The following is a 115343-nucleotide window of genomic DNA, read 5'->3' as shown; positions in this document are numbered from 1 at the left end:
CGGATGTGTTCGCGAGGGGCACGCTGACCTTGCGAGCGTCGAACAACAGCACGACGACGTCGTCGATCAAGGTCGGCGGCAATTCGGCGCTGAATGTCCCGGGCGGCACGCTCGTGCTCGCGCCGGGCATCGTGATGCCGGGCACCACTTTCACCGTCGCGGCCGATGATCCCGCGCCGATCAGCATCGGTGTGGCCGGCGCGACCGGTCCCGGCTTCATGCTCGACAGCACCTTCGGACAACGGTTCACGTCGAGCATCGACAGCGTCTATATCGGCTCGAACACGCACACGGGCGCGATCACGCTCGGGCCGATGACATGCCTCGCTGCGCCCTGCGCGGGTCTGCCCTCCTTCCGGAACCTGACCGCGGCCAACGGCGGCGTGGGCAGCAAGGGCATTTCGCTGCCGTCGGCGATCTCCACGATCGGTCAGATCACACTCGATTCCGCCGGTCCCGTGACGCAGGGCGCGGCCAGCCTGTTCGCCGGGAGTCTTCTTCTGGCGGGGCAGGGCGGCTTCACGCTGACGAACCCGGGAAACTACTTCGGAGCCCTGTCGCTGGCCGGCGTAGGCAACAGTTCGCTCACCTCGCAGTCGCTCCCGATTATCGCATTCGGCGGACACGTGTTCGACACCCGAAGCAACGCCCTCGTGGCGATCGGCGGTGGCAACAATGCCACGCTCGCGGGCAATCTGACGCTGACGACCACCGACGGGAACGTGTCCAGCAGCGTGCCGATCGAAAACACATCGGGTCACGACATCACGCTCGACATGCACGCGACGGGCAGCATCCGCATCGGGGCGAACGTGACATCCCCGACCGGCGCAATCAACGTCAAGGGCGACGCGACCAGCCAGGTCATCGTCGGCGGCGTCGCGAACCAGAGCGGCAGTCCGCGCATCTCGGTCTCGACCAACGGCGGCGTCGTGGATCTGAGCGCGGCGGGGCACAGCGTGTTCGGCTCCTCGGGACCGACCGGTGTGACCGGTCCGGCCATTTCGCTTGGCTCCGTTGACATCAATACGCTCGGCCGCGCGCCGAACGGCGCTCTTTCGGGGACGGACGGCGCCGTCACGCTTCAGGGACTCACGCCAGCCACGACGAGTTTTGCCGGGACCGGCACCGGAAGGCCCGTCGCGATCGACGTGGACAGCGCGACCATCACCACCGGAAGCGGCGGCATCACGCTCGTCGGACAGAGCCTGAATCCGGTGGCGAATCCGGGCAACGGCGTCGTGCTGCGCGGCACGCCCGCGAACGCGACGCAACTTTCGACCACCACCGGCCCCATCCGCATCCACGGCACGGGCAGTGGCTTCGGCGCGTACGGCGTGGCGCTTATCGGCGGCTCGTCGATCACCAGTTCGGGCAGCCCGATCGAACTGCTCGGCGCCATCGCCGGCACGGGCGCGGGCACGCCTTCGCCGACCTACGGCCTGCTGCTGCTCAACGGCTCCATCAACGCGAGTGCGCAAGGCGGCACCGTCTCGCTAGCCGGTTCGACGACCACCGCCGATGCTGGCATCGCGTACGGCGCAGTGCCCCCGCCGCCCGGCAACGCGGGGTTCGTCGGCGGACCGTTTTCGGTCAAAACGGGCGCGGGCGGCATCATCACGATGCGCTCGTTCAACAATGGCGCCGCCACGAGCCTGCTCGGGCGCAGCGGCGCGGGATCGATTGATGCGCAGGGCGGATCGCTCGTCATCGCGCCCGCGTCCGTCGATCCGTCGAGCTTCAACGTCAGCGCACAGAACACCATGCAGATCACGCTGTTCGGCGTCAACACGACGCAGGGCCTGTCCATCGACGCCGCGACGTACCAGACCTTCTCGACGAACCTGCAGACCCTCGTGCTCGGCTCGTCGACGCAGACCGGGCGCATCACCGTCGAGGGCCCGTGCGCGGGCGGTGCGAACTGCGCGGCGCGTCCCGCCGTGGCGACGAACCTCACGCTGCAGAACACCGGCAGCGGCAGCCAGGGCATCGACCTGCCTTCGGGCATATCGCTGCCGGCCAACGCCACGCTCGCGCTCGACACGACCGGCGCCGTGAACGATCCGGGCGGAATTCGGGCCGGCACGCTTTTCCTTGCGGGCGGCGGCGTGTTCAATCTGCTCGACCCCAACGATGTCGGCACGCTCGTCATCGCCGGCGCGCGCACGGTGAACTTCGAAAACTCGGGCAGCTTCACGATCGGCACCGGGAGCGCGAACGGCTTCGACGCGGCGAGCGGCGGCATCGCGCCGATCGGCGGTCAGCAGGGCACGCTGACGGGCGATCTCGTGGCGATTTCCGACAACGGCAATATCGTGCTCGGCACGAAGGACGCGCCCATGCATCTGCACGCGGACGGCAGCATCGATCTGGTGATGGAAAGCACGCAGTTCCAGAACCCGTTCAGCGCCACCCTGAGCGCGGGCAACGCGTGGCGCGTGTGGGCGAAGAACCGGGACGGCGAAAACCGCGGCGGCATCGATCCGGGCGGCACGCTGCCGAACTTCTACGGCTGCGTCTATAACGGCACCTGCGCCTGGAACGGCCAGCCGTCGCTTACCGTCGTGCCGGGCAACAGCAACCATTTTGTCTATGTCGATCAGCCGACGGTCACGATTACCGTCGGCGATCAGTCTCGCCTTCAAGGGACCGAGAACGGGCCGTTCACATACACGGTGAGCGGGTTGCTGAGCGGCGACGCGCTGGGCCAGGCGCTCATCGCCGGTCCGCTCGGCTCGAACGCGACGACGAATTCGGTTCCCGGCAAGTATTCGATCAACGGCACGTTCACGTCACCGGTCGGCTACACCGTGATCGTGACGTCGGGAACACTCACGGTGGACCTGCCGCCGGGCACGCCCCTCGAAGGCGCCGTCTTCAACCGCACCGGCCTGCAGCCGCTCTTCACCGCGCAGGAAGACAGCTTCGTCTACGAGAGCAATCTCGGCGGCATCAACGTCTGCGTGGGCACGAGCGAGCCGATCCTCGCGCTGCAGCAGTCCGAAGGAGCCGCCGATTCGCTTGCCGCCGAATGGAAACGCGTGCGCTCGCGGCCGAACCTGAACAATTGTCTGGTCGTGAACGGCCAGCACGGCTGCGGCGAATTCTGAATGGAGCCACGATGATCGACGTCGAACCGCTGCTCGCGCCGACCGAAACGATGCCGCCTGCCGGCGTCGACCTCGAATACGACCCGGCGTTCCTCGCGTTCGAGGCGCTCGCGCGCGGCAATCCGGAGCGCCAGTTCGACGCGCTCTCCGAGCCGACCGCGTGGCCGGACGTGCTCGAGGAGGCGCAGGCGCTGCTCGCGAAATCGAAGGATCTGCGCATCGCCGTGGTCTATATGCGCGCGGCGGCGCGCGTGCGCGGTCTCGCGGGATTTCATGCGGGATTGCGTCTGCTGACGGGGCTTTTCGAGCGCTACTGGGAGAGCCTCTACCCGCCGCTCGATGCCGACGACGACAACGATCCCGCGCTGCGCGTCAACGCGCTCGCGCCGCTTGCCGATGCGTACACGCCATTCGCCGAGACTGAAACGCTGCTGCACGACCTGCGCGAATCCGAAGTGTGCCGCGCACGCGGCGAGCGGCTCACGGTGCGCGACATCCTGATCGCGCAGGGCAAGCTGGCGGCGACCGAAGGCGAGACCCCCGCGACGCCCGCGCGCGTCGAAGGCATGCTCGCCGATGCGCTCGCGCAGGACCGCGACGTGCTCGCCGAAGGCCTCGATCTGCCGCGCGCCGTGCAGGCGCTCGCCGATGCGATGACCGACAGGCTCGGCGCGGAGCGCGCGCCGCTCATCGAAAAGATGATGAACACCGCGCGCTTCGTGGCCGCGCAGTTCCGTGCGATCGCGCCGGCGGAATCGGCGCGGGCGGACGAGGTCGCGGTGCCTCAGGCGCCCTCGGGCCCTCGCGTGGCCGCGCGTCCCGGCGAGATCGCGACGCGCGAGGATGCCATCGCGTTGCTCGACGCGGTCTGCGCGTTCCTCGAACGCACCGAGCCGACGCATCCCGCGCCGCTGCTGATCCGCCGCGCGCGCGGGCTGATGGGCAAGGACTTCCTCTCCGTGATGGAGGACCTCGCGCCCGACAGCCTCGCTCAGATCCATCTGATCGCGGGGACGAAGCCGCAGTGATGCGTTGAAATTGCCGCCGCATCGTTCGTCTTTTGAGCGTCAGGCAAGGGAGGGCGCGATGAGCGGACGTGATTTCCTGCAACCGGCGCCGACGCCGGTCATCGATGGCGTGCGCATCGGCGAGCTGATCGGATTCAGCGGCGATGGTGCGCGTCCGCTCGTCGTCTATGCCGGCCAGCCGGGCGGCGCGGGACTCGTCGCCCGCACGATTTCCGATGTGCGCGGCGCGCACGTCGGCCGCGAAGTGCTGCTGATGTTCGAGGCGGGCGATCCGATGCGGCCGATCATCATCGGCTGTCTGCAGGCCGATGAAGCCTGGCCGCTCGATGAAACCCCGGCGCAGGTCGAAGCCGACGTCGACGGGCAACGGCTCGTCGTGACCGCGAAGGAAGAGATCGTGCTGCGCTGCGGTCAGGCGAGCATTACGCTCACGAAGGCGGGCAAGGTGCTGATACGCGGCACGTACGTGTCGAGCAGATCGTCGGGCGTGAACCGCATCAAGGGCGGGTCGGTGCAGCTCAATTGATCGCGCTCCTGAACCTGCGCTGACACAGCCGATTCATCATGGGCTCGGAAGCGGACGTCATCTCCTACATCGTTCAGCAACATGTCGAAGACGCCGCCTGCCTTCGCAATACGCGCGCGTACCTGGTGCGCGCGCCTCACGTGAAGCTGAAGCACCTCGCCCGCCAAGACGAGCGCATCGCGGCGCATCTCGACGGCGTCGCCGTGGCAGGGCGCATCGGCGCGCGGCTCAGCATGCAGGCGCTCGAAAACACCGGCAAGGGCGTGTTGTTCACCGTTGCGGTCGGCTGCATCGAGGCGCGCTCGGAGAAGGGACTCATGCATCTGATCGCGCTCGCACAGGCCGTCCCCGTCGCCCGTCGCGGCCTGCATTCCGCCTTCGGCTGGGTCTCCGCGAGCCGCTTACAGGAGACCGCCAGCACGTTGCTCGCCAGCGACAATTCCGCCGCGCAACTCGCTGGCCTCGCCGCCTGCGCCCAACACCGCGTGGACCCGAAGCGCTTCCTGGATACGGCCATCGCCTCACAAGACCCCGCCGTCCGCGCCCGCGCCCTGCAATGCGCCGGCGAGATCGGCCGCGTCGATCTGCTCGCATCATGCATCGCGAATATCGAAGATGAAGACGCGTCGTGCCGCTTCCACGCCGCGCAAGCCGCGCTGCTGCTCGGCGACCGACACGCCTCGCTCGACGTGCTGACTGAACTCGCGCTCACGCGCCCCGATGCCGCCGCGCTCGCCGCCAGCGCGCTGCCGTTAGCGGACGTGCACGCGCTGCTGCAACAAATCTCCGCGCAGCCGCAAAGCAAACGCCTCCTGATCCGCACCATCGCCCACGCGGGCGATCCGCGCTACGTCCCCTGGCTGATCGGCCTGATGCCGGACGACAAATTCGCCCGCCTCGCCGGCGAAAGCTTCAGCTTCATCACCGGCGCCGATCTCGCGTGGCTCGACCTCGACCGCAAGCCGCCGGAAAATCTGCCCGCCGGACCGACCGACGACCCGAACGATCCCGACGTCGCCATGGACGAGGACGACGGCGCCCCGTGGCCCGATGCCGAAAAGATTGCGCGATGGTGGCAGGCGAACGCGCCGCGCTTCCGACCCGGCGCACGCTACCTGTGCGGCGCGCCGCCGTCGAAGCCGCACTGCATCGACGTGCTGAAGGACGGCTATCAGCGCCAGCGCATGGCCGCCGCGCGCCACCTGTGCCTGCTCGAACCCGGCACGGTGCTCTTCAACTGCGCCGCGCCGGCCTGGCGTCAGCAGCGCCTGTTGAACTCGACGACCTGAAGCCTTTTCAATTCCCGCCCGCCTCGATCGTCTTCCAAGCGTGGCTCATGCTCACGCGAAGGAGGCGTCATGGCAACCAGCAGTCAGAAATTCATCGCCCGCAATCGCGCGCCGCGCGTGCAGATCGAATACGACGTCGAAACCTACGGCAGCGAGAAGAAGGTCCAGCTTCCGTTCGTGATGGGCGTCATGGCCGACCTGTCCGGCAAGCCCGCCGAACCGCTGCCGCCCGTCGATCAGCGCAAGTTCCAGGAAATCGACATCGACAATTTCGACAGCCGCATGAAGGCGATGCATCCGCGCGTCGCGTTCCAGGTGCCCAACAAGCTGACGGGCGAGGGCAATCTCAACGTCGACATCACGTTCGAGAACATGGACGATTTCTCGCCCGCCGCCGTCGCGCGCAAGGTCGATGCGCTCGCGAAGCTGCTGGAAGCACGCACGCAACTCGCCAACCTCGTCATCTTCATGGACGGCAAGACGGGCGCCGAAGAACTGATCGCGCGCGTGCTCGACGATTCCGCGCTGCTCAAGACGCTCGCCTCGGCCGCACCCGATCAGTCCGCACCGCCCGCAGCCGACGGCGTCGCCGCGCCCGCCGCCGAGTGAGCGCTTCGTCCGAGCCCTCGCGAACGAGCCCTGAAAGGAAACGACCATGTCCGACATTCCTCAATCGTCCGAAACGAAGCCCGAACTGCAGGGCGCGACGTTCGAAGGCAGCGATCTCGCATCGCTGCTGAACAAGGAGTTCCGCCCGAAGAGCGACGAGGCGAAGACCGCGGTGCAGGCAGCCGTGCAGACGCTCGCGCAGCAGGCGCTTTCGCAGACCAAGATCATTTCCGGCGACGCCGTCCGCTCGATCCAGGCGATGATCGCCGAGATCGACAAGAAGCTCACCGAGCAGGTGAACGAGGTGATGCATCATCCGGACTTCCAGAAACTGGAAGGCTCGTGGCGTGGCCTGCGCTATCTCATCAACAACACCGAAACCGACGAGATGCTGAAGATCAGCGTGATGAACATCTCGAAGAAGGATCTCGGCAAGACGCTCAAGCGCTTCAAGGGTGTCGCGTGGGACCAGAGTTCGATCTTCAAGCACATCTATGAGCATCGCTACGGCACGCTTGGCGGCGAGCCGTTCGGCGCGCTGATCGGCGACTACTACTTCAACCAGACGCCGCCCGATGTCGAGCTGCTGGGCGAGATGTCGAAAATCGCCGCGGCGGCGCATGCGCCATTCATCGCGGCGGCCGATCCGAGTCTTCTGCAGATGGACTCGTGGCAGGAGCTCGCCAATCCGCGCGATCTCACGAAGATCTTCGGTACGGCGGAATATGCGAGCTGGCGCTCGCTGCGTGAATCGGAGGATGCGCGCTATCTGGGCCTCGCGATGCCGCGTTTCCTCGCGCGTGTGCCGTACGGCGCGCGCACGGAGCCCGTGGACGAGTTCGACTTCGAGGAAGACACGGGCTCCGCCGACCACTCCAAATACACGTGGGCCAATTCCGCCTATGCGATGGCGGTCAACATCAACCGCTCGTTCAAGCTCTACAGCTGGTGCTCGCGCATTCGCGGCGTGGAGTCGGGCGGCGCGGTCGAGGGCCTGCCCGTGCACAGCTTCCCGACCGACGACGGCGGCGTCGACATGAAGTGCCCGACCGAGATCGCCATCTCGGACCGCCGCGAGGCGGAGCTCGCGAAGAACGGCTTCATGCCGCTGATTCACCGCAAGAACTCGGATTTCGCGGTGTTCATCGGCGCGCAGTCGCTGCAAAAACCCTTCGAATACGAGGATCCCGACGCCACCGCCAACGCCGCGCTCGCCGCGCGCCTGCCGTACCTGTTCGCATGCAACCGTTTCGCGCATTACCTGAAGTGCATCGTGCGCGACAAGGTCGGCAGCTTCAAGGAACGCTCCGACATGGAGACCTGGCTCAACAGGTGGATCATGCAATACGTGGACGGCGATCCGGCCAATTCCTCCGAGCACACGAAAGCCCAGAAGCCGCTCGCCGCCGCCGAGGTGAAAGTGCAGGAAGTGCCCGGCGCGCCGGGCTACTACACGTCGACGTTCTATTTGCGCCCGCACTACCAGCTGGAAGGGCTGACCGTGTCGTTGCGGCTGGTGTCGAGGCTGCCGTCGGCGAAGCAGGCAGCCTGAGCGCTCGAAGCGCGACCGATGCCCGCGTCAGCCCGCGGGCATCCGCAGCACGGTCGTCTGCGACGCATCGCCGATCCACACCGCGCTCGCCGTGAAGTTGTCGTGATTGGGCCGCGCGGCCTCGCGCAGATGCGCCACCATCAGGTCGAGCCATGCGGCGGGCGTCGGCGCGCGCCCGATCGCCTCGATCATCACGGATTCGTCGAGATACTCCCAGAAGCCGTCGGTGCAGAGCAGGAACGCGTCGCCGTCGGCGATCGGGAACGGCTCCCCGGACGCCGCGATCGCGAGATCGTCCGCCGTGCCGAGCGCCGAGAACAGCACGTTGCGGCGCGGATAGCTGCGCACGTCGCGTGCTTCGAGCAGGTTCGCATCGATCATGCTCTGCACGAGGCTGTGATCCTGCGTCTGCACGACCGTCGCGCCGCGCCTGAAGCAGTAGAGGCGCGTATCGCCGCAATGCGCCCACGCCGCGAGCCCCGCTGCTTCGTCGATGCCGAGCACCACCGCCGTCGAACGCATTTGCGCGAGGTCGCTGTCATGCTCCTGCGCGTCGATGATGGCGTCGTTCGCGCGCAAGAGCACGCGCAGCAGGTTCGGCCCGGTGAGCGCGACGCCCGCTTGCGCGACGCGCGTCAGTTCGGCGAGCACCGTGTCGACCGCGATGCGCGACGCCGTGTCGCCGCCGCCGTGCCCGCCCGCGCCGTCCGCGACCACGCTCGCGAAGAGCGCCGCCTGCCGCCATTGCCCGAGGGCGTCCTCGTTGCGCGACCGGCCGCCCACATCGCTCACGCTTGCGGTTTGCAGTTGCATGTCGTTTCTCCGGCGCGCGTCAGGTGCGGCTGCGGCGTTTCAGTTCGTCGATCTGCGCTTCATAGGCGGCGACGAACGCACGGCCGAACAGCATATGAAAATCCTCGGCCGCCTCGCTCGAGAGCTGGCCGTACATCTCCATGAAGAGATCCCAGCAGCGCGCACGCCGGCTCAGTCCCGACATGAGGCCGTCGAGCATCGAGCGTCCGGACAGGCGCGCCTCGATGCGCCGTGGCTCGAAGCGCTCGAACACGCCGTCGAGCGCCGCGCGCATGCCCGCGATCATGCCGACCTGATGCGCGCGCAGGTCGGCATATGCATCGGCGAGGGCGGCGGCGGGCGGCATGAAGCCGCGCACCGGTGGACCGAGCAGATGCGCGAGCGCTGCGTCCACGTTCGGCGAGAACTTGAGCGGATTGTTGTCCACCGCCGCGATGATCGTCGCGTCCGTGCGCATCTCGCGCTTGAACGCGGCGCGCGCGGCGAGCAGGTCGAGCGTGCCCTGCGTCACTTCGTGCAGCAGTTCGCCGATGAGCTGCATGAGCGCGGGCGTGAGCGCGTCGAGCCGGACGCCGGGCGCGGCAAGTCCCTGCAGGAAGGCGTCGATGAGCGCGCGTTCGTCGGCCGAAGCCTCGGACGGCGCGCGCGCGGGAGCAGGCGACGGTGGGGGCGACGCCGGCGATGGGCTCGCCGCGGCGCGCGACCTCGGCGGCGTGAACGCGCTGTGCAGCTCCGAACCGGCATCGGACTGCGTGGCGGGCGGCGCGACGGGCCGCGCCGCGCCGGTCAGGCTCGCGAACGGGTCGGCGTCCTGGGCGGTGTTGGGCTGCGTGAGTGGATCGATGAGGGGATCGATCAGCGGACCCGTCAAGGGCGCCGCGCCGGGCGTGAGGTCGAACAGTTCGTCGATGGAGCGCTTCGAGGCCGGATCGTCGAAGCTGAAGTCGAAGTCGTCGCGCGGCGCGGCGCTCGTCGCGGGGTGTGGCGGCGGCGCGCCGACGAGGTCGTCGATGCTCGCGGCGGAATCGGACGAACGCGGCGTGGCGGGCGCATCGAACAGGCCCGCGAACGGGTCATCCGATGGCGCGTCGCTCGTCACGTCCGGCATCACGACCGCCGTCACGGTGTCGTCCTCGCCGGAGACTTCCGCGCGAAGCTGGTAGCCGCCGATCTGCACTTCGTCGCCGTGCGCGAGCGGCACTTCCTGACCCGGGTCGAGCGGCGCGCCGTTGACGAGCGCGGGATTGCTGCCGCGATCGATCAGCCGGTACGCGCCGTCGCGCCAGACGATCTGCGCATGCAGGCGCGAGACGGTGCGCTCGGCGTCGTCCAGCACGAGCCGGTTCGTGACCGCGCGCCCGATGGTGCCGCCCTCGGCACCGAAGTTCGCCGCAAGCGGGGTGCGCGGCGGCTGGCCGTTGTGACGTGTCACCGTGAGTTTGAGCATCGGCTGCGGCTCCGCTGTCGCGCGCGCGTTCAGTCGAACGCGTAGACGAAGTCGTTCGCGCTCGCCGACAGGCGGATGCGCGCCAGCGCGCCGCCTTCGGTGAGCCGCGTCAGATACTCCGTGGAAATGCGCGGCAGCACGGTGTTGGTGAGCAGCGCGTCGATCACGCGCCCGCCCGATTCGGCCTCCGTGCAACGCGACACGATGAGCCGCACGGCGTCGTCGTCGTAATCGAACGGAATGCCGTGATTGTCCGCGACGCGCCTGCGGATGCGCTCCAGCTGCAGGCGCACGATGTCGGCCATCATCGCGTCGGAGAGCGGATAGTAGGGCACCGTGACGAGCCGTCCGAGCAGCGCGGCGGGAAACACGTCGAGCAGCGGCCGGCGCAGCGCGGCCGTGAGCTGCTCGGGCGCGGGCGTGTTGGCGGGGTCGCGGCACATCGACATGATGAGATCCGAGCCGACGTTCGAGGTCAGCAGGATGATCGTGTTCTTGAAGTCGATGTAGCGTCCCTCGCCGTCCTCCATCCAGCCCTTGTCGAAGACCTGAAAGAAGATCTCGTGCACGTCGGGATGCGCCTTCTCCACTTCGTCGAGCAGCACGACGCTGTACGGCCGCCGCCGCACCGCCTCCGTGAGAATGCCCCCTTCGCCGTAGCCCACGTAGCCGGGCGGCGCGCCCTTGAGCGTGGAGACCGTATGCGCTTCCTGAAACTCGCTCATGTTGATGGTGATGACGTTCTGCTCGCCGCCATAGAGCGTTTCGGCGAGCGCGAGCGCGGTTTCGGTCTTGCCGACGCCCGAAGTGCCGGCGAGCAGGAACACGCCGATCGGCTTGTCGGGATTGTCGAGGCGCGCGCGCGAGGTCTGGATGCGCTTCGCGATCATCTCGAGCGCGTGGCGCTGGCCGATCACGCGGCGGTCGAGCGCATCGGCGAGACTGAGCACGGCCGCCAGCTCGTTCTTGAGCATCTTGCCGACGGGAATGCCGGTCCAGTCGGCGACCACGCCGGCGACGACGCCGGCATCGACGCTCGGCAGGATGAGCGGCGCGTCGCCCTGGAGCTCGACGAGACGCGCCTTCAGTTCGGCGAGGCGCGCGAGCTGCGTTTCGCGCGATGGCGGCGGCGTTTCGTCCGCGGGCGGCGCATCGGCTGCGTCGGCTGCATCGGTTGCATCCGCCGCATCGACTGCTTCGCCGCGTTCGCGCAGGGACGCCCGCAGCGCGAGCAGTTCGTCGACGACACGCTTTTCTTCGTTCCAGCGCGCTTCGAGCCCGCCGAGCGCGTCGCGTTCGCGGGCGAGCGATGCGGCGACATCCGCCGCGCGCGTGCCGACATCCACGCCGACATTCGCCTCGCGCGCGACGATCTGCGCTTCCACTTCGAGCGACTCGATGCGGCGTCTGCAATCGTCGACCTGCGGCGGCGTCGCGTGCTGGCTGACCGCGACGCGCGCGCACGCGGTATCGAGCAGCGACACGGCCTTGTCGGGCAGCTGGCGCGCCGGAATGTAGCGATGCGACAGCCGCACCGCCGCCTCGATCGCCTCGTCGAGCAGTTGCACACGGTGATGGCCTTCGAGCACCGCCGCCACGCCGCGGAGCATGCGCACGGCCTTGGCCTCGTCGGGCTCGTGAATCTGCACGACCTGAAAGCGTCGCGTGAGCGCCGGATCTTTCTCGATGTGCTTCTTGTATTCCGCCCACGTCGTCGCGCCGATGGTGCGCAGATTGCCGCGCGCCAGCGCCGGCTTGAGCAGATTGGCCGCGTCGCCGGTGCCGGCCGCGCCGCCCGCGCCGACGATCGTGTGCACTTCGTCGATGAAGAGAATCACGGGCTTCGGACTGGCCTGCACCTCCTCGACGACCTGACGCAGCCGCTGCTCGAATTCGCCCTTCATGCTCGCGCCCGCCTGCAGGAGACCGAGATCGAGCGACCAGAGCGCGACCTCGCGCAAGGGCGGCGGCACGTCGCCGCGCACCAGCCGTTGCGCGAACCCTTCGACCACGGCGGTCTTGCCCACGCCCGCCTCGCCGGTCAGGAGCGGATTGTTCTGCCGCCGGCGCATCAGGATATCGACGAGCTGGCGGATTTCCTCGTCGCGGCCGGTGACCGGGTCGAGCTCGCCGCGGCGTGCCTTATCGGTGAGATCGGTGGCGTACTTGTGCAAGGCTTCCTGCTTGCCCATGCTCGCGGGCGCGGCGTCGCCCTCGGGCGTGGACGCTTCCCCGCGCGGCTCGTCCTCGGTTTCCTCGACGGAATCCGCGACGATGCGCGCGAAGTTGTCCGAGAGATCTTCCGGCTTGATGCGTTCGAACTGCCGCGAGATGCCGAACAGCACATTGCGCAGGCGCTGCGTCTTGAGAATGCCCACGAGCAGATGGCCGGTGCGCACCTTCGTCGCGCCATACAGCAGCGTGCCGTACACCCAGCCGCGCTCGATCGCGTCGGTGATGTGCTCGGAGATGTCGGAGATCGACGTCGCGCCGCGCGGCAGGCGATCGAGCGAGGCGGTCAGCTCGCGGGCGAGCACGGCGGCGTCCACGCCGTAGTGCGCGATGATCCGCTGCAGATCGGAGCGCGGCGTCTCCAGAATCTGCATGAGCCAGTGCGCGAGCTCGACGTAAGGATTGCCGCGCATCTTGCAGTAGACCGTCGCGCTTTCGACGGTCTTGTAGCCGAGCCTGTCCAGCTTGCCGAACAGCGCCACACGACTGATTTCCGCCATCGTCCGACTCCCTTCTTCGACGGGCGCGCGCCGACCAAAGGCGCGTCCTCATCCGATAAGACGGCGCTCGCGCGGCGTTTTTTCAAAGGGCTTGCCTGGAGGCGGAGATTCGGGACGTCCGACGTGGAATGCGCGACGTCTCACGCGAATTGAGCATCGGCGTCGAGCGCGAGGTCGGCGCAGTCGGCGCGGCGCTCGGCGAGACCGAGCCACGCGCAATAGCCGAGACGCCCATAGCGGCCCGGCTGCGCGGTCGGCACTTCATCGGCGACGAGCACGAGTTGTGCGTCCCACGAAAGCTCGCCGTTCAGATGCTGGCGCACCAGCGCAACGAGCGTCGGCAGCGCGGCGCCGCCCGGCAGCAGCGCTTCGTACTGCGCGAGCGTGAGCGGCCCGATCACGAGCCGAAACGCATGCTGACGGTCCCACACGCGCGCGCCGAGCACCGCGCCCCGGCCGAGCTGGGCGAAGCCCGCCGCACGCGACGACCAGCGCGCCGCGCGTACGCGCAGCGCGGTGCGCTCCTCGCGCGGCAGCGTCATCCAGTGGCCGCGATACGGCTCGACGCGCACCGGCACGCGCAAGAGCGCGGAGGCAACGGTTTCGAGCACTTCGGCGGGGCGCGTCTGCATGTTCCAGAGGCCCGCGAAATGCAGCTTCGCGTGACCGGAGACCGCATCGCGCGCGTGGGTCGTCCGCTCGGCGAGACCGATCAGCGCGCCGGTATAGAAAGCGAAGCGGTCGTGCTCCGGACGATCGAGCCCGTTGACCGGCCGCCCTTGCGCCCACGCGCGATAGAACAGCAGCAGGAAGCGATGCAGCAGCGCGTCGAGCAGCCGCGCGAAGGTCTCGTCGCCGTGATGCAGCGCGCGCTCGCGGGCAAAATCGGTCAGATGCAACGGCATCGGGCCGTTGGGGCCGAGCAAGCCGAAAAACCGCTGTTTCAGGCGCGGCGCGGCGGCGCCCTTCTCACGCGTGAGCGCGGCGAGCGGCGCGGGCGCGAAGGTGAGCGAGATGTCCTGCGCGAGGCGCACGGGCTCGTCGGCGGGACGCGCGCCCGTGCCGAGACGCGGCAAGTGCGGAGTGAGCGCCTCGATGTGCCGCATGAGCTGATAGAAGTCGTAGCGATGCGGCTCGGCGGCGACGGCGTCGAACAGGTCGAGAAGCGCGCGCGTTGACTCCGCCGGCGGCGCTTCGACCGGGGCATGAGCAGGCGCTCGCGGCGCCGCGCCTAGAAGATTGCTCTCGTGCCGCATCGCGGGGGCAGACGCAGGATTTCGCCGCGCGCGCTGGTGCCGAGCACAGTCTGCACGAACGAATTGATCGATACGTAACGCGCGAAGAAGCGGTCGAGCACGCAGCCGAAGAGCCACGCGCTGCCGCCCTGGAACGCGAGATCGTCGACCAGGACGTCGATCGAGAGACCGCGCCCGAAGGCGATCGGACCGGGCATCGGCAGGCGGCGCACGACAGGTTTCGCATCGACGGAAACGACGCCCGCGACCTGGCCGCGGCCGGCGTGATCAGTGGGCGCGACGTGCAGCATCAGAAGCGCACGCAGCGCGGCGGCGGCCTCGCGCGGGCCGTTGCACAGAGAGAGATAGTGCAGCGACAACTGATCGATGAGCCGCCAGCTCTGCCCGGCGTCGAGCGGCGCGGGTGCGGGCCTCGACGGGCCGCTCACGCATTTCACGGCGGCGACGGGCGCGGCGATATCGAGGGAGAAGTCGCTGCCCGGTGCGCCCTGCGACATCATCAGCGGCAAGTCGCGATTGCTGCACAGCGTGGCGAACGCGAGTTGCCGCAGTGAGCCGCGATACGGCGCGGCGTGCGGGTCGACGATCGACACATACGTTTCGCTGCCGACGTATTCCGTGCGCGCGCCGCTCTTGCGTCGCCCGGCGGGCACGAGGCGCGGCTCGCGCTCGGTGGTGAAGTACGCGGCGTCGCCGGGGCGGTCGGCGAGAAAATCCGCATAGAACGGATGGAACGTCTGTTCGCTGTCGTCGTTCGCGCCATAGCCGGACACGCCGGTCACCGAATGCACTTCGAAATCGAGCGGGTGCGTGCGCTCGGGCACGACGTGAAAGCGCGCGGCGGCGTCCGTCACGAGCGCGCGGTCGGCCAGCTTCGGAAAGAGATTGATCGCGGGCACGCAGTCGAGCAGCACGTGCTCCTTCGTGACGATGCGCTCGAGCGATGCATCGCCCGTCGCGAGCAGGAACGTCAGTTCGATCTCGCGCGCGGCGAACCCGGGCAACACGTCCGCGAGCCCTTCGATGCGCGCGAAGCGGAAGCGCTCGGGCAGCGCGAAATATTCATGCAGCACGCGGTAGCCCTGGAACGCATTGGGCGTGACGGGAAGAAGCGCTTCGTCTTCGCCGAAGCCGGCGGGCCCGACGGCATCGCCAGGCAGGGCGGCAAGCGCGCCACTCGGCCGCTCGGGCGTCGAGACGACGATCGCGAGCGTGCCGCCCAGAACCAGCTCGAAAAGCCGGTACGCCGTGTCGTCGCCGCCTGCGAAGTAAAGGCTCAGGGCATCGAGACGCAACGCGTCGAACGACAGGCCTTCCGGCGTCGCGAGACGGATGCGTAGCGCGGCCTTCACATGGTGCGCGAGCACGCGCGTCGCGGGGAGCGCGGCGAGCGGCAGGTCCGGCGTCTGAGCGAGATAGCGCGCGTCGGTCAGCTCGATGGGCCAGAGCGTGAGCGCGGCGCTCGTGCGGAATTCGCACGGCGTCGTCTGCGCGGGCGCGCGCGTCGAAAACAGCGCGGTATGGCGCGGCACCGTGAAGCCGTCGGCGAGGTTCGGATTGGCGAGGTCGGGCGAAAGGCGCGCGATCAGCATCGCGGGCGTCGGGCAGGCGGCCTGCGGCAGCACGACGTGGGTGAGCTGCTGCGTGAAGCGCGGAAACTCTTCCTCGAGCTTGAGCTGAACGCGCGCGGCGAGAAACGCCGTGCCTTCGAGCAGCCGCTCGACATACGGATCGGCCACGTCGATGCCGCTCATGCCCAGCCGCGCCGCGATCTTGGGAAACCGCTGCGCGAACTCCGCGCCCATCTCCCGCAGATGGGCAAGCTCGGTGTTGTAGTGACGCAGCAGGCGCGGGTCCATAGTGTCGTGTCTCTTGTTCGCAGGCGATGTCAGCGCGGCAGCTCCATCACCGTGATGCCGCCTTCCTCCAGATCGATCTGCGTGCGCAGCGCGAATTCGAGCGGCACCGGCTGCGCCCACAGGAGCCCGCGGATCACGAGCGCGATCTGGTTGTGCATGTCGAGCACTGAGCGATCGAGCACGGGCTCGATCTCGAGCGTCGACGGATCGATGCGCGGCTCGAAGCGCTCGATCGCCTGCCGGATCGCCTGTTCGAGCAACACCGTGTCGACAGTCGATGCGAAGTGTCCCGACAGGCACGGCAAGCCGTAATTGAGCACCGACGCGAACGCGTGCGGAAAGCGCTCCTCGGCAATTACGGCGCCGAGGTTCGTCGTGTTGAACAGCCACGACACGTCGCGCAGCACCGCCGCGCGCAGGCCGCGATGCGTCATGAAGCGCCCGCCGGCGGGATCGGCGCGGGACGCGGGATCATCGTCGATCAGGCGATCGAGCAGGGACGGCTGAAGACGATCGGTGGCGCTGGGCTCGTTCATCGGCGCGGGTCCATTCGCGTGCGTGGTCAGGCGACGCGCCGCGCGGATACGTCGAGCGCGAAGGTCACCTCGGCGCCGCGGCTGCCGGTCGCGGTCTGCGGCGCGCAGGTCAACGTGAGCTGCTGCGCCGACAGCTCGAAGATCTCGCACGGCCGTGCAAGGCGCGGGCTCGTGTAGATCTGATAGTTGCGGATGTAGGCCTGCTCGAGCTTCATCGACAGGAATTCGATCTGCACGCCGTGATCGGTGCCCGCCGACTTGAAGCAGCGGATGTGCGCGAGCGCGAGCAGTTCCGCCTGCGCGCACAGCTTCGCGATGACGGGCGATGCCGAGTCCACCGTCTTGACCACGCCGAGCGCCGTCACGCGCATGTCGCTCGCGTTGAGCGCGGCGGAGTGCGGCGCGGCGTCGTAGCCTTGCGCCCAGCGCCAGCCGTGGATCTGCATCGGGGTGTCCCAGTCGCCGCGCTTGTCGGCTTCGCCCTTCACGGGCGTATTGCTGCGCTTGGGCACGACCTGCAGGAACATGTCATCCGATTCCGTCAGCGCGAGCAGATCGAACTGAAGCAGGGTGTCGAGCGAGAGGCTGTCGAGAAAGCGCGGCTCATGCAGATCGGTGCTTGGCATCGTCCTGATCCGGAAAACAGTTACCGAAGATAAGACGGCAGCCGCCACATGATTTTGAAGTTGAAAATCGCCGGCCGGCATTCGTCTTACTCAGTGGGTTGCATGCGCGATTACACGCAATGAATGCCTGATCACGACGGAGGACCACATGGCGACGATCGACTGCTATCTGAAAATTGACGGAATCGACGGCGAGTCGAAGCACAAGGGCGCGGAAGGGCAGATCGAGGTGCACACCTTCGACTGGGACGCCACCAACGCCGGCAACCCGACTGTCGGCGGCGGCAGCGGCCAGGGCAAGGCGCATCCCGGCATGTTCACGTTCTCGCACGCCTACGACAAGGCATCGCCCACGCTCGCGAAGAGTTGCGCGAGCGGCAAGCACCTCGCGACCGCGAAGCTCACCGTGAGCAAGGCGGGCGAAGGGCAGAAGGAATTTCTGACCGTCTCGATGAAGCAGGTGACCGTGACGCACATCGCGGTGGGCGGCAGCATGGGCGGCGAGGTGCAGGAGACCGTCAGCCTGCTGTACGCGGACATCGAGTTCGAGTACAAGCCGCAGGACGAGAAGGGTGCGCTGGGCGGCGCCGTCAAGTTCGGCTGGGACGTGCGCACCACCGAAGTGCGCTGACGTCCGAAGTCAGATCCGGACGCCGGTGCGCCGATGGCCAGCAACGATGTCGCAACCGCGCAGCCGCTCGTCAGCGTCGATACGCCGCTTTCGGACGACGTGCGCTTCCTGTCGCTGCGCGCGAGCGCCGAGCTCGGGCGCATGCCGCGCTGCGAGCTCACGCTCGTGTCGAAGCGCGCGGACATCGACTTCAGCCGGATTCTCGGCAAGCGCGTGAGCGTGTCGCTCGGCGTGTCGAAAAGCAAGCCGCGCGTGTTCAGCGGCTACGTGGTCGGCTTTCGGCAAACCGGCATGCGCGGGCGCAACTACGTGTACGAAGCGGCCGTGCGGCCGTGGCTGTGGCTGCTCGCGCGGCGCAGCAACTGCCGCATCTTCCAGAACAAGACGGTCGAAGAGATCGTGAAGGCCGTGTTCGCCGATCCGGTCTACAAGGGTCTCGAATTCGGCGAAATCAAGTGGAAGGCCAACGCGCGCACGCATCCGCCGCGCGAGTATTGCGTGCAATACCGCGAGTCCGACTTCAACTTCGTGAGCCGGCTGCTGGAAGACGAGGGCATCTACTACTGGTTCCAGGACAAGGACGGGAAGGAATCGCTGATATTTTCCGACACGCTCGCGGCGCATGAAAGCGTCGCGGGTTTCGAGTCGCTGCCGTATGGCGCGGTGATGAGCGCCGCGCCCGGGATCGAATACGTGAGCGAATGGCGCGTGCATCACGCCATCGAAACGCGCAACTGGCTGCTTACCGACTACGACTTCAAGAATCCGTCCCGGCCGCTGCAGAAGCAGGCGGTCAAGCACATGCCGGGCTTCGACGCGTTCTCGGGTCTCGAGAATTTCGACTATCCGGGCGGCTATGCCGAAGGCGGCCACGGCGACAGCCGCGCGAAGTCGCGCGCGGACGAATTGCGCATCGAAGGCAGCGTGCCGGATGACATGGATATCAACTGGCACCAGGTCGATGCGCGCACCAACGGCAAGAACGTGCGCGCGGGCACGCTCTTGAAGCTGACGCGTCATCCGCGCGCGGATCAGAACGCGCAGTATCTCGTCACGCGCACGCATTACGAAATCGATCTCGCCGATTACGAGGCCTTCGACGGCGCGCAGTCGAACCGCTGCGAATGCTGGTTCTCCGCGATCGACGCGAAGCAGCCCTTCGCGCCCGCCCGCACCGCGCGCAAGCCGTTCGTGCAGGGACCGCAGACGGCGGCCGTCGTCGGGCCGGGCGGCGACGAGATCTACACCGATCAGTACGGGCGCGTAAAGGTGCAGTTTTTCTGGGACCGGCAAGGCAAGCGCGACGAGAACAGCTCGTGCTGGATCCGCGTCTCGCAGCCCTGGGCGGGCAAGGGCTGGGGCGCGATCGCGATTCCCCGCATGGGCCAGGAAGTGATCGTCGATTTTCTGGAGGGCGATCCGGACCGGCCGATCATCACGGGCCGCGTCTACAACGCCGAGCAGATGCCGCCCTACGATCTCCCCGGGAACATGACGCAGACCGGCATCAAGAGCCGCTCGAGCAAGGGCGGCAGCGGTGCGAACTGCAACGAATTCCGCTTCGAGGACAAGAAGGGCGCCGAGCAGGTGCTGCTGCATGCCGAGCGCAATCAGGACATCGAAGTCGAGAAGGACGAGACGCATTGGGTCGGGCACGATCGCAAGAAGAACATCGACAATGATGAAACGACGGTGGTGAAGCATGATCGGACGGAGACGGTCGGCAACAACGAGAAGATCGACATCGTGATGAACCGGACCGAGACCGTCGGCGTCAACGAGAGCATCACGATCGGCTCGAACCGGACCAAGACCGTCAAGGCGAGCGAGACGGCGACGGTGCTGCTGCAGCGCACGCATAGCGTGGGCATCAACGAGACCATCACGGTGGGCGCTGCGCAGGAAGTGACGGTGGGCGCGTTCCAGGCGGTGACGGTGGGCGCGTATCAGGCGGTGACGGTCGGAGCGTATCAGACGGTGACCGTCGGGGCCAGTCAGACGGAGAGCATCGGGTCGGACCAGACGGTGAGCGTCGGCGGCAATCAGTCGACGAGCGTGAGCGGCGATCAGTCGCTCACGGTGGGCGGCGGGCAGACGGTGAGCGTGGCGAACGACGCGGGCGAGTCGATCGGCGGGGCGCAATCGAGCACCGTCGCGAAGGCGCGGACGACGTCGGTTGGCGAAGACGATTCGCTCACGGTCGGCAAGAATCTCGTCATCGATGCGGGCGAGTCGGTGGTGATCAAGACGGGCGACGCGAGCATCAGCATGAAGAAGGATGGGACGATTCAGATCAAGGGGAAGGACATCACCATCGACGGGAGCGGGAAGATCAATGTCAAGGCGAGCAGTGATGTGGTGATCAAGGGGTCGAAAGTTTTGCAGAATTGAGGAATGGGGTGGCCGTACGGCACTGATCCACGGTTCCTCGTGTATATGAATCGGTTCGCATTCCGCATCACATCGCTTGTTCGTTCGACTTGCAACGCAGCAGGAGCACTTCAGACGGTGCGATTCGAACAAGGGCATCTATCATGACGGATCTTACCTACAACATCGAAACGGGCATCCTGAGTGGTCGGATCGGAGGACATCCGATTCGCGCTTCGGCGGGTTCAGGAGGGCGGGCAGGATCGAAGGTCGCGGGAGCGGTCAACCCGCTGCTGGCGAACAACGCGCTGGCCACTCGAATCGGAGGGCCCGGAAGCCGGGTATTCGGGCCTTTGCCGCAAGGAATCTACCGGCTCCGCTTGCATGAACACAAGCAAAACTGGATACGGCTGATTCCGGCAGCCGGAACCGAAATGTTCGACAGGAACGGATTTGCCATCCACGGACGAGGCCAGGTCGGAAGTCATGGCTGCATCGTTCCGTGGGATTTTCAGGTGATGCTTCGGCTTTGCAAACTGCTCAAGGAAAACGAGGCGGCACACCGGCCCGATGTGACGCTGAAGGTGTTCGCCCAGGGAACGGAGATCGGGAAGCAACTCTACACTGCCTAGCCGGTTCGAGAAGCCGCGCACAAACGTCTTTCTGCAGGCGAATCGTTAAACGAATTGGGTTTCCACCCATGAATATCCTGAACTACTCCAGGATGCAGGCGGCCGTCACGACGGCGGCCGACCGCACCGCTCGCGATCACCTGCTGGTCGTCGTAAAAGGCACGTTTCTCATCCCCGACGATGGCGGCGCGGCTGTGCTCGCCCCCGCGAATGAACAAGCCCCGCTGGCGATGGCCGATACTTTCACCGGGCTAGCTGGGGCATCTTCTCCCGTGCTGGAAGCGGAATTCGCACTCCGCAAACCCCGTTGCGACGTTCTGGTCACGGCCACCGTGCACGCGCCTCAGGGCAAGCCGACGCGACGCTGTAGGGCCGGTGTTCGACTAGGCAACTGGCAGAAGGAATTCGACGTGGTAGGTGACAGAACCTGGGTCCTACGTGGACCGTCGCTCGTCCCTTCAACGCCCGCAGGATTCTTGACGATGCCGCTCACCTATGACCGCGCATTCGGCGGCAGCGACGCCTCGGATCCTGACACTCCGGTGGCGTACAGGGCGAACCCCGTCGGCTGCGGCTACGGTCTCAGGTGTTCAGCGGCTCGGCTCATCGGCAAGCCCGTGCCCAATACCGAAGATCCCTATCACCCCGTCTGTGTGCCGTGGGGAACCTATCGGCCCATGAGTCTTGGACCTGTTCATCGCAGTTGGGAGCCAAGGGTGGGATATGCGGGCACATATGATCAGGCGTGGCTCGACAATACATTTCCGTTCTTTCCGGCAGACTTCGATGATCGGCATTACCAGTCTGCCCCGGAAGATCAGCAGATTGAGGAGCCTTCGGGTGGCGAAGAGGTCGTGCTCCTAAATTTGGGCCGGGCAGGCCGCTCGGGCTTTCGCCTGCCTGCCGATCTTACGTTACCGGTGGTCTTCTTTCCACGCGGCGGAGAACCGCAGAAAGAACGCGCGATTCTCGACACCGTTCTGATCGCGCCCGATGTAAGACGGCTCTACCTCATCTGGCGATTCGCCCGCCCTCTGCGACGCACCATTTTCGAAGTTTCCGCGACATTGGTGGGCTCGCCGAGCGGAGCCTGGTGGAGAGCGCGCCGGACCGGCAAGATCTATTTTCCGAGCCTTGCCGACCTGGTCCGCGAAAAACACCAAGGGAAGGGGTGAATCGTGCGCGATCGCCAGACAAGCCTTAAGGCCGTGAGTTGCGGGATGGCAACTGCGGTCGGTCTAGATGCGCCCACTAGCTGCGCAGCGATCCGCGCCGGTATCTCTGGATTTCGGGAAACCCGGATCATGGTCTTGGGTGGCGAATACCTGCGTGGTGCCGAAGTTCCGCTTTCCAGACGACTTCATGGCCTTCCGCGTCTGGCGGCCATGATCGCCGGCCCAATTCGAGAATGTCTCGCGGCTGAACCCTCTCTTCGTCCTGAGACTGTGCCGCTGCTTCTCGCTGTCGCCGAGCCGGACCGTCCAGGTCGCGTACGCGATCTGGACAACCGCATCATCCCTTTCATCGAAGCGTCGCTTCGTACTGAGTTCCATGAACGCTCTCGGGTCTTCCCGATAGGACGCGTTGCCGGCGGCGTTGCATTGAGCGACGCTCGGAAACTCATCACGATTCACGGATTCGATCGTGTCCTCGTCGCCGGTGTGGACAGTTATCTGGACGAGCGAACCATCGACGTCATGGACGACGCATTCCGACTGCTCACCGAGCGCAACTCGGATGGCTTCGTTCCTGGCGAAGCGGGCGCCGCAGTGCTTCTGGGTGCGCATTGCTCGGACGAGAATCTACGGATACGTTCGCTGGGCTTTGCAGTCGAAAAAGCCGTGATGGATGGCGATCTTCCATTGCGAGGAGACGGACTCGCAGAGGCGTACAGACAGGCTCTCTACGACGGAGGCGTTGATCTGCACGAAATGGGTTTTCGTGTGTCCGATGCTTCGGGGGAGCAATACCGATTCAAAGAGGCAGCTTTTGCATTCGCTCGAAACACGAAAGTGCGCAAGGAATTTCAGGACTTTTGGTGTCCGGCCGACTGCATTGGGGAAACCGGGGCGGCCGTCATTCCGTGCATGACCGGTATCGTTTGGTGGGCATGCCGTAAGGGCTACGCCCCCGGGCCATTGAGCCTGCTGCATGCTGCGAACGACGACGGGCGACGAGTCGCGATCGTGATGGAAGAAGCGCGCCCCCGTTCGCTTGAGGTTGCTCTCTCGCCGCGATGAGTACCGCAAATGGCAAACCAGGTGTTCGCGAACGGCAACGAAGTCTCGTGCAAGGCAGCTCAAGGCAAGTCGATCGCTTGCACCCCAGATGTCTGCATGACGCCACCAGAAAACCCGGCCACACCGCCCGGTGTACCCGTGCCGTACCCGAACACCGCGATGGCTGGGGACACAAGCGATGGTAGTTCGAGCGTCGTGATCTCGAGTCAGGAGGTCATGCTCAAGAACAAGAGCTACTTTAAGAAGAGTACGGGCGACGAGGCGGGAAGTGCGGCGAAGAAAGGGGTCGTCACGAGCGTCAACACGGGCAAGGCTTATTTCATCGTATGGTCGATGGACGTCAAGGTAGAAGGCGAGAACGTCGTACGACACGGAGACCTGACAACTCACAATCACGCTTCGACCATCTTCAATGGCGGCACGGTAACATATCTCGACGAGATGACACGCGATGAGATGCCAGAGGGGTGCAGGAAGGCTGAAGCGGCGCAGAGGGCAGCGGAAAGAGCGCTCTCTCCGAGCGCGAAGGCGAAAGAAAGTCGGGTGACTGCGGGAGGCTATTTCGAATCATCCGGCACGAACATGTCCATGATGGCTGCGAGCAACGTCTCCAGGAGCATGATCAAGCGAAGTCCGTACAAATACGAAGGTTTCGAAGGCGGAATTAGCTCAGGCGGACGAAGCCGCGTAACGTGCGGCGGCAAGAAGCACCAGTATCGACGCGAGCCTTATTCTCCGCCGTATTGCGATGCGGAGGCGAAAATCATCGAGGGGCTGTTCAGGAAAACTGGCGGAAGTCCATCTGGGACGCTATACCTAAAGGTAGTAGGTTTACCCGTATGCTGCGATTGTCAGAAACTGATCGCCTGCGCGGGTGAGCATATCAAAATCAAGGTATGTCCGCCCGCGGCGAGGGAGGAATGCGAATGAAGCCACTTTCCGTTATGTCGCGAACGATTGCGACTTGGCCGGCTCCCTCATTCAACTGGGGTGAAGGGGAGGATGCCGACGACGCAATTGGAGAGGTGAATGACGAGTACGTCGAGCAGTTCGATCGGGTAAACAGCATGGCTGCTCAGGCATACGTGCTGGCAACCGTCGAATGGATTTACTGGTACGTTCGAGACCATTTGACTCCGGAGGATGCCAGGGATTATGAGGAGTATATCGAGGGTCATTGGGTCTGGATCTGCACGCTGCCCCGACAAGTGCCTCCTCCGCCGTACGACCCGGAAGGCGACGAGACAACGCTCCGTCAAGTATGCAACGACGCGATCCTGACGGGGCTTGATAGGATATCAGGCGGCATATACTCGTTGAAGTACCATGAAACGGCGGTCGACGCGGCTTACCTCACGCAGTTGTGTGAGTACATCTTCCCGGAAAAACATGCATTCCATGAATGGCGCGTGAAGGTTCTAGATCGATTGCAGAGATATTTTCCGGATGACGCTGTGAGTTTCAAGAAGACGACGGTCTGCCGCAGCATCTTCGACACGGACCTCCCCGCTGCATCCATTGATCAGGCCGCTGCCTGTAAAGACTTTGTTTCGGGTGCCTTGTCCGCCGGGGACAATCACTATCTTCCGCTGGAAAAACCGGACTAGTGAGTGAGGCCCGGAAAGGTTTGCCGAGGCAAGTTGGCGCGGTGCGGTCATACCCGCTGATTTGTGCGATCTACAGACATCACTTCACTTCCCTTAGACCTTTTTTGTGGTGAACCCGAGCCAGTGGCATCGCTTGCCATTCTCGGCGTCGCATTTGCTCTTTGGCTTCGTCGTAGACGATCCAAAAAACGCCCCGCTTTTCCCCACCCCACGAGCGCCCGAATGTGCGGTGGTCCACCGACGTGCGCAATCAGTGCGGATAGGTTTCACTCCAGGCGCATGCTCGCGTGAATGCGGATCACTCAATTCGTAGTTCGAAGTCGCAACGACCTCGAAGCCCGGCCGAAATCGACCTCTGGCCGCGAGAACCGTACATCCTCGATCACGACAAGACGCGTTGCCGATAAGCGTATCCAACGTTCGAATTGGAACGCACACATATCCGGTGCGCATTTATCTGACATTTCACCGCGACGTTTCGTTTCCTCAGGGCGAGCAAATGAGATCGAAAACGACACGATATGCGGCCTTCATCAGCTATCGGCACCTGCCGCGCGACCGGGGCTGGGCGATTCGCATCATGAGCCGGCTCGAGTCCTACAGGACGCCGAAGGCGCTCCAGTTCGAAGCCTATCCGGACCGCCTGGGGCAGTTGTTCCGCGACGAAGACGAAATTCCCGCGTCTTCCGATCTCTCCGATCAGATCCGGACCGCGCTTGCGCAAAGCGACTATCTGATCGTCATATGCTCGCCCGACACGCCTGCCTCGCGCTGGGTGAGGCGCGAGATCGAGCTCTTCCAGGAGATGGGCAAGGGCGACCGCATCATCCCGTTGCTGATTGCGGGCGAACCCGAGGATTCGTTCCCGCCCGAACTGCGCCGGCGCAGGGTCGTGACGAAGCAGCCCGACGGCACCGAAGCCGTGACGTGGGAGGAAGTCGAGCCGATCGCCGCCGATGTCCGTCCGCGCAACGATGAACGCCCGAGCCGCACGGAGCGTCGTGCGGTGCTGCGCCTCGCCGCCGCGCTGCTCGGCTGCCACTATGACGATCTGGCGCAGCGCGAAGCCGAGCGCAGGCGCGCAAAGCTGCGCAATCAGCTGTCCATGGCCGCCATCGTGCTGTTTGCGGTGGCGTTGGGCGGTGCATGGTGGTGGGACGCCAATCTGCGCGTCAAGGTCGAATACTGTGCCAACTACAGCCAGCGCTGGGAAGTGCCGCTCTGCGTGGGGCGTCTGAACACAAGCCAGCAGCGCGGGCGGAACATGAGCTATCGCCTTCGCATTCAGGGCGGCCGCGTGCTCGAGCTGGCGCAGATCAACGGGTCGGGGAGTCTGATCGACAAGGAAGACATCGGCACTCAGGGCGCCATCGACGAGCCCTGGAGCAAGGGCGTGGCGCAGTGGATCTTCAGGTATGCGAGCAGGTCATCCGGTGCGGAGCCGGTGGTCGCTTCGGTCACGTTGACGGACAGAACAGGCAAGACGGTGCGCCAGATCAGCTATCAGTACTCCGACGACCCGAATCAGGCGATTGCACGCTTCGATCGGGGTCTGGGGCTTGCCGATCGGCAGTTGGCGCTCGGAAGCGAGCTGGGCGTCGTGGGAAGCATCGGTACGGATCAGCGGCGCTCGAGCATCGGCCAGCATCGTCTGTTCTTCGACGCAAAGGGCAAACTCAAGCGGCGGGACTTCGAGCCGGTCGGGGGCGGAGAAACCGTTCCCGATTCCGTCGGCGCCTATGGGCGAAGCTATGACTATGGCAGCCTCGGCCTCGTCAGCGAGATTCACAATCTCGACGCGCAAGGGAAAGTGCTGATCGAAAGATCGGGCGTCGCCGGCACGCGCTTCGCCCACGACTTACATGGAGACTTGACCAGCGCCGAATGGGTCGACGGCACAGGGAAGCAGCACGTCAACGACCAGATGTTCTCGCGCGTGACGTGGCGCCGAGACGGGCGCGGGAACGAAGTCGAGGAGGCGTACTTCGACATCGACGGAAAGCCGGTTCTGATGAAGGAGAAGGGGCTGGCCCGCATCGTGAATCGTTTCGACGAGCGCGGCAACCTGATGGAGCGGACGACCTTTGGCATCGATGGCAAGCCCGCCGCCGGCAAGGTATCCGGCGCCGCGCGCATAACCGGCCGTTACGACTCGCTCGGCAACAGGATCGAGATCGCGTATTTCGGCGTCGATGGCAAGCCCGTCGTCACGAAGGACTTCGGCATCGCTCGTGCGACGAACCACTTCGACGAGCACGGTAACAACGTGGGGTTCGAGTATTTCGGCATCGATGGCAAGCGCGTTCTCGGCAAGCAAGACGGCGCAGGCAAGGTGACCCAACGGTACGACGCGCGCGGGAACGTGATGGAGGTCCAGTTCTTCGGCGTCGACGGCATGCCGACGCTCGGCAAGGAAGGTACGGCCAGGACGACGTATCGCTACGACGATCGAGGAAACGTCGTCGAAGCGGCGTACTTCGGCGTCGACGGCAAGCCGACGCTCGGCAAGGCCTTCGGCGCCGCCCGCGTAACCGTTGGCTACAACGCGCGAGGGGACATCACCAAAGTCGACTATTTCGGCACCGACGGCAAGCCGGCACTCGGCAAGGACGGCGAAGCCAGGGCGATCTATCGTTACGATGAAATGGGGAACTTCGTCGAGCGGGAGTTTGCCGGCGTCGACGGCAAACCGATTCTCAGCAAGACGGTTGGCGCGGCCCATGTGGTGAGCCGTTTCGACGAACGAGGGAACGCGACGCACGTTGCCTACTTCGGAATGGATGGCGGGCCGATTCTCAGCTCCGTCTACGGCGGCGCGGTCATGACCGTTCGCTACGACGAACAGGGGAACCAGATCGAGCAGGGATATCTCGGTGTCGATGGCAAGCCGATCATCAGCAGGGTCTACGGTTACTCGAAGGCGGCCTATCGCTACGACGAGCGGAGGAATCTGGTGGAGGCCGCATACTTCGACATCGACGGCAAGCCGATGCTCTCGAAGGAATTCACTGCCGCGAAGGTGACCTACAAGTACGACCAACAGGGCAACCAGGTGGAGCTCGCATACTTCGGAACGGACGGCAAGCCCATGCTCGGCAAGGAAGGCATCGCCCGCATCACGAAGAAGATCGACGAGCGCGGCTACGAGACGGAACAGGCGTATTTCGGCATCGACGGTGCGCCCATTCTTTCCACGCGTGGCATCGCGCGAGTGACGAGTCGCTACGATGAGCTGGGACGCCTCGCGGAGTCGTCTGGCTTCGGGATGGACGGAAACCCGGAGATCGACAAGCAAACCGGCGCTGCCCGCATCACCTTTCGCTACGATGAGCGCGATAACCAGACCGAGGCGGCGTACTTCGGCGTCAATGGCGATCCGGTTCTCACGAAGGACACGGGCGTGACGCGCAAGCGCATGCGCTACGACGAGCGGGGAAATCTGGTCGAGTCGACATACTTCGGCCTCGACGGCCAACCCGTGCTCTCCAAGGATTCGGGTATCGCCCGATGGAAAGGCCGCTACGATGAACGCGGCAACGTCGTGGACGAAGCGTATTCGGGCACCGATGGCAAGCCCGTCCTCGAACGGCATTCGGGCGCCGCTCGCATCACCAGGCAATACGACAGCAAGAGCGGGAACGTCGTGGAAGAAGCGGACTTCGGCGTCGACGGCAAGCTCGTCCTCAGCAAGGACAAGGGCGTGGCCCGGATCATCAATCGCTACGACGAGCGTGGCAATCTCGTCGACCAGGCTTATCTCGACACCGAAGGCAAGCTCGTTCTTCACAAGGACAAGGGGGCCGCGCGAATAAAGACGCGCTACGACGAGCGCGGCAACGAAGCCGAATTGGCGCACTTCGGCGTCGACGACAAGCTCATCGTCAGCAGGAACCAGGGGTTCGCCAAGGCGATCAAGCGCTATGACGATCGCGGAAATCTGGTGGAAGCCGTGCTGTTCGACGCCAACGATCAGGTTGCCCCAGGCCGCGACGGCGCCGCCCGCCTCAGCGCGCGTTACGACGATCGTGGCAACGAGATCGAAGAAGCGTATCTCGGCGTCGACGGCAAGCCCGTCCTGAGCGCCGACAGGACATACGCCCGCGTCGACAGGCGCTACGACGAGCGCGGGCATCTGGTCGAGATCACGTATTTCGGCATCGACGACAAGCCCGCCGTCGGCAAGGATGGAGCCGCTCGCGTCACCGCGCGCTTCGACGAGCACGGCAGGCAGGTCGAGCAATCGTACTTCGGCATCGACGGCAAGCCGGTGCTCATCGGAAATCAGGGCATCGCACGGGTCACCTTTCAGTACGACGGGCGGGGAAACCAGGTTGAGGAGGCATATTTCGGCATCGACGGCCCGACGGCTCTTGTCCCGAGCGGCGTCTCCCGGCTGAGGTTTCGCTATGACAAGTGGGGCAACAAGGCAGAGGAAACGTATTTCGGTGTCGACGGCAATCTCGTGTCCGCTCGAGGCATGGGTTTCGCCCGAATGACGCGGCGTTTCGACGCGCGGGGAAATGAAATCGAGCAAGCCTATTTCGATCCGGAAGGCGGGCCCACCATCCGGTCGAGTACAGGCGCCGCCCGCGCGACCATGCACTACGACGAGCGCGACTACAGGGTTGAGGCGGCATTTTTCGGCATCGACGGCCGGTCCGTTCTCAGCAGCGACGGCTATGCGCGATTCGTCAATCGCTACGACGAGCGAGGCAATCTCGTGGAGATCAGGTATCTGGGAGTCGACGGCAAGCTCGTGCTCGCGCGGAGTTTCGGCGTGGCGCGCGCCGCCTTTCGTTACGACGAGCGGGGGAACATGGTGGAGCAGGCCTATTTCGGCCCTGACGACCAGCCTGTGCTCAACAGGGAGGGCGTCGCGCGTGTAGTCGCGAACTATGACCAGTCGGGTAACAAGATCGCGGAAATGCACTACGGCGTCGACGGCAAGCCCGTTCCGCTCGCGGCGGTCGGCCGCCAGTAGTGCCCGCGCTTCGCCAGACCAATCCCCTAGCCACCTTCGAGGCATTCCATGTCCCTTCACGCCCTGGCAGACCATCACACCGGGAAAGCGCCGAAGCGCGTCACACTGATACTGGGCGGTCTCGTCGTCGTTACGCTGATCTGCGGCGCCTGGGGTTTCTTCGGCATCGGTCCGGTCTGCGGAGACTCGGTCTGGGATGGCATCTATCGGCTGGCGGCCTTGTTCGAGTTCTCGGAAGTCAATCTGCACATTCACGAATGCTATCCGTATCCACAGATAGAAATCGCCCGCTTCACGGGGCCCGCGGCGACGACCGGAGTGCTGATCGCGGTCGTCATGGAAGTGTTGAGGGGACCGCTCGAACGATTGAAGCTGCAGCGCTTCTCCGGACACACGGTCATCGTGGGCTTCGGCGAGAAAGGGAAGGTGCGGGCGCTCGAAGCCGCCGCGAACGGCAAGCAGGTGGTCGCGATCGACAACGCGCCGGGCGAGACCTCGCATGCCGTCGCCGCGCGCAATGGAATCGTCCTGCTCGTCGGCGACGCGCAGGCCGTCGGCGATGCGCATCACCACGGCCCGCTCTCCCGGGTGCGCCTGAACCGCGCCGCGCGCGTCGTCGTCGCGAGCGGGGATGATTCGCGGAACCTGTCGATCGCGCAGGTCCTCGCCGGCCAAGTGCGCCTGCTGCCCAACGCGGATTGCGAGATCGAAGTGTCGCTGAGCGATCCCCTGATTCGCCGCGCGCTCGACGCCAACTCCGAGGACGGCCTGATCGACGCCTTTGCGATCGAGGATAACGCCGCGCATCGGCTGTGCGAGTCGGCCCGGTTTCATGCGATAGCCGACCTGCTCGGACAGCGCCGCATTCATATCACGATGCTCGGGTTCGATCGCCTAGGCGTGAGCGTCGTCGCGCAGATGCTTCGCAGCACCCAGCTCGCCGGTCTCGGGCCGACGCGCATCACCGTGCTTTGCGCCGACCCGGCGGCCGCGCGCGACATGATGATGCTTTCCTATCCGGGCATCGAAGCGGTCGCGGACATTGCTTACGTCGCCGCTGATCCGCGCAACATTGCCAGCAATGATGCGTTGATGGCCGAGGTCGAGGCCGTCGCTCCGATCACCGCGATCGTCGTGCTCGGCGGCCGAAGCGCCGACACGCTGCCCGTGGCGTTGGCGGTGCGCGATGCATCGCGTCGCCGGGGCCGATGGATGGCGCCGATCTTTTTCGGCATCGAGCACGCTGCATCGCTGATGGGCGTGTCGCGGCCGATCAGTGAAGAGAAACGCTTCTCCCGGGTCATGCATCCGTTCGAGATTTCCGCGCATCTCTGTACGCGCAAGTATTCCGATGAGCGCGATCGCGTCGCGCGAGAACTTCACGAAGCGTATCTGAAGGCGTTCAACGAGATGCAGGCCGCGGGCGAGAAGCCGTCGACGGGGAACGAGGCGCTCGTGCCCTGGCGTCAGCTGAAGCAGACATACTATCAGGCGAATCGCCGGGCCGCCGATCACATCGCGGCGAAGCTGCTGAGCGCGGGGTGCGTCGTTCCGACCGGCGCGCCTCTGGTGACCGGTGACTTCACTCTGCTCGGTGAAGAGGGAACACTCGAACGGCTCGCGGAACTGGAGCATCGCGTGTGGGCGATCGATCGCGAACTCGATGGCTGGCGCCCCGGAAAGACGCGCGACGATGCGCGGCGCATTCACGATTGCCTGGTGCCTTATGCCGAGCTGACGGAACCGACGAAAGAGCTCGATCGGGCGCAGGTCCGTGAACTGGACGCGGCCCGGCTGCCTCGCATCGACGCTCGATCCGCAAGCGGCAAGACGCTCGTACGCTTCGACCTTTGGGTGGGTATCATCGGAGCGTGCTCGCTCACGCACGCCGAGGCGAGCTGGGCGAAGGATGCGTTCGTGCAAGGCATCCTTCCGCGTCTGCTCGAGGCTCATCCGGAACACAACATCACGCTGCTGTCAGCGCTTGCGCCGGGCGCTGAGCTCGTGGCGACGAAGGCGATGCTCGAAGAGCTGGCGCATCGAGGCGTTCAGCACCGGCTGCTCGTGACCGAAGGCGTGCCGGCGAGGGAGGTGATCGACGAGTTCGAAGCGCCGTGGCACAAGGGCGCGATCGGCGATCTCGCCCTGTCGTCGAAGAACCTGACGTGGCCGCAGGTGCGCGACGCGCTTCAGGCATCGGTTGCGCATGTTCCGTGCGAGAGGATCGTGGAGCTGAACCCGGTCTCGCCCGGCGACGGGCAGGAAGCACGCGAAGCCGGGTATCGGCGGCAGAACGCGTATATCGTGCAGCGCGCGCACATCGTGATTGCGGTCACGAGAACGCCGCTGTCAGACAAGCCGGGCGGCATCGAAGAGGCGATCCAGTGGCGTCGCATCAGTGCGGCGATGAGCGAAGCCGCGCGAAACTATCAGTGTCGGCCGAACCGGGCGCTGCCCGGTTTTCCGGAATTCATCATCGTGAATGCGAGCGAACACACGATTCATGACGAGTCTGCCGGCGAGGAGGTGCTTCCGGTGGTGAAGAGCTAGATGCGCCAGTGGCCCATCGCCTTGATGAGGTCCCGGCCGGCCTCGCGTCATGCGCGCGGCGCAACGCGGCTCCGGCGTCATCGCGCCGATCCGGACGCAGCCACTCGACAAGCGGTTGATTTACTTTACGTCGAAGCCATAGTCACCGTGGGTCCGATGTCCATCGGACGCGACGGCGATCCAATGCACCGTGTAATGCCCTGATTTCAACGGCGGCAACTCGACCGCTATTGCTTCCTGATGCTGCGAGTCGACGACGGCCTTCGCGGCGTTGACCTGCTTGCCGCTCGCGTCAGTGACGGTGAGCGACGAAAACGCGGGCTCGAGCGGACCATCGAAGACGATCCGCACCTCACCGGGCGGGGAGACGGTGGCGCCGGCTGCGGGAACCTGAGTGCGTGGAAAGACGTGCGCCCGGACCGCACCGGCCCACGCGAGACTGAGTGCGCATGCAGCCCAGATGACGAGTCTGCGCAAATGATGACGTGAGTTCATCTCATGCTCCCGCTACCAGTTGAAAAGCGGCTTGCCGATGGTGGTCGGCGCGACGTCGTCGAAGAAGATATGGGCCTGCACGAGCACGCCGACGTGCGAACCGCTCGCCCGGTTGATCGGTATCTGCGCTTCGATGCCGAACTGGCCGTAGCGATTGATCCAGATGAAGCCGGGATTGACCGTTCCGATCGTCTGTCCCTGGCTTCGGGAGAGCGGAATTTCGACGAGCGGAATGACGTTCGCGAGCGGCTGCGGCAAGCCAAGCGAATGCACGTGCTGCTCCAGATACGGCAGACTGTACTGGACCGTGAAGCCGTAATTGAAAGCGTTCGGCTGACCTGCGCCGGTCGTGAACGCGGGACCGGCCTCGCCGGTGATCGCGACTGGGCGCAGCCACGCGAGCGAATCCGGCAGATCGCCCATGCCTTTGCCTACGAAGACGGTCGGCGAGATCGTCGAGAAATTGTCTGCAATTGCCCGGCTGCCCGTGCCTCCGAGTTCCGCGTTGACACCGACCGAGGTCATGAATTCATGGGCTTCGTTCACGTACAGCAGATACTTGAGGCCCACTTCGAAGTTGTCGAAGCCATGTGCGGTCGGGTTGTTCTGCATCACGTACGTGCCGCCGACGGAGAGCGCGAGCCGCGATGTGATCAGCTTGTCGTATTCGAATTCGAACGTGTTGATGCTCTGGTCGCCGTTGTCGCCGGGAGCGCGAACGTGCCCGAACTGCAGATTCGCCTCGTCGCCGACACCGGGATCGTCGACTGCCATCGTGGCGGGGAACACGCGGTCGCCGGCAATCGCGTGCGCATGCGCGTGCTGCGGGAGCATCGTGACGATGCCAAGCGTGGCCGCGCCAATGGATAGCACGGCGCGCGGGAGCGCGCGACGCGTCGAAGGAGTGTGCATGATTCATCCTGTCTTCTGGATCGTTGTCGTTGCCCTGCGTGTGCATGCGCAAGGGCGTGCAATGCATGTTGTGCATTGCGGCGGAGCAAACGAGCATCAGGAAAACAGGAAGGGCGGGGCGCGTGGCTGTCCGGGCTTGAGCGGTTCTTCGAGCCGCACGCTCTCGAAGCGTGTCGCGCGCGGCTGCAGCACGGCCTCGACGACTTGCGCGAAAACGACGGGCGGGACGATCACAGCCGGCATGTGCGCAAAGAGGCTGCAATAGCCGCACGCGTCGCCGGCGCCGGACATCGGTGCATGTGACTGCGCGTGGCCGTCCTGCATCGACGGCATCGAGCAGTGCATGCCGCTCTCGTCGCCTGAGCTGCGCATTGCGGCGAGCGAATGCGATACGACAGGCGCAAGCGTGACCATCAGGATTGCAAGCAATCCGAGAAAGCTGCCAATCATCCGAAGGAGGCGGCTTCTCATGGCGCTGTCGCATGACTCGAATGCATTGGATTATGCCACCGGTGCGACGGCTTACAAGGTGTGAAGGCTATTGAGGCAGCCGACGCTGAGGGACAGCTGACTCGTGATATGTCGGCTTCGCGCCATCAGCATCATGACGATCATGATCGGCGCGGCGATCAAGCCGTTGCGCACGGAAGCAAACGCAAAACTGCTACTATCCCGCGACCAGCCTCGCAGCGGCGAGGCCGGGACGATGACTTCGCGAGAGAATCATGGAACGTTTCAGCGATGCCGATATCGCAGCTGTCTATCGGGCGATTTTCGAGCGCAGGGACATGCGCCATTTCAAGGCTGGCCCGGTCGATCCTGCCTTGCTCGAACGACTCTTGCGTGCGGCGCATCATGCTCCAAGCGTCGGCTTCATGCAGCCGTGGCGGATCGTGCGCATCACCAGAGCGGAGTTGCGCGAAGCGCTGTACGCGATCGTCGATACGGAGCGCCGCCGTACCGCCCATGCGCTTGGCGAGCGCGAAGCCGAATTCATGCGGCTGAAGGTCGAAGGGATCCGCGAATGCGGCGAATTGCTCGTGGTTGCGCTGATGGACGGGCGCGAGCGCCATATATTCGGCCGCCGTACGCTTCCGGAGATGGACCTGGCTTCCGTGGCCTGCGCGATTCAGAACATGTGGCTTGCCGCGCGGGCGGAAGGACTCGGCATGGGATGGGTTTCGTTGTTCGATGTCGACGCGGTGCGCACGCTGCTCGCCATCCCCCCGGGCGCCAAGCCTGTCGCGATCCTCTGCCTCGGCCACGTCGAGGCATTCTACGATCAGCCCATGCTTCAATCCGAAGGATGGGCGGAACGCCGCACGGTCGATAGTTGCGTGTTCGAAGACGGCTGGCCGGCCGAACCTGCGGCATAGTGCGTTGCTACGCGTTCGACGACTTGCGCAATGGCGCTCGACGCGTCAGGAACGCGACGCAGCGCGCCCGCCCGCATGAGGAAAGGACAGCACGAAGCGCGTGCTGAGTGCATCGCTCTCGGCGTACGCATGGCCGCCGTGAAGCTCCATGATGGTCCGGACGATGGCGAGCCCGAGCCCCGCCGATCCGCTCGCCTTCGTTTTCTACGCATACGCGCGCGTGCCCGGGGTTCGCGTGCACCGACAGCGTGGATGATCCCCTTGCGCGGCGTGTAACGCACCGCATTGGCGAGCAGATTGCTCACCGCGCGCCGGAAGAGCTCGACATCGGCCGTCACCCTGTCCGAGCCGCACACGACGATCCGCACGCCGGCGTCTTCAGCGGGACCCTCGAAGTATTCCGCGATGCGCCGCAACTCCTCGTCGGCATCGAATTCGCGCATGGGCCGCGTGAACTGCGGATGCTCCGCGCGCGCGAGAAAAAGCACGTTTTCGATCATCCGCGAAAGGCGCTCGCATTCCTCCACATTCGATACGGGCAGCGCCTGATACTCCTCCACGGAACGCGGGCGCGCGAGCGCCACCTCGGTCGAGCCGCGCATGTTGGCGAGCGGCGTTCGCATGTCGTGCGCGAGATCGGCGGTGAGTTGAGAAAGCCGCTGGAAGCTGCTCTCCAGCCCGGCGAGCATGCCGTTGAGCGACGCGATGAGCGGGTCGAGCTCGCTCGGCACCCGCTCCATCGCGATGCGCGTATGGAGCTTGTCGGAGCCGCAGCGCCTCCTGCAGCATAACGATGCTTAAGGGAGGCTTAGGAAACAAAGATGCAAGCCTCTCGATCGAAAAGATAAATCGCCTCGAACGAAGCCGATCGAAAGCTCTCCTTCATGGTTTCGTAGCACTCGCATAGCACAGTGATCGGGCCTCAAGCAGCACTCATCAACCAACCGATCGGGACGAGACATGAAGAAGACGGGCAAGGGAACCTTTGTGCCGCGCGCAATTTCCGCCGTTGTCTTGACGATGGCCGCACTTCACGCGTCCAGCGCAGCGGCGCGCGACGACGGACATTCACACGGGCACGATCGCGAAGGGAACGGCACGGTCCGGCATGTTCTGCTGATCAGCTTCGACGGGCTGCATGAACAGGACGTCGCGCGCTGCGTCGCGTCGAATGCCTGTCCCAACCTTGCGCTGCTCGCAAAATCCGGCGCGACCTACACGAACGCGTACACGCCGGGCCTGTCGGATTCGTTTCCCGGCCTTGCCGCGCTCGTGACCGGCGGCTCCCCGAAGACGACAGGGCTGTTCTACGATGTGTCGTATGACCGCACGCTCTACGCGCCATCGGATACGAACTGCACCGGCAAGCAGGGATGGAACGTCGTGTTCGACGAGACCGCCGGCATCGATGCCGAGAACGGCGGCGCGCTCGTCCATCTCGACGGCGGCGGTGCGTTCAATCCGCAGGCAATTCCGCATGCGAAGATCGACGGCGTGTGCAAGCCCGTCTATCCGCACGACTACCTGAAGACCAACACGGTGTTCGAAGTCGTCAGGCAGGGCTTGCCGAACGTGCCCACCGCATGGGCCGACAAGCACGCGTGGGGCTATGACTGGCTCAATGGCCCGTCAGGCGCCGGCGTCGACGATCTCGCGCGCACCGAGATCAACTCCATCGATCCGAAGACCAACACGAACTACACGGATGTCTATACGCACACCGAGACGTTCGACGACCTTCATGTGCAGGGGCTCATCAATCAGATCGACGGCAAGAACTCGACGGGCGACAAGTCGCCCGGCGTGCCCGCGATCTTCGGGGCCGACTTCCAGACCTTGAGCGTCGCGCAGAAAGCGACCGTCGCGTCGGGCGGCGGCTATCTCGATGCGAGCTTCACGCCGGGGCCGCAAGTGAGCGCGGCGATTGCGTATATCGATGCGTCGCTCGGGCGCATCGTGAACGAATTGAAGCAGCGCGGCCTGTATCGGTCGACGGCCATCATCGTGACGTCGAAGCATGGCCAGTCGCCGACCGATCATACGAAGCTCGTGAAGAACGGCGACACGCTCACGAAGTTGCTCGAGGCGAACGATTACCTCGATCCGGCGGGCAAGTTCGGCCAGAACGCGACCGCAAGCGGCAATCTGAACGACGGTACGGGACTCGTCGGCACGGGCTTCGTTCAGACCGATGATGTCGGCCTCGTCTGGCTGCGCGATCAGAACCAGCTGGAACAGGTCGTCAGGACGCTCAAGGACAATCTGAGCTGCAATGCGCCGGGCATCTGCGCCGACGGTCCGATGGCCTATCTGCTGTATGGCCGTCGCGTTGGCGCGGTGTTCGGCGATCCGAAAGAAGGTCGCACGCCGGATATCGTCGTGCAGCCCAATCCCGGCGTGATCTATACGTCGAGCACCGCGAAGGACGAGGAGCATGGCGGGAACGCGCCCGACGACAGCCATCTGGCGCTCGTCGTCTATGTGCCCGGCGCGCGCCAGGCCGGGCGGACCGTCGACGATCGCGTGCTGACCACGCAGGTCGCGCCGACGATCCTGCGCCTGCTCGGTCTCGATCCGCAGCGCCTGTCGTCCGTCGCGCGTGAGCGCACCCGTTCGCTTCCTGGCTTCGAGGAAGATGGGTTCTGATGGGATGAGCCGTCGCACGCCGTCGGGCTGAGCATGACCGGCGGCGTGCGAGGCATGCCTGCCGGCTGCATCCGTGACGTGGGTTCAGGCGCGTGATCCGAAGCACGGGTTGCCGCACACGACGAGACCCGCGCCCCCGCTAGAAACGATAGTTGACCGAGGCCATCGCGTTGAGTTCGAGGCGGCGCTCGGTGATGGGGCTCGCCGCGGCATAGTGTTCGAGACGCCCTGCGGTCAGCGCGAGGCTGCTCGTCCAGTGTCGCGAAAAATCGTAGGTCGCGTCCACGTTCATGTGCACGTCGCGGATGCCGGAGCCTGTCTGATATTGCGGCAGATGCGACGCAGCGCTTTGCGCCGCCGAGACGCCGAAGAAGGTGCGGGTATATGCGGCGTCGGCCCAGGTGAAGCCAGGTCCGACCGAGACCAGCAACCGGCCCGACGGTACGGACGCGACAAGGTCGGTCATCACGGTCTTGCCCTGCCCGGTGCCGCCGATGTCCTGGTACAGGGCCATCGACCCGGTGAAAGCCCACCATGTATAGTCGGCGAACAGACGCAGCTTCGGGCCCCAGTGCACATCCGGGAGGCCGCGCAGGCGCGGATCGTCGGACGAGGTGCGCGACTGGAAGTCGAAGCTGATCGACGTGCCGACGTGATAGTCCTTGCCGCGCAGCGCGTTCACGCCCAGCACGTCCGGCCCCTGCGAGAAGATTCGGTCATCCCATGAGACGTCCTGGGCGGGCAGTGGATAGACCTTCAGGCTGGAGGAGCCCGGAAACGCGGGGGTGACCAGGATCGCCGGGCCGATGCCGATTTTCCAGGCGCTCACGTCGGCGGCCTGCGCGTCGTCCGTGCCGGACTGCGCACCGGTATCCGCATGAGCGGCCTGCATCGCGAAGCCCGTGAGCCAGACGGCGATGCCCACCGTCCATGGCGTGATCCATCGCAGCGCGCGGGACGGCTTCACACGCGCTCCTTGCCGATTGCCGCGAGCTGCCGCAGCCGGCGTGCGAGCGCGCGCGACACGACCGGCATGCTGCCGCCATCGGCGGCGCTGCTGGCCGCCGCGCTGTCGCGCAGGAAAGAAGCGCATTCGCGCGCAACGACCTCTCGCTCGTTGTCGGACGTGATCATGTGATAGGAATCGTCCAGCCAGATGGTGCGCAAGAAAGACGCACCGATATTCGCCGCGACAAAGCGGGCATTGTGGGGGCTCGAAGTTTCGTCATCGATGGCATGAATGATCAGGCAATCGCGCCGGACGTCTTTCAGCTCCGCGCGCACCAAAGCCGCGAGCCGGCTCGCTTCGTGCAGCGCGGGCACCGAAATGGACGCGGGGCCGACTTCGCTGATCGCGTTACGCTGCATCGCGCGGGCAATCTTTCCACGCAGCGCTTCGTTTCGCAAACCGAACGGCTCGTGCTCGCGATAGCGCCAGCGGGTGCGCATCGGCGTGTAGTAGACCCAGTCGAGCAGGAAGCGGTACCACGGGATCGCCCAGCCATCGTAGGAAAGCGTCAGCGAGAGCAGGACGAGCGCCTGCGCCGACGGCCGCCTTCGCACCACCGAGAGCGCGAGCGCCGCGCCGATCGACAGGCCGCAGACGGAAACCCGCGGATATCGGGCAGCGAGCGAGTCGTATGCCGCGAGGGCGGCATCGATCCATTGCTCCATTGGCTGCTCCGCGGTGCCGGCGCTATAACCTTCGAGCACGGGAACGCAGGTCGTAAAGTTCTCGCCGTTCAAATAACGGGCGAGAAAGCGCATTTCCAGCGGCGAGCTCGACAGGCCGTGCAGCAGCAATACCGCATGGTCGCCATCTTCGTTCAGCAACGTGCCGGGTGTGTCCATCGTCAGTCTTCGATCCGGAGTACGAGGAAGTCACCCGCATGAGTGGCGAAGCGTTCGCAGACGCACTCGACGGGCTTCCAGTCGTGTTCGCCCGACTTGAAGCGGATCCGGTGATGCCCGGGCGACAATCCGCTGCTGATGCGCGCGACGTCGTCGCGATGCACCTCCGCGTGGCGTGGGCCCGGCGCGATGCCGACCGCCGACGCATCGCCTGGTCCGGGCGCGGTGTCGGGTCTCGGGTCCGACTGCGTAAACGGCTTGCGCTCCAGCGCCTGAATCTGAATCAGCGAGCGGTTGTGTTGCGCGATGTGATGCAGCATCCGGTGTGTTTCGTCCGTGGCACGGCGCGCGAGCACGCGTTCGTTGTCGTGGCGCAGCAGCATCTCGTAGCGCGACTGCGCAACCGCCGCGAGCAGTTCGGCGCGGAATTGCGCACGGCGCAGACGCTCGACCAGCGTAATGACGAGGAACGTGATCAGCGGATATGAGACCAGCAGCGCAAGGTCGGACTGATCGAACACCTCGATGTGACCATAAGGCGGAACGAACAGATAGTCTGCAAGGCACAGTCCGCTGAACATCACGACAAGGGCTGGCGCGAGGCCGCAGAGATACTCGATCAGCACGGCGGCGATGAGGAACGCCGTACCGGGCATGATCGGCCCGAGCAATGGATGTAGCAGCAGTCGGATACCGGCGGCGACGACCAGCGCTGCCGCAGCGACGATCCAGCGGCGCGGGCCGCGTGGTGCCCAACGTCGGGCATTATTGACTTGCATGTAGAAAGAAAATGCCGCACCGCCAGTGAGGCCGGATGCTCTGCGGCTCCCCGTAATATTTCGTAAAGGCTCACATAATAACCGAACTGACTGCGGCACGCGGACCACACCGGCGACTGGATATTCGCGAACCCGATACGATGGCGCTGAAGCCAAGCTGGCCGCTGGCGGCGGCAAAGGCATCGATCTACGAAAAGTTTCCTTGCGCGTTATGCGCCATCTTTATGGTTGACCGGCCGACTGGCTCGTGACGCAAGCCGCGTTTCGGCGGGAATGCCGGTCAGGCGCTTCGCCCGGAAGACGTATTGCCCGGGATGGTAAGCGACCATCTTTTGCAGCACGAACCCGATGGATCTCAGCAGGTTGACGATGTCAGCTCCTGAATAGCTGTTGGCCCAAAGCCACCAGCGATCTGATGTAACGTCGGTCGAGCAGTAGGAAAAGATCAGCGTATCGCACCGCGCGGCGATCGCCCGCATCGCCCGGGGCAGGTCGGCCACGTATTCGAATACGCCAAGAAACATGCACACGTCCGCCGCGCTCATCTCCCATTCCGGCAGCATGGGCAGGTTCAGATCGCAAAGCGCCACGTGCGGACCCCATTGCTTCATGTCCGCCGCGAGATAGGTTGCGTCGGGCGGCAGTAACGCTCTTACAGCCTCGACCGGCCCGCAGCCGATATCGCAGACCCATTTCTCCTGCGGCTCGAGAAAGTCGACCGCCATCCTGGCGCGCTCGTTCCAGCTCAGGTCGAAGTTTTCGGCCTGTGCCCAATGCTGCCTGATCTCCTCGCGATCGGCCACGCGTTCCGGCGTTGGACCGCCGCCGCCGGCATCCGGAGACTGCATGTCCCGATGCTCGCTGACCTCATCGGCCTCTAATGCGGACTCGTGCGGACTGTCCTGACCGGGCATCGATCGCATCACGCCGGCATAATCCGCGATCCGCTCGACCACCTGTTGTGGTCTGTCAACGACATCCTCGTACGCAATGCGTAGAGGAGAGATGCCGTTTCGCACGAAATAGCGTTCCCAGCGAGTGCGTTCGTGTAGCAGTTCCTCCGAGATGCGACGAATGTCCTCGCTATGGTATGCCGGGTAGTGCGCGGGCGATCGCTCTCCCGTATCCGTTGCCCGCCTCGGCGTCTGCCGCGCCAGGGCGAGCGAGATCGCCTGCCCCAGAATGTCTTGCCGTGTCAGATAGATCAGACGGAGGTCGGTGAGCGACCCGAGAGGGAAGGAGGGCAGGATTTCATCCACGCCTTCGGGGCACGTCTTGGCGCAGAGCACGCCATGCTCCGTCGTCCGCCGTTCTCCGGCGATGTCCGACTGCTCCTGAAACTCGCCGGCGCGAGCGGGATGGCGCGGTCGCGCGCCTGAGTGGTCGAAAGACTCAAGCGGTCGTCCGAGAATGCCGGTCCTGGTCATCAGTCGCGCCAAGACATCGGATTCGTTTTGGTTAGCTGAACATATCAACAAGGTCTTGAGCCGCAGAGCAGGCTGGCGATCCGTTTCGGGCAATTCGGCAGGCGTACGTTTGTCAGTCATTTCTATTCCCGAGGTCGTCCCCCGGATTTCGGGCGCGACAATCTCTGCGCGCCGAGACAGCTCGGCAGCGAGATCGGTCATGTTGAGCGAGTCCTTCCAGGGAAAGGCCGTACTTTCCTCGACAGCGTGAACGATTGGCGTGACTGCTGGCGTGTGAATTTCAGATCTCTGCCGGGCAAAGGTTTTTTCGAGTCGATTCATCCGAATCGGAAATCGCATCTCAAATGCACCAAAGCCGCCGCAGACAGATCCGCCGTGGCACGAGTCCGAGAAGTCAATTACGCATCTTCGGACAATTGCGACCCGGCCGTTCCTGAACTGTCGATGAACGTAGCCGCTGGTTCACCCGGGCCCGGCTAAGGCGATGGCGGCTCTTGCTTCCAATACTTCGACAAGTCGCAAGTTTCCACCTGAAAAGCTTATGAAGCACTTAAGGCTGGCTGACAAAAATGTGGCATCCGAACGCCGGGGGCCCCTGGGCCATGCCTGTGCCGAGCCGGATTCGGTCGTGGTCTGAAGCCCTGATCGCCGAACTTCGACAACGGGCAAGAGCTGGAGGAACGCCTCTTTTCCTGATGACACGTTCTTCGGCGATTCTCGACCTGACGGCCATTGGACCGGATGAGGCAGTCATCCTTTGTCCCGCCAATCACAGTCCGCCCAACCGCGTCGCGCCTTACCCCGGCGCGCCCGGTTACGAGGCAGTCGCTACGTGCCTGGCATCACCTGAAGTGCGAGCACGGATCGCACGACGCCCCGAAACCGCGTGATCGCGCGTCCTGCAGTAGAAGATCGGGTAACGCTGGCGCTTCGGTCGAGTGCCACCGGGGAGAATCAGGTGCGTACCGGGCACCGGGGCTACTACAGCATGCGTTGAAGCACGTCGTCGCGAAGCACGAAGTGATGAAACGCCGCAATGGCAACATGCACGATGATCAGCACCAGTAGCGCCCATGCCAGCCATCCGTGCACGTTACCCATGACCTGTCCGACGGAAGACCCCTTTCGCGTAATGAGAGGGTAGTAAAACACGCCGAGCAGTCGGACAATCCATCCGCGAGCCGATGCATTGGCCCAGCCGGTAACAGGCACCACAATCAGCATCACATACAGCAGCAGATGATTCGCTCCTGATAGACGATCCCGCAGGAATGAAGCCTCGATTGCTTCCGGCTCATCGATCAATCGCAAGACCGCGCGGACGAGCATCAGCGCAATAATCGCCGCGCCGACCGACAGATGCCAGCTGATGAGGCCTGTTGGAACAGTGTCGTGGTGCACGTCCGGCATCGTCCAGCCAATGATGAACTGCGCGAGGACGAGTGGCACCATCAACCAATGCAACAGCTTGGCCACTGGCCGGTATTTGACCGTAGATGAGCGGTTCTCAGGCATCGGATGTTCCAGCTTCGGTCGAGAACGACGACTACTGAGGATACTCAGTCGAACCTGATGGGATTCTTAAGCTCGATGTCATTCATTCGAACGCGTCCGTAGCAGGACGACTCCCCACTCTTCTACCTTGGCTTGTCTGACGCGAGGGTAGAATGTTCCGGAACTTGGAGAGCTCGACCGATGGCGAACATAACGAGGGTGGATATCGCACAGCTTCGGCCAATGCAGGCGACCGTCGGGATGCTGGAAGTGGATGCCAAGCGCAAGCATTTGAGAGCGCTTGATGCAAAGGCGTTAAGAGATTTTCTCAAGAGCGCGCCGATTCCAACGGTCTTGGGCAAAAGAGACCGGCATTACATCATCGACCATCACCATCTCGCACGTGCCCTGGCCGATAGCGGGATTGCCGAGGCATACGTCGAAGTTGCTGCTGACCTTTCGCGCCTCCCCAACGAGGAGTTCTGGAACACGGTGATAGCGCACAAATGGGTCCATCCTTATGACGAGCGCGGCATGCTCCGGGCACTGTCCGCGATTCCGGATGACGTCAAGGACCTCGCCGATGACCCTTACCGAAGCCTGGCCGCCTTCGTGAGAAACGCAGGGGGATATCTCAAGACTCCAGAGCCGTTCGCCGAGTTTCAGTGGGCAGATTTTTATCGCACCCGTGTTCCGCTGTGGACGAACGAGTTCCAGTTCAATGCCGTGGTCGAGCAGTCCATTCACCTCGCGTCGAGTCCCGATGCTCGCACGCTGCCCGGGTTCAAACTTCAAAAAGCCGTCGCTTCGGCCAAACCAGCCAAACGTGCGAAGACTTCGTAGCACGCCGCTCACAACGCCGAGAAGAAAATGAAAATCCAGGGAAGGCATGCCATGAACCCGCAAGCGCCCACGCCCCAGGATTAGTCGAAGACGCACGATCAGCCGCCGTGAATCGACTCGTAACTGCTTTCTATATCCTTGCGTGTCCGGACTGATGAAAGCATTTAGTGAGATGCCGCAAGTCCCCGGAAACGTTTCTCCGCAATCGCCAACCTGTTTTGGTCCTGCTCGAGTCAATTATGTTGACTTCCGTTTTCGCGAGCACCTAAAATTTGGAATCTTCACAGATCGGGGCCAATGCCTTGGATTCTTGCAGTAGTCGACCTTCGAACAGTTTCGCTGCCTGACCGGCAGAACGTCCGCGTCTTTTCTCTAGCCGCCGTTCTGCCAGAAGGCAGACGGTGCGCGCCGTAGTTTCCCTCTCCGTGCACCATGACCAGCGCCATACGGACGCGGGCATTTCGCGCGTCCGTATGGCACCGCGTCGCGAGCGTCAACTCGCGACGGTTGCGTTCGTTTGCGCCCTGGAGACCCCCGGCGCGGGCGCGCGCGAGAATCAGCGTGCGTTTGAGACGCCGAAAAGGAGCCGCCATGCCAGGCAGTGACAGTTATCCCTTATGCCGCATCACCTCATCATTGACTGAGGAAAGCGAGTAGACCTTTTCGTCCCGCACATCACGTGCTCGCGCTCCGTGTCCGCTGGCTTTCCGTGAACCGCGTCAAGCCAGACGCCGGAGAAATACCATGAACCTCGGCCTCCTCCTGCCGCACCTGCCTCGAGTCGAGCAATCGCGCGTCCACTACGACGCCATGCTCGCCCTGCACGCCCGCGGACCGCAGCGGCTTGCCGCCTTCTGGCAACGTCTCAAGGCGCTCCTTTCGTAATCCTCTCGCGCTCGTTTCCGGCATACGCAAGGATGCGTCGTTTAATGACACACGCCCTTACGCGCTCGGGAGATGGACCATTTCGTTCAAAAACTATTCATGTTCGGGGAAGAAAACAACATGTCCACGCCATCGCAAGTTTCGCCGCCGCGCGCCGCCGTGCTGGATGACGCTCACCTCGGCGACATCAGGGGTGCATTCGGCACCATCGCACACCACGACACCGCACCGCGCACCAACTGGTGGGCGCGTCTTCGCACATTGCTCGCCATTGTCGGCCCCGGCCTCATCGTGATGGTCGGCGACAATGATGCGGGGGCCTTCGGCACCTACACCCAGGCGGGACAGAACTATGGGACAACGCTGCTGTGGACGCTGCTCCTGTTGGTGCCGGTTCTCTTCGTCAACCAGGAAATGGTCCTGCGCCTCGGAGCGGTAACGGGTGTCGGCCATGCGCGTCTCATCTTCGAACGCTTTGGCAAGTTCTGGGGCGCGTTCAGCGTCATCGACTTGTTCATTCTCAACGCGCTGACGATCGTGACCGAGTTCATTGGCATTACGTTCGTCCTCGACTTCTTTGGCGTTTCCAGGATTGCAGGTGTCTGCATCGCTGCCGCGCTCACGATGGCCGCTGTCAGCACCGGAAATTTCCGACGCTTTGAGCGATTCGCCGTAGTGCTGTGTCTATTGAGTCTATTGCTTGTGCCGGTGCTGGTGTCGATTCACCCGCCAATTTCGCAAATGACAGGCGACTTCTTCATTCCAAACTGGCCAGCCCACTCGAAGCTCAGTGACGTGATGCTGCTGGTCGTCGGCATCGTCGGCACGACCGTGGCACCGTGGCAACTGTTCTTTCAACAGAGCTACATCATCGACAAGCGCATCACGCCGCGCTTCATGAAGTACGAGAAAGCCGACCTGTGGATCGGCATCGTGTTCGTGATGATCGGCGCGGTGGCGATGATTTCCTTTAGCGCTGCGCTCTTCGCAGGCCGCCCCGAACTCGGCAACTTCACTGATGCAGGCGGCGTCATCACCGGCCTGGAGAAATACGCGGGACGCACCGGCGCTGTACTCTTCGCCGTGGCGTTGCTGGACGCATGCATCATCGGTGCGGCGGCGGTCTCGTTGTCAACCGCGTATGCCATCGGTGACGTATTCAGGATTCGCCATTCACTGCACCGTAACGTGTCGGACGCCAAGGGCTTCTATCTCGTGTACTTCGGCATCGTTGCGGGCGCTGCAGCCCTGGTGCTCATGCCGGGCAGCCCGCTTGGCCTGCTGACCGAAGCGGTGCAGACGCTCGCGGGCGTCCTGCTGCCGAGCGCCACGGTGTTCCTGCTGCTGTTGTGCAACGACAAGGCCGTGCTCGGCCCCTGGGTCAATTCAAGGAAGCTGAACCTGTTCACCGGCGCCGTGGTCTGGGTGCTGGTCATGCTGTCGATTATCCTCACCGCGTCCGTCATGTACCCCGACATTACCGGCCGGACCATCATCGAGGTGCTGGGCGGGGGAACCTTGCTCGCAGTCGCTGGCTTTGCGGCAACCGTCGTGTTGCGCAAGCTCCATCAGCAGCCGGCAGCCGAGGCCGCTCACGATGACCGAGTGGCCTGGCCGAAGGAGGCGCGCGACACATGGCGTATGCCGCCCCTCGACCAGTTGCCTCCGCCGAAGTTGACGCTGTCCAACCGGGTCTGGATGGGCGTGCTGCGCGGCTATCTCGTCGTGGCGGTCGCGCTGGTCATCGTCAAGGTCGTCCAGATGACGCTGATGCAGTGAGGGAAATCGCGTCGTCGGTATTCAACCGGGCCGGCTGCGGCCGGCAAGGCCGCATGCACCGTCCTTTATCCATGAGCGCATCGGATATCATCGACACCCATCCCAAATGAACCCTGCGTGCGGGCGACCCGTGAGCAGATCGGACCTCTCATGCCGTCTTCCGTCGACCCGCCATCGAAAAAGCACGCGAACGCCGGCATGCACGACCTTCGCGTGATGCGCGTCGGATTTCTGCTTCTCGAGAACTTCTCGCTGATCGCGCTTGGCACGGCCGTCGATCCCTTGCGGATCGCGAACATGCTGATCGAACGGACCGTGTACGAATACGAGTTGATCGGCGCGAGCGGAGATGTCGTGCGTTCGAGCGACGGGATCCGCGTGCTTCCCGATACCTCGATCAAGGAAGCGGGCCGCTTCGACGCCGTGTTCGTCGTCGGACCGAATCCGATTCCGCGCAAGGGCATCGGCGCCATCATGGATTGGCTGCGCTTGCAGGCGCGGCACGGTAGCGCACTAGGCGGCCTCGACACCGGAAGCTACTTTCTGGCGCGCGCGGGCCTGCTCAATGGCTACCGCTGCACGATTCACTGGGAAGATCAGGATGTGCTCCTGGAGCAATTCCCGAAGCTGACCGTCTCCAATCGCCTCTATGAAGTGGACCGCGACCGCTACACATGCAGCGGCGGGGTCGCGCCGCTCGATCTGATGGTGCATCTGCTCGGACTGCCGCCCGGCAGTCCGTCGCTCGCGGCGCGCGTGCTCGAATTGCTCGTCGCCGAGCGGCGCGGTCACGAGGAGCGTCAGATGACGTCGCTCAGGCGATACGTCGGGGAGGAGCACGCGAAGCTCGACGAGGCTTTGCAAGTCATGGAAAGCAATGTCGAGGAAACCATGAGCGTCGCGGAGATCGCATCGTTCGTGAAGGTATCGCAACGGCAGCTCGAAAGATGGTTCCGCGAGTGCCTCGGCAAGACGCCCGCACAGGCTTACCTCGAAATACGCCTGCTGCGCGCGCGTCAGCTGCTCTACCGGACCGGGCTTCCGCTCGAGCAAGTGTGCGCGCGCACGGGCTTCACTTCGCTCACGCACTTCTCGACGCGTTACAAGGCGCAGTTCGCCAATTCGCCAATAGCCGATCGCCGGCGCTATCAGAAGGCGCTCTGAAACGCGCCACTCCATGAGTTCGCAGCACCTCGCACGATCGCGCGCACGTTTTCGTGCGCCGTCTCTCGTTAACCCTCGATGTCGAAAACAGGAATTTTGGCGTCGAATCGGGACATGTTTCAAACCATCAGGCTACTACCATTCGCTCACACCGATGGACATTTCACCCAGGAGCAGAGCGCATGAAAATGGAGAACCTCATCCGGATCGAGAATGGCGAGAAAGCACGGCACACTTTCTCCGACGCCGAATACGCGAGCCGCCAGGGCAAGCTGCGCGATCTGATGGCGCGCGAGAACATCGATGCCGTGCTGTTCACGTCGTATCACAACATCAACTACTACGCGGACTTTCTGTACTGCTCGTTCGGGCGCAAATACGGTCTCGTCGTGACGCCGAAGAAGGTCGTGTCGATTTCGGCGAACATCGACGGCGGCCAGCCGTGGCGGCGCACCGTCGGCGACTACAACGTGGTCTACACCGACTGGCAGCGCGACAACTTCTTCCGTGCCGTGCAGGGCGAAATCGACAACAAGGGACGCGTCGGCGTGGAGTTCGATCAGCTGCCAGTCGAGGCGCTCTCGAAGCTCAAGGCGGCGTTGCCGTCGGTCGAATTCGTCGATATCGGCGCGCAGACGATGCGCATGCGCATGATCAAGTCGGCGGAGGAGATCGAAGTCATCAAACATGGCGCGAACGTGTGCGACGTCGGTGGCGCGGCGCTCGCGGCGGCGGTGCACGAGGGCGTGCCCGAGCACGAAGTCGCGCTCGCATCGACGCAGGCGATGGTGCGCGAGATCGCACGCCGCTTTCCCGATTCGGAACTCATGGATACATGGACGTGGTTCCAGTCCGGCATCAACACGGACGGCGCGCACAACCCGGTGACGACGCGCAAGGTGCACAAGGGCGACATCCTCAGCCTGAACTGCTTCTCGATGATCGCGGGCTACTACACGGCGCTGGAACGCACGATGTTCTTCGATCACTGCTCCGATGCGCATCTGCGCTTGTGGAAGATCAACGTCGAGGTGCATGAAGCGGGACTCGGGCTCATCAAGCCGGGCGCGCGTTGCTGCGACATCGCCAGCGAGCTCAACAAGATCTACGCCGAATACGGCGTGCTGCAATACCGCACGTTCGGCTACGGCCACTCGTTCGGCGTGCTTTCTCACTACTACGGCCGCGAAGCCGGGCTCGAGCTGCGCGAGGACATCGAGACGGTGCTCGAACCGAACATGGTCGTCTCGATGGAGCCGATGATCATGCTGCCGCAGGGCTTGCCAGGGGCGGGCGGCTATCGCGAACACGACATCCTCGTGGTCGGCGAAAAGGGCGCAACCAACATCACCGGCTTTCCGTACGGGCCGGAGCACAACATCATCGCGGCCTGAACGCGGCGGCGCACGAACGCCCGCGCCCATGCCGCGGGCTTCTCAGGCAGACAGAGAGGCATCCATGTATTCGAAGGAACAGACGATCGCGGGCTTCGACCCCGAGCTGTCGGCGGCGATGCGCGGCGAGCGGCAACGACAGGAAGATCACATCGAGCTGATCGCGTCGGAAAACTATGCGAGTCCGCGCGTGCTCGAAGCGCAAGGTTCGGTGCTCACCAACAAGTATGCGGAAGGCTATCCCGGCAAGCGCTATTACGGCGGATGCGAGCATGTCGACGTGATCGAATCGCTCGCGATCGAACGCGCGAAGGCCTTGTTCGATGCCGGTTACGCCAACGTGCAGCCGCATAGCGGATCGCAGGCGAATGCGGCTGTGTACCTCGCGCTGCTCGCGCCGGGCGACACCATCCTCGGCATGAGGCTCGCGCATGGCGGCCATCTGACGCACGGCGCGAAGGTCTCGTTTTCGGGCAAGGTGTTCGACGCCGTGCAGTATGGCGTGAACGCGCACAGCGGCCTGATCGACTACGACGAAGTCGCAAGGCTCGCGCTCGCGCATCGCCCGAAGATGATCGTCGCGGGCTTCTCCGCCTATTCGCGCGTGCTCGATTTCGCGCGCTTTCGCGAAATCGCGGACCGCGTCGGCGCCTGTCTGGTCGTCGACATGGCGCACGTCGCGGGTCTGGTCGCGGCGCGGCTCTATCCCAATCCGGTGCCGTTCGCGGACGTCGTGACGACGACCACGCACAAGACCTTGCGCGGGCCGCGCGGCGGCCTGATTCTCGCGCGCTCCAACGAAGCGATCGAGAAAAAGCTCAATGCGATGGTCTTTCCCGGCACGCAGGGCGGCCCGCTCATGCATGTGATCGCCGCGAAGGCCGTGGCGTTTCGCGAGGCGCTCGGCGAAGAGTTTGCCGCTTATCAGCAGCGCGTGCTGGCCAACGCGCGCGCAATGGTGAGCGTGTTTCTCGAACGTGGCCATGCCGTGGTATCGGGCGGCACGGACGACCATCTGTTCCTCGTGAATCTCGTGGACAAGGGCATCACCGGCAAGGACGCGGATGCCGCGCTCGGACGCGCGCACATCACGGTGAACAAGAACGCGGTGCCGAATGATCCGCAGTCGCCGTTCGTCACGAGCGGCATCCGTATCGGCACCCCGGCGATCACGACGCGTGGCTTCGACGAGGATGAAGCGAAGCTCACCGCGTCTCTCGTCTGCGACGTGCTCGATCGTCCCGGCGACGCGCGCGTCGAAGCGCAGGTGCGCGAGCGGGTGGCGCGGCTCTGCGCGCGCTTTCCCGTCTACAAGGGGAACTGATTCGGGTTCCATCCGAAAACATCATCACAGGATGGCGTCGCAAGCTGGCGCCACGTGCAGCGCAATCACATCATCATGTCTGGAGACAGTCGATGAATACGGAAAGAGCGGTATCCGCGCAAATCGCGATGCCTCAGGGATCGCCCATGGAAGGCGCGCGTGTCGACCCGAAGCTGCTGAAGCGCGCCGCCTGCGCGAGCTTTATCGGCAATTTCGTCGAGTGGTTCGACTACGCGTCGTATGGCTATCTGGCGACGATCATCGCCGTGGTGTTCTTTCCCAGGACCGATGGCGCCACGGGCTTGCTCGCCACCTACGGCGTGTTCGCGATATCGTTCATCGTGCGGCCGCTCGGCGGCATCGTGTGGGGGCATGTGGGCGACAGGATCGGCAGGCGCACGTCCCTTTCGCTGTCGATCCTCATCATGTCGTGTTCGACCTTCCTGATCGCACTGCTGCCGACCTATGCGCAGGTGGGCATGCTCGCGCCCGTTCTGCTTCTTCTGGTGCGCGTGGTTCAGGGCTTCTCGGCGTCGGGCGAATATGCGGGCGCGGCGGCCTTTCTCGCGGAGTACGCGCCGGACAGAAAGCGCGGCGTCTACACGAGCATCGTGCCCGCGAGCACGGCAGCGGGGCTGCTGTTCGGCTCGATTCTGATCGCGCTGATGCACGCCGCGCTGAGCAGCGAGCAGTTGCAGTCCTTCGGCTGGCGCCTGCCGTTCCTGCTCGCCGCGCCGTTCGGTCTGATCGGACGTTATATCCGCGTGAAGCTCGAGGATACGCCGCGCTTCAAGGCGCTGGAGCAGAGCCATCATGCGGCACGCGCGCCGATCGCCGAGCTGCTGTCGAAGCACCGTGCGCGGATGCTGATCGCGTTCGGCGCGACCTGCCTGAACGCGGTGGCGTTCTATCTGGTGCTGAGCTATATGCCGACGTATCTGTCGACGGAGATGGGCATGAGCGAGACCGCCTCGTTCATTGCCGCGACCATCTCGCTCACGGCCTACATCGGCCTGATTTTCCTGATGGGCGCGCTGTCCGACCGCGTGGGGCGCAAGTCGATGCTGATCGGCGCATCGATCCTGTTCGCCGTCTTGACCGTGCCGCTCTTCAAGGGACTCGTCGGCGCGAGCTTCGCCATGATCGTCGCGATCCAGGTCGCATTTGGCGCGCTCCTGACGATGAACGACGGCACGCTGCCGTGCTTCCTGTCGGAGATCTTCCCGACGCGCGTGCGCTACAGCGGCTTCGCGTTCTGCTTCAATGCGGCCAATGCGTTGTTCGGCGGCACCGCGCCGCTCGTCGCGACATGGCTCATCGGCGTGACGGGCAACAAGCTCGCGCCGGCCTGGTATCTGGTCGGGGCGGCGGGCGTCGCGCTCGTCGCGATGCTCGGCAGCCGCGAGACCTCGCACGCGCCGCTTGCGGACGAGTGAAGCGCTGTGCGCGCGGCCCGGGCGCCTGTCCTTGCCTGTCGCGAGATGGTCATGCGGGACGAGGGCAAGAGCCGCGCCTCGTCCCATGCAGACGAAATCACCGTACCGGCTCTCGCCGTGCTTTCCACCAGTCGCGCAATCGCTGGGCAATGAGTCCGAACGGCGGATTGACGAACAGCACCCATGCGCTCAGCGTGAGGCAACCGCAGACGAGAAACGTGCCCCGATAGCCGAGCGCCGCCACGAGCGCGCCGGACAACACGCCGGAGAGAATCGAACCGACGCGGGACGCGTTGAAGAACAGCGCCGTCGCCGATCCCGGGCTGCGGGGCATCAGGTCCTGCATGTAAGTCATGCCGAGGCATGAGGTCACCGAAACGACGAACGCGTTGAAGGCCTGCATGGGAATCAGGACGCGGATGCTCGGCGCCGCCGCGATCGCAACGAAATAGACCATGTGCACGGCCGCGCAGGACGCGAGCCAGCGCTGCTTGTCGAGACGCGAGCCGCGTGCGCCGAGCGCCAGCATCATCGGTATCTCGAGGAACGCGCCGAGCCTGAGCATGATGGAGACATCGATGCGCGTGCCATGCATGCCATGCACGACATAGAGCGGCAGAACGATCATCGTCGCGCTCGCGGCAAGTCCGATGAGCGTCAGCGCGACGGTGGCGCGGGATATTTCCGCGCGCGTGTGCGGTGCGCCGGCGTGCGGCTGCACGAGCTCTTCGGTGTCGGGCGCCGTCACCTCGAGCAGCGACGACGGATCGCCTGCATAGTGCGCCGGCGCGCTGTGCGGATCGCCCTTGGGCGAATCGTGCATGCGCCATACGATGGCGCTGCACGCTGCGAAACACGCCGCCGCAAACAGGAACAGGCCGTAGAAGCCCGACGCGGCCAGCACCAGCGCACCGACGGAAGGTCCGAACACCCATGCCATCGAGAGGACTGTTCTCAGCGTCGCAAGCGCGAACGACCGCTCGGCTTCGTCGTCGACGGGCAGCGCCGCGCGCGCGAACGAGAACACGAGCGACATGGCGGACCCGCCCGCACCGAGAAACACGAGGCCGATCGTGACCAGCGCCGCGTAGTTGCGCACCAGACACAGCAGCAGGAAGCCGAGCGACGATGCAATGAGCGCCGCAAGCAACAGTCCGCGATGATGACCATGCCGGTCCGACCACTTGCCCGCGAAGGCACTCGCCACCACGCCGCTCGCGGCGATCACCGTCATGAAGACGCCGAGCCGCAACGGTGTCATGGCGGCCTGCTCCACGCTGAACAGCGAGAGATACGGCGCGGTGAAGGACATCGCGATGCCGAGCATCAAGGTGGCGGCGGCGAGCGGCAGAAAAAAGGGAATGCGCGTAAGACTGAGCAGGCGAGTGTTCATCGGTTGTTGGTCGGCGCGTCGATCGAGCCGGAAGGACAGAACGTGTTTCGGCCGCAAATCGCATTCCGCGCACGCGCGTGACAAAACGATGAACAGGCCTGCGCAGTTTGCCACCGCGGATGGTTCGGGTTGCAACAAAGTTTCTGGCTGAGACCTCTGCGCGTGCGGAAGTTCAAGATCCACACTGCCTGCACGCACCATTCGGCGCCCCATTCGCCGTGGGCGTGGCCTGATATATGACGCCGGCCACAACCGCCCAGGCGTCATGTGCCAGGCGTCATATATCAGGCCATGCCGCGGTGGGTCGTGACCGCGGCGGACTTCCGCATCGACGTGGACAAGGGCAGCGGCGCTGTCTCGCACGCCCTCGGTAGTCACGCGATACTCTGTGCGCTCGGGACCGCCTATAACCTGAACCTGAGTGCACGCATGTTTCCGTACGGCACCGTCGCGTACGTGAACAACGGCAGGAACGGCGGCACCTTCCTGGTGTTCGCGACGCCGCGCGCAGCCGGTTCGTGCACGAGCCCGATGGCAGGCGAGTTGCAGACCGGCGTATACATCGGGATGATGCACGTGTTCTGACGTTTGTCCCGCATGTCCGGCGAACCCGGAAGAAGTCCGGCGGGTCAGCCGGTGTGCCCGCGCCTCGGGCATCGCGCAACAGGCGGTGCGCGTGGCGCCCTCAACAAAGGGGTGAAATAATCATGTCCAGACAGTCGACATCGTTGGGTTTTATCGGCGTCATCACACTGCTGTTCACCGCGCTCACCGCGCTGTATCTGCTGGTCGGGGGCGCGTGGCTGCTCTCGCTCGGGGGCTCCGCCTATTACGTCGTGACCGGCGTCGTGCTGCTCGGTGTGACATGGCTGCTGTACCGGCGCAGTCCCGCGGCGCTCGTGCTCTACGCGCTCGTGCTCGTGGGCACCGCGATCTGGGCGATCTCGGAGTCGGGCACCGACTTCTGGGCGCTCGCACCGCGTTCCGGCGTGCTCGTCTTGTTCGGCGTATGGCTGCTGCTGCTCGTGAGCTGGCGCCTCGAAGGCGCGCGGAAGCTCGGTGTAAGCTCGCTGGTCGGCGCGCTCGTGATCTGGGCGGGCGTGCTGGTCTATGCGAGCTTCAACGATCCGCAGACCGTCAACGGCTCGCTGAGCGCGTCGTCCGGCGCGGCGCCGGCGACCGCTCCAGACGGCATCGATCCCGCCGACTGGCCCGCCTACGGCCGTACCCAGGAGGGCACGCGCTATTCGCCCCTGCAGCAGATCACGCCTGAAAACGTGAAGAATCTGCAAGTGGCCTGGACTTTCCGCACGGGCGACATGAAAGGCCCGAACGATCCTGTCGAGATCACCAACGAAGTCACGCCGATCAAGATCGGCGAGCTGCTCTATCTGTGCTCGCCGCACCAGAAGCTGTTCGCGCTCGACGCGAAGACAGGCGCGCTCAAGTGGACGTTCGATCCGAAGCTGCAGGCCGATCCGTCGTTCCAGCACGTGACCTGCCGCGGCGTCTCGTATGTCGACTTGTCGGCGAGCGCCGCGACGGCTGAGCCTGCCGCCTCGGCCACGCAAGCCGCCGCGCCCGCGGCATGCACGCGCCGCGTCTATCTGCCGGTCAACGACGGCCACCTCTACGCGCTCGACGCGCAGACGGGCGAGCGCTGCGCGGGCTTCGGCAACAACGGCGACCTCGACCTGCAACATGCGCAGCCGGTCACGACACCGGGCATGTACGAGCCGACTTCACCGCCAATCGTCACCAGCAAGGTGATCATCGTGGCGGGCGCGGTCGAGGACAACTTCTCGACGCGCGAGCCGTCGGGCGTGATCCGCGGCTTCGACGTGCGCACGGGCGATCTGCTGTGGGCGTTCGATCCGGGCGCGCAGGATCCGAACAAGATTCCGGGCCCGGGCGAGCACTACACCTTCAATTCGCCGAACTCATGGGCGCCTTCCGCCTACGACGCGAAGCTCGACATCGTTTATCTGCCGATGGGCGTGACGACGCCGGACATCTGGGGCGGTAACCGCACGCCCGAGCAGGAGCGTTACGCGAGTGGCCTTCTCGCGCTGCACGCGTCGACGGGCAAGCTCGCCTGGTTCTACCAGACCGCGCACCACGACCTGTGGGACATGGACCAGCCGTCGCAGCCGACGCTCGCCGACATCACCGCGAAGGACGGCCAGACGGTGCCGGTCGTGTACGCGCCCGCGAAGACCGGCAACCTGTTCGTGCTGGACCGCCGCACCGGCGTGCCGGTCGTGCCGGCGCCGGAAATGCCGGTGCCGCAAGGCGCAGCGCCCGGCGACCACGTCTCGCCGACGCAGCCGTTCTCCGATCTCACGTTCCGTCCGAAGGAGAAGCTCACCGACGCCGACATGTGGGGCGCGACGATGTACGATCAGCTCGTCTGCCGCGTGATGTTCCACAAGCTACGCTATGAGGGCACGTTCACGCCGCCGTCGCTGCAGGGCACGCTCGTGTTCCCGGGCAACCTGGGCATGTTCGAGTGGGGCGGCATTGCCGTCGACACCGACCGCCAGATCGCCATCGCCAATCCGATCGCGCTGCCGTTCGTCTCGCGTCTGATCCCGCGCGGCCCGGGCAATCCGATGGAGCCGGTGCCGGGCGCCAAGGGCAGCGGCACGGAGTCGGGCATCCAGCCGCAATATGGTTTGCCGTACGGCGTGACGCTGAACCCGTTCCTTTCGCCGTTCGGCCTGCCCTGCAAGCAGCCGGCGTGGGGCTACATCTCGGCGATCGACCTCAAGACCAACGAGATCGTGTGGAAGCAGCGCATCGGCACCGTGCGTGACAGCTCGCCGATTCCGCTGCCGTTCAAGATGGGCATGCCGATGCTGGGCGGTCCGATCGTGACGGCGGGCGGCGTCGTGTTCATCGGCGCGACCGCGGACAACTACATCCGCGCATTCGACGTGCACACCGGCAAGGAGCTCTGGCAGGCGCGTCTGCCCGCGGGCGGCCAGGCCACGCCGATGAGCTATTCCATCGACGGCCGCCAGTACATCGTGATCGCCGCGGGTGGCCACGGTTCGTTCGGCACCAAGCTCGGCGATCATGTGATCGCCTACGCGCTGCCGCAGTAAGCGGCGGCCCGATCGCGGCGCGTCTGATGAGGCACGGCAACGTGCCCATCGCGCCGCGCCGCCTTGCTGGTTTTCCTGCACGAGTCGTTCATCCCACGCGCCGCTCGACCGGCCATGTCGGATCGGCCGGCGCGCACACGCCTTCGATACTCAATTTTCATGCCGCGTCATGAGCGCGTCCCGATACTCGGCGCGTTGCGGCACTGCCATTTTCTTCAACAACATGAATGTGCGAAACCCCACATAGACGTATTAAGCGGATTGTTACCATCTGCACGCCCGCTCGCACGTCGATGTTCGCGCCTCGTACATGTTGGATGGCAATAGCGGCTCCACCGTCAGCGGCCCAACGAGAACGATCGAACAACACTGTCCGGAGGGCTTATGCAGCGCGGTTTTCACTTCATCCCGCGGATGCTTCGCATGCATCGATCCGAGCATCCGCATCTCTCGATCACGCGCACTCGCAGCGCGCGGCTGCGGCCGCTGGCGCTGCTCGTGCCGGTCGTCGTCGGGCTCGCGTGCGCCGGCGCAACCGCCGCGCCGCCATTGCCGAAGGGCGGCCAGTTCGTCGCCGGCAGCGGGTCCATCGGCGGCGGCGGCCAGGCGCTCGTGATCGATCAGACCTCGTCACGCGGCGTGATCGACTGGAACAGCTTCTCGATCGGCGGCGGCCGGCAGGTCACCTTCAACAACGGCTCGGGCGCGACGCTCAACCGCGTCACGGGCGGCGATCCATCGGTGATTCTCGGACAGCTGAGCGCGAGCGGCAGCGTCTACCTGATCAATCCGCAAGGCGTGCTGGTCGGCCCGGGCGGCGTGGTCGCGACGGGCGGGCGCTTCGTCGCCTCGGCGCTCGATGTCAACAGCGACGCGTTCATGACCGGCGGCCCGCTCACGCTTTCGGGAGGCGGCAACGGCGCGGTGGTCAATCTCGGCAAGATCGGCTCGAGCGGCGGCGACGTGTTCCTCGTGTCGCGCACGGCCGTCGTGAACGGCGGCACGATCGACGCGCCGCAAGGCTCGGCCGAGCTCGCGACCGGCAGCGAGGTGCTGCTGCAGGACGCGTCGGGCAGCCGGCAAGTCTTCGTGCAGACGGGCAGCGGCGGCACGATCACGAACATCGGCACGATCCAGGCCGCGCAAGCGAGCCTGCAAGCCGCGGACGGCAATGTCTACGCGCTCGCGGGCCGTAGCGCGGCGATTCGCGCGACGGGCACCGCGACGCGCGACGGCCACGTGTGGCTCGTCGCCGATCAAGGTTCGGTGCATGCGAACGGCGAGATCGCCGCGGCGAACGCCGACGGCAGCGGCGGCACGGTGGAGACGCGCGCGAACACGCTCGACGTGGCCGGCGCGACGGTGCAAGCCGGCAAATGGAAGCTCGGTGCGCCGACCTTCACGATCGGCAGCGCCACCGCGGATACGCTGTCGCGCAACTTGAGCAACGGCACGTCGATCGACGTCGAAGCCACCGGCTCGAACGGCGCGGCCGGCGATCTGACCGTCGGGCGCGATGTGCGATGGCAGGGCGACGCATCGCTGACGCTTGGCGCGGCGCACGACGTGACGGTCGGCCCGAGCGCGACGATCGCCAACGCTGGCGCGGGCAATCTCACGATCCGGGCGGATGCGAACGGCGTGAACAACGGCGGCGGCGTGACGAACGGCGGCACGATCGACTGGTCGGCAAGCACCGGCATCGTGAGCGCGCTCTACGACATGAACGGCAGCTACGCGCCGGGCACGCTGCTCACCAACAGCGGCTGGGCCGCCGCGCCGCATAGCGGCCTCGTCACGCAGATCACCGCGTACAAGCTCGTGAACGACCTGACGGATCTGCGCAACGTGTCGCAAGACCTGGCGGGCAACTATGCGCTCGGCAAGGACATCGACGCGAACGCGACCCAAACCTCTCCCAATGAGTTCACGCCGATCGGCGCCACCGCCGATGCCGCCTTCACTGGCCAGTTCGACGGCTTCGGCCATGCGATCGACGGCCTGAACGCGGTCGCGCCCGTCATCTCGAACCAGGCGATCGCGGGTTTGTTCGGCGTGGTCGGCACAAGCGGCGCCGTGCGCAATCTGGGTCTCACCAATGGTCACGTCGGCAGCGTGTACGAAGGAGCCCTCGGCCTGCTCGCGGGCCGGAACGACGGTGTCGTCGCCTATGTGTCGACGGCGGGCTCGGTCTCGCAGAGCGGTTTCGGCAACGGCGGCAGCGGCGGCCTGGTCGGCGTCAACAACGGCACCGTCGAGCGCTCGTCGAGCTCGGCGGATGTGAGATCCCAAGGGCCGTTGGGTGGTCTCGTGGGCACCAACAACGGCACGATCGCGCAATCGTTCGCGACCGGCGTGACGGTGGCCGGCTCGCACGGCTCGACCGGCGGTCTCGTCGCGAACAACAACGGCGCGATCACGCAGTCCTATGCGACCGGCGGCACGGGCGCCCTCGGAAGCGGGGGAGGACTGGTCAGCACCAACGGCGCCAACGGCGTGGTGAACGAGTCGTTCGCCGTGGGTCAGGTCGGCGGCGGCGGGCCGCCGGGCGGAGCGTACGGCGGCATCGCGGCATACAACTACGGTACGATCAACGCCAACGTCTACTGGGACAAGGATACGACGACGCGCACGAGCGCCGCGGGCGCCAACCTCGGCGGCGGCACGGCGCCGCCCGACACGAACGGGCTCACGACCGCGCAGATGAGCACGCCGTCGAGCTTCACGTCGTGGGACTTCGGTCCGGGCGGCGCATGGGCGATGCCGGCGGGCGCCACGCATCCGGTGCTGCAGTGGCAGCAGGCGCAGCCGTGACGCGATGAGCCGGACGGACGGGGCGCATTGCGCGCCGTCCGATTTCGCGTCCACGCCGCTCATCAACACCTTTTCCCGCTTTGCAACTCTCCCCGACTTACCCGTCTATGGCTTGATGGTTTATGGTTGCAGGCCACACAGCGAGATGAAGGCTCATGCATCGAATCTCCGAGTAGGCGATGAAGGAGAGACACTCAATATGAATATGACGATCCGCGACGAACACGCCGAAGACATCGACACCATCACGAGACTGACAACGGCGGCGTTTGAACGCGAAGAACATTCGAGCCACACCGAACAATTTATCGTCAATGCACTGCGCCGCGGCAAGCAGCTCACCGTCTCCCTGGTAGCGGTAGAGAACAATGAAATCACCGGCCATGTCGCCGTCTCCCCCGTTACGGTTTCGTCTGGCGCACCCGGCTGGTTCGGGCTCGGGCCAATCTCCGTGTGGCCGGATCGTCAGGGCCAAGGTATTGGTTCAGCCTTGATGAAAGCCGCTCTGTCCGAGTTGCAGCGCCTGGGCGGCGTTGGCTGCGTAGTGCTGGGCGACCCTGGCTACTATGGGCGCTTCGGCTTCAAGGTACATCCAGGTCTGGAACTGCCTGGGGTTCCCCGCGAATACTTTCAGGCGCTGTCCTTTGGCGGTGAGTTGCCAACAGGCACCGTGCAGTACCACACGGCATTTGAAGCCACCGCGTGAGCGATATTCAATCCCGGCATCATCTATTCCAACATGTCGCGCGGCCTAGCCTTCGTGGAGACCTCATCCGGCGTACTCGACCGTGAGCGTGTACGCCGGATCGTCATGCCATTCCCAATAGGTGCGGTAAATCGACCGCGTGATTGCGCCGGGGGCGCCGTCGCGAACCGGCTCGCCGTTCAGGCGCGTGACCGGCATGACCCCGCCAGCCGTCGAGGTGATGAAGATCTCGTCGGCGTCGCGCAGCGTGTCTTCGCCGAGCGCTCCCGTGTGCACGGCGATACCCTGGCGCCCCGCGATATCGATCACCGTGCGGCGCGTGATGCCGTGCAGCACGCCGCGCTCGGGTGTGTGAAGCGCGCCTGCCTTGACGGCGAAGATGTTGAAGCCGGGACCTTCCGCGACGTTTCCGTCGATGTCCTTGATGACGACGGTCTCCGCGCCGGCATCGAAACCCTGAAACTGCGCGGTGACCAGATCGAGCCAGTGGTAATTCTTGATCTGCGGGTCGACGGATTCAGGCGGGATGCGCCGCACCGTGTCGATCAGATGGAGGTGCAACCCCTCGCGCAGCTGTTGCGCGTTCGCGACCGATCCGTACGGCACCGCGAACGCGACGAACTGGTTGATCGCGTCGCGCGGGTCGCGGCTGAACGTCGGCGACACGCCGCGTGTGCACAACATCTCGACGTACGCGTGGCGCAAGCCCGAGCGCCGCACGCATTCGACGAGGATGTCGCGCAGGGCGTCATCGCTGTGTGTCACGACGAGACGCAGTTTGGCGAGCGAACGCCGAAAGCGTTCGATATGCAGATCGAGACGGAAGAACTTGCCGTCCCATACGTGCACCGTGTCGTAAGTCACATCGGAATGGAGCAAGCCCCAGTCGAGCACCGAGATACGCGCCTCTGACATTGGCAGAAACTGGCCGGCCATGTAGGCAACGCCGCGAGGATAGGTCAGACCGTCGATGCGGCCCACGTCGGGTTGGGTCATAGTGAACTCAGACAGGTTGCGTGAAGTGATCGACATCGCGTGCGAAGGCTTCACGTTCGTTTTCGAAGACCCTGCGATGGACGAACGGGTTAGCGCCGACGGCACGATCGAACGACAGCACACCATCGAGATGATCGATCTCGTGCTGCATCAGTTCCGAGACATCGGGGCTCAGGCGTTCGCGCAGATGCAGCCGCCCGGCCAGATCGACGAACCGCAGCGAGATCGACGCGTGCCGCTCCACGCGCACCAGCATGTCCGGAAAGCACATGCAGTCGTCCCACAACGTGATGCGGCACACGCTCGTCCAGACGATCTCCGGATTCACGATCACCTCGGGCCAGTCCGGCAGCGCAAGGCCGATCATGCGCCTGGCAATACCGATCTGCGTGGCCGCAATGGCGCGTCCGAAGCCGTGCTCATCGCGAAATGCCCGCAATGTGTCCCGCAAGGCGATGGCATCGGCGACAACGGTGGCGTCGCCGACGTTCGGCACATGACTGGCGACGATCCTCAGCCCCGGCGAGCCGACCGTCAGGATCTCGCGCCTCATTTGACGACCTCCGTGACCGCGATCTTCCTGTCGCCCTCGTACGTGGAAATCGTCGCGGCCGGCGTGCGCAGATCGCCGTGTTCGTCGAAGGCCACCTGGCCCGTCACGCCCTGAAAGGACACGCGGTGCAGCGCCGCCGCGATCGACGGCGCATCGGTTGCCTGCGCCAGTGTCGCCGCGTGATAGACCGCCATCATCGCGTCGTAGGCATATGGCGCATACAGTTGCACCGGCTCGCCATACTTCGCCTTGAATTTCGCCGCAAAAGCGGGACCGCCCGGCATCTTCGCGAGACTGCGGCCGCCGTCGGCGCAGAACAGGTTGTGGTTGAGGGCCTGGCCCGCGAGCTTGATCATCTCCGTGGTGCATAGACCATCGCCGCCGATCAGCGGCGCGTTGATCGCGAATTGACGCATCTGCCTGAGCATCGGGCCGCCTTGCGCGTCCATGCCGCCGAAAAAGATGACCTGAGGATCGACGCCTTTCACGCGCGTGAGCACCGCCTTGAAGTCGAACGCCTTGTCCGTCGAATACTCGCGCGTGACGATCGTTGCACCCGAGGACTGCACCTGATTCGCAAACACATCCGCGATGCCTTGCCCGTAGGCGGTTCGATCGTCGATCACCGCGACACGCTTCGCGTGCAACTGATCGGCGACGTAGTGCGACAACGCCTCACCGAGAAAATTGTCGTTGGCCAGCATGCGGAACGTGGTGTCGAAACCGAGCTGTGTGAACGACGGGTTCGTGGCCGACGGCGTGAGCTCGGCGATGTGCTGCTGCGCGTAGATGTGCGCGACCGCGATCGACGTGCCCGAGTTCTGATGGCCGATGACCGCGCTCACATGAGCGTCGGCGAAGCGTTGCGCGACGGTAGTCGCGGTTTTCGGATCGGCGGCGTCGTCCTCGGCGTCGAGCGCGAACGTGACCGGCTTGCCGCCGATCACGGGATGCGTTGCGTTGATTTCGTCCATGGCGAGCCGGATGCCGCGCTCGCTGTCTTTGCCGAAATGTGCCTGCGCGCCGCTCAGCGCGCCGGCATAGCCGATGGTGACGACGGTTTGCGCATGCGCCTGGACGCAACAGAGCGCCAGTGAAAAGCAGAAGCAAGGTAGGGTCGCGACACGGATTTCTCCTTGGAATCGGGCACTGTGTGGTGATACGATTTTATGGAGCCGGCGCGAAATCCAATATCTGTTCTGCGGGGTTATGGTTAATCGGATTTCTTTCTCCGGGCCTTTGGAGAAATTGAAAAAATGCTCGATACCTCGCTCGATGACTACGACCGCCGCATCCTCGCGCGGCTTCAAATCGATAACCAGATCAGCAATCAGGCGCTCGCTGCGGAGGTGAACCTGAGCCCGCCCGCCTGCCTTCGGCGAGTCAAGCGGCTGAGGGAAGAGGGCTTTATCCAGAAGGACATCTCGGTGGTCGATCCGGGCAAGGTCGGTTTGCCGTTGATGATGTGGGTTCTCGTTCAGGTCGAACGCGAGCGGCTCGATCTGCTCGACGAATTCAAGCGTTTTCTGAACGGCGTGCCGGAGGTGATGCAATGCTATGTCGTCACCGGACGCGCCGACTTCGTGTTGCTGATCAACGTGCGCGACATCGATCACTACGAGGAGTTCGCGACGCGCGTTTTTCGGCAGAACCCCAATATTCGCCACTTCGAGACGATGGTCGTGATGTCTCGCGTCAAATTTGGCATGTCTTTACCGATTTGAAGAGGTGCCTGGAAGCGCATCTCACGTTAATCAGTATTACTCGTCATCGTCAAAGCGAAATGCGCCAGGCTCAGTGGGAAGAGACGTAAGCAGAATCAGCGAACGCGGCCGGAATGGCGAAGCCCTCGCGCATGCGCTTCGTCTCCGCCGCTGGCGTCAAGCCAAACAGGCGCTTGAACTCTCTGCTGAACTGGGACGGGCTCGTGTAACCCACGGCATGGCCGGCCGCCTCCGCGGTCAGATCCTGGCGCACCATCAACAGGCGCGCCTGATGCAGACGCGTCGATTTCACGTACTGTATCGGCGACACCTGCGTGATTGCCTTGAAGTGGCTGTGGAAGCTCGGGACGCTCATGCCCGCTTCCTTGGCCAGTTGCGACACGTCGAGGGGCTGCGCGTAGTCGGCATGGATGAGGCGCAGTGATCTGCCTATCCTGCCGAACTGTCCCCGCATCGCCAAGGCCTCTCGCATCGAGCTTCCCTGCGGCCCGGTGAGCGCACGGAAATACAGTTCGCGCAGCAGGCCCGGACCCAGCACAACGGCTTCGAGCGGCCGATGCATCGCCTCGAGGAAGCGCAGGACCGACGCTCGCATCGCGTCATCCATCGGTGTCGACGTCATGCTCTGAGGCGTTTGCACTCGCTCCGTTACGCCTGCGCGGTCGATCTGCGCCGCCAGCTCGGCGGCCATTGCGAAATCGAGGTGCAAATACAGTGCGAGCAGCGGGCGCTCCTGCGTTGCGTCGGTTTCCATGCTGAACGGAACGGGCACGGATACGGCCAGATAGTGATGCTCGTCGTACAGATAGAGCCGATCTCCGAAGTAACCGCGCTTGCGGCCCTGGCAAACGATCACGATGCCGGGATCGTACAGAACCGGCGTGCGCGACAGCGCGCGATTCGAACGCAGGATGCGGACGCTCGGCAATGCCGTCAGGTTGTAGCCCTCCTCGGGCGCGAGCGCGCGCAGCAGGGCGACCATGCGTTTCTGGCTTCGAGAGGATGGATCCGTGTGGTGAGTAGCGGCGCGATTCATACCCATAGTTTTATGCAAGAAAATCAGCGTAATTTGGCTTATCCAGCCGTGCTTATGAGATTAGCATGCACTCTCCGATCGACATCTGGGAGAAGCTTCGATGGCATCCGGCAAAATCCTGCTCATCACCGGCGTCAGCAGCGGCTTTGGCCGTGCGCTCGCACAAGAAGCGCTGGCGGCGGGTCACAAGGTCATCGGGACTGTGAGAAGTGCGCAGGCACGGCGCGACTTCGAGTCTCTGTCCGCGAGTGCCGCTTTTGGCCGAGTGCTTGACGTGACCGACTTCGATGCCATCGACGGCATCGTGGCGGAAATCGAGGCGAGCGTGGGCCCCATCGACGTCCTCGTCAACAATGCCGGTTACGGCCACGAAGGCGTCATGGAAGAATCGCCCCTGGCGGAGATGCGCCGACAGTTCGACGTGAACGTGTTTGGGGCCGTTGCGATGATGAAGGCCGTCCTGCCTTTCATGCGTGAGCGCCGACGCGGCCACATTCTGAATATTACGTCGATGGGCGGCCACATCACGATGCCGGGAATCACTTACTACTGTGGGAGCAAATTCGCGCTGGAGGGCATTTCCGAAGCACTTGGCAAGGAGGTAGAGCCTTTCGGCATTGCCGTGACAGCCGTGGCGCCCGGTTCGTTCCGCACCGACTGGGCCGGCCGTTCGATGACGCGAACGCCACGATCCATTGCGGACTACGACGATATCTTCGTTCCCATCCGCAAAGCCCGCGAGGAGAAAAGCGGCAAGCAACCGGGAGACCCCAGGAAGGCAGCATGCGCGATGCTCACGGCGATTGCTGCGGACCGCCCGCCCGCGCATCTTTTGCTCGGAAGCGATGCACTCGGGCTCGTGCGAAACAAGCTGTCGGCATTCGAGAATGAAATCCGTGCGTGGGAGGCGGTTACGGTCTCGACGGACGGATGAAGACCGCCGGGGCTGGTGTAAGCGGCTCTACAGCAGCCCGCCGATCAGACGCGCAAGAAACGTATCGCACGCGTCGAGTTGCGCGAGTGCGACGTACTCGTCCGGCTTGTGCGCCACGTCGATGTCGCCGGGGCCGCAAACCAGCGTGGGCACGGAGAGACGCGTCGAGTAGAGGCCGCCCTCCGTGCCGAACGCGACCTTGCGCTTCGATGTATCCGCCGGCAGGAATGCTTCGAGAAAACGCACCGCGTCGCTCGCGACGTGCGTGTCGAGGCCCGGATATGCGTTTACTTCCGCGATGTCGGGTAGCGCTGCCTCATCGTCACGAGCGGCACGCGTGCGGATGTCGTCGAGAATCGCGTCGGCGCGATCGTTCGCGAGCGTGCGGATCTCGAAGTCGAGCGTGCATCGATTCGGCACGATGTTCAGCGCCCGGCCGCCGTGAATCGTGCCGACGTGAATCGTCGAATAGGGCACGTCGTAGCCGTCGTCGCGCGCGCCGTGCTGCGCGAGCCGCTCCTGCGCCGCGCGCATCGCCACGATCCAGCTGGTGGCGACGTGGATCGCATTCCGGTACTTCGGCGCGAGCGCAGAATGGCCTTCCTCCCCGCAACAGACCGCGCGATACGCGGCCTTGCCCTTATGGCCGGTCGCGATCTGCATCATCGTCGGTTCGCCGACCACGCAGAGGTCGGGACGCACCGGCGACATCTCCAGCACATCGATGAGCCGCCGCACGCCGACGCAGCCGATCTCCTCGTCATACGACAACGCGAGCTGCAGCGGCTTGCGGAGCGTACGCTTCGATGCATCGAGCATCGCGACGACCGCGCACGCGACGAAGCCCTTCATGTCGGCGGCGCCGCGTCCGTACAGACGATCGTCGCGCAACGTTGCTTCGAACGGCGGCGTCGTCCACGGCTGGCCTTCGACCGGCACCACGTCGGCATGTCCCGACAGCATCACGCCGGGCGTGTGCGCCGGTCCCGTGCTCGCGAACAGATTCGCGCAGGTGCCCGCCTCGTCCTTGACGATCGTGCACGCGATGCCCGCCGCGCCGAGCACGCCGGCGACGTGCTCGATCAGCGCGAGATTCGGCGTGCACGAGATCGTCGGGAAGGCGATCAACGCCTTCAGCAAGTCGGCGCTGCGGCCCAGCGTCATTCCGGCCTCACCGCGATCACGTCGATTTCGACGAGCCACTCGGGCCGCGCGAGCGCCTGCACGACGATGCCGGTCGACACGGGGAAAACGCCCTTGAGCCAGCGACCCATCACGTTGTAGACGGCTTCGCGGTAGCGCGGATCGATGATGTACACCGTCACCTTGCAGATGTCTTCGAGCTTGCTGCCGCATTCGTCGAGCAGCATCTTGACGTTCGCCATCGCCTTCTCGGTCTGGGCGGTGACGTCGCCGATGCCGACCGATTCGCGGGTGTCGAGATCCTGGCCGATCTGGCCGCGCAGATAGATCGTGTTGCCGGCGATGACGGCCTGGCACAGATCGTTGTCGAGCTTCTGCTCCGGATAGGTGTCGCGCGTATTGAACGGGCGGATGCGAGTATGCGTGGCCATGTCGTTGAGAAGGTAAGTCAGTGGTGAAGAATCTTCGAAAGAAAGCGCTTGGCGGCGGGGCTGGCGGCGTCCTGGAAGAACACGTCGGTCGGGCTGTCTTCGATGATCGCACCGTCCTCCATGAACACGACGCGATGCGCGACGCGGCGCGCGAAGCCCATCTCGTGCGTGACGACCATCATCGTCATGCCCTCGCGTGCGAGTTCGACCATCACGTCGAGCACTTCGTTGACCATCTCCGGATCGAGCGCCGACGTGGGTTCATCGAACAGCATCGCCATCGGATCCATCGACAACGCGCGCGCGATCGCGACGCGCTGTTGCTGGCCGCCTGACAGCTGCCCCGGGTACTTGTGCGCGTGCGCCGACAGGCCGACGCGATCCAGCAGCTCGCGCGCCTTCCCACGTGCCTTGTCTTCGGCGCGGCCGAGCACGATGCGCTGCGCGAGCGTCAGATTGCGCGTGAGATCGAGATGCGGGAACAGCTCGAAGTGCTGGAACACCATGCCGACGCGGCTGCGCAGCATCGGCAAGTTCGTCGACTTCGCGACCAGCGACGTGCCATCGACGAGAATGTCGCCTTTCTGGAACGGCTCCAGCGCATTGACTGTCTTGATCAATGTCGATTTGCCCGAACCCGACGGCCCGCACACCACGACGATCTCCCCCTTGTTCACATGCGTCGAACATTGCTTGAGCACGTGGTGCGCGCCGTACCACTTGTCGATCGCGCGGATATCGATGATGGCCTGACTGGCGCTCATTGGACGGCTCACTTGTCGAAGTAACCCGCGCGGATCGACGCGCCGATCAGGTTGAGAATGAGGCGGCCAGCCGTCACGCAGGAGATCAGATTCGCATCGTCTTTCTCCGGCTGGATCTCGACGATGTCCATGCCGACCACGCGGCCCTTCTTCACCAGGCCGTGAATCAGCTTTCGGGCCTGCACGAAGGTCACGCCGCCCGGCGCCGGACCCGCGACCGCCGGCATCACCGAAGGATCGAGACCATCGGCGTCGATCGTCAGGTAGTAGTTGCCGCCGTCGGGAATGCGCGCGAGCACCGCGTCCATGCCGATGTCGTGCAGCTCGTATGCAGTCACGAGTTCCGAGCCGTATGCGCGCGCGGCGACCAGCTCCTCGGGGCGGCCGCTGCCTTGCGCGCGCAGCCCGATCTGGAAGATGCGATCGACGTGCGCCATTTCCGAGGCGCGGCGGATGGGGCTCGACAGGCCTTCGCGCACGCCGTTCACGTCGTCGCGCCAGTCGAGGTGCGCGTCGATGTGCACGAGCGTGATCGGGCCGCTCGCGTCGAGGCCGCGCAGCACCGGCGTCGTGATGCCGTGATCGCCGCCGAGCACGATCGGCATCGCGCCGCCGGCGACGATGCGGCGCACGGCCGCTTCGGCGCGCGCGTAGTGTTCGCCGGGCTTCGTCAGAACGGGGATGATGTCGCCGCAGTCGACGAAGCGCACGTCCGTGCGGCCCTGCAGCAGCGGACCGTCGATGTCGAAGTCGTAGTGGCCCGGCTTGCGCACGACGCGATCGGTCGCCTGACGGATCGCCGAAGGCGCGTTGGTCTGGTCGTTGCTGAAATCGGACGGCGCATACGGCGCGCCATACGGCATGCCGAGCACGGCGATATCGGCCTTCAGGTTGTCGATGTCGAGATCGAGTTCCGAGTAGAGCAGCGTCGGATGGCCGGTGCGCGGCGCAACGGTGTATCGAGTCATGCGTGTGTCTCCAGATGGATGGCGGAATGCGCGTCAGACGTGGCGGGTGCGGCGGCCGATCACCGTCTCGAGACGGCGGCCGACGCCGGCCAGCAGAACGCTGCAGCTCCAGTAGATCAATGCCGTCGTGCCGAGCACTTCGACATAGGCGAACGTGTTTGCGGTGAGCAGATTGCTCTGGTAGGTCATCTCCGGCAGGCTCATCACCGAGAAGATCGCCGAGTCCTTGAACATCATGATTGCGAGGCTCGTCGTCGGCGGCGTGATGAAACCGAACAACTGCGGTGCGATTACGTGGCGCTGCGCCTGCCAGAACGTCATGCCGAGAGAGAACGCCGCATGCGTCTGGCCGCGCGGCACGCTGCGCAGCGCGGCGCGCAGGATTTCGCAGAAGTAGCCGCCGGTGTAGAACACCGTGCAGCCGATCGCGATCGTCATCGCCGATGCGGCCACGCCGAGCTTCGGCAAGCCGAAGAACGACAGGTAGACGAGGATCAGGTACGGGATGTTGCGCACCAGCTCGACGTAAGCGAGCGCGACTGGCCGCAGCAACGTGCGCGACTGCGCCGCATACGCCGCGATGATCCCCGCGACGACGCCGAGCGGAATACCGATCGCGCTGACGAGTGCGGTGACGCGCAATCCTTCGAGCAGCGGAGGAATCGCTTCACGGACGATCGAAAAATCAATGGCCATGGGGGAGCATCCTCGCAACCCGGCGCTCGCACAGTCGTGAGGCGGCCGAGATCAGAAACAGAATCACGAAATAGACGGCGGCGGTGATCGTGAAGACCTGCAGCGGCAGATCGGTTTGCAGCGTCGCATTGCGGGCGACCGTCGCGAGTTCGGGCACCGCGATGATCGACATCAGCGAAGACGCCTTCAGCAGCAGCGTGAATTCGCTGGTGAGCGGCGGAATGGACCGGTAGATCACCTGCGGCAGCAGCACGTGCCGCCATACCTGCGCGGTGCGCATGCCCACCGCGTAACCGGCGGCGCGCTGTCCCCACGAGATCGTGCCGAGCGCGCCGCGCAGGATTTCGACGATGTACGCGCTGGTGTTGCACGCGAGCGCGGCGATGCCGGCGGTGATCGGCGAGACCGAAATATCGAGCAGCGCCGGCACCATGTAATACGCGATCAGCATGTGAATCAGCGCCGGCGTGCCGCGGATCAGGCTCACCCACAATACGACCAGCGCGCGCAGCGGCGCGAACGGCGAAATGCGCGCGAGCAGCAGCACGATGCCCAGGGCGAGGCCGATCACGAACGCGCACGCGGATGCAACCAGCGTGAGCGCGGTCCCCGACACGACACCTTCGAGAAACGGCGCGATCACGCCGCCTTTGTCGATCCAGTCGAGCATGGCGTCAGATGGCGCCGGCCGGCAGATAGTTGCTGCGCGGCGTGTCCATCGACGCGCCGAACCACTTCGTCTGCAGCGCGGCGAGCTTGCCGTTGCTGCGGAATTCCTCGAGTGAATCGTTGATGAACTTGCGGATCTCGAGGTCGTTCGGATTGGCGACCCAGGCGAGCAGCTTCGGCTGGCCGATCGTGCCGGCGATGCGGAACACGTTGGGCTGGCGCTTCATCTGCACCGCGGCAATGTTCGACGGCATCAGCGCGACGTCGATGGTCTTGTTCGCAAGGGCGTTCGAAACGTCCGGATAGGCCTGGAACAGCTTGGTGCCCGCGTAGCCCTTGCCGGTTTTTTCCTTCAGCTCCTTTTCGAACTCGTCGGCGACGGGCTGCGACGACGAACCCATCTGCGTGCCGATGGTCTTGCCGCCGATGTCGAGATCGCGTTTTACCGACGTGTCGTCGGCGCGCACCATCAGCACCGAACGCACCACGCCGACCGGCTCGCTGAACGCGAAACGCTTGGCGCGCTCCGGCGTGATGCCGACGCTGGTCGCGACGAAGTCGAACTTGTGCGACATCAGGCCCGGCAGAAGGCCCTGGAACGGCAGGTTCATCTGTTCGAGCCTGACGCCGAGCCGGGCCGCCATCAACTCCAGCACGTCATGCCCATAGCCGACGATCTGCCCGTTCTCGACGAATTCGAACGGCTCGTACGCGGCTTCGGTGCCGACCACCAGCTTGCCGCGCTTCCTGATGTCGGCGAGCGTGCCGCCTTCGGCGCGCGCGATCGTCGGCAGCGCGAGGGCGGCGCCCGACGCGAGCGTCGCTTTCACAAAGGATCGTCTGGACCAGTTTTTCATTGCTTTCTCCGCGTAATGGACGTGTGGGTACCGGCCGGGCAGGGCGTGGTCGCTGCGACTCCGCGCGTTGCGACAGGCAGCCGAATGTATTCCGCCATAAAGAGAGTGAAAAATGATTTTTTTATCGGTATGGTTCCGAAAACCGTAACCTTTCGATTTCCGCGATGGACCTGTAGATGACCGATCGACCGACAGCCAGAACCCCGAGCGCCAAGCGCCCCGACTTCAGTGAACGAGACCTGCGCTCGCTGCGGATCTTTTGCGCGGTCGCGCAGGCGAACGGCTTCGCCGCCGCCGAGAAGCAGTTGAATATGTCGAAGGCGTCGATCAGCCGGCATATCCGCGACGTCGAGGAAACGCTCGGCGCGCGGCTGTGCGAGCGCGGGCCATCCGGCTTCGTGCTCACGCATGCCGGCAAGGTGGCGCTCGATCTCGCACGCGATGCGCTGATGTCGCTCGAGCGCATCCGTCCGGAAATCGACGCGGTACGCGGCGTGTTGTCGGGCACCCTTTCGATCGGCATGGTCGAGCACATCCTGAGCGACGAGGGCTGTCATCTGCCCGAGGCGCTCGCCGCGCTGAAGGAGCACGCGCCGGACGTGAACGTCGAATTGCGCGTGATGACGTTCAACGAACTGGATCTCGCGTTACGCGAGCGTCGCGTGCAAGTGGCGATTCGCGGGATGTACCGGCGCGAGGCGGGCTTCCACTATCTGCCGCTCTTCATCGAACGTCAGCAGCTGTACGTCGCGCGCCGGCGTTTGCGCGATGCGTCGACGCTGCCGCTCGTCTATCGCTCGCAACCGTTCGTGCACGAGGCGCTCAACACGCTCGGCATGCAGCGCGGGCCGGCGGCGTCGGGCCTGGAGGCGGTCGCGATGCTGGTACTCTCCGGGCAATACGTCGGCTTGTTGCCGCAGTTTTATGCCGCGTCATTCGCGAAGCGGCACGCGCTCGTCAAGGTGCCCGATGGTCCGCTCTACGAAAACACGATCAGCGCGATCACGGAGATCTCGCGGCCGCCAACGCGTGCGCTGGACCTGTTTCTCGAGCTGTTGCAACAGCTACATGGCAGTGCATGACGCGATGCCTTCGAGCCTGATTGCCGCTGCGCACTCGTCGCGCGGAACGCGTGTGAACCCAGGCATCTCAAGCATCGCTCACGCAATTGCATGGCTATCCGCCGTGCTCGCGCAACTGCTGCAGCAACTGAATCACGGCGGCTGACAGGGCACGCCCGCGCTGTGTCAACAGCCCCAGATTGACCATCGGCACCGGCAGCTCGACCGGCAGCATCGCCACCATCGCGTAGCGGGCGTAGTACTGCGCAACGTCCTCGGGAACGACGGAGATCATGTCGGACGCTTCGATCATCGCGGTCGTGGCGAGCAGGTTGGCCGTTTCGATGACGTCGAGCGTTTCGGTCATTCCCGCCAGCGCCAGGATGTTCTCTACCCGCGAGCGCATCGGGCTGCCGACGGGATGGAGAATCCACGTCAGATTCACGAGATCCTTCAGCGCCAGGTTCTCGACCCGGGCGGCGGGATGCCGCGGGCGGCCGATGACGCGCATGTGCTCGGCCGTCCCGAAGAGCTCCACGTCGACTTCCGGATGACTGCTCCGATCGGGCAGACGGCCGATCACCACATCGAGATCTCCGCGCATCAGCGACGGCAGCAGCATATCGCTGGTGCCGACATCGACGGAAATCCGCACCCGCGGATTGTTCGCCTTGAACGCCAGCAGGGTACGCGTGACGAGCGACGGCACCGGCCCGACCACCGTCCCGATACGCACCAGCCCCGCCGCGCCCGCCGCCAGCTCCCTGATTTCGGACTCGGCGTGGCCAAACTCGTGCACCACACCCTGCGCGAACCGGATGAGCACTTCGCCGAACGCAGTCGGCTCCATGCCGCGCGGCAGGCGCGTGAACAACGGAACACCGAGGCGCTCTTCGAGCTGCTGAAGCAGCAGGCTCGCCGCCGGCTGGGTGGTATGCATCGCCGCCGCGGCCTTGCGAAGGTTGCGGAACTCATCCAGCGCGTTGATCAATGCGATCTGACGACTCGAAATCTTCAGCGGTGCATGCGCGTGCGCCGCTGTGCCCGTCGAGTCTCGAAGGTCCGGTGACATATCAATTCTGATATCGATGGATACGGTTCGACAATTATTCATATATCGCGCGCAGATGTACAGTCCGGTTCACCCGTCCTTACGGACCGTTCGATCGAGTTGAGCCTTCTATGACCACGCGAATCACCCGGATCGCAGTACACGATCTTCGTTTTCCCACGTCGAAGTCCCTCGCTGGCTCCGATGCGATGAATGCCGCACCCGACTACTCGGCGACCTATGTCGTGCTCCACACGGACTCTCCGGACGATCTGCAGGGTCACGGCCTGACCTTCACGATCGGGCGCGGCAACGAGATTTGCGTGAAGGCCGCGGAATCGCTGTCCGGGCTCGTCAAGGGCCTCACGCTCGAAGAGATCACCGCCGACATGGGAGCCTTCTGGAGGCGGCTCACGGCCGGTGACAGTCAGTTGCGCTGGCTCGGGCCGGAGAAAGGCGTCATTCACCTCGCCACCGCCGCGATCGTCAACGCGGTCTGGGATCTGTGGGCCAAGTCGGCAGGCAAGCCGGTCTGGAAGCTGCTGGTCGACATGACGCCCGAAGAGCTCGTGCGCTGCCTCGATTTCAGCTATGTCACCGATGTGCTGACACCGGAAGAAGCGATCGCGCTGCTGCGGAAGCAGTCACCGGGCAAGGCGCGCCGCGAAGCCGAGATGCTGGATCAGGGGTTCCCCGGCTACACGACCGCCCCGGGTTGGCTCGGCTACTCCGAAGAGAAGATGCGCCGGCTCGCCCGTGAGGCCGTCGCCGCCGGCTGGAGCCACGTCAAGCAGAAGGTGGGCGCCGATCTCGAAGAAGACATGCGGCGCGCAAGAATCCTGCGGGAGGAGATCGGCTGGGAACGCTCGCTGATGATGGACGCCAATCAGGTCTGGGATGTCGATCAGGCGATCGAGGCCATGCGCCGGCTCGCGGTATTCGAGCCCATGTGGATCGAGGAACCGACGAGTCCCGACGATATCCTCGGGCATGCGCGCATCCGCGAGCGCATCTCGCCCATTGGCGTCGCCACCGGCGAGCACTGCCACAACCGCGTCATGTTCAAGCAGATGTTCCAGGCGCGCGCATTCGATTTCTGCCAGCTCGATGCCGCACGCCTCGGCGGCCTCAACGAAGTTCTGATCGTGCTGCTGATGGCAGCGAAGTTCGGCGTTCCTGTCTGCCCTCATGGTGGAGGCGTGGGGCTTTGCGAGTACACGCAGCATATTTCCCTGTTCGACTATATCGCCGTGGCGGGTTCGCTGGAGAATCGCGTGCTCGAGTATGTCGATCACCTCCACGAACACTTCATCGACCCGGTGATCATCCGCCATGGCCGCTACATGCCGCCCAGCCTGCCCGGCTACAGCGCGGAGATGAAGCGCGACACGCTCTCGCGCTATCAGTATCCCGATGGGCCCGTCTGGTCGGATATCGAGGCGGGCTAGGGCGCATCGGAGCGTCGCTGCTCGTCACGTGGTGCGCGCCGCGCTTCCCGCGGGATCGTCGGCGCCACGATGAACCTGGCGGGAAGCCTCGGGGGCATGCCGATACCGATCATCGCCGGCCGCGCCGTGCCTGAAGGCGTGAGGCGCGGCGCACGCGTCCGCCTAGCTATCGCGCGACTTGTCTGCGTTTGCGCTGCCATAGAGCGGAGCAGTCTTCCCACCGGCGATGCTGTTGCCGATGGCCTGCAAGTCGAGGGAAGGCGCTTTTGCGAGCAGCACATAGGCGAGCCGGTTGGCGCGCCACGTGACCGTCTTCATTTCGCCGATCTGACTCGACCGCACCGGCGCATCGCCCTGGTTCTCCTCGATCACGCACAGCGCGACCGGATCGCCGCGCTCCGGCAGATACACCATCTGGATGAGCGGTCGGTCGTGATAGTTCAAGCGCTGCACACGCTTGAACTTGAGGCCCGCCTGACGCAGGTCGGGAACGTCGACCGGCATGCCGTCGCGCTGATGGATATCGGCCAGCACCTGCTCGGTGCTGGCTCTGTCTTCCCGGATATTCGCGACAGTGTCACGGCCGTAGAGCACCTGATAGTCCGCCACGCTCTGCACCCACGGGTCAACGCCCGGTTTCAACGGATTCACGCCACCGAGATAGCCGGTGAGCACGCCGGAGCAGATCGCGCCCGCGACGAAGGCCGCGGCTGCCCACTGCAACGGGAAGCGACGGCGGCCGCGCGGCCCGCTCCGCTCTTGCGGCGTGCTGACGCTCACGAGCTCCTCGATGCGGCGCGTCAGACTTTCCGGCACGGGAGGAACCGTCTGCCGGTCATACGCGGCACGATAGGGCAGGACCGACGCCTGCAGCGCCGCGGCCCGCGCCGCCAGCTCGTCGGAGTGCGCGATCGCCGCCTCGACTTCCGCGCGCTGTTCGGGCGAAAGCTCGCCGTCCACATAGGACATCAGCAGCGAATCATCGACATTCATCATAGTGATTCTCCTTTTCGAGCCGCCGCCGGCGCCTGCACGCTGAATTTCTGGCCAATCGTGAGTCGCGCGCGCGACAGCCGGCTCATGACCGTGCCGATGGGCACGTCGAGCACCTCGGCCGCTTCTCGATAGCTGAGGCCTTCGATCGCCACCAGCACCATCACGACGCGCTGCGCTTCCGGCAACGCCTCGACGGCGTCGATCACCTGGCGATGCAGCAGATCGAGCTCCGGATTGTGCGCCGCGGGATCCGCGAACGATTCGATTTCCTCGTCCTGCCAGTCCATGCTGCCGCGGCTGCGAATCGAACGGGCGCGCAATTCGTTCATCCAGGTCGAATGCACGATCGAGAACAGCCAGCTCAGTGTCGAGGTGCCCGGCTGCAACTGGCTGCGCCGCTCCAGCGCCCGCACGCAGGCGCGCTGCACGAGATCCTCGGCGTCGTGCTGGTTCTGCGTGAGCCGCAGCGCGAACCGCCAGAGCCGCGGCAACAACGTCGGCAGGACGGTCGGCAAGTCGTCGTCGTTCATCGGGGCAGCTCCTGAGATGGGCGCGCTCATGATTGACAACACTCCAGACGCAACTCTATTCCGCGAATATTTCGAGTTTTTTTGCGGAATAAGCGGGCGAGGGCGGCTGTTTTCGGGTCACGGCTCGCGCAACGACGCGCATTTGAACCACCGAATAGGAGACAGATCATGGAGACCCTCCTCGACCGGGCCCGGCAGGCAGGCATGGCGGTCATGCTGGACGCGTGCATCGGACGCGAACGTTTTCATAGCATAGCCGGTTCGGCGGCGACGCTCGAACGATTTGCGCGGCTTTGCGAAACGCCGGCGGTGAACCGCGACACGCTGGTGGATTGGGCGCGGCTCTGCGAACGCGGAGACATGCCGGCGGTGGCGGCGGCGATCCGGCGGGCGCTCGGCGAGTGAGCCAGCGCATGAATTCGGGCTGATGCGTGGCCATGAAAAACGCATGGAAGCAATCACGATGATTTGCATTCCGAAATAAAGCGGGAATTCGTCACAAGCCCGCAACCGAGCTTCGCGATCGAACGACGCGAATTTTCCTGTGCCGCAAGGCGCACATTTTTCTGGAGACTGACATGGCCGTAGATATGTTTCTCAAGCTGGGCGACATCAAGGGTGAATCACTGGCGGTGGGCCACACGGACGAGATCGAGGTGTTGAGCTGGTCGTGGGGATGCTCGCAGACGGGCACCACGCACAGCGGCACGGGCGGCGGCACCGGGACCGCGTCGGTGCAGGACCTCTCGATCAGCAAGTACGTCGACAAGAGCTCGCCCACGATCGTGCAGTCGTGCTGCCAGGGCGTCCACATGCCGGAGGCCGTGCTCACGCTGCGCAAGGCGGGCGGGACCGACCCGATCGAGTACCTGAAGATCACGCTCAAGGAAGTGCTCATCAGCAGCCACTCGGTGGGCTCGGGCGGCGGGGATCAGGTCGCCGAGAACATCACGCTGAACTTCGCCCAATTCAACATGGAGTATCAGCCGCAGGACAACAACGGCGCCAAGAAAGGCGGCGTGGTGACCGGCAAGTGGCACATCCCGAAGAACAAGTCGGAATGACCCGCCAGCTCACCCACTGACCATCGCCCCTTGCGGACATCACCATGAATCGCGCAGATATCGCAGCCTGGCTGACCGAGCTCGCCCCGGAACCGTGCGGAGAGGACGAGGAGTACAGCGCCGAATTCCGTGCGCTGGAGCTGGCGATCGCGGGCAAGCCCGACGCTCAGTATGGCGGCACCGTGATCGCCGCGACACCGCCCGACTGGACCCTCGCCCACTCGCTCGCGACGACCCTGCTCGCACGCACGCGAGATCTGCGCGTGGCGGTGCACTTCACGCGGGCGGGCATGGTTCGCGAGGGTTTCAGCGGACTCGCGCGCGGCCTTGCGCTGATCGAAGGGCTGCTCGCGCAGCACTGGAGCAACGTGCATCCGCAGCTCGATGCGGGCGACGGCGACGATCCGACCGCGCGGGTCAACGCGCTGTCGGCGCTCGTCGACGGCGCGGGGCTCGCGGGTGAACTGCGTGACGTGCCGTTGGTCGCGCCGCGCGGTCAGCGTGGTTTCACGCTGCGCGACATGGAGGTGCTGGCGGGCGAATCGCCGCTTGCCGAAGGCGACGAGATGCCGACCCTCGCGGCCATCGATGCGGCGTTCGCGCAAGTGGGCGCCGAGGAAGGACGGGCGCAGTGCGAGGCACTTTCGTCGGCGCGCGTCTCGCTCGCGCGAATCGAGACCTTGCTGACCGAGCGCGTGGGGCCGGCGCGCGCGCTCGACTTCGGCGCGCTCGCGCGGCCGCTCGGGCGCCTCACGGAGTTCGTCGCGGCGCGGGTGGAGGCGCTCGATCCGGAAACGGGGCGCGGGGGCAGTGCGATTGAGACCAGCAGCAGTGAAGAGGGCGCGGGTTCCGCAGCGGCGACGCATGGCGCGGCCGTTGCCGGACCCGCCACGCCCCGGCATATCGCGAGCGCGCGGGACGTGAGCGAGGCGCTGGACGCGATTTGCGCCTACTACGCCGAGCACGAGCCCTCGAGCCCGCTGCCGGTGCTGCTGCAACGCGCCCGGAGGCTCGTCGGCAAGAGCTTCATGGAAATCATCGAGGACGTCGCGCCGGACGGCGCACATCAATTCAGACATCTGGGCGGGGTCGTCTGACCCGCCTCAGGCAAAGGAGTGGACATCGTGGCAAAGGAAAGCAGTCAGAAATTCATCGCGCGCAATCGTGCGCCGCGCGTGCAGATCGAATACGACGTCGAAGTCTACGGCTCGGAAAAGAAGGTCAATCTGCCCTTCGTGATGGGCGTGCTCGCGGATCTCTCCGGGCAGCCCGCCGAGCCGCTCGCGCCCGCCGTGGAGCGGAAGTTTCTCGAGATCGACGTGGACAACTTCGACGAGCGTCTCAAGTCGATGAAGCCGCGCGTCGCCGTGCAGGTGCCCAATACGCTGACGGGCGAGGGCAACGTCGCGGTCGATCTGACCTTCGAGAGCATGGACGACTTCACGCCCGCCGCGATCGCGCGCAAGGTCGAGCCGCTGCGGCAGCTGCTGGAGGCGCGCACGCAGCTCGCCAACCTGCTGACCTACATGGACGGCAAGACCGGCGCCGAAGCGCTGATCGCCCGCCTGCTGGAAGAGCCCGCGCTGATGAAGGCGCTCGCCGCCCAGCCGCGCGCGAATGCGCAGATCAGCGACTCGTCCACCCCCGCGCCCACCACCGGAGCCTGACGCGATGAACGATCTCAGCATCCAGCAACAGACCGGCGCGGCCGTGATGGAAGCGGCGCCCGAAGTCGACGATTTCTCCACGCTCCTGCAAAAGGAATTCAAGCCGAAGTCCGAGCGTGCCCGCGACGCCGTCGAGAGCGCGGTGCGCACGCTCGCCGAGCAGGCGCTGCGCGACACCGGCGTGATCTCCGGCGATGTCCTCGCGACCATCGAGGCGCTGATCGCGCAGATCGACCACGCGCTCACCGGCCAGATCAACCTGATCCTGCACAGCGAGCCGTTCCAGAAGGTCGAGAGCGCGTGGCGCGGCCTGCATTACCTCGTGAACAACACGGAGACCGACGAGTCGCTCAAGATCCGCGTGCTGAACATCTCCAAGGCGGAGCTGCACAGGACGCTGAAGAAGTATCGCGGCGTCGCGTGGGATCAGAGCCCGCTCTTCAAGAAGCTCTACGAGGAAGAGTACGGCCAGTTCGGCGGCGAGCCGTACGGCGCGCTGGTCGCGGACTACTACTTCGATCACAGCGGCCCCGACGTCGACCTGCTCACGCAGATCGCGAAGATCGCGGCGGCGGCGCACGCGCCGTTCATCGCGGGCGCGGACCCGGCCGCGCTGCTCATGGAGTCCTGGCAGGAGCTCGCCAATCCGCGCGACCTGACCAAGATCTTCCAGACGCCCGAGCATGCCGCATGGCGCTCGCTGCGCGAATCCGAGGACTCGCGCTATATCGGCCTCGCGATGCCGCGCTTTCTCGCCCGTGCGCCCTATGGCGCGAAGACGGACCCGGTCGAGGCGTTCGATTTCGAGGAAGACACCGCGGGCGCGAACAGCAGCAAGTACGCCTGGGCGAACGCCGGGTATGCGATGGCGGCGAACATCACGCGCTCCTTCAAGATGTTCGGCTGGTGCTCGCGCATTCGCGGTGTCGAGTCGGGCGGCGCGGTGGAAGGGCTGCCGGTTCACGCGTTTCCCACTGACGACGGCGGCGTCGACATGAAGTGCCCGACGGAGATCGCGATCAGCGACCGCCGCGAGGCCGAGCTCGCCAAAAACGGCTTCATGCCGCTCGTGCACAAGAAGAACTCGGACTTCGCCGCGTTCATCGGCGCGCAATCGCTGCACAAGCCGGCCGAGTACGAAGACCCGGACGCGACGGCGAACGCGAACCTCGCGGCGCGCCTGCCGTATCTCTTCGCGTGCAGCCGCTTCGCGCACTACCTCAAGTGCATCGTGCGCGACAAGCTCGGCTCGTTCAAGGAGCGCGAGGACATGGAGCGCTGGTTGCAGAACTGGATTCTCCAGTATGTCGACGGCGATCCCACCCACTCGTCCGACGACACCAAGGCGCGCAAGCCGCTCGCGGATGCGCAGGTCGTCGTCGAGGAGGTGGCGGGCAATCCGGGCTACTACACGTCGAAGTTCTTCCTGCGCCCGCATTACCAGCTCGAAGGTCTCACGGTATCGCTGCGGCTCGTGTCAAAGCTGCCGACCGCGAAAGCCGCCTGAGTCTCGCCGTGTCCGCCCATCCTGCCCAGCCTGCTGAAAGGGAGTTGCTCATGTCAGAACCCTCCGTCCGGGACCGCCTGCAACCGTCGTTGCTGGACCGCCTGACCGATCTCGAGCCGCACGCGCGTCACGAGGCGCGCGAGCGTCGCGTGATGTCGGCGCGCGCGCTGCGCGACAGCGTGCAGCGCGACATCGGGTGGCTGCTGAACGCGAGCGGTCTCGGGGACGGCGCGGATGCGGCGAGCCTGCCGCATGTCGCGACATCGGTGCTCAACTACGGCCTGCCGGACCTCGCGGGACGCAACGTCGCCGCGCTCACGCCCGGCGTCCTGGAGCGCCTGATCCGCGACGCCCTGTGGGCCTTCGAGCCGCGGCTCGTGCGCGAATCGGTGCGCGTGACGGCGATCGAAGACGCAAAGGGCGCGAAGGGCGCGGCGCGCAGCCATGTGATCCGCTTCGAGATCGAGGCGGACATGTGGTCGCAGCCGTATCCCGAGCGGCTTTTCCTGCGCACGGAGCTGGATCTCGAAGCGGGCGAGGTGCGCGTCTCCGACGCGCTGCCCGCGCGCGCCGCGCACGCCGGGGAGCAACAGGCATGAACCCCGCGTTCGTCAGGTACTACAGCCAGGAGCTCCAGCACGTGCGGGAGATGGGCGGCGAATTCGCCGCCGCGTTCCCGAAGATCGCGGGAAGGCTCGCGCTGGACGGCGTCGAATGCGCGGACCCGTATGTCGAGCGGCTGCTGGAAGGTTTCAGTTTCCTCGCCGCGCGTGTCCAGATGAAGCTCGACGCGGAGTTTCCGCGCTTCACGCAGCATCTGCTGGAGCTGGCGTATCCGCACTATCTGGCGCCGACGCCGTCGATGGTGGTCGTCCAGCTGCATGCGGACCATGCCAACCCGCAGCTCGCGGCGAGCGCCGACGGCATCGTCGTGCCGCGTCACACGGCGCTCAGAGGCATGCTCGACAAGTCCGCCTCGACGCGCTGCGAATACCGCACGGCGCACGCGCTCACGCTGTGGCCGGTCGAGATCGCGCACGCGAAGTTCTTTACCCACGCGGGCTCGCTCAACGCGTCGTCGCCGGCGCTGCCTGCGGGTGTCAAGGCGGGACTGCGCCTGCGTCTGCGCGCGACCGGCCCGCTCGGCTTCGATCGCCTCGCGCTCGATCGTCTCGCGCTGTATCTGCGCGGCCCCGACGGCCTGCCCGCGCGCCTGCACGAACGTCTGCTCGCGCATTGCGTCGGCGTGGCGGTGACGCAGCCCGGCAACGGCGCAAGCGCGGCGTCCACGCTCGCCGTGCTGCCGAAGACCACGCTCCGGCCGCTCGGCTTCGCCGAGGACGAGGCGCTTTTGCCCGTCGGCCAGCAATCGTTCGACGGCTATCGGCTGCTGCAGGAGTATTTCGCCTTCGCGCCGCGTTTCATGTTCGTCGAACTGGCCGGATTGCGCGACGCGCTTCGTCATTGCCGTGGGCCGGAAGCGGAGATCGTGATCCTGCTCGACCAGGCGGACGCATCGCTCGAGCGTGGCGTCGACGCTTCGCACTTCGCGCTCGACTGCACACCGGCCATCAACCTGTTCCGCCGCCGCACCGACCGCGTCGCGCTGTCGGACACGGAGTTCGAGTATCACGTCGTCGTCGACCGCACGCGGCCGATGGACTACGAGATCCATCAGATCGACGAGGTCACCGGCTACGGCACGGGTGCGGTCGCCGAGAAGCAGTACCGGCCGTTTTACTGCGCGAAGGATCTCGATGCGCCGGGCGAGGGCGGCGCTTTCTATCAGTTGCGCCGCGCGGCGCGGCGCGCGTCGGTGCGGCAGCAGCAGAGCGGCGCGCGCAGCAGCTACCTCGGCAGCGAAGCCTTCATCGCGCTGGTCGACGCGGCGAGCGCGCCCGGAAGCGGCGACGTGCGTCAGCTCGGCATCAGCGCGTGGTGCACGAACCGCGACCTGCCGCTCTCGATGCCGGTCGGCGCGGGCTCGACCGACTTCACGCTCGATGCCGAGGCGCCGGTCACCGCCGTGCGCTGCGTCGCGGGCCCGAGCCGGCCGCTTCCGTCGTTCGCGGAGGGACCGGCGGCATGGCGGCTGCTCGATCATCTTTCGCTGAACTATGCGTCGCTCGTGGATGCGAACGCGCAGGAAGGCGCCCGCGCGCTGCGCGAGTTGCTCGCGCTGTACTGCCCGGCCGACGACCCCGCGGCGCACCGGCAGGTCGAGGGGCTGCGCTCGGTGTCGTGCGCGCCCGTCGTGCGCCGCCTGCCGTCGCCGGGGCCGATCGTCCACGGACGCGGCCTCGCGATCACGCTGCGCTTCGACGACGCCGCGTTCGAAGGCGCGAGCGCGTTTCTGCTCGGCGCGGTGCTCGCGCAGTTCTTCGCGCAGTACGTGTCGATCAATTCGTTCACGGAAACCGCCGTCGCGACGCTCGCGCGCGGTCCGATCATGCAGTGGCCTGCGAGGACCGGACGATGCGCGACGCTCTGACCATCGACGGCGTGCTCGCGCGCGACGCCCGCCGCTTCGACTTTTTCCAGGCGCTGCGGCTCATCGAGCGGGCGCACGCGGAGCGTCCGCGCCTGGGCCGGTCGCTGGCCGCGCGCGACGACGCCGTGCGCCTGTCGCAGGACCCGGAGCTGATCTTCCATCCGACCACGCTCGGCGACTTCGTGCCGGGCGAGGATGGACAGCCGGGCCGTCTCGCGGTGAATTTCCTCGGCCTGCTCGGGCCGAACGGCCCGCTGCCGACGCATCTGACCGCGTACGTGCGCGAGCGCGCCCGCAACGCGAACGATCCTACGCTCGCGCGCTTTCTCGACGTGTTTCATCACCGCATGCTGTCGCTCTTCTATCGCGCATGGGCCGATGCACAGCCGGTCGTGAGCGTCGACCGCCCGCACGAGGATCGCTTCGCGGATTACGTCGGCAGCCTGTTCGGCCTCGGCGCGCCGGCGCTCGCCGATCGCGATGCGGTGCCCGATTCCGCCAAGCGCCACTTCGCGGGCGTGCTCGCCGCGCCGACGCGCCATGCGAGCGGGCTGCGGCTGATTCTCGCGCGCTTTTTCGGCGTGGACGTCTCGATCGAGCCGTGGCGCGGCCACTGGATCGCGCTGCCGGAAGATGCCCGCACACGCCTCGGCGGCGCGCGGCTCGGGGTATCGACGGTCGTCGGCACGCGGGTGTGGGACTGCCAGCACAAGTTCCGCATCGTGATCGGGCCGCTTCGCTACGCGGATTTCGTGCGCTTCCTGCCGGGCGGGCAGAGCCTCGCGAAGCTGACCGACTGGGTCCGCAACTACCTGCGCGATCCGCTCGACTGGGACGTCGCGCTGCACTTGAAGCGCGAGGAAGTGCCCGCGCTGCGTCTGCAGGCGACGGCCACGAACGGCGCGCGCCTCGGCTGGACCACCTGGCTCACGAGCGGCGCGCCGGTCCATGACAACCATCGGGTCGTGATCGCCGGGCAGGCGGGATCGGGCCATCGCAAGGAGACTCCTCATGACTGAGATCAGCCGCATGGCGTTGTTCGGCAAGCTCCATCCGCTTGCCTATCGGGCGATCGAAAACGGCGCGGCATTTTGCAAGCTGCGCGGCAACCCGTATGTCGAGCTGGCGCACTGGGTGCATCAGATCCTGCTCGCGGCGGATTCCGACCTGCGGCGCCTCTTGCGTCACTTCGAACTGGACGAGACCGCGCTCGAACGCGATCTGACCGTCGCGCTCGAGCGCCTGCCGCGCGGCGCGGGCTCGGTGTCCGACATCTCCGCGCAAGTCGACGAAGCCGTCGAGCGCGGCTGGGTGTTCGGCTCGCTGATGTTCGACGCCACGCAGGTGCGCACGGGGCATCTCCTGATCGGCATGTTGCGCACGCCGAATCTGCGCAATGCGCTTTACGCGCTCTCGCGCCAGTTCGAGAAAATCAGCTTCGATGTGCTGTCCGCGCGTTTCGACGCCCTGCTCGAAGGTTCGCCCGAAGCGCGGGCCGCGAACGTCGTCGAGTCCGCGGCGCCCGCCGCTCCGCTCGCGCAGCGGGACGCGCTTGCCCGCTATACCGTCGATCTGACCGCCGAGGCGCGCGAGGGCAAGCTCGATCCCATCGTCGGGCGCGACACAGAGATTCGCCAGGTCATCGACATTCTCATGCGACGCCGGCAGAACAACCCGATTCTCACGGGCGAGGCGGGCGTCGGCAAGACGGCGGTGGTGGAAGGCTTCGCGCAGCGCATCGTCGCGGGGGAGGTGCCGCCCGCGTTGCGCGACGCCGTCGTGCGCACGCTCGATGTCGGGCTGCTGCAGGCGGGCGCGAGCGTGAAGGGCGAGTTCGAGAGCCGGCTCAAGCAGGTCATCGAGCAGGTGCAGGCGTCTGCGATGCCGGTGATCCTTTTCATCGACGAGGCGCATACGCTCGTCGGCGCGGGCGGCGCGGCCGGCACCGGCGATGCAGCCAACCTGCTCAAGCCCGCGCTCGCGCGCGGCACGCTGCGCACCATTGCCGCGACGACGTGGGTCGAATACAAGCAGCACATCGAGAAGGACCCGGCGCTCACGCGGCGCTTCCAGGTGGTCAAGGTGCCGGAGCCTTCCGAGGCGAGCGCGATCGCGATGATGCGCGGGCTCGTGCGCAAGATGGAGCGGCATCACGGTGTGCAGGTGCTCGACGAGGCGCTCGAAGCGGCGGTGAGGCTCTCGCATCGCTTCATTCCCGCGCGCCAGTTGCCCGACAAGGCGGTGAGCCTGCTCGACACCGCCTGCGCGCGCGTCGCGGTGAGCCAGCAGGCGCTGCCCCCGGCGATCGACGATGCGAAGCGGCGCATCGAGACGTGGCAGACCGAAAGCGAAATCGTCGCGCGCGAAGCCGCGCTCGGCATCGACACGCAGGAACGCGCCGCGGATGTCGCCGCCCGGCTCGACGCGGAGCGCGCGCGTCTCGCGGATCTGACCGGGCGCTGGGAGGCGGAGCGTGCGCTCGTCGCGCGCATCCTCGCGGCACGGCGGTCCATCGAGGCGCGCGGCGAAGCCGTGACGCTTTCAGACCTGAAGGCGCTGACCGACGAGCTCGCGGAACGCCAGGGCGAAGCGCCGCTGATTCTGCCGGGAGTCGATGCGCATGCGGTCGCCTCGGTCGTGCAGGACTGGACCGGCATCCCGGTCGGCCGCATGGTGCGCGACGAAGCCGCGAGCGTGCTCGATCTGGCGGCGACGCTGAACCGTCGCATCGTCGGGCAGCGCCACGCGATGGAGATGATCGCGCGCCGCGTGCAGACCGCGCGCGCCGGCCTCGACGATCCCTGCAAGCCGGTCGGCGTGTTCATGCTGGCGGGCACCTCGGGCGTGGGCAAGACCGAAACCGCGCTCGCGCTCGCCGAGGCGCTCTACGGCGGTGAGGAGAACGTCATCACCGTGAACCTGAGCGAGTACCAGGAGGCGCATACGGTGTCGCTGCTCAAGGGCGCGCCGCCTGGATACGTCGGCTATGGCGAAGGCGGCGCGCTCACCGAGGCGGTGCGGCGGCGTCCCTACAGCGTCGTGCTGCTCGACGAATTCGAGAAGGCGCATCCGGACGTGCACAAGCTCTTCTTTCAGGTCTTCGACAAGGGCCGCATGGAGGACGGCGAAGGCCGCGAGATCGACTTCAGCAACACGCTGATCCTGCTCACGACCAACGTCGGCACGGAGCTCATCACGCATCTGTGCGGCGGCGGGCATCGAGCGCCGTCGCCGGAAGAGATCGCGCGGGCGCTGCGCGCGCCGCTGCTCGAAGCGTTCCCGCCCGCCTTGCTCGGGCGCGTCGCGGTGATCCCGTACTACCCGCTCGACGACGCAATGCTCGATGCGGTGATCCGTCTGCAACTGGCGCGCATCGGGCGGCGCATCGCGGAGCGTCATCGCGTGAGCTTCGCATACGACGACGCGGTGGTCGGCCAGATCGCGCGCCGCTGCACGGAGCTCGCGAGCGGCGGGCGGATGATCGACGCGATTCTCACCAACACCGTGCTGCCCCGCGTGAGCGCGGAATTCCTCGGCCGTCTCGTCGACGGGCGCAGCGTCGGGAAAGTCGAAGTCGGCGTGTGCAACGGCGACTTCACCTATGCCTTCGATTGACAGGGAGCCAGCCATGCCACAACAAGTCAGCATGGGCGCGACGCTGCAGTGCTCGTTCGGCATGACGCCTTCGGCGCTCGTCGTGCTGCCCGTGAACCGGGTGCGCTGCGAAGGGCCGATTGCCGCGAACATCATGGATCACGTTCCGCTCGTGAACATCATGCCGTTCGGCATGTGCACGTCGCCCGCGAATCCGCAGGTCGCAGCGGCCACCGCCGCCGCGCTCGGCACGCCGACGCCGATGCCCTGCCTGCCCGCGACCGCCGCGCCGTGGGCGCCCGGCGCGCTCACCGTGCTGCTCGGCAACCAGCCGTCGCTCGACAACGTGTCCACCTGCCTCTGTACATGGGGCGGCGTGGTGACGGTCGTCGAACCGGCGACGCGCGAAACGCAGATTCCCTGAAGAAGAGGCTGGCGATGATGCTCACCGATACCCGTCGCATCGCGCAGGTGACCTGCGCGCTCGGCAAGAATGCGCTCGTGCTCTACCGGATGCGCGGACGCGAGGAGCTGGGGCGGCTCGCGCAGTGGGATCTCGAACTGCTCGCCGATCAGTCGAGCGTCGATATCGCGGAGATGCTCGGCAGCGACTTCTCGCTGTCGCTGGAGATTCCTGGCGGCGGCGCGCGCGAGTACAACGGCATCGTCACGGCGTTCGAGCTGGCGCGGCCCGCGAGCACGCAACCCAACCGCCCGGCGCTCTATCGCGCGACGGTGCGGCCGCGCCTGTGGCTGCTCACGCGCGCGTCGCACTGCCGCTTCTTCCACCAGATGACGGCGCCCGCGATCATCGGCAAGGTGCTGGCCGACTATCACATCGACTTCGAAAACAAATGCTCGGCGACGTATCCGGGTCTCGAGCACTGCGCGCAATACCGCGAAACGGACTTCGATTTCGTGAGCCGGCTCGCCGAGCGCGAGGGCATCTATTACTACGTCGAGCATCAGGGCGGCAAGCATCGGCTGATCCTCACGGATTCGTCGCAGGTGCACGGCGCCACGCCGCATTGCGCGACGCTGTGCTTTCGTGCGCATCCGGCGGCGCCGCACGAGCACGAGTGGGTCTATGCGTGGTCCGCGGGCGGCGAAATGGCGACGGGCGTCGTCGAGACCAATGATTACGACTTCGAGAAGCCGTTGCAATCGGCGCAGCAGGGTCTGCTCGCGCGCGCGCGTCGCGGCGAGCCGTTCGACCCGGCCGTCTACGCGATGCAGGAGCATGCGCCCGGCTATACGCAGCACGAGGACGCCGAACGTCTGGCGCGCGCGCATGTCGAGGCGCATCAGGCGGCCAACGTCTTCGTGAGCGCACGCACGACCGCGCGCGCCGTCTGGCCCGGCGGGCTCGTGCGCCTGACGGGTCATCCGCTGGAGCAGCAGAATCGCGAGCACCTCGTCGTCGCGGCCGAGTACGCGCTCAATTCCGATGACTATCTGTCCACGCTCGACGAGCGCGACCGGCCGCCCGTGTTCGACTGCGCATTCAGGGCGCTTCCGAGCGACGCCGGGTTTCGCGCCGCGCGCAGCACGCCGTGCGCGCGCGTTGCGGGGCCGCAGACGGCGGTGGTCGTCGGGCCGAAGGGCGAAGAGATCCATACCGACAAATACGGCCGCATCAAGGTGCAGTTCCACTGGGAGCAGCTCGCGCCGGCGGCCTCGCGCGAGTCCCTGCAGCGCTGCTGGGTGCGGGTCGCGCAGCCCTGGGCCGGCAAGGGCTATGGGGCGTTCTTCCTGCCGCGCATCGGACAGGAAGTGCTCGTGCATTTCATCGAGGGCGATCCGGACCAGCCGCTCGTGATCGGCAGTGTCTACAACGCCGCCCAGACGACACCCTGCGAGCTCGCCGCGAAGATGGCGCGCACGACGCTCAGGAGCAATTCGACGAAGGGCGGCAACGGCTTCAACGAAATGCGCTTCGACGATACCAAGGGCGCCGAGCAACTGTTCTTCCACGCCGAACGCGATCTGGAGACCTGGGTGAAGCACGACGCCCTGACGCGCATCGGCAACGAGCGCCATGTGATCGTCGAGCACGACGACTTCGCGCGCTGCGGCGGCAATCGCAGCGACGCCGTGCAGGGCAATCACCGCGCGCGCATCGGCGGCAAGTATTCGCTCGATGTCGGCGGCGATACGCAGCACAAGAGCGGGGCGAATATTTTGCTCGGGGCGGGTGTTAACGTCGATATCAAGAGCGCGGCCAACGTCACGGTCGAGGCGGGCGCGACGCTCACGCTCAAGGCGGGGGGCAACACCATCGTGTTGGGCCCGTCCGGTATCGCGATCAGCGCGGCCGGGCCGGTGTCGATCGACGGCGCGCTCGTGCAGATCAACTGCGGCGGCGCGGGCGGCGGGGCAGGCGCGGCCAGCGCGTCGCCCGATGCGCCCGCCGGTCCCCGGCAAGCCGACGACGGCTCGAAATGAACGCACACGAAGGAGACAGCATGCATCTGACGCTCGCAGTCGACACCTATCAGGGCAGTGCGCCCGATGCGCCGCTCGCGTGCCGCTTCGGCGCGGCGGGCGGCACCATCGGGCGCGGCCCGGACAACACGCTGGTGCTGCCGGATGCGGCGAAGACCGTGTCGCGCGTGCATGCGCGGATCGACTGGACGGAAGACGGCTGGTGCGTCGCCGATCTCGGCAGCAATCCGAGCCGGCTCAACGGCCGCCCGCTCACGGGCGGGCAACCTGCGCGCCTGGCCGACGGTGACCGGCTGGAGGTCGGCGGCTATCGGCTCGGCGTGCGGACGATGGCGCGCGAGCCCGCTGAAGCCTTCGACGCGCCGCTCGGCGTGCACGACCGCGTCGGCTTCGACCCGCTCGACGCGGCAAGCCCGCGCGACGACGCCATGACGCAAGCGTTCGCGCGCGATCCGCTGGCGCAGGCGGCGGTGCTCGCGGATGCGCCGCTTCCGGGCTCGAGCTTCGATCCGCTCGCCGCGCCGCTCGGCGACGCGCACGAAGCGCCGGCGCGGCTCGACGGACGTGCGGCGTTCGCAGGGTCGGAGAGCGATCACGTGCCGCCCGAGCAGTTCGCGTATGTGCCGTCTGTCCGCGCGATGGCGCGTGCACCGGCAGGCGGCATTCCGCACGACTACGATCCGCTCGGCGATGTCGCGCTCGCGCCTTCCGAAAGCGCCGCAAAGCCGCCGATGCGCGAGCCGGTGCAGCGCGGCGTGATGCCGCCTGTGGCCTCGCCCGGCGCCGCGCCCCGTGCGCCTGCCCGGCGCGCGGCACACGCCGGCGATGCCGTCAACGACGCCAGCGCCGAATCGGCCTTCGCGGCGCTGCTCGACGGCATGGGCGTCGATGCCGGCGCGCTGGGCGGGCGCGATGCCGCCGAGGTCGCGCGTCTCGCGGGCGCGATGCTGCGCACGGCGGTGCGCGGCCTGGTGGACGTGCTGCTGTCGCGCTCGGTGCTCAAGCGCGAGATCAGCCTCGACACGACGATGCTGGTCCAGCGCGACAACAACCCGCTCAAGTTCTTCCCCGACGGCGACGGCGCGCTCGCGCAGATGCTGCGCGGCGCGAGCGCGGGATATCTGCCGGCGCAGACCGCGCTCGAAGGCGCACTCGACGATATCCGCCGTCATGAGCTCGCGGTGCTCGCGGGCACGCGCGCGGCCATGCAGCACCTGCTCGGCCGCTTCGACCCGCAGGCGATCGCGCGCGCCGACACGCGGCGCGGCTGGCTCGACTGGCTTCCCGCATGCCGCAAGGCGCGCCAGTGGGACCGTCTCGTCGCGCTACACGCGGAACTCGAACGCGCGAGCGCCGACGACCTTCAGGCGCTGTGCGGCAGCGCCTTCAACGATGCATACGAGCGGCAGGCGAACGGCTTCGCCGATGCGAAGCCGTTGGCTCCTTCAATCCGATAGCGAGGCGACGATGTCCTGGAACAACAAGGTGATCTGGTCGGAAGGCATGCTGCTTCAGCCGCAGCATCTGCAACAGCACGACCGCTACCTGCGCGCCCAGATCGACGCGCGCTGCGCCGCGCTGCGGCCCTATGCGTTCGGCTTCTCGGAGCTGGCGATCGACGTCGAGCAACTGAAGCTCGGCCGCATCGCGCTGACCGCGTGCGCGGGTGTGCTGCCCGATGGCAGTCCGTTCCGCCTGCCCGCGGACGACGATCTGCCGCTGCCGCTCGCCGTGCCCGAGGACGCACGCGACCTGACGGTGGTGCTCGCGCTGCCCGTCGCGCGTCACGGCGTGCCCGAGGCCGCGCATGCGGCGCAGGCCGGCGAGGCATGCGGCCACGACGGGCACGATGGCTTCGCGCGCCACCGCATCGCGGAAACCGAAGTGCTCGACAGCAACGAGGGTGCGATCGGCGCGGCGCTCGTGCAGGTCGGCAAGCTGCAACTGCGGCTCGCGTTCGAACAGGACGTGGCCCATGCGCACACGTCGCTCGGGATCGCGCGCATCGTCGAGCGGCGCGCGGACAACAGCATCGTGCTCGATGCCGCCTACGCGCCGCCCTGTCTCGACTATCGGGTGTCGCGCCGGCTGTGCGCATTCGTCGACGAGCTCGCGGGCCTCATGCATCAGCGAGCCGATGCGCTCGCGGCCCGCCTCGCACAGCCGGCCGCGACCGGCGCGGCGGAGATCGCCGACTTCCTGCTGCTGCAAGTGCTCAACCGGGCGGAGCCGCTGTTTGCGGGCATCACGACAACCACCGGGCTGCATCCGCACGACCTGCATCAGCACGCGCTGCAACTGGCGGGCGAGCTCGCGACCTTCAGCCAGCCCGGCAAGCGCCCCGCCGCGTTTCCGGCCTATCGCCACGAGCGGCTCGACGAGACCTTCACGCCGCTCGTCGACGCGCTGCGCGCCGCGCTGAGCTCCGTGATGGATCCGCATGCGGTGCCGATCGCGCTGGAGGAGCGCAAGTACGGCTTGCGCGTGGCGATCGTGCCGGACCGCGAGCTGTTCCACGCGGCGAGCTTCGTGCTCGCGGTCAAGGCCGATCTCGCGCCGGCCGCGCTGCTCAACGGCTTCCCGCAACAGGCCAAGCTCGGGCCGGTGGAGCGCATCCGCGATCTCGTCAACCTGCAGCTGCCGGGCATTGCGCTGCGCGCGCTGCCGGTCGCGCCGCGCCAGTTGCCGTTCCATGCCGGCTTCACCTATTTCGAGCTGGAACGCGGCGGCGAGCTGTGGCGGCAGTTCGCGACTTCGGCGGGCGTGGCGCTGCATGTCGCGGGCGATTTCCCCGGCCTCGATCTCGAGTTCTGGGCGATCCGCCCATGATCCCCCGGCCCCATTCGACGAAGGACCTCATCGTGCACGCACCGACCTTTCCGCAAGCGGGCTTCGACCCGGACGACACCATCCTGATTCCGCAACCGGGCGGACGAGCCCCGGCGCGCCCACGCGAGGAAGAGGCCGGGCAGGAGCGAAAGGACGCGGCGCCGCGCGCGCCGGTCCTACCGGTCGCGAGCGGCCTGAACCCGCTGGTGCGGGCGGCGAACCCGCTGCTCGAGCTCGCGCTGCCGCTGCGCCAGCGCGCGGCGATCGCCGATATCGAAGGGCTGCGCGCCGAGCTCGTGCGGATGGTGCGCGCCTTCGAGCACGACGCGAGCGCGAGCGGCATCGACACCGAAAGGCTCGCGGCGGCGCGCTATTGCCTGTGCACCTGCATCGACGAGGCGATCTCGGGCACGCCGTGGGGCAGCGGCGTATGGGCGGGCCGCAGCCTGCTCGTGAGCTTCCATAACGAGGCGTCGGGCGGCGAGCGCTTCTTTCTGATCCTGCAGCGGCTCGCGCAGGACCCGGCGCGCAACGTCGATGTGCTGGAGCTGCTCTACGTGATCCTGTCGCTCGGCTTCGAAGGACGCTACTGCCTGATCGACGGCGGGCGCAGTCAGCTCGAATCCGTGCGCGAGCGGCTCGAGCAGATCATCCGCAACCAGCGCGGTCCCTTCGAGAGCGAACTGTCGGTGCAATGGCGGCCCGCCGAGCGCGCGCGCAGGCCGCTCGGGCAGCGTGTGCCGCCATGGGTCTGCGCCGCGCTCGCGGGCGTCGTGCTCGTGGCGACGCACATCGCGCTGGCGGTGAGCCTGAACCGCACATCCGACCCCGTGTTCGGCACGCTCAACCGCATCCGTGTGAGCGAGCGGCCCGCCGCGCAGGCGAGCGTCATTGCGCCCGCCGCGATGCCCGCCGCCGCCGCGACGCTCGCCACCTTTCTCGCCCCCGAGATCCGCCAGGGGCTGGTCTCGGTGCGCGAGGCGGCGGACCGCTCCATCGTCACGATCAACGGCGACAACCTGTTCGCCTCCGGCAGCGCGACGCTCGATCCGGCCTACGACACGCTGATCGGGCGGATCGCGGACGCGCTGAAGGGCGTGCCCGGCAAGGTCGTCGTCACGGGCCACACCGACGACCAGCGGCTCCTGTCCGCGCGCTTCCCGTCCAACTGGCATCTGTCGCAGGCTCGCGCCGAAAGCGTGCGCGCGATGCTCGCGTCGCTCACCGGAGCGCCCGCACGCTTTTCCGCCGAAGGGCGCGGCGACGCCGAGCCGCTCGCGTCGAACGACACGCCGGCCGGCCGCGCGAAAAACCGCCGCGTTGAAATCACGCTGCTCGCGCCGGGCGCGTCCTCGTGATGCGCGGCATCACCTCATTCGTATCGCCGATCAGGCACGGGAGACATCGATGAAGAAGATCGCAGGAACGCTCAAGACGCCGCAATGGCTCACGCTCGCGGGCGTGCTCGCGCTGCTCGTCGTCGTGTGGTTCGAAGGGCCGCTCTTCGCGTTCGACGGACACGCGCCGCTCGAAATGCCGCGCGGCCGCTGGATCGCGATGGCCGCGCTCGTCGCCGCGTGGGCGCTGGCGTGGGGCGTGCGCCTCGGGGCCGCGCGCCTCGTCAATCTGCGCTTCATGAGCGGCGTGGCGGGGCAGGCGGCGCCGGCCGGCGGCGCGGAGCTCGCCGTGCTGCGCGAGCGCTTCGACCAGGCGCTCGCGATCCTGCGGCAGGCGCGCATGAAAGGCGTCAACGGCCGCCAATGGGTGTATCAGCTGCCGTGGTACATGTTCATCGGCGCGCCGGGCACCGGCAAGAGCACGGCGCTCTCGCATTCGGGCTTGCGTTTTCCGCTGCGCGAGAAGCTCGGCGACGAGGCGATCGGCGGCGTCGGCGGCACTCGCCACTGCGACTGGTGGTTCACCGATGACGCCGTGCTCGTCGACACCGCGGGCCGCTTCACGACTCAGGACAGCGATGCGCAGGCCGACGAGTCCGCGTGGACGGGCTTTTTGCAACTGCTGCGCAAGTACCGGCCGCGTCGCCCGTTGAACGGGCTCATCGTCACGCTCTCGGCGGCGGACCTAGTGCGCCAGGATGACGCCGCGCGCGATGCGTACATCCGCACGATCCGCAGCCGGCTCACGGAACTGAGCGAGCGGCTCGGGGTGCGCTTTCCGGTCTACGTGGTCGTGACGAAGTGCGATCTGCTCGCGGGCTTCACCGAATTCTTCGACGATCTCGGCGAAGCGGAGCGCAAGCAGGTCTGGGGCATCACGTTCACGCTCGACGAAGTGCCGGGCGCCGCAGCGGCGCTCGCCGCGTTCCCGGCCGAATTCGAAGCGCTCGGCGCGCGGCTGCAGGCGCGCGTGCTGCATCGCATGCAGCGCGAAACGGACGTGCAGCGGCGCGCGCGCATCTACGGCTTCGCGCAGCAGTTCGCGGGCCTTCAGCCGGCGCTGGCGCGTTTTCTCGACGGCGCCTTTCGCGGCACGCGTTTCGAGGCCTCACCGCTTCTGCGTGGCGTGTACTTTACGAGCGGCACGCAGCACGGCAGGCCGATCGACCGCGCGATCAGCGCCATCGCGCAATCGCTCGGATCGCGGCGTGACAGCGCGTACAGCGGCGACGCCTCGGCGCGCGCGTACTTCATCAACGGTCTGCTCAAGGACGTGGTGATCGCCGAGGCCGGGCTGGTGGGCGCGAACGCGCACTTCGAACGATGCGGCGCGTGGCTGCGGCGCGGGGCGCTCGCGCTCATCGGCGGGGCGCTCCTGCTCGCGCTCGCGGGCATGGCGGTGAGCTATCAGAGGAACCGCGCGTATGTCGCCGAGTTCGACCGGCAAACCCAGCACGTGCGGCAACTGGCGCGCGAGGCGAATGCCGCCGCCGATCCGCTCGCGGTGCTGCCGCTTCTCGACGCGGCGCGCGCGCTGCCCGGCGGCTACGCGGACGCCGGCAAGCCGGTGCCGTGGCTCACCCGGCTCTGGCTCTATCAGGGTGACAAGCTCGGCCAGGAGGCGCGCGTGACGTACCGGCGCCTGCTCGACCAGACCTTGCTGCCGCTCGCGGTCGGCAGGCTCACGCAGGAGCTTCGCGACGCCAGCCCGGACAACGCTTCGATATCCGAAGCGTATCGCTATGAGGCGCTGCGCGCCTATCTGATGCTCGGCGACGCGCGCCATTTCGACGCGAATGCGCTGCGCGCGCATCTGGTCCCGGCGCTGGCTCGCGACGCGAGCCCGGCGCAAACGAGCGCGCTCGATGCGCATCTCGCCGCGCTGTTCGACAAGACGCACTTCGATCCGTCGCTGCCGCTCGATGACACGCTCATCAAGGCGGCGCGCGCGCGTCTGGCCGAATTGCCGTTGTCGCAGCGCATCGGCAGCCGGGTGGACGGCGGCCTCGCGCAGGCGAACCTCGCCGCGTTCAGCGTGAGCGCCGCCGCCGGACCCAACGCGCCGCTGCTGCTCAGGCGCGCGAGCGGCGCGCCGCTCACGACCGGCGTGGCGGGCGCGTACACCCGCGCCGGCTACGCGCAATACGCGCGGCTGCGCGACGCCGCGCTGGCCGACGTCGCGAAGGACGCCTGGGTGCTCGGCCGTGACGACGTCGCGCCTACGCCCGAGGGCATCGCCGCGTTGCGCGCCGCGCTCGACGCGCGCTACTTCGATGCCTACGTCCACGCGTGGGACGGCCTGCTCGACGACGTGACCGTGGTGCCCGTCACCAGTCTCGCCGATGGCGCGCGCGTCGCGAACGAGCTGTCGGCGCCGGATTCGCCGCTCGGGAAGTTCATCGTCGCGGCGGCGCGCGAGACGACGCTCGCGGGGAGCGCATCCGGCAAGCAGAATGCGGCGACGCAGGTGGACGATCACTTTCAGGCGCTGCATCAGCTTGCGGGCAAGCCGGGCGGCGACGCCTCGCTCGATCGCGCGTTCGCGCCGCTCAAGGACGCCGCCGTCTATCTCGATGCAGCCGACGCCGCGCGCAGAATGGGCCAGCCCGCGCCGGCGGGCGACGCGCTCGGCAAGCTCCGGCTCGCGAGCCAGACCAGCCCGGCGCCGCTCACCCCGGTGGCCGCGTCCCTCGCCACAGCGGGCACGGCGCTGCTGGAAGGCGGCGAGCGCGCCCGGCTCGACGCGCTGTGGAACGCGAGCGCTGGCCCTCTGTGCCGACGCGCGCTCGATGGCCGCTATCCGTTCGTGCGCGGCGCCACGCGCGATGTCGCCGCCGACGATTTCGGCAAGCTGTTCGCGCCGGGCGGTCTCATCGACGATTTCTTCCAGAAGAATCTCGCCGCGCTGGTCGATACGAGCGGGCCGGTCTGGCAATGGCGCGCCGGCACGCCGCCGGCCGGCATGCCGCGCGACGCGCTCGGGCAGTTCCAGCGCGCCGCGCAGATCCGCGACGCGTTCTTTCACGACGGCAGCCGCGACATGTCGATCCGCTTTCGCGTGAAGGCGCTCGCGTTCGATCCGGCGGTGACGCGACTGGATCTCGACATCGACGGACAGCAACTCGCGCTCAGGCAGGACGGCCTTCAGTCGATGCTGCTGCAATGGCCGAGCGGCAAGAACGCGGGCCGCGCGAGCGCGCAGTTCGATCCGCCCCAGGCAGCTCAGGCTGCACCGCTCGCCGCGAGCGGCCCGTGGGCGCTGCTGCACCTGATCGACGCGGGCAGCCTCGACGCCACCGCGCAGCCGGACCGCTACAGGCTCACGCTCGATTCCGCCGGACGCAAGGCCGTGCTCGAACTGGATGCGACGAGCGTCGTCAATCCGTTCCGGCGCGCGCCGCTCGAGCAGTTCCGTTGCCCGGAGCATCTGTGATGGCGGCGCCGGGAATCGCAGGATGCTTCGGCAAGCTGCGCGGCAACGGCGACTTCGTGGCGCGGCGTCTGCCGCCGTGCTTCGTCGAGCCCTGGGACGCGATGTTGCAGGCGGGCCTGCTCGCGAGCCGAGCGGCGCTCGGGCGCGCATGGCTCGATGCCTATCTGACCGCGCCGCTGTGGTGCTTCGCGCTCGGCGATGGCGTCGTGGGAGAGACCGGATGGGCGGGCGTGCTGATGCCGAGCGTCGATAGCGCGGGCCGTCACTTTCCGCTCACGATCGCCGCGCCCCTCGAGGCCGCCGCATGGCCGATGTGGCGCGCGCACGCGCACGGCTGGTTTGCGCGTTGCGGCGCGCTCGCGCTCGCGACGCTCGACAAGGGCGCGCGTCTCGCGGACTTCGATGCGGGATTGCTGGCGCTCCCGCACGCGCATGACGCAACGGGCGTCCCGGCGCCGTCTCATGCCGGCGCGCGGGGGATGAGCGACTGGTGGCACGGCGCATCCGCGCGCACGAGCGCGGGACTCCCCGATGCCGCGTTCGTCGCGGCGTTATTCGGTGGTGTCGTCGCGGACTAGCCGCGGTCGAAGCACGCGATGACGGCGGTGATGTTGTCCTTGCCGCCGGCATCGAGCGCGAGCGCGACCAGACGCCTGCAGGCCTCGTCGATGCCGCGCGGCTTCATGCCTCCCAGCACCGCCTCGATCTCGCGATGTGACACCTCACCGTGCAGTCCGTCGCTGCACAGCAGATAGCGGTCGCCGGGCAGCCAGGGATGGGCCTCCACCACGGGCGCAATCGACGGCAGCGGCCCGAGCGCCTGCAGCAGCACGTTGCGCGGCGGCAGATGCTCGACGGCGCCGTGCTCCAGCGCCTGCTGATAGAGCGTCTGGTCGCGCGACAGTTGCGCCAGCACGCCGTCGCGATAGCGGTAGAGCCTGCTGTCGCCGATGTGAAAAGCGACCAGCCGCGCCGAGCCGGACGGCCGCCAGATGCCCGTCAGCGTGGTGCCCATCGATCGATGCGGCGCGAGACGCTCGCACAGGTTCATCGCGTGAAGGGTCGCGTTGGCGTGGTCGAGCGCGTCGGCGGCGGTGCGCATCGCGCACAGCGAGGCGTCGTGCACGGTGGCGTCGGGATCATCGGTGAGCGTGACGCGGGCGTGGCTGCGCGGCATTGCATGCGCGGCGAGCTTCGCGGCGACGCAGTCGAGCGCGGTTGCGCTGGCGCGCGCACCGAATGCGTGGCCGCCCATGCCGTCCGCGACCGCGACGAGCTTCAAGTCCGGGTCGATCAGGAAGCGGTCCTGATTCTCGCGGCGCACGCGTCCCACGTCGGTGAGGCCGAACGCCGCGCAGTCGGCACGGCGGATCGGAGCGGAGGGCGTCAGCGTGTCGGAATCCATCGATGAGGCTCCTTCGGAGGCGTGTTCCTATAGTCCGACGTCGCGCTCGAAACGCGCGCGGTCGCGTTCGTTGGAGATCGTCGCCGCGAGCCGTTCGTGCAGCGCGCGCAGGCTGGTCGCGCTCGACGCCTCGCGTTTCGCGACGATGTGCGCGATCGGGCCGAGATAGACGGCGAGCTTGAGCGCGGCGGCATGCACCTCTTCCGCGCCGAGCCACGGGAAACGGGATGTTTGCGGCGACGATGCGGCTCCATGCGTCGTGCCTGCGCGGGAACCCTCCGCGAAGGCGGCGACGAACTGCGCGCGGCCTTTATCGGATGGAACGTGCGGGGCGAGCAGGGCGACCAGCGCCGGCAGATCCGGCGCGTTGGCCGCCCGCGCCGCGGCGCGCCGCACGAGCAGACGCGCCACCGGCCCGATCTGCGCGGCGAGTTGCGTCTCGACCGAGGCGAGCATGACGGCGGGCCACATCGTGAGCGACGGCAGCGATTCGCCGCGCCACGAGCCCGTTCCCGAGGCGAGCGGCCCAGTTGCTTTCACCGGCTGCGCTTCCAGAATGGTGCGGTCATCGCCGGCTGCGGCTGCGCCTCCGGGGGGCAGAGGCTGCGCGTCGTGCAGCGCATCGGCAAGCGCCTGCCGCAGCGCGTCCGCCGTCTGAAAGCGCGCGGCGGGAAGCCGGGACAACGCGCGTATCAGCACGTCATCGAGCGCGGGCGGCAGCGCCGGGTTGCAGGCGGATGGCATGCGCGGCGTCTCGTGCATGACTTGCCGCATGACCTCGGCCTGCGACGCGCCCGCGAACGGGCGGCAGCCGGTGAGCATCTGATAGAGCACGATCGCGGCGGAGAACAGATCGGAGCGCCCGTCGACGGGCTCGCCCGTGAACTGCTCCGGCGACATATAGCACGGCGTGCCGATCATCGCGCCCGCCAGCGTCAGCGTGGACGATTCGACATGCGCAACCCCGAAGTCCGCGACCTTCAGCCGGCCTTGCGCGCTGACGAGCAGGTTCGCGGGCTTGATGTCGCGATGCACGACGCCGTGCTCGTGCGCGAAGCCGAGCGCGGCGAGCAACTGGGCGAACCAGTCGAGCGCGGTGGCGAGCTCGGGCGGACGGCCCGCGTCGAGCAACTGCTTCAGGCCCTGCCCGCTGACGAGCTCCATCGCGATATAGGCGGTGTGGAGGGTTTCGCCATAGTCGTACACGCCGACGATGTTCGGATGCGTGAGCCGTCCGGCGGCCTGCGCCTCGTTGCGCAAACGTGCCATCAGGCTCTCTCGCTCGCCGCTTTCGAACAGCTCGTGGCGGATCGTCTTCAGCGCGACGTGCCGCTCGATGTGCGGATCGAAGGCGCGATAGACGACGCCCATCGCACCCGCGCCCAGCATCGCCTCGATGCGGTACTTGCCCAGGTGCGTGATGCGCGGCGGGTCCATCGCTGCGGCCGTCACCTCATACCTCGATCATCTTGAATGCCTCGACGAGGCTCGTCTTCATGCGCGCGAACGAGGCGGCGAGCGAGGCGATCTCGTCGCGGCCGCGCTCGGCGAAGTTCGCGCTGTCGAGGTGGCCGAGACTCGCCTGATCGGCGGCGCGCGAGAGCGCGCGGATGCGCCGCGTGACGAGCAGATGCACCATCACGTTCAGCGCGACCAGCAACAGCACGAACACGGCGAGCAGCGAGGCGAGAAAGGTGCGCAGCACCGCGTCGCTGCGCGCGACCGGCAGCGCCATGGGCACCGAAACGAAATCCGCGCCGATCACCTCGTGCATCGCCCAGTTGAAGCCGTTGTCGGGGCCGTACTTGTCGATGAGCGTTTTCGGCGCACGCGAAGGCACGCTGTGACACTCCATGCAGGCGGCATCGTTGATGCGGTTCGGGCGCGCGATATACAAGTCTTGCCCGGACGGCGTGTCGCGCAGCCCGACGATTTCCTTCAACCCGGGCTTGTCGTGCAGATGTCGGATGACATCCGCTTCCCAGTCCGAGGGGCGGTCGCGCGGATTGGTCGGATTCAGCATCGTCGAGCGATAGGAGTATCCCTCGAGACGCTTCTCCAGTGTCATCAGCGTTTCGACCGCCGAGAAGGCCGGCACCGATTGCGGCACGAAGCTGTACTTGAGCTGCGTCTGCAGGAGCGGGGTGACTTGCGTCGCGGTGTAGTTCTGCGCGGCGCTCGCCGCTTCCATGAGGATGCGCGCATTCTGCACCGTCTCGTCGATGGCCGCGCGGCGCAACAGCTCGCGCGCGGCGAACCCGGCCGACACGAAGCCGACGACGAAGACCGCGAGAAATACCAGATTGAACTTGGCGGCGAGCGACAGTCTCATGACTCCACCTCGGTTGATTGCGCCTGCACGGGCGAGACCGCGCGCCGGCGAGGCATGGCGGGAGGCGGGCACAGCACGCGCCGCCATTCGGGAAGATTGCGCAGGTTCTGCCGCACGTGCGAGCGGAACGGCTCGCCTTGTGCGAGCGGCCGAAAGCGCGCGACGAAGGTGCGGCGGATGGGGAGCGGCGCGGCCAGCCAGTCGGCGAGATCCGCATAGGTCGCCGGACGACCCTGCGCGGGCGCGGTGAGCTTCGCCTTCGTGGGCGCGGCGACGGACGCGAGCGGATCGCGGAACGGCAGCGGCATCGCGGCGATGAACGACGGCGCGGGGCGCGTGCGCACATCGAGCGGCTTGCCGGCTTCACGCTCGGCGTAGTGCTCGCCGTCGAGCGGCTGACGGGCGTCGGCCTGGTCGGGCAGGGCGAGCGTCATGCCGCCCGTTTCGATGAAAAGCGCGCTTGCGTCGCGGCTCGCATGCAGCACCGCGGCGCCGTCGCGCAGGGTCGCGTCGAGCGTCGCGGTGTCGATCGACAAGGGCTCCGTCGCCGTCGCGTGGGTGCGCGCGATCTTGATCCAGCCCGAGAGCAGCGCGAGCGCATCGCCGTGCGGCGCGGCATCGATGGCGATGCGCGTGTCCGCGCCGAGGGCGACGATCGTGCCGTCGCCGTCTTCGATCTGCGCGCTGCCCTGCGCATCGGTGGCGAGCAGATCGCCTCGCTCCAGCGCGATGGGCGCATCGACCTTGAACACCGTCGTCGCGCGGATCAGCGTGACGGCACCTTCGGGCCGCAGGATGGCCGGGCCCGCTTGCGCACACTGAAGCGCGCACAGACACGCAATGGCGAAGCCGATGCGCAGAGCTTGCAGCAGGGTTCGGGCGTTCATCGCGATCGATGCCTCGGAGCGTGAGGGGGTTGCGACGAAAACAGACGGGCCCCGGCTTCTATTCCAAAGAAATTTATTCCGTGGCCGATGGAACAAATCGGCGCTCTGCGGTGTTGTCGGCAGGACGAGACTGCCGCGCGATGAGATTCGCGAACGATGTTGGCGAGCACGCGGCGCTTTCGCATACCGAAACGACCAACCAAGGGAATCTTCACGATGAGCAAACTGATTTCACGAGCCGCGGCCGCCACGCTCGCGCTGACGGCTTCACTGACGTGTGCAACGAGCCATGCGGCGTGGCGCGTCGATAGCGGCCAGTCGACTTTTTCCTTCACCACCACGAAGGCCGCGAAGCCCGGCGCGGCTGCGCTCGAGGAAGTGCAGACGTTCCGGCAGATCGGCGGCTCCGTCGGCGATGACGGCAAGCTCGTGTTCGATGTCGAGCTGGCAAGCGTGGAAACGAACATCGGCCTGCGCAACGAACGGCTGAAGGACATGCTGTTCAAGGTCGCGGATCATCCGCAGGCCGTGTTTACCGGCGCGGTGGACATGCGGCGCGTACGGGCGCTTCGGGCGGGCGCGAGCATCGACATGGACGTGAGCGGCGAGCTCGCGATCAGCGGCGAAGCCAGGCCGCTCACCGCGAGCCTGCGCGTCGTGAAGCTCGCGAACGGCGCGCTGAGCGTCGGGACGCGGGTGCCCATCGTGGTGAACCTCAAGGACTACGGCCTGCAGGATGAGGTCGAGGCGCTGCGCGTGCTGATGAATCTCGATGTGCTGGCGAGCGCCGCGCCTGTCAGCTTCACGGTGATGCTCAAGCCGCAAAGGTAAGCGTCTCGGATGACGATGCATGCTCGCGTGTGCATCGTCAAACGGAAAACGCGTTCGCGTGTGCGAAGGCATCAGAGATGCCGTGCAAGGGCGCTAGCCGTTCAGGAAACCGAGGACGGCCTTGCGCAGCTTCAGGTCCCAGGTCTGCTCTTCCTTGTGACTCGTGGCGAGCGTGAGCAGACCCTTTATCATCGCATCGTCCGATTTGAACGCGAAGCCCGAATCGCTCAGATAGCCGGATCCCCAGACCTTGAGGTTGTCGATGTACTTGCAGCCGGCCGTGAATTCCGCCTGGGTGATGATGCTCTCGTCGTCCTTGAACATCGCGAGGAAATGCATCTTGTCGCCGCAAATGCCGGAGTTGAGGGTGAGCGCCGAGAGCGCGGGTATCGGCACCGCGTAACGCTTGAACCAGCTGTTGAAGGCGATCGGCCGGGTATGCAGCGCATCGCGTTGCATGCGTGCGTCCCAGTACTCCTTCGCCTGCTCGCAGAACCGCTTGATGCGCCTGATCTCGACGATCTTCCAGATGACCTTCGCGAGCGTCTCCATGATGGAGACGACCGCATCGATGATGGTCGACGCGCCCTGGCTCGCGAACTGCAAGCCGAGGCTCGCGCCGCCCTTGACGAGGTCGTACACGCCGGAGCCGATGCTCAGTTTCATCGCGCGCCGGATCGCTTCCACGATGGTTCCGGGATGCCCGGCAAGCAGTTGGACATCGCGGCCCTGCACCCACTCGCGATACTTGGTGATGCTGCTGTCGACGGTATTGGCGATGCCCTTGGCGATATCGAGGCCCGCGCCGATGAACGGCGCCAGCGTGGCGAGCAGCTTGCCGCACAGGAAATCGACGAGCTTGCGCAGGAGCGCGGGCATCGTGTCGAGCGCGAATCCGCCGGGATCGTTACGGATATCCGCGACCTTTTCGCGAATCATGTCCCAGAGCTTTCTCGCTCCTTCCTCGACCTTGGCGCGAATGGCTTCATGGAGGCGCCGCGCAGCGCTGCTCAACGCGGGCAGCGTGAGGGTGGAGGTCGTGAGCTGATTCGAGCTCACCAGCGTGGGTTCCTTGTGCTTTCTGATCTTCTTCTGCACCTGTTCAAGCGCGACCGACGCCGACTTCTGCACGAGACTGTTGTCCAGCACTTCGGCGGCGTACGATGCCGCGACATTGGTATCCGGTGCGAATCCGAGGCCGACGTTGGTGATATCGAAAGCGCCTTCCAGCAGCACCTGGAACGTGTCGTCCTCCACCTCCATGTTGCCGAAGAGGTAAAGCACGCCGAGGCGTGAATTGATGAGCGCCGGCGTCATGAAGTCCTGCGCGCCGGCTGCGGCATCCGTGTCGCCCTGGCCGCGCAGTTGCTGATCGAGCAGCGTGAAATACTTCGAGCCGTTGCGCGAGGCCGCTTTCCAGACATCGCCGGGACCGACCGTATCCTGCCAGCGCTCGAACGCGCTCACCAGGCGGTGGAATTGATGAACGGTTCGATTGCGGTGATACAGGAGGATCTGCTCGTCCAGGTCTTTCAGCGCTGCGCTGCGCACCTGAAGCAGCGACGAGGTTCCTCGCAGCCATTCATCGTGGGGAACGATGTCGGGCAAATGGGCGTAAGCGTAGGGCATCGATGGGTCTCCTCGAGAACCTGACATGATCGGTGACTGTTCAGGACGCGTCCTAGCACCACGCGATATCGCTCAGCTTCACGTAGTGGGTTTCGATCAGGCGGCCGCTGCGGCTGCGCAGGTCCACCCGATAGAAGCAGCCGAAACTGAAGAAGCTGTGCTCCAGGACGAAGATTGCGCGGTGCATGATTCCTCCTGCCTGGCCGGTTCGCTGGACGAATCGCGCCTGTCGTGGTCGCCGCGGGCTGCCGCGACCGTCGATAGCAAAACAGCGGGGCGTGGGTGTTTGTTCCGCGTGAGAGCGGCAATTTATTTGCGCGAGAGGAGGGAATAAAGGCGGGGCTGGAGTGTCCCCTTGCTCGGGGCCGGGATGGCGGTCGCTTCAGTCAATTGACGGCGCATCGGCCGGTTGCCGCGCCGCGTCCGGAATGCGGCACGCGTCGAACCGGCCGGGCGCGTGTTGCGTCAGAATGCCCGGACGGAGTCGTTTCTTTGCATTCTGTTTTCCCTTCAATCGGCAAGCAGAAGTTTCACGCCCTCGGCGGCCTGATAGCGAAGCTCATCGAGGTCGAGTCCGGGAATCATGCCGTCGTCGACGACCACGCGGCCGCTCACCACGTTGTACTGCACCCGCGCGGGCTCGCCCGCCGTCACCGGCGCCACGGCGAGATCGTGAAAGCCGTAGAAGCGCGGATCGTCGATGTCGTACAGCACCAGATCGGCAGCCTTGCCTGTTTCCAGCGTGCCGACCGCGTCGAGACCGAGCACGCCCGCGCCGCCCGCACTGCCCCAGTGAACGATTTCTTCCACCGTGGTCGCCGACACGCCTTGCGATGCGCGATGCACGAGCCATGCGAAGTGCGCTTCGTTGGTCATGCTGCCGGATTCGTTCGATGCGACGCCGTCCACCGCCAGCGACATCGGCACGCCCGCCGCGGCCATCTGCGGCGCGGGAGCGATGCCGCTGCCGAGTCGAGCGTTGCTCACGGGGCAGTGCGAGCAGCCGCTGCCCGTTTCCGCGAGCATCGCGATTTCGCTCGTCTCCAGATGTACGAGATGCGCGAACCATACGTCGGGTCCGAGCCATTCGTGATCGGCGACGAACTCCACCGGCAGCTTGTCGAAGCGCTCCCGGCAGAAATCGACGTAACGCCTCGTCTCCGACAGATGCGTATGCATGCGCAGTCCCATGCGCCGCGCCGCGCGCGCGATTTCGGGCAGTAACTCGGGCGGCAGCGAGAAAGTCGGCGTGGTCGGCGCGACCACGACACGGCGCATCGATGCCGCGCGCGCATCGTGATAGCGCGCCTTGAGGCGTTCGATATCGGCCAGCATCTGATCGAGCGTTTCGGGCTTCAGCGCGACCCTGGAGAAGCCGGGATGATCGCCCGCCGCCTGCAAGGCGCCGCCGCGGCAGAGCACGAAGCGCAGGCCGAACGTGGCCGCTTCGTCGAACAGCAGATCGCCCGTTTCCGTGGTGCCGTTCGCGTGATAGAGATAGTGGTGGTCCGCGCAGGTCGTGACGCCGGATAAAAGCAACTCGGCCATGCCGAGGCGTGCCGCGACGCGTGCGAGTTCCGGCGTGAAGCGCGCGAGGCGCGGATACGGCACGGCGGCGAGCCATTCCTGCAGATCCGCGTTGATGCCCGACGGCACCGCCTTGAGCAGATTCTGGAACAGGTGATGATGCGTGTTGACCCAGCCCGGATAGACGACACACGAGCGAGCATCGATGACGCGTTCGTCGTCGCGTGCTTCGAGGTTCGGCGCGATCGTCTGGATGATGCCGTTGCGGATACGGATATCCACCTGACCCGGACGCGCGGCATCGCCGCGTAATCCGCTCATCACCGCGACGGGGTTCTTGATCAGCAGCCCTTCGGTTTGCATGTTCATGAAGCGTTCTCCGGTCATCACGTTTCACTCACGCACCATGCCGTGCGCAGGCGCGACATCTTCCTCATGCGCGCCGTTGAGCACGGCGTTCAGCACGACGGACACGAGGCACGCGAGCACGACACCGCTATGTACGAAGGGCTGTGTCCAGTCGGGCATCTGCTTGAAGACCTGCGGCGCCATCACTGGAATGAGCGCAGTCGCGATCGTGAAGCCCACGATCAGCACGTTGTAGCGATTGCGCTCGAAGTCGACTTTCGAGAGCGTCTGCACGCCGGCCGCGACCACGACGCCGAACATCGCGATGCCCGCGCCGCCGAGTGCCGCGGCAGGCGTCGACGCCACCACCGCGCCGATCTTCGGCACCAGCGCCACCACGCACATGAGCACGCCGCTCACGGCCACGACCCAGCGGCTGCGCACGCCGGTAAGAATGACCAGCCCGACGTTCTCCATGAACGCGATGAACGGGAACGCCGCGAACATGCCGGCGATTGCGCTCGCGAGACCGTTCGCGCGCAGGCCGCGCACGACGTCCTCCTCACTGATTTTCTTCTCGACGATGTCACCGATCGCGACGAAGAGGCCCATCGATTCGACCATCTGCACCACCATCACGACGATCATCGTCATCACGGGCACGACAGAGAACACGGGCATGCCGAAATGAAAGGGCAGCGGCATGGTGAACCACGGCGCCTGGGCGACGTTCGCGAAGTCGCCCATGCCGAGCGCGCACGCGAGCACGCTGCCCGCAATGAGGCCAATCAGCACCGACAGATTGCGCAGGAACGCATTGGCGAAGCGATTGACGGCGAGAATCACCAGTGCGACGAACAGCGCGATGCACAGGAAAGGCAGCGCGCCGAAGTGCTGTCGCGCGTGCTCGCCGCCGCCCGCCCACTGATACGCGACGGGAAAGAGTTGCAGGCCGATCACGGTGACGATGCAGCCCGTGACGACCGGCGGGAAAAAGCGGCGCAGGCGCCCGACGAGCGGCGCGGCGAACATCGTAAACACGCCCGCGCCGATCACCGCACCGCATACGCCCGCGAAGCCGACGCCAGGGCTCATGCCGATCGCGATCACCGGCCCCACGCTGCTGAACGCGACGCCCTGCAGGATCGGCAGGCGCACGCCGAACTTCCATACGCCAACCGTCTGCAGCACCGTCGAGATGCCCGAGCAGAAGAGCGCCGTGCTGATGAGCACGGTGGTGTCGGCAGGCGACATCTTCAGTGCGGATGCGACGATCAACGGCACGGCGATCGCGCCGATATAGGCAACGAGCATGTGCTGCAGGCCGAGCGTGATCATCTGCCGTTTGGGCAGGATGCAATCGACGGGGTGTTGGCCGGTTTTCATCATGTATCTCCTGATTGTCGTCATGGGCTGAGGCCTGAGCAGGCGCATCGATGGAACGCAGGCTCTCGCGAGCTTGCCCATGCGGCCCTTTGCAAGACGCCGTGCTGCTGCGTCTTCCCCTCGCCGGCATCGAGTGTCAAACTGATGCGTGCTGCTGCTTGCGATGCAGTCTCACAAGTTGCGCGCGCTCTGTACAATATTTTTTGACCGTGATCTTGATACGTTAGCGATATGGACATGCGGCTCCTGCGGTATTTCGCTGTGCTCGCCGATGAACTGCATTTCGGCCGCGCAGCGGCGCGGCTGCACATTTCGCAGCCACCGCTCAGCCAGCAGATCCGCATCCTCGAGGAAGAGATGGGCACTGCGTTGTTTCTGCGCTCGCAGCATCGCGTCGAACTCACCGAGGCAGGGAAAACACTGAAGGAACAAGCGCCGCTGATCTTCGCTCAGTTCGAGCGCGCGATCGATTTGACGCGTTGCGCGGGGCGCGGCGACGTGGGGAGTCTCGAGATCGGCATCATCAGCTCGGCGATGGTCGAGCCGATTTCGCGCGCGTTCGGCATGTTCGCGCGCAAGCATCCGCAAGTGAGATGGACGCTGCACGAAATGACGCCCGCCGCGCAGATCCAGGCGTTGAAGGAGCGGCGGCTCGACGTGTGTTTCTTTCGCGTGTCACGCGAGGATCCCGAGATCGTCAGCGAAGTGGTGCTGCGCGAACCCGCGGTGGTCGCGCTGCCGCTGTCGCATCCGTTCGCTTCACGCGGCGAGATCGCGGTGCGCGAGCTGGTGGCGGAGCGCTTTCTGTCGTTCGGCCTGCTTCAGTCGCAACTCGCGCGCTTTCTGCGCGACTATTGCGTGGAGGCGGGGTTCACGCCGCGCATCGGGCAGGAAGTCGTGGAGCTGCATACGCTCCTGTGCCTCGTGCGCGAAGGGCTCGGCGTGGCGCTGTTGCCGGCGTCGGCGGAGCAGTTGTCGGGTGGCGGTGTAGCGTTCGTGCCGCTCACCGCGCCGTCTCCCGAAGTGTCCTTGCATGCGCGCTATCGTGCGGAAGCGCCGTCGGCGGTGCTCGCGCGCTTTCTCGAAACCGTGCGCGAGGTGGCTGCGGCATAGCGTTCGGCTTGACCGTCTGTGCGACCAGCTCGGGTGTCGGTATTCGGACACGTTTCCAGGTATCGAATGCTGCTCGCGTCGAGTGCATTCTTGTTACCTGCTCAAACTGCGACCCACGCTCCTCACGCACCGGATGACTGCACCAATCGGGAAAAAAGCAGCCCTCGTTAGAGAGGGCCGAACAGTGCTCTGACAGGAGGTAGAACACTGGAGACGAGCGACACGCCTGTTGGAGCGAGCGACCCGAACATTTGCCGGAGACCTTGTTGACCGGCGGGACCCGTCGCTCGCAGATCAACACATCCTAGTGCTTGGCGAGACATATGGCGGCGTCTTCTTCAGGACGTGAATGCGGTTCGGCGCGAGGAATGCCATTGAACAGCACGTTCAGACCGACCGAGGTAAGGCAGGCCAGCAGGATGCTGCTGTGGAGGAGCGGTTGAATCCACGCCGGGAGTTGCTTGAAAAGGGTTGGCGCAAAGGTCGGTAGCAGCGAAATCGCAAGCGTCGCGGCGACGATATAGACGTTGCGCCGGCTACTCTCGAAATCCACTCTGGCCAGCGTCCGAACCCCCGCCGCCGTGACGACGCCGAACATGAAAAGCCCCGCACCGCCCAATGCCGGAAGAGGCACCGATGCCACGATCGTCGCGAGCTTCGGCAGGAGCCCGAGTACACAGAGAATCACACCCGCGGCCACCGCGACCCAGCGGCTTTTTACTCCCGTGACAACGACCAGGCCGATGTTCTGGCTGTAAATGGTATAGGGAAACCCATTGAAGACGCCGCCGATAACGCTTGCCAGCCCATTGGCGCGCAGCCCGTCGGTCATGTGTGCCGCCGTGAGGTGCTTGCCGGTCACGTCGGCCGTCGCCAGAAAGAGACCCATGGATTCGATCATGATGATGACCATCACGATCACGATGGTCGCTATCGCCAGCGGGTCGAAGACGGGCCACCCGAAGTAAAAAGGTTTGACCATGTCGAGCATCGGCGCCTGCTCGACGCCGTGAAAACTGACCATGCCGAAGGGGATCGCTACCAGCATGCCGGCCGCCAGCGCGAGCAGCACCGATACATTCGACCAGAAACCCTTGAGCCAGCGGTTGATCACGAGAATCATGACGAACACGAACCCGGCCAGCGCAAGGTTATGCGGCGCGCCGAAGTCCGGCGCGCCCCTGCCGCCGCCGACCCAGCTTACACCGACAGGAAACAGCGAAAGGCCAACCACCATGACGATCGAACCGCCCACGATCGGCGGGAAGTACCTCACGAGTTTGCCGAACACCGGTGAGATCAGCATGGTCAGCATGCCGCCGGCGATCACCGCGCCAATCACCGCAGTCAGCCCGAGACCCGGAGTCGTGGCGATCACGAGGATTGGCGGGAGCGCGCTGAACGCCACGCCCTGCATGACAGGCATGCGCACGCCGAAGCGCCAGAAGCCGCCGGACTGCAGGATGGTCGCAATGCCACAGGTGAAGAGATCGGCATTGATGAGTACGGCGATTGACTCCTTCGGAAGCTTGAGCGCGCTGGCGATGATCATCGGGACGGCGATAGCTCCGACATACATCACCAGCACATGCTGGAAGCCGAGCATCAGGAGCGGACCCGGTTTCGGCACTTGATCGACAGGGGCCGGTTCGTGGCGTCTCGATTCAGCTTGTATGAGCATACATTGTCTCCTGCGGGATTTGGCTGGCGCCGGTTTTCGTGAGTATGGTCGGGACTAGGCCTGGGCTACCACGAACGGCGTTGCACGCAGCCGTTTGCCCGTTGCCGCGAAGATCGCGTTGCCTATGGCCGGTACAACCGGCGGATTGGACAGCTCTCCAATACCTCCCGGCGGACGTCCTGATGGCGGCATGACCTCGATCTTCAATTCGGGTGCTTCATGCATGCGCAGCACGGCGTAGTCGTGAAAATTGCTCTCGCGCACCATGCCGCGCTCGATATGCACTGCATTCATCAACGCAGTTGAAACACCCCAGTAGATGCCGCCTGCCAATTGCTGACGCACCGAACCGGGATCGACGGCCAGGCCGCAGTCGACGACGCAGGTGATCCGATTGACCTTGATGGCGTCCTCCTTCACGCCTACGTCGGCAACGATGGCGATAAAGCTCTTGTAGCCCTCGTAGATGGCTACACCCAGTCCGCGGCCTGCGCCGATATTGGACGAGTTATTCGGCTTCCAGCCGGCGAGGCTGGCCGCCCGATCGAGCACCGCTTTCAACTCCGGACGGCTGGCAAGTGCTCTGCGACGATAGTCGACCGGATCCTGCCCGGCCGCGTACGCCGCTTCGTCGATGAGACTCTCGATCGCGAAGATATTGGGCACATAGCTCACGGCGCGCCACCACCAGACAGGAAATCCGGGCTCGTGTCGTACCCATGCGAGATCGAGGGCGGGGATGTCATAGTAGAAATCGTCGCGCATGCCCTCGGTGCAACTGGGGTCTACGGGAACCTTTGCCAGAAAGCCCGGATCATCGGGCTCCTTGATCGACGGCACCACGGCACGCAGACTGAAGCCCAGCAGCGTGCCGGAAGCATCGAGCGCGGCGCGCGCCTTATGCACGCTCGCGGCGTGGTAGTACAGCCCGCGGACATCGTCCTCACGGCTGTACAGCAGCTTGACGGGCTGACCCATGCGCTTCGAGATAAAGGTTGCTTCCAGAATCTGATGCAGCCCCTCGCGCGCACCGAAGCTGCCGCCTGCCTCGGTCAGGTGAATGCGGACCTTGTCCCGCCGCACGCCCGCAATGGTTTGCGCCGCTTGCGCGCACCGCGACGGCACCTGAATGCCCCCCCAATACTCGACGACGTCGGGCTTCACCCATGCCACCACGCTCAAGGGCTCCATCTGGGCATGCGCCTTATACGGCATGCTGTAGACCGCCTCCACGACATGTGGCGCATTCCCGAACGTCGTGTCAGCATCGCCTTTCACTTTCGACTTCTTGCCGGGATCGTCGACGTGCTGCTTCATCTCCTCGAGGGTGGTGTCGGAGTTGAAGTTCGCGAGGTCGCTCTCGCCCCATTCCACTTTCAATACCTGTCTTGCGCGCTGCGCCGCCCAGAAATGATCCGCCACGATCGCCACACCCGGCTGGCTGGCTCCATTTGCAACGGGCATGGGCGGCATGTTCTCGCGGAAGTGCGCAATCACATCCGGAATCTCGATGGCAAAAACATCGCGCACGCCCGGCAACGCCTTGACTTCACTCGCGTTGAATGACTTCACGCTCGCGTTGACGACGGGCGGATGGATCACGATTGCAGTCAGCATGCCCGGCAGTTCGACGTCGATCGCGTACAGAGCACGTCCCGTTACCTTGTCGGCGACACGATAGCTGCGGCGTTCCTTTCCTATCAGGACGAACTGATCGGGGCGCTTGAGCGCCACTTGTGCGGGAACCGGCTGAGCCGCGGCGCCCTGCGCAAGATCGCCATATGAAGCCTTGCGTCCGCTTGCGGGATGGAAGACCGTGCTCGACGAGGTTCTGCAGGTATCCTGATCGACCGACCAGCGCCGTGCGGCTTCAGCCACGAGCATTGCGCGGGCCGTCGCGCCGGCGCGCCGCAGGGTGTCCCATTCAAGCGATACGCTCGTGCTGCCGCCGGTTGCGTGCATACCCCATAGAGGGTGGAGATAGGCCTTCGCCAGCGGATCATCGGGCTGGATCACGCGCACCCGATCCCAGTCCGCGTCGAGTTCCTCCGCCAGCATCAGGCCGAGCGCATTTTTGACGCCGGTGCCGCTGTCGAACTTGTGGACGACCAGCAGCACCCGATTGTCGGGCGTAATGCGGACCCAGGCATTCGGGGCGAAGTTCCCGGCCGTGCTATCCGTGACCGGCGCTGCCTGTGCGCTGCGGATGCCGATTCCTCCCGCATGGATCTCGAGCAGCAGGCCGCCTGCGAGTGCAGCGCCGGTTTGCAGAAAGCGCCGGCGGCCCGAAAAAACGGGCTGCGCATGCAGGTTCGGTTGATCGCGCTTCATGGTGCCGCCTCCTTGCGAAGGGTGGCGGCGGCCCGATGGATCGCGCGACGAATGCGGTCGTAAGTCCCGCAGCGGCATATGTTGCCGGCCATCGCCGCATCGATGTCGTGATCGTCGGGATCGCGCGTGTGTTTGAGCAACGCGGCAGCCGACATGATCTGGCCGGACTGGCAGTAGCCGCACTGCGGGACATCTTCTTCCTGCCACGCGCGCTGTACTGCATGCAACATCCGAGGCGAGCCCAGGCCTTCGATGGTGGTGATGCGCTTGCCGGCGACGGAAGCCAATGGTGTCTGGCAGGCTCGCACCGCCGCGCCATCCACGTGGACGGTGCAGGCGCCACACAGGCCCATTCCGCAGCCGTATTTGGTTCCGGTGAGATGCAGTTCATCGCGCAGCACCCACAGCAGCGGAGTGTCTCCTGACATGGCGACCGTGCGGTCGTCGCCATTCACCTTGAGCGTCGTCATGTTGTCTCCAGGGTCACCGTCGAGTGCGGCGACATTCTCATATCGTCGGAATCGCAAGGCACGGCGACTGCCTGTGACGCCTTCGCGCCGTGTGGGTAAAAGCCTATGTGCACAAATTAGTTATGTGAAATACGATTTCGGAATCCGTTCGATACGAGAAACATATGGATATCCGGCAGTTGCGGTATTTCATTTCCGTCGCCGAGGAGGGCAACTTCAGTCGCGCGGCGGAGCGTCTGCACATTTCGCAGCCTCCGCTGAGTCAGCAGATCAAGTCGCTGGAGGACTCCCTTCGGGTCACGCTCTTCGTGCGCGGACGTCACGGCGCCCGTCTGACCCGAGCGGGAGAGGCGCTCCTCGTGCGTGCGCGAAGCATCGTCAGCGATTGCGACTCGGTCGAGAAACTGCTGCGCAGGGTGGCCGATGGGCTCGAGGGCTACATTCGCATCGGCATCATCAACTCGGTGATGTACGGGCCTTTGCCGAGGACCCTCCGTCTGTTTCAGAAGCACAATCCGGAAGTGGAGTGGACGTTGCATGAACTGTTGCCGGACCTGCAGCAGGAGGCGTTGGTGCGAGGGCAGATTGACGTCGGCTTTGCCTGCAGTCCGACAGGGCATCGCGAACTCCGCTCGATCCTGGTCTACCCGCAACCGCTGGTCGTCGCGCTGCCGGACAGCCACCCGCTCGCCGGCTGCCGTTGCACCAGTCTTGGCGCGCTCTCCGGTGACCCGTTCGTCTTGCTCAACACGCAGAGTCCGATGATTCGAGGCATTCTCGCCGCCTGCATTCGAGAAGGCTTCCAGCCACGAGTGCTCCACGAGTCCGCCGATCCCGAGACGATACTCAGTCTCGTCGGCGCCGGCGTCGGTATCAGCATCCTGCCCGAATCGCTCTCGACCACGCCGCGCGAGAACGTCGCCTTTGTCGCAATGGACGAACCCGCGATGAATGCGGATCTCTACGCCACTATCAGGCGTGACGACTCGCTGCCCGCGCTCGAACGTTTTCTGGCGTTGCTGACCGAAGTCACGGAGGCGTGGCGCCGCGAATCATCCGGCTAACGCTACGGCGAAGCAAGCGTTGGCTGCGGGTTTTCCATGCCCGCATGCGGCCGCGTTTTTCTTGACAACGAAATCTCGATCGCTGCATGATGCGCACGTGGGTAGAAGCGGTCGATTGAACATGCAGCGGCGCAATGCCGTAATCGTTCAATTGGAGATTGCTCACTGACGGAGTACTTGTCAGTGGCGCCAGTTTCCTGTCTCTGCTCCCTCGACAATGCTCCCGAATGCAAGATGCAGCCCGCTCGGCTCAGGCCGCGGTCTGCCTGCCTTCAACCTGAAGCATTGCGAGGAGATCCCGCATGATTATCGACACCAGCTGCTATCCGACGAATCTCGTCGATCTGGCATGGCGGCATGATGGCGAACCCTTCACCGGCGAACGCCTGATCCGGATGATGGACGGCCCGTTCACGATCAACGGCAAGCCGCGCCGCATCGACAAGGCCTTCATCCAGCCCCCGCAAGGCAACACCATCTACACGTACACCGACGGCAATAAGTCGGGCGCCGAATCCATCGACGCATACATGGCCTATACGGTGGAGATGGTCAGGAAACATCCCGACCGTTTCATCGGCTGCTTCGTCTATAACCCGCGTTGCGGCGTCGAGAACGGCGTCAATGCCATCGAGCATTACGTGCGCAAGCTGGGCTTCAAGATGGTGCAGTTCCAGGCCAACATGCACGCCTACCGGCCCGATCGCGCCCTGGACTGGCTGCGTCCCGCGTTGCGGAAGTGCGCGGAGCTCGGCGTGATGGTCAAGCTGCACACGGGCGATGGTCCCTACAGCATTCCGACCGAATGGGTCCCCATGATCAAGGAGTTCCCGACGGTCAATTTCATCATGGCGCATTTCGGCGTGCAGACGGGCGGCGTCTATTGCTTCGAGCCTTTCCAGATGGCCATGGACCTGCCCAATGTCTATTGCGAGTCGGGGTGGTGTCTGCAGTCGCGCATCGTCGAGTTTGCGAAGGTGCTGCCGAAGCACAAGATCCTGTTCGGCTCCGACACCCCGCCCAATGAGCCCGGCATGTGGCTGCGCCTGCTGGAAGTCCTGTGCTTCGAGCCGCCGCAGGGGCTCAATCTCGATGAAGAAACGCTCGAGGATTATCTCGGCAACAACACGGCCCGCATGATCGGTCTCGAGCCCACACCGGCGCCGCGCACCGTCGAGGAAGCGAGGACGCTGTTGGCTGCCTGAACGAGGCTGTCAGACGTCAATTCATCAAGATACCGGAGTACCAGCATGATCATCGATACCCACCTGCATCCGACCAATCTCGTCGACGAGGCGTGGCGCCACACCGGCGAGCCGTTCACCGGCGAGCGCTTGTTGAAGATGATGGATGGCCCCTACGTCATCAACGGCAAGCCGCGCCGCATCGACATGGGCTTTATCCAGCCGCCGCCGGGCAATACCGGCTATCGCGACGGCAACCGTCGCGGTCGCGAGGGCATTCGCGACTACATGGCCTATGTGGCCGAGCTCACGCAGAAGTATCCCGACCGGTTCATCGGCAACTTCACGTTCAATCCGCGCTGGGGTCCGGAAGAGGGCGCGCTCGAGCTCGAATTTCACGTGAAGGAATACGGCTTCAAGATGCTGAAGCTGCACGCGAATATGCACGGCTATCGTCCGGACCGCGCGCTGGACTGGTTGCGCCCCGCGATGAAGGTATGCGCGAAATACAACGTCGTGGTGCTGATCCATACGGGTGACGGCCCCTACACGATCCCAACGATGTTCTACCCCATCATCCGCGAATTCCCCATGGTGAATTTCATCATCGGGCACTTCGGCATTCAGACTGGCGGCAACTACTCGTTCGAAG

The 115343-nt window shown here is 65.5% G+C and carries 94 protein-coding genes and 2 pseudogenes (2 of these 96 cut by a window edge); 54 read left to right on the top strand and 42 right to left on the bottom strand.

What is annotated here, in order from left to right:
* The 6 genes from AWB83_RS06005 to tssC (AWB83_RS05980) all read left to right on the top strand — a co-directional run.
* On the top strand, positions 1–3110 hold the 3' portion of the coding sequence (locus tag AWB83_RS06005) for a two-partner secretion domain-containing protein (protein ID WP_087043355.1). Its footprint begins 3583 nt before the window's first position; 3110 of the gene's 6693 nt are visible here — the last part of the coding sequence; the start codon falls outside the window, past its left edge; it ends in the stop codon at positions 3108–3110.
* 11 nt (positions 3111–3121) lie between these two features.
* On the top strand, positions 3122–4138 hold the full coding sequence (gene tssA / locus AWB83_RS06000) for a type VI secretion system protein TssA (protein ID WP_087043354.1): 1017 nt from the start codon (positions 3122–3124) through the stop codon (positions 4136–4138).
* A gap of 58 nt (positions 4139–4196) precedes the next feature.
* The gene (locus AWB83_RS05995; RefSeq protein ID WP_087043352.1) at positions 4197–4664 is read left to right on the top strand and encodes a DUF6484 domain-containing protein; all 468 of its coding nucleotides are present in this window, start codon (positions 4197–4199) and stop codon (positions 4662–4664) included.
* Between the two features lie 38 nt (positions 4665–4702).
* The gene (locus AWB83_RS05990; protein WP_087043350.1) at positions 4703–5953 is read left to right on the top strand and encodes a TIGR02270 family protein; all 1251 of its coding nucleotides are present in this window, start codon (positions 4703–4705) and stop codon (positions 5951–5953) included.
* Between the two features lie 69 nt (positions 5954–6022).
* Positions 6023–6562, top strand: coding sequence for a type VI secretion system contractile sheath small subunit (gene tssB, locus AWB83_RS05985; protein ID WP_087043348.1), 540 nt, complete (start codon positions 6023–6025; stop codon positions 6560–6562).
* A 46-nt stretch (positions 6563–6608) separates the two neighbouring features.
* Positions 6609–8114, top strand: coding sequence for a type VI secretion system contractile sheath large subunit (tssC, locus tag AWB83_RS05980; RefSeq protein WP_087043347.1), 1506 nt, complete (start codon positions 6609–6611; stop codon positions 8112–8114).
* Between the two features lie 27 nt (positions 8115–8141).
* Here the strand turns inward: tssC (AWB83_RS05980) and AWB83_RS05975 are convergent, their stop codons facing one another.
* From AWB83_RS05975 to AWB83_RS05945, 7 genes are all read right to left on the bottom strand, one after another.
* Positions 8142–8927 carry a PP2C family protein-serine/threonine phosphatase gene (locus tag AWB83_RS05975; RefSeq protein WP_087043345.1) on the bottom strand — a complete coding sequence of 262 codons (786 nt, stop codon included), beginning with the start codon at positions 8925–8927 and terminating at the stop codon, positions 8142–8144.
* Positions 8928–8946: 19 nt separating this feature from the next.
* A complete protein-coding gene (gene tagH, locus AWB83_RS05970; protein ID WP_087043344.1) occupies positions 8947–10374 on the bottom strand; it encodes a type VI secretion system-associated FHA domain protein TagH in 1428 nt (475 codons plus the stop codon).
* 29 nt (positions 10375–10403) lie between these two features.
* Entirely contained in the window at positions 10404–13106 is a 2703-nt protein-coding gene (tssH, locus tag AWB83_RS05965; protein ID WP_087043342.1) for a type VI secretion system ATPase TssH, read from the bottom strand.
* A 140-nt stretch (positions 13107–13246) separates the two neighbouring features.
* Positions 13247–14362 carry a type VI secretion system baseplate subunit TssG gene (gene tssG / locus AWB83_RS05960; protein ID WP_087043340.1) on the bottom strand — a complete coding sequence of 372 codons (1116 nt, stop codon included), beginning with the start codon at positions 14360–14362 and terminating at the stop codon, positions 13247–13249.
* Entirely contained in the window at positions 14338–16221 is a 1884-nt protein-coding gene (gene tssF / locus AWB83_RS05955) for a type VI secretion system baseplate subunit TssF (RefSeq protein WP_087043339.1), read from the bottom strand. Before tssF (AWB83_RS05955) ends, tssG (AWB83_RS05960) begins: the two co-directional genes overlap by 25 nt.
* Before the next feature lie 29 nt (positions 16222–16250).
* Entirely contained in the window at positions 16251–16757 is a 507-nt protein-coding gene (gene tssE / locus AWB83_RS05950; RefSeq protein ID WP_087043337.1) for a type VI secretion system baseplate subunit TssE, read from the bottom strand.
* A gap of 26 nt (positions 16758–16783) precedes the next feature.
* Positions 16784–17383: a type VI secretion system tube protein Hcp gene (locus AWB83_RS05945; protein ID WP_087043336.1), complete on the bottom strand. Its 600-nt coding sequence runs from the start codon at positions 17381–17383 to the stop codon at positions 16784–16786.
* A 148-nt stretch (positions 17384–17531) separates the two neighbouring features.
* On the opposite strand from AWB83_RS05945, the gene AWB83_RS05940 reads away from it, so the two are divergent.
* From AWB83_RS05940 to AWB83_RS05900, 9 genes are all read left to right on the top strand, one after another.
* Positions 17532–18014: an Hcp family type VI secretion system effector gene (locus tag AWB83_RS05940; protein WP_087043334.1), complete on the top strand. Its 483-nt coding sequence runs from the start codon at positions 17532–17534 to the stop codon at positions 18012–18014.
* Positions 18015–18047: 33 nt separating this feature from the next.
* Positions 18048–20405, top strand: a complete 2358-nt coding sequence (locus AWB83_RS05935) for a type VI secretion system Vgr family protein (RefSeq protein ID WP_087043332.1) — start codon at positions 18048–18050, stop codon at positions 20403–20405.
* A 143-nt stretch (positions 20406–20548) separates the two neighbouring features.
* Positions 20549–21016: a hypothetical protein gene (locus AWB83_RS05930; RefSeq protein ID WP_087043330.1), complete on the top strand. Its 468-nt coding sequence runs from the start codon at positions 20549–20551 to the stop codon at positions 21014–21016.
* Between the two features lie 68 nt (positions 21017–21084).
* A complete protein-coding gene (locus tag AWB83_RS05925) occupies positions 21085–22191 on the top strand; it encodes a DUF2169 family type VI secretion system accessory protein (protein ID WP_087043329.1) in 1107 nt (368 codons plus the stop codon).
* A 3-nt stretch (positions 22192–22194) separates the two neighbouring features.
* The gene (locus AWB83_RS05920; RefSeq protein ID WP_341866678.1) at positions 22195–23256 is read left to right on the top strand and encodes a hypothetical protein; all 1062 of its coding nucleotides are present in this window, start codon (positions 22195–22197) and stop codon (positions 23254–23256) included.
* Between the two features lie 9 nt (positions 23257–23265).
* Positions 23266–24186, top strand: coding sequence for a DUF4150 domain-containing protein (locus AWB83_RS37525; protein WP_208636713.1), 921 nt, complete (start codon positions 23266–23268; stop codon positions 24184–24186).
* Positions 24183–24863 (top strand): hypothetical protein, encoded by a 681-nt coding sequence (locus AWB83_RS05910; RefSeq protein WP_087043326.1) that lies wholly within the window; start codon positions 24183–24185, stop codon positions 24861–24863. The genes AWB83_RS37525 and AWB83_RS05910 overlap by 4 nt, the downstream gene beginning before the upstream one ends.
* 499 nt (positions 24864–25362) lie before the next feature.
* Positions 25363–29844, top strand: a complete 4482-nt coding sequence (locus AWB83_RS05905; RefSeq protein WP_143750021.1) for a toll/interleukin-1 receptor domain-containing protein — start codon at positions 25363–25365, stop codon at positions 29842–29844.
* Positions 29845–29892: 48 nt separating this feature from the next.
* Positions 29893–32394, top strand: a complete 2502-nt coding sequence (locus AWB83_RS05900; protein WP_087043323.1) for a RyR domain-containing protein — start codon at positions 29893–29895, stop codon at positions 32392–32394.
* Positions 32395–32514: 120 nt separating this feature from the next.
* Here the strand turns inward: AWB83_RS05900 and AWB83_RS05895 are convergent, their stop codons facing one another.
* The 3 genes from AWB83_RS05895 to AWB83_RS05885 form a co-directional block, all read right to left on the bottom strand.
* Entirely contained in the window at positions 32515–32889 is a 375-nt protein-coding gene (locus AWB83_RS05895) for a copper resistance CopC family protein (RefSeq protein ID WP_087043321.1), read from the bottom strand.
* A 12-nt stretch (positions 32890–32901) separates the two neighbouring features.
* Complete coding sequence (locus tag AWB83_RS05890; protein WP_096059356.1) at positions 32902–33801, bottom strand: hypothetical protein; 900 nt, start codon at positions 33799–33801, stop codon at positions 32902–32904.
* A gap of 96 nt (positions 33802–33897) precedes the next feature.
* Positions 33898–34272 carry a DUF2946 domain-containing protein gene (locus AWB83_RS05885; protein WP_087043320.1) on the bottom strand — a complete coding sequence of 125 codons (375 nt, stop codon included), beginning with the start codon at positions 34270–34272 and terminating at the stop codon, positions 33898–33900.
* 254 nt (positions 34273–34526) lie between these two features.
* Between AWB83_RS05885 and bluB the strand changes: the two genes are divergently transcribed.
* Positions 34527–35177, top strand: a complete 651-nt coding sequence (bluB, locus tag AWB83_RS05880) for a 5,6-dimethylbenzimidazole synthase (RefSeq protein WP_087043319.1) — start codon at positions 34527–34529, stop codon at positions 35175–35177.
* Positions 35178–35222: 45 nt separating this feature from the next.
* Here the strand turns inward: bluB and AWB83_RS05875 are convergent.
* Positions 35223–35941, bottom strand: a pseudogene (locus AWB83_RS05875) (histidine kinase dimerization/phospho-acceptor domain-containing protein); the annotation flags it as partial.
* Between the two features lie 256 nt (positions 35942–36197).
* On the opposite strand from AWB83_RS05875, the gene AWB83_RS05870 reads away from it, so the two are divergent.
* Positions 36198–37823, top strand: coding sequence for an alkaline phosphatase family protein (locus AWB83_RS05870; RefSeq protein ID WP_374729090.1), 1626 nt, complete (start codon positions 36198–36200; stop codon positions 37821–37823).
* Positions 37824–37962: 139 nt separating this feature from the next.
* Here the strand turns inward: AWB83_RS05870 and AWB83_RS05865 are convergent, their stop codons facing one another.
* From AWB83_RS05865 to AWB83_RS05850, 4 genes are all read right to left on the bottom strand, one after another.
* The gene (locus AWB83_RS05865) at positions 37963–38715 is read right to left on the bottom strand and encodes a MipA/OmpV family protein (RefSeq protein WP_087043438.1); all 753 of its coding nucleotides are present in this window, start codon (positions 38713–38715) and stop codon (positions 37963–37965) included.
* 71 nt (positions 38716–38786) lie between these two features.
* Positions 38787–39674 (bottom strand): alpha/beta hydrolase, encoded by an 888-nt coding sequence (locus AWB83_RS05860; protein ID WP_087043317.1) that lies wholly within the window; start codon positions 39672–39674, stop codon positions 38787–38789.
* A gap of 2 nt (positions 39675–39676) precedes the next feature.
* Entirely contained in the window at positions 39677–40453 is a 777-nt protein-coding gene (locus tag AWB83_RS05855) for a DUF4118 domain-containing protein (protein ID WP_087043315.1), read from the bottom strand.
* Between the two features lie 209 nt (positions 40454–40662).
* On the bottom strand, positions 40663–42081 hold the full coding sequence (locus AWB83_RS05850; RefSeq protein WP_159463018.1) for a Stf0 family sulfotransferase: 1419 nt from the start codon (positions 42079–42081) through the stop codon (positions 40663–40665).
* Positions 42082–42503: 422 nt separating this feature from the next.
* Here AWB83_RS05850 and AWB83_RS37100 point away from each other — a divergent pair.
* Positions 42504–42770, top strand: a pseudogene (locus AWB83_RS37100) (MerR family transcriptional regulator); the annotation flags it as partial.
* Between the two features lie 91 nt (positions 42771–42861).
* Here AWB83_RS37100 and AWB83_RS05840 read toward each other — a convergent pair.
* Positions 42862–43395 carry a cytochrome b gene (locus AWB83_RS05840; RefSeq protein ID WP_087043312.1) on the bottom strand — a complete coding sequence of 178 codons (534 nt, stop codon included), beginning with the start codon at positions 43393–43395 and terminating at the stop codon, positions 42862–42864.
* Positions 43396–43575: 180 nt separating this feature from the next.
* Between AWB83_RS05840 and AWB83_RS05835 the strand changes: the two genes are divergently transcribed.
* The 7 genes from AWB83_RS05835 to AWB83_RS05810 all read left to right on the top strand — a co-directional run bounded on the left by AWB83_RS05835 (position 43576) and on the right by AWB83_RS05810 (position 52199).
* Positions 43576–44217, top strand: a complete 642-nt coding sequence (locus tag AWB83_RS05835) for a ParB-like protein (protein ID WP_087043311.1) — start codon at positions 43576–43578, stop codon at positions 44215–44217.
* Positions 44218–44961: 744 nt separating this feature from the next.
* A complete protein-coding gene (locus tag AWB83_RS36725; RefSeq protein WP_167389077.1) occupies positions 44962–45102 on the top strand; it encodes a hypothetical protein in 141 nt (46 codons plus the stop codon).
* A gap of 120 nt (positions 45103–45222) precedes the next feature.
* Positions 45223–46881: an NRAMP family divalent metal transporter gene (locus tag AWB83_RS05830; protein ID WP_087043437.1), complete on the top strand. Its 1659-nt coding sequence runs from the start codon at positions 45223–45225 to the stop codon at positions 46879–46881.
* 150 nt (positions 46882–47031) lie between these two features.
* Complete coding sequence (locus AWB83_RS05825) at positions 47032–48045, top strand: GlxA family transcriptional regulator (RefSeq protein ID WP_087043310.1); 1014 nt, start codon at positions 47032–47034, stop codon at positions 48043–48045.
* Positions 48046–48227: 182 nt separating this feature from the next.
* Positions 48228–49439: a M24 family metallopeptidase gene (locus AWB83_RS05820; protein WP_087043308.1), complete on the top strand. Its 1212-nt coding sequence runs from the start codon at positions 48228–48230 to the stop codon at positions 49437–49439.
* A gap of 64 nt (positions 49440–49503) precedes the next feature.
* Complete coding sequence (gene glyA, locus AWB83_RS05815) at positions 49504–50763, top strand: serine hydroxymethyltransferase (protein ID WP_087043307.1); 1260 nt, start codon at positions 49504–49506, stop codon at positions 50761–50763.
* A 92-nt stretch (positions 50764–50855) separates the two neighbouring features.
* A complete protein-coding gene (locus tag AWB83_RS05810; RefSeq protein WP_096059355.1) occupies positions 50856–52199 on the top strand; it encodes an MFS transporter in 1344 nt (447 codons plus the stop codon).
* 97 nt (positions 52200–52296) lie between these two features.
* Here the strand turns inward: AWB83_RS05810 and AWB83_RS05805 are convergent, their stop codons facing one another.
* Positions 52297–53592 (bottom strand): sugar efflux transporter, encoded by a 1296-nt coding sequence (locus AWB83_RS05805; protein ID WP_087043306.1) that lies wholly within the window; start codon positions 53590–53592, stop codon positions 52297–52299.
* A 291-nt stretch (positions 53593–53883) separates the two neighbouring features.
* Between AWB83_RS05805 and AWB83_RS05800 the strand changes: the two genes are divergently transcribed.
* From AWB83_RS05800 to AWB83_RS05785, 4 genes are all read left to right on the top strand, one after another.
* Positions 53884–54177: a hypothetical protein gene (locus AWB83_RS05800; protein ID WP_087043304.1), complete on the top strand. Its 294-nt coding sequence runs from the start codon at positions 53884–53886 to the stop codon at positions 54175–54177.
* A gap of 122 nt (positions 54178–54299) precedes the next feature.
* The gene (locus AWB83_RS05795; RefSeq protein WP_087043302.1) at positions 54300–56699 is read left to right on the top strand and encodes a glucose/quinate/shikimate family membrane-bound PQQ-dependent dehydrogenase; all 2400 of its coding nucleotides are present in this window, start codon (positions 54300–54302) and stop codon (positions 56697–56699) included.
* A gap of 423 nt (positions 56700–57122) precedes the next feature.
* Positions 57123–59513: a beta strand repeat-containing protein gene (locus AWB83_RS05790; RefSeq protein ID WP_087043435.1), complete on the top strand. Its 2391-nt coding sequence runs from the start codon at positions 57123–57125 to the stop codon at positions 59511–59513.
* A 199-nt stretch (positions 59514–59712) separates the two neighbouring features.
* A complete protein-coding gene (locus AWB83_RS05785) occupies positions 59713–60219 on the top strand; it encodes a GNAT family N-acetyltransferase (RefSeq protein WP_087043301.1) in 507 nt (168 codons plus the stop codon).
* A 63-nt stretch (positions 60220–60282) separates the two neighbouring features.
* Here the strand turns inward: AWB83_RS05785 and AWB83_RS05780 are convergent, their stop codons facing one another.
* The 3 genes from AWB83_RS05780 to AWB83_RS05770 are packed head-to-tail and all read right to left on the bottom strand — an operon-like array spanning position 60283 to position 62862.
* Positions 60283–61215 carry an aminotransferase class IV gene (locus AWB83_RS05780; protein ID WP_087043299.1) on the bottom strand — a complete coding sequence of 311 codons (933 nt, stop codon included), beginning with the start codon at positions 61213–61215 and terminating at the stop codon, positions 60283–60285.
* A 7-nt stretch (positions 61216–61222) separates the two neighbouring features.
* On the bottom strand, positions 61223–61768 hold the full coding sequence (locus tag AWB83_RS05775) for a peptide deformylase (RefSeq protein WP_087043297.1): 546 nt from the start codon (positions 61766–61768) through the stop codon (positions 61223–61225).
* On the bottom strand, positions 61765–62862 hold the full coding sequence (locus AWB83_RS05770) for a branched-chain amino acid ABC transporter substrate-binding protein (protein WP_087043434.1): 1098 nt from the start codon (positions 62860–62862) through the stop codon (positions 61765–61767). The genes AWB83_RS05775 and AWB83_RS05770 overlap by 4 nt, the downstream gene beginning before the upstream one ends.
* Before the next feature lie 162 nt (positions 62863–63024).
* Between AWB83_RS05770 and AWB83_RS05765 the strand changes: the two genes are divergently transcribed.
* The gene (locus AWB83_RS05765) at positions 63025–63492 is read left to right on the top strand and encodes an Lrp/AsnC family transcriptional regulator (RefSeq protein ID WP_087043296.1); all 468 of its coding nucleotides are present in this window, start codon (positions 63025–63027) and stop codon (positions 63490–63492) included.
* A gap of 70 nt (positions 63493–63562) precedes the next feature.
* On the opposite strand, the gene AWB83_RS05760 is transcribed toward AWB83_RS05765, so the two are convergent.
* Positions 63563–64534 carry an AraC family transcriptional regulator gene (locus AWB83_RS05760; protein WP_087043294.1) on the bottom strand — a complete coding sequence of 324 codons (972 nt, stop codon included), beginning with the start codon at positions 64532–64534 and terminating at the stop codon, positions 63563–63565.
* Positions 64535–64628: 94 nt separating this feature from the next.
* On the opposite strand from AWB83_RS05760, the gene AWB83_RS05755 reads away from it, so the two are divergent.
* On the top strand, positions 64629–65462 hold the full coding sequence (locus AWB83_RS05755; protein ID WP_087043292.1) for an oxidoreductase: 834 nt from the start codon (positions 64629–64631) through the stop codon (positions 65460–65462).
* 27 nt (positions 65463–65489) lie between these two features.
* Here the strand turns inward: AWB83_RS05755 and argE are convergent, their stop codons facing one another.
* The 7 genes from argE to AWB83_RS05720 are packed head-to-tail and all read right to left on the bottom strand — an operon-like array spanning position 65490 to position 70990.
* Positions 65490–66626: an acetylornithine deacetylase gene (gene argE, locus AWB83_RS05750; protein ID WP_087043290.1), complete on the bottom strand. Its 1137-nt coding sequence runs from the start codon at positions 66624–66626 to the stop codon at positions 65490–65492.
* Positions 66623–67036, bottom strand: coding sequence for a RidA family protein (locus tag AWB83_RS05745; RefSeq protein ID WP_087043289.1), 414 nt, complete (start codon positions 67034–67036; stop codon positions 66623–66625). Before AWB83_RS05745 ends, argE begins: the two co-directional genes overlap by 4 nt.
* A 17-nt stretch (positions 67037–67053) precedes the next feature.
* Positions 67054–67800, bottom strand: coding sequence for an amino acid ABC transporter ATP-binding protein (locus tag AWB83_RS05740; protein ID WP_087043288.1), 747 nt, complete (start codon positions 67798–67800; stop codon positions 67054–67056).
* Positions 67801–67808: 8 nt separating this feature from the next.
* Positions 67809–68768 (bottom strand): agmatinase, encoded by a 960-nt coding sequence (locus AWB83_RS05735; RefSeq protein WP_087043286.1) that lies wholly within the window; start codon positions 68766–68768, stop codon positions 67809–67811.
* 33 nt (positions 68769–68801) lie between these two features.
* Positions 68802–69464, bottom strand: coding sequence for an amino acid ABC transporter permease (locus tag AWB83_RS05730; protein WP_087043285.1), 663 nt, complete (start codon positions 69462–69464; stop codon positions 68802–68804).
* Positions 69454–70134 carry an amino acid ABC transporter permease gene (locus tag AWB83_RS05725; RefSeq protein ID WP_087043283.1) on the bottom strand — a complete coding sequence of 227 codons (681 nt, stop codon included), beginning with the start codon at positions 70132–70134 and terminating at the stop codon, positions 69454–69456. The genes AWB83_RS05730 and AWB83_RS05725 overlap by 11 nt, the downstream gene beginning before the upstream one ends.
* Before the next feature lie 4 nt (positions 70135–70138).
* Complete coding sequence (locus AWB83_RS05720; RefSeq protein ID WP_087043282.1) at positions 70139–70990, bottom strand: substrate-binding domain-containing protein; 852 nt, start codon at positions 70988–70990, stop codon at positions 70139–70141.
* A 176-nt stretch (positions 70991–71166) separates the two neighbouring features.
* Between AWB83_RS05720 and AWB83_RS05715 the strand changes: the two genes are divergently transcribed.
* Entirely contained in the window at positions 71167–72072 is a 906-nt protein-coding gene (locus tag AWB83_RS05715) for a LysR family transcriptional regulator (protein ID WP_087043281.1), read from the top strand.
* A 94-nt stretch (positions 72073–72166) separates the two neighbouring features.
* Here AWB83_RS05715 and AWB83_RS05710 read toward each other — a convergent pair whose 3' ends face one another.
* Complete coding sequence (locus AWB83_RS05710; protein ID WP_208636711.1) at positions 72167–73042, bottom strand: LysR family transcriptional regulator; 876 nt, start codon at positions 73040–73042, stop codon at positions 72167–72169.
* A 191-nt stretch (positions 73043–73233) separates the two neighbouring features.
* On the opposite strand from AWB83_RS05710, the gene AWB83_RS05705 reads away from it, so the two are divergent.
* Positions 73234–74550 carry an L-fuconate dehydratase gene (locus tag AWB83_RS05705; RefSeq protein WP_087043277.1) on the top strand — a complete coding sequence of 439 codons (1317 nt, stop codon included), beginning with the start codon at positions 73234–73236 and terminating at the stop codon, positions 74548–74550.
* 162 nt (positions 74551–74712) lie between these two features.
* Here AWB83_RS05705 and AWB83_RS05700 read toward each other — a convergent pair whose 3' ends face one another.
* Together AWB83_RS05700 and AWB83_RS05695 are read right to left on the bottom strand one after the other, a co-directional pair.
* Positions 74713–75546 carry an anti-sigma factor family protein gene (locus tag AWB83_RS05700; protein WP_244197594.1) on the bottom strand — a complete coding sequence of 278 codons (834 nt, stop codon included), beginning with the start codon at positions 75544–75546 and terminating at the stop codon, positions 74713–74715.
* Complete coding sequence (locus AWB83_RS05695) at positions 75543–76076, bottom strand: RNA polymerase sigma factor (RefSeq protein ID WP_087043276.1); 534 nt, start codon at positions 76074–76076, stop codon at positions 75543–75545. The genes AWB83_RS05700 and AWB83_RS05695 overlap by 4 nt, the downstream gene beginning before the upstream one ends.
* A gap of 168 nt (positions 76077–76244) precedes the next feature.
* Here AWB83_RS05695 and AWB83_RS05690 point away from each other — a divergent pair, with 168 nt between their 5' ends.
* The 16 genes from AWB83_RS05690 (at position 76245) to tagF (ending at position 97081) form a co-directional block, all read left to right on the top strand.
* Positions 76245–76481: a hypothetical protein gene (locus AWB83_RS05690; RefSeq protein ID WP_143750020.1), complete on the top strand. Its 237-nt coding sequence runs from the start codon at positions 76245–76247 to the stop codon at positions 76479–76481.
* Positions 76482–76654: 173 nt separating this feature from the next.
* Positions 76655–77140: an Hcp family type VI secretion system effector gene (locus AWB83_RS05685; RefSeq protein ID WP_087043273.1), complete on the top strand. Its 486-nt coding sequence runs from the start codon at positions 76655–76657 to the stop codon at positions 77138–77140.
* Positions 77141–77184: 44 nt separating this feature from the next.
* Positions 77185–78237, top strand: a complete 1053-nt coding sequence (tssA, locus tag AWB83_RS05680; protein WP_087043272.1) for a type VI secretion system protein TssA — start codon at positions 77185–77187, stop codon at positions 78235–78237.
* Positions 78238–78264: 27 nt separating this feature from the next.
* A complete protein-coding gene (gene tssB / locus AWB83_RS05675; RefSeq protein ID WP_087043432.1) occupies positions 78265–78807 on the top strand; it encodes a type VI secretion system contractile sheath small subunit in 543 nt (180 codons plus the stop codon).
* Between the two features lie 46 nt (positions 78808–78853).
* Positions 78854–80314, top strand: coding sequence for a type VI secretion system contractile sheath large subunit (tssC, locus tag AWB83_RS05670; protein ID WP_087043431.1), 1461 nt, complete (start codon positions 78854–78856; stop codon positions 80312–80314).
* Between the two features lie 50 nt (positions 80315–80364).
* Complete coding sequence (tssE, locus tag AWB83_RS05665; RefSeq protein WP_087043271.1) at positions 80365–80913, top strand: type VI secretion system baseplate subunit TssE; 549 nt, start codon at positions 80365–80367, stop codon at positions 80911–80913.
* Complete coding sequence (tssF, locus tag AWB83_RS05660; protein ID WP_087043270.1) at positions 80910–82805, top strand: type VI secretion system baseplate subunit TssF; 1896 nt, start codon at positions 80910–80912, stop codon at positions 82803–82805. Before tssE (AWB83_RS05665) ends, tssF (AWB83_RS05660) begins: the two co-directional genes overlap by 4 nt.
* Positions 82790–83824: a type VI secretion system baseplate subunit TssG gene (tssG, locus tag AWB83_RS05655; RefSeq protein ID WP_087043268.1), complete on the top strand. Its 1035-nt coding sequence runs from the start codon at positions 82790–82792 to the stop codon at positions 83822–83824. The genes tssF (AWB83_RS05660) and tssG (AWB83_RS05655) overlap by 16 nt, the downstream gene beginning before the upstream one ends.
* On the top strand, positions 83817–86420 hold the full coding sequence (tssH, locus tag AWB83_RS05650) for a type VI secretion system ATPase TssH (protein ID WP_087043266.1): 2604 nt from the start codon (positions 83817–83819) through the stop codon (positions 86418–86420). Before tssG (AWB83_RS05655) ends, tssH (AWB83_RS05650) begins: the two co-directional genes overlap by 8 nt.
* 13 nt (positions 86421–86433) lie before the next feature.
* Positions 86434–86823, top strand: a complete 390-nt coding sequence (locus AWB83_RS05645; protein WP_087043265.1) for a DUF4280 domain-containing protein — start codon at positions 86434–86436, stop codon at positions 86821–86823.
* Between the two features lie 14 nt (positions 86824–86837).
* Positions 86838–88844 (top strand): type VI secretion system Vgr family protein, encoded by a 2007-nt coding sequence (locus AWB83_RS05640; RefSeq protein WP_087043264.1) that lies wholly within the window; start codon positions 86838–86840, stop codon positions 88842–88844.
* Between the two features lie 20 nt (positions 88845–88864).
* Entirely contained in the window at positions 88865–90301 is a 1437-nt protein-coding gene (gene tagH, locus AWB83_RS05635) for a type VI secretion system-associated FHA domain protein TagH (RefSeq protein WP_087043430.1), read from the top strand.
* A gap of 10 nt (positions 90302–90311) precedes the next feature.
* A complete protein-coding gene (gene tssK, locus AWB83_RS05630) occupies positions 90312–91673 on the top strand; it encodes a type VI secretion system baseplate subunit TssK (RefSeq protein WP_087043262.1) in 1362 nt (453 codons plus the stop codon).
* Positions 91674–91705: 32 nt separating this feature from the next.
* On the top strand, positions 91706–93031 hold the full coding sequence (gene tssL / locus AWB83_RS05625) for a type VI secretion system protein TssL, long form (RefSeq protein WP_087043429.1): 1326 nt from the start codon (positions 91706–91708) through the stop codon (positions 93029–93031).
* A gap of 49 nt (positions 93032–93080) precedes the next feature.
* The gene (gene tssM / locus AWB83_RS05620; protein WP_087043261.1) at positions 93081–96503 is read left to right on the top strand and encodes a type VI secretion system membrane subunit TssM; all 3423 of its coding nucleotides are present in this window, start codon (positions 93081–93083) and stop codon (positions 96501–96503) included.
* Entirely contained in the window at positions 96503–97081 is a 579-nt protein-coding gene (gene tagF, locus AWB83_RS05615; protein WP_087043260.1) for a type VI secretion system-associated protein TagF, read from the top strand. Before tssM ends, tagF begins: the two co-directional genes overlap by 1 nt.
* Here the strand turns inward: tagF and AWB83_RS05610 are convergent.
* The 4 genes from AWB83_RS05610 to AWB83_RS05595 are packed head-to-tail and all read right to left on the bottom strand — an operon-like array spanning position 97078 to position 101127.
* Positions 97078–97908, bottom strand: a complete 831-nt coding sequence (locus tag AWB83_RS05610) for a PP2C family protein-serine/threonine phosphatase (protein WP_087043259.1) — start codon at positions 97906–97908, stop codon at positions 97078–97080. The genes tagF and AWB83_RS05610 overlap by 4 nt on opposite strands.
* Positions 97909–97935: 27 nt before the next feature.
* Positions 97936–99360, bottom strand: coding sequence for a serine/threonine-protein kinase (locus AWB83_RS05605; protein ID WP_208636710.1), 1425 nt, complete (start codon positions 99358–99360; stop codon positions 97936–97938).
* A gap of 1 nt (position 99361) precedes the next feature.
* Positions 99362–100240 (bottom strand): Tll0287-like and HAMP domain-containing protein, encoded by an 879-nt coding sequence (locus tag AWB83_RS05600; protein WP_087043255.1) that lies wholly within the window; start codon positions 100238–100240, stop codon positions 99362–99364.
* Positions 100237–101127, bottom strand: coding sequence for a FecR domain-containing protein (locus AWB83_RS05595; RefSeq protein ID WP_087043254.1), 891 nt, complete (start codon positions 101125–101127; stop codon positions 100237–100239). Before AWB83_RS05595 ends, AWB83_RS05600 begins: the two co-directional genes overlap by 4 nt.
* Positions 101128–101343: 216 nt before the next feature.
* Here AWB83_RS05595 and AWB83_RS05590 point away from each other — a divergent pair, with 216 nt between their 5' ends.
* Positions 101344–101958 (top strand): YceI family protein, encoded by a 615-nt coding sequence (locus AWB83_RS05590; RefSeq protein ID WP_159463017.1) that lies wholly within the window; start codon positions 101344–101346, stop codon positions 101956–101958.
* Positions 101959–102051: 93 nt separating this feature from the next.
* Here the strand turns inward: AWB83_RS05590 and AWB83_RS05585 are convergent, their stop codons facing one another.
* The 4 genes from AWB83_RS05585 to AWB83_RS05575 form a co-directional block, all read right to left on the bottom strand.
* Complete coding sequence (locus tag AWB83_RS05585) at positions 102052–103587, bottom strand: hypothetical protein (protein WP_143750019.1); 1536 nt, start codon at positions 103585–103587, stop codon at positions 102052–102054.
* A gap of 52 nt (positions 103588–103639) precedes the next feature.
* Positions 103640–103774: a hypothetical protein gene (locus tag AWB83_RS37520; protein ID WP_279629076.1), complete on the bottom strand. Its 135-nt coding sequence runs from the start codon at positions 103772–103774 to the stop codon at positions 103640–103642.
* Between the two features lie 323 nt (positions 103775–104097).
* Positions 104098–105477 carry an isoxanthopterin deaminase gene (locus AWB83_RS05580; protein ID WP_510183546.1) on the bottom strand — a complete coding sequence of 460 codons (1380 nt, stop codon included), beginning with the start codon at positions 105475–105477 and terminating at the stop codon, positions 104098–104100.
* Positions 105478–105507: 30 nt separating this feature from the next.
* Entirely contained in the window at positions 105508–106848 is a 1341-nt protein-coding gene (locus tag AWB83_RS05575) for a nucleobase:cation symporter-2 family protein (protein ID WP_087043427.1), read from the bottom strand.
* 231 nt (positions 106849–107079) lie between these two features.
* On the opposite strand from AWB83_RS05575, the gene AWB83_RS05570 reads away from it, so the two are divergent.
* Complete coding sequence (locus AWB83_RS05570; RefSeq protein WP_087043250.1) at positions 107080–107961, top strand: LysR substrate-binding domain-containing protein; 882 nt, start codon at positions 107080–107082, stop codon at positions 107959–107961.
* Positions 107962–108265: 304 nt separating this feature from the next.
* Here AWB83_RS05570 and AWB83_RS05565 read toward each other — a convergent pair whose 3' ends face one another.
* From AWB83_RS05565 to AWB83_RS05555, 3 genes are read right to left on the bottom strand one after another with little or no spacing between them, the layout of a single operon-like run.
* Positions 108266–109642: a nucleobase:cation symporter-2 family protein gene (locus tag AWB83_RS05565; RefSeq protein WP_087043249.1), complete on the bottom strand. Its 1377-nt coding sequence runs from the start codon at positions 109640–109642 to the stop codon at positions 108266–108268.
* A 54-nt stretch (positions 109643–109696) separates the two neighbouring features.
* A complete protein-coding gene (locus tag AWB83_RS05560; RefSeq protein WP_159463016.1) occupies positions 109697–111973 on the bottom strand; it encodes a xanthine dehydrogenase family protein molybdopterin-binding subunit in 2277 nt (758 codons plus the stop codon).
* Positions 111970–112443: a (2Fe-2S)-binding protein gene (locus AWB83_RS05555; protein ID WP_087043246.1), complete on the bottom strand. Its 474-nt coding sequence runs from the start codon at positions 112441–112443 to the stop codon at positions 111970–111972. The genes AWB83_RS05560 and AWB83_RS05555 overlap by 4 nt, the downstream gene beginning before the upstream one ends.
* A 164-nt stretch (positions 112444–112607) precedes the next feature.
* Between AWB83_RS05555 and AWB83_RS05550 the strand changes: the two genes are divergently transcribed.
* From AWB83_RS05550 to AWB83_RS05540, 3 genes are all read left to right on the top strand, one after another.
* The gene (locus tag AWB83_RS05550; RefSeq protein WP_087043245.1) at positions 112608–113507 is read left to right on the top strand and encodes a LysR substrate-binding domain-containing protein; all 900 of its coding nucleotides are present in this window, start codon (positions 112608–112610) and stop codon (positions 113505–113507) included.
* Positions 113508–113809: 302 nt separating this feature from the next.
* Positions 113810–114712 (top strand): amidohydrolase family protein, encoded by a 903-nt coding sequence (locus AWB83_RS05545; protein WP_087043244.1) that lies wholly within the window; start codon positions 113810–113812, stop codon positions 114710–114712.
* Positions 114713–114757: 45 nt separating this feature from the next.
* On the top strand, positions 114758–115343 hold the 5' portion of the coding sequence (locus tag AWB83_RS05540; protein WP_087043243.1) for an amidohydrolase family protein. The gene runs 341 nt beyond the window's last position; only the first 586 of its 927 coding nucleotides appear in the window; the start codon lies at positions 114758–114760; its stop codon lies beyond the right edge, outside the window.

The organism is Caballeronia ptereochthonis (assembly GCF_001545075.1).
GTDB lineage: Bacteria > Pseudomonadota > Gammaproteobacteria > Burkholderiales > Burkholderiaceae > Caballeronia > Caballeronia ptereochthonis.
This window is presented reverse-complemented; position numbering and strand designations above follow the sequence as displayed.

What these genes read in the sequence shown, in the direction of transcription:
- AWB83_RS05785 (WP_087043301.1), top strand. Translation starts at nt 59,713, where the DNA reads ATGAATATGACGATCCGCGACGAACACGCCGAAGACATCGACACCATC.
- AWB83_RS05690 (WP_143750020.1), top strand. Translation starts at nt 76,245, where the DNA reads ATGGAGACCCTCCTCGACCGGGCCCGGCAGGCAGGCATGGCGGTCATG.
- AWB83_RS05565 (WP_087043249.1), bottom strand. Translation starts at nt 109,642, where the DNA reads ATGCTCATACAAGCTGAATCGAGACGCCACGAACCGGCCCCTGTCGAT.
- tssF (WP_087043339.1), bottom strand. Translation starts at nt 16,221, where the DNA reads ATGGACCCGCGCCTGCTGCGTCACTACAACACCGAGCTTGCCCATCTG.
- AWB83_RS05820 (WP_087043308.1), top strand. Translation starts at nt 48,228, where the DNA reads ATGAAAATGGAGAACCTCATCCGGATCGAGAATGGCGAGAAAGCACGG.
- tssG (WP_087043268.1), top strand. Translation starts at nt 82,790, where the DNA reads ATGCGCGACGCTCTGACCATCGACGGCGTGCTCGCGCGCGACGCCCGC.
- tagH (WP_087043430.1), top strand. Translation starts at nt 88,865, where the DNA reads ATGCATCTGACGCTCGCAGTCGACACCTATCAGGGCAGTGCGCCCGAT.
- AWB83_RS37520 (WP_279629076.1), bottom strand. Translation starts at nt 103,774, where the DNA reads ATGCACCGCGCAATCTTCGTCCTGGAGCACAGCTTCTTCAGTTTCGGC.
- AWB83_RS05745 (WP_087043289.1), bottom strand. Translation starts at nt 67,036, where the DNA reads ATGGCCACGCATACTCGCATCCGCCCGTTCAATACGCGCGACACCTAT.
- AWB83_RS05585 (WP_143750019.1), bottom strand. Translation starts at nt 103,587, where the DNA reads ATGCCCTACGCTTACGCCCATTTGCCCGACATCGTTCCCCACGATGAA.
- AWB83_RS05855 (WP_087043315.1), bottom strand. Translation starts at nt 40,453, where the DNA reads ATGCAAGTCAATAATGCCCGACGTTGGGCACCACGCGGCCCGCGCCGC.
- AWB83_RS05725 (WP_087043283.1), bottom strand. Translation starts at nt 70,134, where the DNA reads ATGCTCGACTGGATCGACAAAGGCGGCGTGATCGCGCCGTTTCTCGAA.
- AWB83_RS05645 (WP_087043265.1), top strand. Translation starts at nt 86,434, where the DNA reads ATGCCACAACAAGTCAGCATGGGCGCGACGCTGCAGTGCTCGTTCGGC.
- AWB83_RS05705 (WP_087043277.1), top strand. Translation starts at nt 73,234, where the DNA reads ATGACCACGCGAATCACCCGGATCGCAGTACACGATCTTCGTTTTCCC.
- AWB83_RS37525 (WP_208636713.1), top strand. Translation starts at nt 23,266, where the DNA reads ATGGCAAACCAGGTGTTCGCGAACGGCAACGAAGTCTCGTGCAAGGCA.
- AWB83_RS05895 (WP_087043321.1), bottom strand. Translation starts at nt 32,889, where the DNA reads ATGAACTCACGTCATCATTTGCGCAGACTCGTCATCTGGGCTGCATGC.
- AWB83_RS05935 (WP_087043332.1), top strand. Translation starts at nt 18,048, where the DNA reads ATGGCCAGCAACGATGTCGCAACCGCGCAGCCGCTCGTCAGCGTCGAT.
- tssK (WP_087043262.1), top strand. Translation starts at nt 90,312, where the DNA reads ATGTCCTGGAACAACAAGGTGATCTGGTCGGAAGGCATGCTGCTTCAG.
- AWB83_RS05775 (WP_087043297.1), bottom strand. Translation starts at nt 61,768, where the DNA reads ATGAGGCGCGAGATCCTGACGGTCGGCTCGCCGGGGCTGAGGATCGTC.
- AWB83_RS05850 (WP_159463018.1), bottom strand. Translation starts at nt 42,081, where the DNA reads ATGACCGATCTCGCTGCCGAGCTGTCTCGGCGCGCAGAGATTGTCGCG.
- AWB83_RS05550 (WP_087043245.1), top strand. Translation starts at nt 112,608, where the DNA reads ATGGATATCCGGCAGTTGCGGTATTTCATTTCCGTCGCCGAGGAGGGC.
- AWB83_RS05545 (WP_087043244.1), top strand. Translation starts at nt 113,810, where the DNA reads ATGATTATCGACACCAGCTGCTATCCGACGAATCTCGTCGATCTGGCA.
- AWB83_RS05910 (WP_087043326.1), top strand. Translation starts at nt 24,183, where the DNA reads ATGAAGCCACTTTCCGTTATGTCGCGAACGATTGCGACTTGGCCGGCT.
- AWB83_RS05930 (WP_087043330.1), top strand. Translation starts at nt 20,549, where the DNA reads ATGACGGATCTTACCTACAACATCGAAACGGGCATCCTGAGTGGTCGG.
- tagF (WP_087043260.1), top strand. Translation starts at nt 96,503, where the DNA reads ATGGCGGCGCCGGGAATCGCAGGATGCTTCGGCAAGCTGCGCGGCAAC.
- AWB83_RS05940 (WP_087043334.1), top strand. Translation starts at nt 17,532, where the DNA reads ATGGCGACGATCGACTGCTATCTGAAAATTGACGGAATCGACGGCGAG.
- AWB83_RS05995 (WP_087043352.1), top strand. Translation starts at nt 4,197, where the DNA reads ATGAGCGGACGTGATTTCCTGCAACCGGCGCCGACGCCGGTCATCGAT.
- AWB83_RS05830 (WP_087043437.1), top strand. Translation starts at nt 45,223, where the DNA reads ATGTCCACGCCATCGCAAGTTTCGCCGCCGCGCGCCGCCGTGCTGGAT.
- bluB (WP_087043319.1), top strand. Translation starts at nt 34,527, where the DNA reads ATGGAACGTTTCAGCGATGCCGATATCGCAGCTGTCTATCGGGCGATT.
- tssE (WP_087043337.1), bottom strand. Translation starts at nt 16,757, where the DNA reads ATGAACGAGCCCAGCGCCACCGATCGTCTTCAGCCGTCCCTGCTCGAT.
- AWB83_RS05905 (WP_143750021.1), top strand. Translation starts at nt 25,363, where the DNA reads ATGAGATCGAAAACGACACGATATGCGGCCTTCATCAGCTATCGGCAC.
- AWB83_RS05730 (WP_087043285.1), bottom strand. Translation starts at nt 69,464, where the DNA reads ATGGCCATTGATTTTTCGATCGTCCGTGAAGCGATTCCTCCGCTGCTC.
- AWB83_RS05975 (WP_087043345.1), bottom strand. Translation starts at nt 8,927, where the DNA reads ATGCAACTGCAAACCGCAAGCGTGAGCGATGTGGGCGGCCGGTCGCGC.
- tssH (WP_087043342.1), bottom strand. Translation starts at nt 13,106, where the DNA reads ATGGCGGAAATCAGTCGTGTGGCGCTGTTCGGCAAGCTGGACAGGCTC.
- tssM (WP_087043261.1), top strand. Translation starts at nt 93,081, where the DNA reads ATGAAGAAGATCGCAGGAACGCTCAAGACGCCGCAATGGCTCACGCTC.
- AWB83_RS05595 (WP_087043254.1), bottom strand. Translation starts at nt 101,127, where the DNA reads ATGAACGCCCGAACCCTGCTGCAAGCTCTGCGCATCGGCTTCGCCATT.
- AWB83_RS05790 (WP_087043435.1), top strand. Translation starts at nt 57,123, where the DNA reads ATGCATCGATCCGAGCATCCGCATCTCTCGATCACGCGCACTCGCAGC.
- AWB83_RS05570 (WP_087043250.1), top strand. Translation starts at nt 107,080, where the DNA reads ATGGACATGCGGCTCCTGCGGTATTTCGCTGTGCTCGCCGATGAACTG.
- tagH (WP_087043344.1), bottom strand. Translation starts at nt 10,374, where the DNA reads ATGCTCAAACTCACGGTGACACGTCACAACGGCCAGCCGCCGCGCACC.
- tssE (WP_087043271.1), top strand. Translation starts at nt 80,365, where the DNA reads ATGTCAGAACCCTCCGTCCGGGACCGCCTGCAACCGTCGTTGCTGGAC.
- AWB83_RS05760 (WP_087043294.1), bottom strand. Translation starts at nt 64,534, where the DNA reads ATGGGTATGAATCGCGCCGCTACTCACCACACGGATCCATCCTCTCGA.
- AWB83_RS05755 (WP_087043292.1), top strand. Translation starts at nt 64,629, where the DNA reads ATGGCATCCGGCAAAATCCTGCTCATCACCGGCGTCAGCAGCGGCTTT.
- AWB83_RS05720 (WP_087043282.1), bottom strand. Translation starts at nt 70,990, where the DNA reads ATGAAAAACTGGTCCAGACGATCCTTTGTGAAAGCGACGCTCGCGTCG.
- AWB83_RS05780 (WP_087043299.1), bottom strand. Translation starts at nt 61,215, where the DNA reads ATGACCCAACCCGACGTGGGCCGCATCGACGGTCTGACCTATCCTCGC.
- AWB83_RS05925 (WP_087043329.1), top strand. Translation starts at nt 21,085, where the DNA reads ATGAATATCCTGAACTACTCCAGGATGCAGGCGGCCGTCACGACGGCG.
- tssC (WP_087043431.1), top strand. Translation starts at nt 78,854, where the DNA reads ATGGAAGCGGCGCCCGAAGTCGACGATTTCTCCACGCTCCTGCAAAAG.
- argE (WP_087043290.1), bottom strand. Translation starts at nt 66,626, where the DNA reads ATGACGCTGGGCCGCAGCGCCGACTTGCTGAAGGCGTTGATCGCCTTC.
- AWB83_RS05735 (WP_087043286.1), bottom strand. Translation starts at nt 68,768, where the DNA reads ATGACTCGATACACCGTTGCGCCGCGCACCGGCCATCCGACGCTGCTC.
- tssB (WP_087043348.1), top strand. Translation starts at nt 6,023, where the DNA reads ATGGCAACCAGCAGTCAGAAATTCATCGCCCGCAATCGCGCGCCGCGC.
- tssA (WP_087043272.1), top strand. Translation starts at nt 77,185, where the DNA reads ATGAATCGCGCAGATATCGCAGCCTGGCTGACCGAGCTCGCCCCGGAA.
- AWB83_RS05945 (WP_087043336.1), bottom strand. Translation starts at nt 17,383, where the DNA reads ATGCCAAGCACCGATCTGCATGAGCCGCGCTTTCTCGACAGCCTCTCG.
- AWB83_RS05580 (WP_510183546.1), bottom strand. Translation starts at nt 105,477, where the DNA reads ATGCAAACCGAAGGGCTGCTGATCAAGAACCCCGTCGCGGTGATGAGC.
- AWB83_RS05740 (WP_087043288.1), bottom strand. Translation starts at nt 67,800, where the DNA reads ATGAGCGCCAGTCAGGCCATCATCGATATCCGCGCGATCGACAAGTGG.
- AWB83_RS05795 (WP_087043302.1), top strand. Translation starts at nt 54,300, where the DNA reads ATGTCCAGACAGTCGACATCGTTGGGTTTTATCGGCGTCATCACACTG.
- AWB83_RS05990 (WP_087043350.1), top strand. Translation starts at nt 4,703, where the DNA reads ATGGGCTCGGAAGCGGACGTCATCTCCTACATCGTTCAGCAACATGTC.
- tssC (WP_087043347.1), top strand. Translation starts at nt 6,609, where the DNA reads ATGTCCGACATTCCTCAATCGTCCGAAACGAAGCCCGAACTGCAGGGC.
- AWB83_RS05715 (WP_087043281.1), top strand. Translation starts at nt 71,167, where the DNA reads ATGACCGATCGACCGACAGCCAGAACCCCGAGCGCCAAGCGCCCCGAC.
- AWB83_RS05810 (WP_096059355.1), top strand. Translation starts at nt 50,856, where the DNA reads ATGAATACGGAAAGAGCGGTATCCGCGCAAATCGCGATGCCTCAGGGA.
- AWB83_RS05825 (WP_087043310.1), top strand. Translation starts at nt 47,032, where the DNA reads ATGCCGTCTTCCGTCGACCCGCCATCGAAAAAGCACGCGAACGCCGGC.
- tssF (WP_087043270.1), top strand. Translation starts at nt 80,910, where the DNA reads ATGAACCCCGCGTTCGTCAGGTACTACAGCCAGGAGCTCCAGCACGTG.
- tssG (WP_087043340.1), bottom strand. Translation starts at nt 14,362, where the DNA reads ATGCGGCACGAGAGCAATCTTCTAGGCGCGGCGCCGCGAGCGCCTGCT.
- tssA (WP_087043354.1), top strand. Translation starts at nt 3,122, where the DNA reads ATGATCGACGTCGAACCGCTGCTCGCGCCGACCGAAACGATGCCGCCT.
- AWB83_RS05860 (WP_087043317.1), bottom strand. Translation starts at nt 39,674, where the DNA reads ATGGACACACCCGGCACGTTGCTGAACGAAGATGGCGACCATGCGGTA.
- AWB83_RS05840 (WP_087043312.1), bottom strand. Translation starts at nt 43,395, where the DNA reads ATGCCTGAGAACCGCTCATCTACGGTCAAATACCGGCCAGTGGCCAAG.
- AWB83_RS05885 (WP_087043320.1), bottom strand. Translation starts at nt 34,272, where the DNA reads ATGAGAAGCCGCCTCCTTCGGATGATTGGCAGCTTTCTCGGATTGCTT.
- AWB83_RS05805 (WP_087043306.1), bottom strand. Translation starts at nt 53,592, where the DNA reads ATGAACACTCGCCTGCTCAGTCTTACGCGCATTCCCTTTTTTCTGCCG.
- AWB83_RS05590 (WP_159463017.1), top strand. Translation starts at nt 101,344, where the DNA reads ATGAGCAAACTGATTTCACGAGCCGCGGCCGCCACGCTCGCGCTGACG.
- glyA (WP_087043307.1), top strand. Translation starts at nt 49,504, where the DNA reads ATGTATTCGAAGGAACAGACGATCGCGGGCTTCGACCCCGAGCTGTCG.
- AWB83_RS05870 (WP_374729090.1), top strand. Translation starts at nt 36,198, where the DNA reads ATGGCCGCACTTCACGCGTCCAGCGCAGCGGCGCGCGACGACGGACAT.
- AWB83_RS36725 (WP_167389077.1), top strand. Translation starts at nt 44,962, where the DNA reads ATGAACCTCGGCCTCCTCCTGCCGCACCTGCCTCGAGTCGAGCAATCG.
- AWB83_RS05555 (WP_087043246.1), bottom strand. Translation starts at nt 112,443, where the DNA reads ATGACGACGCTCAAGGTGAATGGCGACGACCGCACGGTCGCCATGTCA.
- AWB83_RS05640 (WP_087043264.1), top strand. Translation starts at nt 86,838, where the DNA reads ATGATGCTCACCGATACCCGTCGCATCGCGCAGGTGACCTGCGCGCTC.
- AWB83_RS05890 (WP_096059356.1), bottom strand. Translation starts at nt 33,801, where the DNA reads ATGCACACTCCTTCGACGCGTCGCGCGCTCCCGCGCGCCGTGCTATCC.
- AWB83_RS05685 (WP_087043273.1), top strand. Translation starts at nt 76,655, where the DNA reads ATGGCCGTAGATATGTTTCTCAAGCTGGGCGACATCAAGGGTGAATCA.
- AWB83_RS05695 (WP_087043276.1), bottom strand. Translation starts at nt 76,076, where the DNA reads ATGAACGACGACGACTTGCCGACCGTCCTGCCGACGTTGTTGCCGCGG.
- AWB83_RS05610 (WP_087043259.1), bottom strand. Translation starts at nt 97,908, where the DNA reads ATGGATTCCGACACGCTGACGCCCTCCGCTCCGATCCGCCGTGCCGAC.
- AWB83_RS05765 (WP_087043296.1), top strand. Translation starts at nt 63,025, where the DNA reads ATGCTCGATACCTCGCTCGATGACTACGACCGCCGCATCCTCGCGCGG.
- AWB83_RS05800 (WP_087043304.1), top strand. Translation starts at nt 53,884, where the DNA reads ATGCCGCGGTGGGTCGTGACCGCGGCGGACTTCCGCATCGACGTGGAC.
- AWB83_RS05575 (WP_087043427.1), bottom strand. Translation starts at nt 106,848, where the DNA reads ATGAAAACCGGCCAACACCCCGTCGATTGCATCCTGCCCAAACGGCAG.
- AWB83_RS05835 (WP_087043311.1), top strand. Translation starts at nt 43,576, where the DNA reads ATGGCGAACATAACGAGGGTGGATATCGCACAGCTTCGGCCAATGCAG.
- AWB83_RS05865 (WP_087043438.1), bottom strand. Translation starts at nt 38,715, where the DNA reads ATGCAGGCCGCTCATGCGGATACCGGTGCGCAGTCCGGCACGGACGAC.
- AWB83_RS05900 (WP_087043323.1), top strand. Translation starts at nt 29,893, where the DNA reads ATGTCCCTTCACGCCCTGGCAGACCATCACACCGGGAAAGCGCCGAAG.
- AWB83_RS05560 (WP_159463016.1), bottom strand. Translation starts at nt 111,973, where the DNA reads ATGAAGCGCGATCAACCGAACCTGCATGCGCAGCCCGTTTTTTCGGGC.
- AWB83_RS05600 (WP_087043255.1), bottom strand. Translation starts at nt 100,240, where the DNA reads ATGAGACTGTCGCTCGCCGCCAAGTTCAATCTGGTATTTCTCGCGGTC.
- tssH (WP_087043266.1), top strand. Translation starts at nt 83,817, where the DNA reads ATGACTGAGATCAGCCGCATGGCGTTGTTCGGCAAGCTCCATCCGCTT.
- AWB83_RS05700 (WP_244197594.1), bottom strand. Translation starts at nt 75,546, where the DNA reads ATGATGAATGTCGATGATTCGCTGCTGATGTCCTATGTGGACGGCGAG.